Source organism: Caballeronia catudaia, assembly GCF_001544755.2.
Taxonomy (GTDB): Bacteria; Pseudomonadota; Gammaproteobacteria; order Burkholderiales; family Burkholderiaceae; genus Caballeronia; species Caballeronia catudaia.
Genome location: NZ_FCOF02000013.1, coordinates 1 through 114,962, shown reverse-complemented (window position 1 = coordinate 114,962; position 114,962 = coordinate 1). Strand labels below are relative to the sequence as shown.

The following is a 114,962-nucleotide window of genomic DNA, read 5'->3' as shown; positions in this document are numbered from 1 at the left end:
ATCGGCAGCACGTCGCGCACCTTCGCGCGCAAGGAATCAGTATAGGGTGCGCGCGCGAGCTGCGTCGGCTGAAGATCGTAGGCCTGCGTCGCGGCGAGCAATTCGATGCCGAGAATGCGCGCCGAGTTCTCGATGATTTCGAGCGCCTTCAGCGCGGCGGGCGTCGCGTGACACAGGTGATCTTCCTGCAATCCCGAGGTCACGCCGCCGTCCAGGCTCGCGGGCGCGGCGATGCGCCGGTTCTGCGCCACCAGTGAGGCGGCCGTGTACTGCGCGATCATGAAGCCGGAGCGCGTGCCGCCGATTTCCGCGAGAAACGCGGGCAGTCCGCTGACGAGCGGATTCACGAGGCGGTCGAGCCGGCGTTCGGCCAGCGCCGACACCTGCGCCATGGTGACGGCGATGCCGTCCATCGCGAGCGCCATCGATGCGCCGACAGCGTGCGCCTGCGAAAACACGCGCGGCGCTTCGGGCGTGCCCGCGACGATCGGATTGTCGGTGATCGAAGCCAGTTCGCGATCGACGACCTCGGCGGTCATCTTCAGCGCATCGCGCGCCGCGCCGTGCACGTGGGGAATCGTGCGCAGGCTGAGCGGGTCCTGCGTGCGCCGCCCGATCGATTCGTTGAGGATGCCGCTGTCCGAAAGCGCCGCGCGAAGCCGCGCGCCGACCAGCGCCAGCCCTTCGGAGCGCCGGAAGGCGAGCGATTGCGGATCGAGCGCATCGAGCTGGCCGCCGAGATTCTCGAAGCTCATCGCCGACACCACATCGGCCCAGTCGAGAAAGCGCTGCGCCCGCGCCATCGCCAGCGCGGCGAGGCCGGTCACGCACGGCGTGCCGTTGACGAGGCTCAGGCCTTCCTTCGCCTCGAGCGTCATCGGTTCGAGGCCGAGCCGCCGCAGCGCCTCGTCGCCCGTCATGCGTTCGCCGCCCGCGCGCACGTGGCCCGCGCCCACGCACACCAGCGCGATATGCGCCATGTGACTCAGATAGCCGACCGAGCCGAACGCCGGCACTTCCGGCAAATAGTCCGCGTTGAGCAGCGCGAGCAGCGTGCGCACCACTTCGAGCCGCACGCCGGAATGGCCGTGCGCGAAGTTGTTGATGGCGGCGGCGATGATCGCGCGGGTCTCTTCACGTCCGAGCGGCGCGCCGACGCCGACCGCATGGCTCATCAGGATGTTGTGCGACAGATCGCGCTGCTCCGCCTGCGACACGACGACATCGCAGAGCGCGCCTACGCCCGTATTGACGCCGTACGCCCGGATGCCGCGCGTGACGATTTCGTGGACGAGCCTGCGCGCCGCCGCGATGCGCGCCTCGGCTTCGGGAGAAAGTTCGAGGGAAGCGCCGGCGGCGATGGCGGCGATTTCACGCCATTCGAGCGGCTGGGCGGAGCGGATAACGATCATGACGATCCTTCGATGAAACGTCTTGCAAAGTTCAGTGCGTGCTGCGGTCCTGATGACTCGACACGAATTGCCGGAAGCGCTCGGACTTCTGCTCGCCGAATACTTCGGCCGGCGTGCCGTCGAGCTCGACGCGTCCTTCGTGCAGGAACATGACGCGGTTCGACACGTGCCGTGCAAAGCCCATTTCGTGCGTGACGACGAGCATCGTGCGGCCGTCGTCCGCGAGCGAGCGCATGACGCGCAGCACTTCGCCGACGAGTTCGGGATCGAGCGCCGAGGTCGGCTCGTCGAACAACATGACTTTCGGATCCATCGCGAGCGCGCGCGCGATCGCCACGCGCTGCTGCTGTCCGCCCGACAGATGCGCCGGATAGTGCTTCCGCTTTTCGGCGAGGCCGACTTTCGCGAGCAGCGCTTCGGCCTGCTCCACCGCTTCGGCCCGGCTCTTTTTCAACACGCGGATCGGACCTTCGATCACGTTCTCCAGCACCGTCATGTGCGACCACAGATTGAAGCTCTGGAACACCATGCCGAACTGCGAGCGCACGCGGTCCACTTGCTTGCGGTCGGCGGGCTGAAGGCGTCCGTCGTTGCGGCGCTTCATCCTCAGTTCTTCGCCGGCGAGCGACACGGAGCCATCGTCGGGCATTTCCAGCAGGTTCAGGCAGCGCAGAAACGTGCTCTTGCCCGAGCCGCTCGCGCCGAGGATGGAAATGACATCGCCTTCATGGGCATCGAGCGAAATGCCCTTCAGCACCTGATGCTCGCCGAACGACTTCTTGATGCCTTTGACCGACAGCGCGACGGGCGAAACAGTACTCATGCTTTCTTCTCCAAAAACAGCGGCGGGTTCTCAGGATGCGACGCGCGTCCGAACCGGCGCGGACGATGCCACGGCGGGCGTCGGCGGCGGGCGCAGATGGCCGGACAGCCTGCGCTCCACGAATCCGAGCACGCGGACGATCGCGAAATTGAGCAGCAGATAGATGAGCGCGGCGCACATGAAGACTTCCGTCGTGCGATACGTCTGGTGGATGATTTCCTGCGCGACGCCCGTGACTTCCCACACGGTGACGAGGCTTGCGAGCGCGGTGGACTTCACGAGCAGCACTGCTTCCGTCGAATACGCAGGCAGGCAAAGCCGCAGCGCGATCGGCCCGATCACGCGGCGCAGCAGCGCGAAACCGGAGAGGCCGATCGAATAGCCCGCTTCGATCTGGCCGTGCGGAATCGCCAAGAGACCGCCGCGAATGATCTCGGCCGTATAACCCGCCGTGCACAACGCGAGCGACAGCACCGCGCACACATACGGCTCGCGCAGCACGGGCCACAGGAAGCTGTGACGGATCACCCCGAACTGGCCGAGCCCGTAGTAGACGAGAAACATCTGAATGAGCAGCGGCGAGCCGCGAAACACGAAGATGTAGAAGCGCCCGAAGTTTCGCGGCAGCCAGTGCGGCGAAACGCGCATCGCGACGATCACGAGCGACAGCAGGCCGCCCAGCACCAGCGAGGCGAAAAACAGTGCGAGTGTGGTCGGCACCGCGGCCAGCAACTGGCGCATGGTGTCGAGCATGAAGTTGATATCGACGGGCATGAGAAGTCTCCGCTGGCGGCGTCAGTCGTTCGGTTGCTCGGTGGTTCGGTGGCTCAGTTGCGCGCGAAGCTGCGCCGGAACGAGCGCGCGACCGATGCCTCGGCGCGGCCGAAAATGCGTCCTGAAATGCTGGTCATCACGAGATAGAGCAATCCGCCTGCGATGAAGAACGCGAAGTACTGATGCGTCGATCCGGCGGCGATCTGACTCGTGCGCATGAGTTCGGCGAGGCCCGTGACCGAGATCAGCGCCGAGTCCTTGAGACTCATCTGCCAGACGTTGCCGAGACCCGGCAGCGCATACCGGATGACCTGGGGAATCAGGATGCGGCGCGCCATCATGTGCACCGGCATGCCGATCGCGCGTGCCGCTTCGAGTTCGCCGCGCGCCACCGCGAGCACCGCCGCGCGGTAGACCTCCGCCTGATACGACCCGGAGATCATGCCCACCGCGACCGCGCCGATCAGGAAAGGCGGAACGCTGACGAAGCCGTCCGCGCCGAACCACTTGCCGATTGTCGACACGAAACTGGAGCCGCCGAAATAGAACAGATAGATGACGAGCAGTTCCGGCACGCCGCGAAACACGGTCGTATAAAGATCGCCAATTGCGCGCAGGGTGCGGAACTTCGACAGCTTCGCCGCAGCGACGAGACCGCCGAAGATGGCGCCTGTGAAGAGTGCGGCGATCGTCAGGACGACGGTCAGCAAGGCGCCGAGCAGCAGGGCGGAGCCCCATCCGTCGGGGCCGAATCCGAACATCTGGAAAAGCGACATGACTTGCTCCTGGCCGCCTGACGGCGGCTTGCGGTGCCTTTGAGGCGAGTTGCGTGCTCTTGGCGCTTACGGCGCGACGTTCGTCTTGAACCACTTCTCGGACAAGGTCTTCACCGTGCCGTCGGCGAGCGCGGAGGCAAGTGCTGCGTCGAACTTCGCTTTGAGATCGCCGTCTTGCTTGCGGAAGGCGAGGCCTTCGCCCGGACCCCAGATCGGCCCGCCGATCTTCGGACCGGCGATGGAAATCGACTTGTCCGCCGAACCCGACGTGAAGTAGGTCAGATCGTCGAACGACGCGTCGATGCGGCCATTGGCCAGATCGAGATCGCGCTCCTGCGCCGTCTTGTACGCGCGGATCGTGGCGATGTCCTTGAAGTTATCCTGAATGAACTTCGTGTAGACGGTGCCCGACTGGATGCCGATGGTCTTGCCCTTCAACTGCTTGCGAAGCCCGTCGACGACGGCTTTATCGTTCTTCGCATCGCCGGTGAGCCTGACGGCCGGCGCACCGGGCGAGGATTTCGGCAGGATGGCGTCGTCGGACACGGCGAAGGTCGCGGGCGTCGAAGCATACGGACGCGAGAACGCGATGATCTTCTCGCGCTCGGGGGTGATCGAAATCACGTCCATGAGGACATCGAATTTACCGGCCTGAAGGCCCGGAATCATGCCGTCCCAATCCTGCGCGACGAGATTGCACTTGAGTTGCGCGCGCGTGCAAAGCGTGGCCATGAGCTCCGGTTCGAAGCCGCCCAGCTTGCCGCCGGGCAAGGTCTGATTCCACGGGGCGTACGCGCCTTCGGTCGCGATCGTCACCGATTGCCAGTCCTTCGCCTGGGCCGAGGTCGCCGCGATGGCGACCACTCCGGCGAGCATGCCGAGGCGCAACTTTGCAGAAAACTGTTTCGCGTTCATTTCCACGTCCTTTCGTCAAATGAGCTGTCGTCGTCACGATCTTGTATAGACAAGTTTGCATGACGTCAAAAAAAGACGCAAGGAGATGATGGGTGAATCAGGGGAATTACCTAGAAACCTTCTGAATGGCGTGCTCTATGTGGAATCCGCGGTCGGATGACGAGCATGGATGCGTGCGCGGGACGGGCTGGCTTCTGTGGAACGATGCGCTGATGTATAGGCAAGCGGGCAGTTGGTGGCGGACCCGGCCTGGAGGGAAATGGTGACGCTGTCCGGCGCACAAGCATTCGCGCCGCGATGGAAAGCCGGTCTATGTCTTTGCCGACGTTGGAGTTGGTCGCGTTCGACCTCGGCAACCTGGCGTCGAACCACGTCGCATGGATTCGTGACCTGATTTCCTTCGCATAACCAATTTAATTGCACAGTTATAGCTATCCGCCGGTCGCATCTTAGGCTGTCTAACCTTATAGCAAGCTTAAGAAGATGAATAGCTTTAAAAGCCCACCGGGTCCGGTCTCGGTGTTTTTACCAAGGCTACCTTTGGCGGGTGCCGGACAGCGACTTCCTTTTGAGAAAACTGACTTTCGAATCTCCAACCGTTGATTTACAACGCGATGCGCGTGCTTCTCGCTGCAACTGGAATGAAGACGCAAGCCTGTCGCGATTTCGCATCGCGCGGGGACGAGACATGAGGCCTTCGAGAGGCTCCCAAGATTACTGAAACAGGACCGCGCCAGCGTCGCGCATCTTTCAGTCGTCGTACGTTCATCAACGGTTCTATATGGGAACCATCAATTTATTTGTTGTGCATTGTGAAAGATGCTTGCGCATGCTTACGCCGTGAGTTCTGGTCAACCAAAGGGGAGTCGTTTCATGAGAATGCCTGTGCTCGCGTTACTGCTTGTTGCCACTGTCGTCGCCGGATGTGGCGGGAATGACAATTCCGGTCCCGCTTCATCGAGTCCGAATCTGATTACCAATATCGCCATTCCCAATGCGTCGAGCCCGCCGTTCAGTTTCGATATCGGCTACGCGGAAGCGGGCCGCTACTATCTTGCCGATCGCAACAACAAGGCCGTCGATGTCGTCGATACCAAATCGAACGCGCTGCTCGCTCAGATCACCGGCTCGTTCGCCGGCGTCGGCGCAACGACAGATGTTTCCGGTCCCGATGGCATCGTGGGCATCACCGGCACCAATACGCTTTACGTGGGCGATGTCGATTCCGTCAAGGTCGTCGATACCAATGCGCTGAAGACGATCAAGACGATTGCAATCAGCAATTCGGGCTCACGCGTCGATGAAGGCTGCTACGACCCGGACGATCATCTCGTGATGTTCGCAAGCCCCGGCGAGACGCCGCCGTATGTCACGATCCTCTCGACCACGACGCAAGCCGTCGTGTCGAAGCTCGTCTTCAACGGATCGTCGGGACTCGAAGCATGCACCTATGATTCGACCACGAAAAACTTCTATATCAATAACGATGGCACCACCGCGAACCCCGACGGCGAACTCGACGTCATCGCGGCGAGCTCGGTGAGTTCCGGCACGCTCAAGATCAGCAAGGCGTTCCCGCTTGGCAAGTGCTCGCCAACCGGCCTCGCGCTCGGGCCGAACAGCGACATTCTCGTGGGATGCGATCCTTCGGCCGGCAATCCGCTCATTACGCTGATTCTCGATCGCAACACCGGCGCTCAACTGGCATCGGTGCCTTTCGGCGGCGTCGATCAGTTGACTTACGATTCCGCCTCGAACCGATACTTCCTGCCCGCGCGGCACTATGTATCGAGCGGCACCGCGGCGGCGTCGGGATTCAGTCCGCAAATGGCCGTGATCGACGGCACGACGAGGCAGTTGCTCTACAAGGTCGCGATAGGAGCGGGGGCGCACTCCGTGGCCGTGGACGGCGCGCTCGGTCAGGTGTACGTGCCCTTCCAGCCCGGCTCTTCGACTCAGTTTGCGAACGGCGGCATCTCGGTCTTTACGACGAAGTAAGCGCCTCGAAGAAACGGAGCGAAGGTGAATGCGCCGGAGAGCGATCGGACTTCGGCGCATCTTCACTGGAGGACATCTCAGGACTTTCGATGGCTGCGCAGAACATCGGCCTGCCCGAACTGGAGCGCGCGGGCGATTGACGCCGCCGCGCCGGTCATGCCGATTGCACCGCCTCCTCGCTCGATTGAGCTGCGACCTCGCCGGTCAGCTCTCCGGGTCGTACCCGAACTCGCGAAGTTCCTGCGAACAGCGGCAGGCCTTGGCGATCTTCGCGGCCCATTGGACGGCGGCTTCGCGCGACGGCAGTTCCAGAACACAGAAGCCGCCGTCGAACTCCCTGGTCTGCGGGTAGGTCTCGTTCGTGATGGTGCCGTCGGCGGCGACCATCAGCGGCGCGACGTCCGCGTTGATACCCCCGCCGAACACATAGACGCCCGTATTCTTCGCCTCGCGTATGACCGCGCGCGCCGCTTCGCCGACCGCAGCCATGTCGTCGTCGGATATGTCCATCGCCGATGCGGGGAAGGAGATAAGGTACTTCGTCATCGCGTCCCAAAAGAGATTTTCGAGCCGGACCGTGGTGATCACGCCATGAATCGCAACGAGCGCGTGCGCGATTCATAAAGGATCGGATCGGCGTTGATGTACACCCGACACATAACGGTAGCCTCCGGCGAAGCGGCCGCCATGCTCGCGCACGACGGCCAACGAAACAAACTACTCCCCCGCGCATCCACCGGCAATCGCGTCAAACCCTGCGCTGCTTCATCTGACTGGCGATGTGGTCCGCCTGGCGAATGGCGAGCGTGACGATCGTGAGCGTCGGGTTCTCGGCGGCGCACGTGGTGAACTGACTTCCATCGGAGATGAAGAGGTTCGCCACTTCGTGCGTCTGGCCGTGCGGATTGGAGACGCCGTCGCTGGCCTTCGCGCTCATGCGCGCGGTGCCGAGATTGTGCGTCGACGGATACGGCGGCACGATGTACGTCGTCTTCGCGCCCGCCGCCTCGTACACGGCGCTGCCCTGCTTGAACGCGTGCTCGCGCATCGCTTCGTCGTTCGGATGATCGTCGAAATGGACGTTCGGCACCGGCAAGCCGTACTGATCCTTCACGTATCGGCGGTGTTCGGGCGCACCGTCAACGGCGTATCGTCAGGCGCGACGACGTGCTCGACGACATCACGCTCTACTTCCATCGGTGCAATTGCCAGATGCGCGAAAACGAACAAAAGGAGCGCGCAACGAAACTATTTGTCGCAACCAGGACGCAAATCGACGCTCAGTAGTACGATAAATAGCCGTTCCCGATCATCGAATGTTCGAATTCGATCATTGGCATCCGGTCACAAAGCGCACGAGACGCCCGCCGCTCGTCGCCCAAAAAGAACAACGGAGACTCGAACTTGAAAACAGTCATCGGCTTGCGCTGGTGGATCATCGCGCTCGTCTGCGTCGGCACCATCGTCAACTACCTCTCGCGCAACGCGCTCGGCGTCATGGCCTCGGAGCTGAAGACGCTTCTGAACATGAGCACGCAGCAATACTCCTACGTCGTGGCCGCTTTCCAGGTCGGCTACACGGTCATGCAGCCGGTGTGCGGACTGATCATCGACGTGATCGGACTACGGCTCGGCTTTGCGCTGTTCGCCTGCCTCTGGTCGGCCACGGGCATGCTGCACGGTCTCGCGACCGGCTGGATGTCGCTCGCCGCGCTGCGCGGTCTCATGGGCCTGTCCGAAGCCGTCGCCATTCCGGCGGGCATGAAAGTGGTCGCCGAATGGTTCCCGAACCGCGAGAAATCGGTTGCGGTCGGCTACTTCAACGCGGGCACATCGCTCGGTTCGCTGTTCGCGCCGCCGCTCGTCGTATTCCTTTCGCTGCGTTATGGCTGGCAAAGCGCGTTCGCCGTCACCGGCGCGATGGGCTTCGTCTGGGCGGCGTTCTGGTACTGGCTGTATCGCTCGCCAGCGCAGCATCCGCGCATCGGCGACGAGGAACGCCGCGCAATCATCGACGGACAAACGCCCGTTTCCGCACAAGGGCAAGGCAAGCGCCGCATCCGCGAAGTGCTCAGCACGCGCCGCTTCTGGGCGATCGCACAGGCCCGCTTCTTCGCCGAGCCCGCGTGGCAGACCTTCAGTTTCTGGATTCCGCTCTATCTCGTGAGCGAGCGTCACATGGATCTCAAGCAGATCGCGATGTTCGCATGGCTGCCGTTTCTCGCCGCCGACCTGGGCGGTCTCTTCGGCGGCTATCTGTCGCCGTTCCTGATGAAGCGTCTGCGCATGCCGCTGGTGTGGTCGCGCATCGCGGGCGTCGTGCTCGGCGCGTTCATGATGATCGGACCGGCGTGCATCGGGCTCGTCGCGTCGCCTTACGAGGCCATCGCGCTCTTTTGCGTCGGCGGTTTCGCGCATCAGATGATCTCCGCGCTCGTCAACACGCTCGCCGCCGATGTCTTCGAGCCCGGCGAGGTCGGCACCGCCGCGGGCTTCGCCGGAATGGCCGCGTGGATCGGCGGACTGGGCTTTTCGCTGGTCGTCGGCGCGCTGGCGGACTCCATCGGTTATTCGCCGCTCTTCGTCGCGCTCGGCGCGTTCGATCTGATCGGCGCGGCGCTGCTCGTCATTCTGATGCGCGGCATCAGCGTCGACGCGACGCCGCGCGCGCCGTCCGCGCACGCCGCCTGAGACTGAATCATCCGGGACCCCATCATGGCCAACTTGAAGCAACGTCCGCTGTTTCGCGTCTCGCAGACCGAGGCGCACCCCATCACGCTCACTTCGGCCGAGGGATGCCGAATGGAGATCTTCGCTCTCGCCCACGACATCATCCGCGTGCTCGTGCTGCCGCACGGCGAACTGCGCGGACCGCGCACCTGGGCGATCGCGCCCGGCGAGGAAGACGTGCCGACCGAAGGGCGCGAGCGCCGCGACATGAGCGGCTTCGAACCCGGCCCTGCGCGCGTTCTGAGCGATGCGCACAAAGTGATGATCGAAACGCCCATGATCCGGCTGACGGTCACGCTCGACGGCGGCTTCTGCGCGTGGGACATCAGGCGCGGTGAAATCTGGCATCGCGTGATGAACGACCGCAAGACGCAGGCGTACAACTTCGGCTGGTGGGACGAGCGCGTGTATCACTACATCGAGCGCAAGCCGGGAGAACTGTATGTCGGGCTGGGCGAACGCGCGGGCTCGCTGGATCGCGCGAACCAGAGCTACGAAATGCGCAATGTCGATGCAATGGGCTACAGCGCGCGCACGACGGACCCGCTCTACAAGCACATTCCGTTCTACGTGACGTGGCAGCCGGAAACGTCGACGGGCTTCGGTCTCTTCTACGACACGCTCGCCGACTGCCGCTTCGACATGGGCCGCGAGCTCGACAATTACCACGGGCAGTATCGCCACTTCGTCGCGGAGCATGGCGATCTCGATTATTACTTCATCGCGTCGCCCGACACGCCGCTTCATGCCGTGCGCCGCTTCACGTGGCTCACGGGCCGCCCCGCGTGGATGCCCAAATGGGGCCTCGGCTACTCCGGCTCGACGATGAGCTACACCGACGCACCCGACGCCCAAAAGCGCATGGGCGAATTCATCGAGCGATGCCGCGAGCACGACATCCTGTGCGACTCGTTCCATCTGTCGTCGGGCTATACGTCGATCGGCGGCAAGCGCTATGTGTTCAACTGGAATCGCGACAAGTTTCCGGATATCGACGGCTTCGTCGCGGACTATATGCGCGAAGGCGTGCGGCTCGTGCCGAACGTCAAGCCTTGCCTGCTGCACGATCATCCGGCGTTCGCAGCGGTCAGCCAGGCGCGGCTCCTGATCGAAACGCGCGGCGGCGAGCCCGCCTGGGTGCAGTTCTGGGACGAAGTCGGCGCCTATCTCGATTTCACGAATCCCGCGACGATCGACTGGTGGAAGGCGCGCGTGAAAGACAGCCTGCTGCGTCATGGCATCGCCGCGACGTGGAACGACAACAACGAGTTCGAGATCTGGAGCCCGGACGCCATCGCGCGTGGCTTCGGCACGCCGTTCCCGGCGCGCGAGGCCAAGGTATTGCACACGCAACTGATGATGCGCGCCTCGCGCGATGCGCAACGCGAACATGCGCCTCGCGCGCGGCCGTTTCTCGTGTCGCGCTCGGGCGGCGTCGGCATGCAGCGCTACGTGCAGACGTGGTCCGGCGACAACATCACGTCGTGGGAAACGCTGCGCTTCAATCTGAAGATGGGACTCGGTCTCGCGATGTCGGGGGTATCGAACAGCGGCCACGACATCGGCGGCTTCGCGGGGCCCGCGCCCGGCCCCGAATTGCTGGCGCGCTGGGTGGCGTTCGGCATCTTCCTGCCGCGCTTTTCCATCCACTCGTGGAACGACGACGGCACCGTCAACGAACCGTGGATGTATCCGGAGATCACGGGCGTCATCGCCGGACTCATCAAGCTGCGTTACCGGCTGATTCCGTATCTCTACGAGTTGCTGTGGCAATCGCATCGCGACTATGAACCCGTGTCGCGGCCGATGTTCGCCGAGTTCCCCGACGATCCGCGCTGCCTCGCCGACGGCGACGACATGATGCTCGGCGCCGCGCTGCTCGTCGCGCCCGTCGTGGAGCTAGGACAGAGCGGGCGCGAAGTCTATCTGCCGATGGGCGCGCGCTGGGCCGATTACTGGAGCGGCGAAGTCTTCGACGGCGCGCGGACGGTGAGCTTGCCCGCGCCGCCCGAGCGCCCCGTCATGCTCATACGCGAAGGTCACGTGATCGCGCTGAACATCGCGGAGCAGCACTTCGCGCGTCCCGCCGATGAACGCGCGTTCGTCGCGCTGCCTTGCGCGGGCGTGGGTGTCGCGAAAGGCGCATGCGTCGAGGACGACGGCGAGAGCGAGGCGTGGCGCGATGGCGCGCAAGGGCGCTGGCGCGTCGTCATCGAGAGCGATGAAAGGCAGTTGCGCATCGCGGTCGAGCGACACGGGCAGATGCCGCGCGTGCAAGACGACGTGCGGATCAGCGTGCCCGCATCGGATACGCGCGGCGTCGCCGCCGCAACCGGCGAACTGATCGGCGATCACACCGCCGATGGATGGCGTCATCTCACGCTGCGCCTCGCTCGCTGAGACCTGCATCAACGGAACGGAAAGAACAATGAAGTCTTCGAATCGCGCTCTGACGCGCGCGTCCTTGTCTCTCGCGGCCGCGGCGTTCTGCGGCACGGCGGCGGCGCAAAGCAGCGTCACGCTATACGGTGTCGTCGATAACGCGTTCGCCTATGTCAACAATCAGCGCGGGCACAGCAACGTCTACATGAGCCAGGGCAATTTGCAGGCGAGCAAGTTCGGCCTGCTCGGCGCGGAAGATCTTGGCGGTGGCACCAAGGCGATCTTCCGGCTCGAAAGCGGCTTCAACTCGCTGACGGGCGCGCAAAGCAGTCCGGGCCTGATCTTCAATCGGCAAGCTTATATGGGCTTGAGCAACGATCGCTACGGCACGCTGACGCTCGGCCGCCAGTACACGCCCTACTTCAGCATGGTCGGCGCGCTCGGCCCCACGGGCGTGCTGACCGGCGCGACCGGCGCGCATCCCGGCGATGTCGATGCGCTCGACACGACACTGCGCTTCAACAACTCGGTGACGTACGCATCGCCGGTCATCGCCGGTCTGGCGTTCAGCGCGCAATACGGTCTCGGCGGCGTGCCGGGCAGCATCGCGAGCGGCAGCAATTTCAGCGCGGCGCTGCGCTACGACTACAAGCCCGTATCGGTCGCGGCGGGCTACGTGAAGCTGAAGGACATCGCGACAAGTTCCGCGCTGGGCACGTTCGCAATCAACTCGCCAGTCAACAACGGCTATGCGAGCGCGAAGAGCGCGCAGCTCGTCGCCGCGGCCGCACGCTATCAGTACAACGATCTGATGATCGGCCTGAACTACGCCAACGTGCAATATGCGCCGGGTTCTGGTTCGCTCTTCACCGACGAAGCCGTGTTCAACAACTACGGTGCGATCGCGTCATACCGGTTCACGCCTGCGGTGAACGTGGCGGCGGGCTACAGCTACACGCGCGCGAGCAAGTCGAACGGGATTTCCGATCCCGCGCAATATCACCAGATTTCGCTCGAAGAAACCTACGGTCTTTCGGCGCGCACCACGTTCTATGCGCTGCAGGCGTATCAGCGGGCGCGCGGCAAATCGCTCGTCGCGTTGAGCGGCATGAACGCGACGGTGATCGCCAATGCGGTCGCCGTCGTCGGCGATTCGCAGAACGGGACGCCGTCGTCGGGGCAATCGCAGTTCGTGGCGATGGTGGGCATTCGCCACGCGTTTTGATTTCCGATGCTTCCGGCAAAGCGCTTTCACGCTTCGCCGCTTTCTACTTCAACATCCAGCTTCGCGCGAATGCATCGAAACGCGCGAGTTCATCGGCTTGCCACTGCGCGGGCCGCCCCAGTTCCTCCGCCACGATCCGCGCAACGTCCGGCGCGGCATCGCGCGCCGCGGCGGCATCGAGAAACAGTGCGCGATTGCGTCGCGCGAGTACATCTTCCACCGAGCGCGCCAGCTCCGCGCGCACCGCGAAACGCGTCTGCGCCTCGGTCAGCCCGCTCGCCTGCACGAGGATCGTGTCCGCGCCCGGCAACGCTGCGATGAACTCCGCGTCGGCGCCGTAACATCCGCCCTGCTGCGCGGTCGCGCCGTGCAGCGGCAAGGACGCCGTGCGGCATGGCGCGGCGGGCAACAGACCCTGCGTGACCGCAAGATCCATCACCTGCTGCGCCATCAGGCGATACGTCGTCCACTTGCCGCCCGTCACGGTGATCATGCCGGTCCCGTTCGTTTCAATCGTGTGCTCGCGCGAAAGCGCCGCCGTCGATGCGCCCGCATCGCCTTTCACGAGCGGACGCAGGCCCGCCCAGACGCTCAGGACATCGTCCCGCGTGGGCTTCATCGACAGATAATCGCCGGCCGTCGCGAGAATGAAGTCGATGTCCTCGTCGCTCGCGTGCGGATCGAGCGGCAGATCGCGACGCGGCGTGTCCGTCGTGCCGACGATGGTATGGCCATGCCACGGCACGACGAACAATACGCGGCCGTCTTTCGTGCGCGGCACGAGAATCGCCTCGCGGCTTTGCAGGAAGCGGCCGGGCAAGGTCAGGTGCACGCCCTGACTCGGCGCCACGATCGGACGTGCGCCGGGGTCGGCCATGGCGCGGATCGAATCGACCCACACGCCCGTCGCGTTGACGAGGCAGCGCGCGCCGACCGTGAGCACATCGCCCGTTTCGACGTCTTCCACCCTCAGCCGATGATGTCCCGCGCCGCGATCGAACTGCACGCCGCGCACGGCCGCATTGTTCAATGCGATGCCGCCGAGATCGAAAAGCGTGCGCATCAGCGTGATGGCGAGACGCGCGTCGTCGAACTGGCCATCGTAGTAGAGCGTGCCGCCGCGCAGCGCGCGTCCGGACAGGTGTTGCGCCAGCATCGGCGACTTCGCGCGCGTTTCGGCGAGGCCGAGGCTGCGGCTCGCGGCGAGGTTGAGCGACCCCGCGAGCCAGTCGTAAATCTTGAGCCCCGCGCCGTACATGAGCTTGTCGCCCATCCGGTACGCGGGAACGATGAAGCCCAGCGCGTGAACCAGATGCGGCGCGTTGCGCGCGAGCAGGCCGCGCTCGCGCAGCGCTTCGCGGACCAGCGGAACATTGCCCTGCGCGAGATAGCGCACGCCGCCGTGCACGAGCTTCGTCGCCTTGCTGGACGTGCCTTTGGCGAAATCGCGCGCTTCCAGCAACAAGGTCCGATAGCCGCGCGACGCCGCATCGACCGCCGTGCCGAGGCCGCTCGCGCCGCCACCGATCACGACGACGTCGAAGACCGGCGTGCGGTCGAGTTCGCGCAACAGCGAGGCGCGGTCAGGGGGAGTCGTCACTTGCATGTCAGACCGCCGCGCACGTTGTCTGCCCGGCGGGAACGTCCCACGCGCGGGCGCGCTCGATCGCGCGATGCCAGCGCTCGATGTGCGCGCCGCGCTCGTCGCCGGACATCGACGGTTCGAAGCGGCGCGCGGCGCGCGCGTTATCGCCGATTTCGCCGATTTCGCCGACGCCCGACCAGAAGCCCGCGCCGAGGCCGGCCAGCTGAGCGGCGCCGAGCGCGGTCGTTTCGGTGACGGCCGGACGCACCACGGGCCGGTTCAGCAGATCGGCCTGAATCTGCATCAGCAGGTCGCTTTGCGACGCGCCACCGTCCGCGCGCAGTTCGCTCACCGCGATGCCCGCATCGGCTTCCATCGCGTCGAGCACATCGACGGTCTGAAGCGCGATCGCTTCGAGCGCCGCGCGCGCAATATGCGCGCGTCCCGTGCCGCGCGTCATGCCGAGCAGCGTGCCGCGCGCGTACGGGTCCCAGTACGGCGCGCCCAGTCCCGCGAACGCCGGCGCCAGCACGACCCCCTCGCTCGACGCGCATTGCGCGGCCAGCGCCTCGATCTGCGCCGCGCTTTCGATGATGCCGAGCCCATCGCGCAGCCACTGGATGATCGCGCCGCCCATGAACACCGCGCCTTCCAGTGCGTACGTGAGGCGGCCGTCGAGCTGCCAGCCGATGGTGGTCAGCAGACGATGCGTCGACACGACCGGCTGCGCGCCCGTGTTCATCAGCATGAAAAGGCCGGTGCCGTAGGTGTTCTTCGCGAGCCCCGGTTCGATGCAGCCCTGGCCGAACGTCGCGGCCTGCTGATCGCCGGCGACGCCCGTCACCGGAATCGCCGCGCCGAACAGCGCGGGGTCGGTATGCGCGATCAATCCGCTCGAAGGCGCGACTTCGGGCAGCACGGCGCGCGGGATATCGAAGAGCGCGAGCAACTCGTCGTCCCATGCGCACGCGCGGATGTCGAAGAGCGCCGTGCGCGCCGCGTTCGATGCGTCCGTCACGTGGCGGCGGCCGCCGCTCAGGTTCCACACGAGCCAGCTGTCGACGGTGCCGAACGCGAGCTCGCCGTTGCGCGCCCGCGCGCGCAGGCCCGGCTGGCTGTCGAGCAGCCACGCCAGTTTCGTCGCGGAAAAGTACGGATCGATGCAGAGGCCGGTCTTGCGCTGGATGAGCGCCTGCCCGCCGCATTCGATCAGCCTCGCGCAGTGCGCCGCCGTGCGCCGGTCCTGCCAGACGATCGCGGGGCCGATCGGCGCGCCGGTGCGCCGGTCCCATAGCAGTGTGGTTTCGCGCTGGTTCGCGATGCCGATGGCCGCGATATCCGACGCGCCCGCGTTCGCGACGCGCATGACCTCGTGCGCGACGGCCAGTTGCGACCGCCAGATATCGTGCGGGTCATGCTCGACCCAGCCGGGCCGCGGGAAATGCTGCGCGAACTCGCGCTGCGCCCGGGCGACCACGCGGCCCGCGTGGTCGAAGAGAATGGCGCGTGAACTGGTGGTGCCCTGATCGAGGGCGAGAATGAAACGTTGCTGGCGCATGCCGCGGCTCCGTACGGCGGGTTTTTCGATTTTGTTCGCAAACGAATTCGTTGATTCGTTTGCGGTCATCCTAACACCCGGCGAACGGCCGGGATAGGCGCGTGAAAACACTACGACACGGGTCTTTCGACGCAAAATCGCGGCCGGCGGACGTTTCGTCGTACACTCATCGAATTCGAAATTTTCATTTTTTTGCGATTTCGCGCATTGATGACACCCGACCCAGCACTGAACGGCAGGCAGCGAGCGCTGCTCGAACGCGTCGCCCGCGACGGCTTCGCGACAATCGAAGACCTCGCCGCGCAATTCCAGGTCACGCAGCAGACCATCCGTCGCGACGTGAACTGGTTGTCCGTCCGGAATCTGCTGCGTCGCTATCACGGTGGTGCGAGTGCGTTGACGAGTTCCGAGAACACCGCGTACACGGCGCGGCAGCAAATGTATCTCGACGAAAAGCGGCGCATCGCCGAGTGCGTGGCATCCGAGATTCCGAATCACGCGACGCTCTTCATCAACCTGGGAACGACGACCGAGGAAGTCGCCCGCGCGCTGCGTCAGCACACGGGCTTGCGCGTCATCACGAACAATCTGAATGTCGCGAACATTCTCGCGGATGAATCGGATGCCGAAGTGATGGTCGCGGGCGGCAAGGTGCGCGCGCGCGACAAGGGCGTCGTGGGCGAGCAGGCCGTCGACTTCATCAGGATGTTCAAGGTCGACTTCGGGATCATCGGCATTTCGAGCATCGAGGAAGACGGCACGCTGCGCGACTTCGATATCGCCGAGGTGCGCGTCGCGCAGGCGATCATCGAGCAGTCGCGCACCGTGTTCCTCGTTGCGGATCATTCGAAGTTCGGCCGCGCCGCGCTCGCGAAACTCGGGCATCTCAGTCAGGTCGACGCGCTCTTCACCGATGCGCCGCCGCCCGCCTGGATGGCCGAAAGCCTCGCCGCCGCCGATGTCTCCGTGCGCGTGGCGGATTAGGGCCTTGCGATCTGCGTCCTGCGGTGAATGCTTCGACTTTTTCGCCGCAAATGATGCGGCGAAAATCGCCTTCTGGACGGCTTCGAGGGCAAACTGACGAGCAGCAAGTGGGCATCGATCGCGAAATGCTCGTCCGATACCGCGTTGCGTGACCTCAACGAACTCGTCGTGCTGGGCATACTGCAGCGATCATCTTCCGGCGGACGCAGCACGTCTTACGAACTGAGCTTCGGCCACAACCACGAGCCACAACCACGAAAAGGCATCTGACATGGCGCAAGCGCCGCACGTCGACACGAACGCTCGAAACGAACGCTGGCTCGCCGTCGGCGGCCCCATCGTGTTCCTGCTGCTGTGGTCCGCGGGATTTCCCATCGCGAAGACCGGCCTGCACTACGCGTCGCCGCTCACCTTCCTTGCGATACGTTTCGCGTTGAGCGTCGGCGTGCTGCTCGCCGCATGCGCGATCAGACGCCCGCAATGGCCGCGCGACGCGCGCGCGTGGCTGCATCTCGTCGTCGTCGGCTTTCTCGTGCAGGTGATGTACTTCGGGCTCAGCTATCTGTCGATGACGGCGGGCATCGCGACATCCGTGCTCGCGCTGATCGTGTCCTTGCAGCCGATTCTCGTCGGCGTGCTCGCGCCCACGTTCGTCGGCGAGCGGATCGGCGCGCGGCGCTGGATCGGCCTCCTGTTCGGTCTCGCGGGCGCGGCGGGCGTGATCGCCGCGCGCGGGCCGCTGCATGCCGAAGCGCTCGGGCCCGTGCTGCTCGCGGTCGGGGCGCTCATCGGCATCACGGGCGCGATGCTCTACGAAAAACGCCTCGGCACGGCGCAAGACCCGTTGACGTCGAACCTCGTGCAGTACAGCGTCGGCCTGATTTTCTGCGCGCCGATGGCGCTCGGCTTCGAACACACGCCGGTGCAATGGACGCCCACGTTCATCGCCACGCTCGCGTATCTCGTCATTTGCAATTCGCTGATCGCGATCACGCTGCTGCTCGCGATGACGCGTGCGGGCAAGGTGTCGCAAGTGGCGTCGCTGTTCTTCTTCGTGCCGCCCGCGGCGGCGGTGCTTTCCTGGTTCTTCCTCGGCGAAGTGCTCCCCACAGCCGCATGGTGGGCGATGGGCGTCGCGGTGCTCGGCGTCGCGATCGCAACGTGGAGGCCGCGCAAGTAGAGCATCAGTGCGAATGCTTCGGCACATCGGCGCGGCGGCAGCCGACGAGAAGGTCGAAGTCGCAGCCTTCATCGGCTTGCAAGACGTGCAGCGCGAGTTGCACGGCGTTAGTTCGGATCACGAATTAGATATGCCGATGATGGGCTTGCCCGCGAATTCGTGATCCGGAATGCCCTGGGTCTCATCCAGCTCCGGCACATGAAGCCATTCTTGTCCGCGGTGCCGAACCAGGCTGCCGAGCGGAGCCTGAATGTGGGGCGCTCATGGTTGTGCTCACTTTGTGAGAAAGACCTCTGAATAGCATGACTATATCGAGGGCGCGTACCGGGAAAACGCTAATCGAAACGTCAAAACGCACTGCATATAGTTTGTCTATTGAAATTGGCGCGCGGGCTTCGCATATCCCAATTACTAGTTCAAAAACCGCCGCGCTATCGAACAATCCTCTCGCACTGCTCGCATCGTCATCCGCAACGCTTTCTTCTTTCGATCATGAAAGCCGCTTCGCGCTGACGTGCCGTGAAAAACCCTGTATTCGACCAACGAAGAAGAGACCGGAGGAAGACATGGCGCAGAATCGCGACGACGACGCAAACGACGGCAGCAATGGCACCAGCAATCGCACCAGCGGCATCATCAACTCGGGCCGGCGCGGGCTCATGCAGGGCGCGGGCCTTGGCGCTGCGCTCTCGCTTCTGGGCGGCGTGAGCGGCGCGGGCGGTCTGATCTCGACCGCGCAGGCAGCCGAAGCGGCGTTCCCGCAGCACAAGAAATGGAAGATCGTGTTCGTCAATCATGTGACGACGAATCCGTTCTTCGTGCCGACGCAATACGGCATTCAGGACGCGTGCGCGATGTTTGGCATGGACTATCAGTGGACCGGCTCGGCCACGTCCGACGCCGGCGAAATGGTGCGCGCGGTGAATTCCGCAATCGCCGCGAAAGCCGATGCCATCGCCGTGCCGATCGTCGATCCGAACGCCTTCGACAAGCCCATTCAGGCCGCGCTCGACGCAGGCATTCCCGTGTTCGCTTACAACGCCGACGCGCCGCGCGGCAAAAGCAATCCGCGTCTCGCGTATATCGGCCAGGACTTGTATCTGTCCGGCTATCAGATGGGCGAGCGCATCGCGAGTCTCGTCGACAGCGGCATGGTCGCGCTCTTCATCGCGACGCCCGGACAGTTGAACATCCAGCCGCGTCTCGATGGCGCCAGCGACGCGATCAAGAAATCCGGCAAGAAGATCGACATTCAAACCGTGGCGACAGGCGCGACCGTCAACGAAGAGCTGTCGAAGATCAAATCGTTCTATCTCGGCCATCAGGACCTGAAAGGCATGTTCGCCGTCGATGCGGGCAGCACGCAGGGCGTCGCGCAAGTCATGAAGGAATCGGGCCTGCCGTCGAAGGGCGTGCACGGTGGCGGCTTCGATCTCTTGCCGCAGACCATCCAGCTCATTCACGAAGGCTTCCTCGATTTCACCATCGACCAGCAGCCTTACGTGCAGGGCTTTTATACCGTGATGGAAGCGTTCGTGTTCCTCGCGTCGGGCGGGCTCGTCGGGCCGGCGAACATCAACACGGGTCTCAAGTTCGTGACGAAGGACACCGTCGAGCCGTATCTCAACACATCGACGCGCTATGAAGGCAAGACTACCAAGCCGCAAATCGTGCCGATGAAAGGCGCGATCAAGTCGTGAACACGGTGAACGAACCTCGTAAAGCCGAGGCGCCCGCGCGAGTCGAAAGCCCGCGCGGGGCCTGGATGTCTCATTGGGCGCCCGAGTTGCGCATCCTGCTCGTCGCGGTGCTGCTCTGCGCGTACTTTCAGTTTCTCAATCACGACTTCCTGCTCAGCAACGCGAGCCTCGTCAATCTCTCGCAGTACATCGCGCCGGTCGCGATCATCGCGTTCGGCGAGATCATGCTGATGATCGGCGGCGATATCGATCTGTCGGCGGGCATGGTGTTCGCCTTCGCGCCGTTCCTGATGGTGTTCGCCAACGAGGCCGGCGCGCCGATGTGGCTCGCGGTGATCGCCGGGCTGATCGCGGCGGCGATCATCGGCTTCGTGAATGGCGCAGTGACGGTCTATCTGCGCCTGCCCTCGTTCGTGACGACGCTCGGCACGCTCTTTCTGATCAACGGCATCACATTGACGGTCTCGCGCGGCACGCCCGCCGCGACGCCGGGCTCGCCCGAGTTCGCCGCCGCGATGGGCGCGTGGGGCTACAGCGAAATCATCTGGACCGTGGCGATCGCGTTCGTCATGCACGTACTGTTGCGGCATACGCGCTGGGGCCTGCATACCCAGGCGGCGGGCGCGAATCCGATCGGCGCGAGCGAGGCGGGCATTCACGTGAACCGGCTGCGGCTCGGCAATTTCGTGCTTGCCGCGGTGCTCGCGGGCTTCACGGGCGTGCTCGAAAGCTTTCGCATCACGTCGATCGATCCGCAAGCGGGCGGCAATCAGATCATGTTTCTTGCGGTCGCGGCAGCGGTGATCGGCGGCACGCCGCTGACGGGCGGCTCGGGCACGATCGTGGGCGGGCTGCTCGGCGCAGCGGTGCTCGGCATTCTGAGCGACGGCTTCACGCTCATCGGCATCAATGCGTTCACGTTCAACATCATTCTCGGGGCCGCGATTCTCGCCGCGATGATCTTCAACATCCACGTCGGGCGCATTCGCCGCAAGGGAGCACGGTGATGGACGATTTCGCTCTGCGCGGCGACAACATCGTCAAGCGCTTCGGCGCCGTGACCGCGCTCGACGGCGTGTCGCTCACGCTCGGCAAAGGCGAGATTCTCGGCATTCTCGGCGACAACGGCGCGGGCAAATCCACGCTCGTGAAAATCCTCACGGGCTTTCATCAGCAGACGAGCGGCACGTTGCACGTGCACGGCGAAGAGACGCTGCTCAAGTCCGTCGATCATGCGCGCGCGCTCGGCATCGAATGCGTGTATCAGGATCTCGCGCTCGCGAACTCGCTGTCGATCTATCACAACATGTTCCTCAACCGCGAGATCGTGCGGCGCGGGCCGGCGGGCATGTTGCGTCTCGTCGATCACAAGCAGATGCGCGAGCGGGCCGCGCATCTGCTCGACGATATCGGCGTGCACGTGCCCTCCGTCGATCTTCCGGTCGAGCGTTTGTCGGGCGGGCAGCGTCAGGCGATCGCCGTCGCGCGCGCGGTGCATTCGAACGCGAAAATCCTGCTGCTCGACGAGCCGCTCGCCGCGATGGGCGCGCGCGAGGCCGCGCTCATCATCGATCTCGTGATGCGCCTGAAGGAGAAAGGCGGGCTCTCGATCATCATGATCATGCACAACTATGCGCAGACGCTCGATATCGCGGATCGCATCATGCTGATGCAGCGCGGCCGCGTGACGTACGAGCAACGCAGCGCGAATACGTCGGTCGCGGAGCTGATGGATATCGTGAGGCGCGAATATCGGGCGATGCGCGCGACGACCACGAGCTAGAGGCCGGCAGGCCGCATCATGGATTACCGCAATCCAAAGCAACGCAAGAGCATGCACGGGCGCATCGTGCAGGAGCTCGGCATGCGGATCGTGAGCGGCGGCATCGCGCCGGGCGAGCGTCTGCCCGCCGAGCCGTCGCTGTGCGAGGCTTATGGCGTGAGCCGCCCGGTGCTGCGCGAGGCGACGCGCGTGCTCGTCGCGAAGGGGCTCGTCGTGTCGAAGCCGCGCGTGGGCAGCGTCGTGCGCGCGCGCGACGAATGGCACATGCTCGACCCCGATGTGCTCGTCTGGACCATCAGCCATCTTCCCGAAGGCGAGTTCTTCCGCTCGCTGATGACGGTGCGGCAGATCATCGAGCCTGCCGCCGCCGCGCTCGCGGCCATTTCCGCCACCGCTGACGACATCGCGCGCATCGGTGCCGCCTATGAACGCATGGAAAGCGCGCGAACCGCCGCCGAACTGCTCGATCCGGACCTCGAATTTCATCGCGCGGTCATGTCGGCGACGCACAACGACCTGCTCGCGTATATCGGCAACATGCTCTCGCTCGCGCTGACCGAATCGATCAAGCTCACGAGCCGTCATCCGAACACGCACGCGCTGTCGCTGCCGCGCCACAAGGCGATCTTCACCGCCATCGCGAACCGCGATGCGCTCGCGGCGCGCCAGGCGAGCGTCGTGCAGCTCGACAACGCACGCGCCGACGCCAACTCGATACTCGGCGGCGCCGCGCTCGAACCGGACCGGCCGCTTTCCGGGTAAGAATTCCCGAATTCCCGCGGTCGTAACGTTTGCTTGTGCCGGTCGCGTCTCAAGTCCCCTTCATCCCCGCCGTAAACCCTATTGAGACCGGCATCGCCGCGGTCTTCTCCATACCCCTTCTTTCCGCCGGCGTCCTCCTTATGCCGGCTCGCTGGGGTCTATCGACGAACATTCCACACGTCCTTGCGTCCGACGCGGGATGAAGGTCCTTCATCGGTACGTCCGCTTTTGCCCGGACGACCCGGGGAACGTGCGCCTACTTGGTGGACATGGATGGATTTTTGACCATTTAGTAGTGCGCATCGACATGACTAATCTGATTCACGCCGGCGATCCGGCCGTTCGCCTCGTCCGATTCAAAGCTGTTGCGCTTGCAGCCGCCATGAGCGTGCTGCTCGCCGCATGTGGCGGCGGCGGTGGCGGTGGTGGCGGCGGTAGCACCGCGTCGCCCACCGATGCAACGCAGAACGGCGGCGCTTCCACTTCGGCTTCGACTTCGGCGTCTGCTTCCGCGCCCGACGTTCCGGCCGGCGGCACGCAAACATCGAAGACCACGACGAGCCCTTCTTCCGCGAGCGGCGTCGTGAACGTTACGCCCGAGACTCCTGCTTCTTCAGTGTCGAACCCGGTCACGAACGCGCCTGCGACGAATCCCGTCGTCAGCGCGCCCGCTCCGGCTTCCGGCACGAACGCGGGCGGCGGCAACGTTACGGCGCCGCAGCAGCCCGCGCGACTCTTCTACGGCGTGAACGGCCACAACAACGAAGGCGGCGCCTACGATATCTCCAGCGACGCGCTCCAGCACTCGCAGTTGCAGGATCTCGGCGCAAAGCTCTATCGCAACGAGGTGTACAGCCAGGGCACCGCGACCAAGCTCGCGGGTATCGCGCAGATCATGGCGGCTGGAGGCGTGACCGTGTATCCCGTGATGCTGATGGGCATCAGCGCATTCAACGACGAAACCGAAGCGTATGACGCCGGCTTCGCACTCGGCCAGCAGACGGCCACGTCGCGCCGCTATCCGTACTACGAGGTCACGAACGAGATGGAAGCGGAACTGCTCATCGGCAACGTCGATGGCGTCTACCCGCAGCAGTTCGATATCGCGAAGTTCCGCAAGCTGCGCGGCGTCATTCGCGGGATGATCGCGGGCATCAAATCCGTCGATACGACGGGCAAGATCGTCATGGGCGGCGGCACCTGGCTGCACTATGGCTTCGACCAGATGCTCGCCGCCGGCATGGAGCCGGACGGCAGCATCGGGCATCCGGTCGTCGACTGGGACATCACCGCGTGGCACTGGTATTCCGAACAGGGCGACATCACGAACGCCTGCGGCGGCACCGGCTGTCACAACGTGCTCGCCGCGCTCAAGGCGCTCGGCAAGCCGATCTGGATCAACGAGTTCGGCGTGCGCCCGAACTACGGCACGGATCAGCAGATCGCGGCGTACCTCGTCGGCAACACGATGATGGCGCAGTTCGTCGCGCTGGCGTCGACGTACAACATCGAGTCGATTCAGGTCTACGAACTGTATGACGATCCCGTCGGCGGAGAAGGCGCGTTCGGCTTGCTGAGGAACGATGGCCTCACGCCGAAGCCCGGATACAGCGCGTTCAAGAGCTTCATCGCGGCGCACCCGATGTAAGGATGTCCTCCTCGATCGACACGGCGCCATTCTCGATGCGGATCGGAATGCGCCTGAGGCTCGCGCCGAGACATGGCCCATCGACGCACACGCCGTCTTCGAAGCGAAACATCGCGCTGTGGTGCGCGCACATCAGCAATCCGCCTTCGTAGGTCCAGAACGCGTTGGGCTCATAGTTGAGCGGAATCGAGAAGTGCGGGCACACATTGCGATACGCCCAGACTTCGCCGCCACGGCGCAACACGAGCACGGACGGCGCGGCTTCGAGGCCGCCGCCATCGGGCACGTCGTCGAGCGAGCAGATCGCGTTCACGCGCGCTCCTTCGCGATAAGGGTGAAATCGCGCGCCACATCGTATCCGCCCTCCTTCGGCGCGTACTCGATCACGAGCGACGGCTTTACGCCGAACACCGCATCGGACTTCACGTAGGGGTCGTCGGCGGAATAGAGCGCGGTCGTCAGCGGTTCGTGGCCGGGCGCGTCGATGCGAAAGTGGATATGCGCGGGACGCATCGGATGACGGCCCGTCGCGACGAGCATCTGGCCGACGGGACCGTCCGTTGGAATCGGATAGCTCGTCGGCTTGATCGAATGGAATGCGTACGCGCCGTCCGCGTTCGTGCGGAATCGTCCGCGCAGATTGCCTTCGGGCTGATCCGGGTCTTGTCCTTCGTACATGCCGTTCGGCGCGGTCTGCCAGACTTCGATCAACGCATCGGCAACCGGCTCGCCGCTCACATCGCGCACCGTGCCGTGGAAGAACACCGGTTCGCCGTCGCTTTGCGTGATGTTCGCGCCGAACGCCGATTCCTTCACGCCATCGCGATAGAACGGACCGAGCAGGCTGCTTTCGGTCGCGGCTTCTTCATGATGCTGGTTGATGTCGTCGAGCACGATCGAAAGCCCCAGCGTATCCGAGAGCAGAATGAACTCCTGCCGGATGCCGTCGCACTTCTTGCCGGTCGCGGTGAGAAACTCGATGCCGCGCCGCCATTCGTCGTGCGTCAGGTTCACTTCGCGCGCGAACGCATGCAGATGCCGCACGAGCGCGGTGACGATTTCCTTCGTGCGCGCGTCGGCGCATTGGCCGAAGGCGTCAGCGACGGATTGCGTAAGCGATTCGTTCATGGTCGTCGTCCTTCGTAAGCCGCTTCCAGCAGCGCGCGCAACGGCGCGCATTCGACCGGCCGCGGATTCCAGTACGGGCTCTTCATCGCGACATCGACAGCGATATCGATATCGCTTTCCTTCAAGCCTATATCCTTCAGCGCGGTCGGCGCGCCGTTCGCGCGCGCGAGGTCGAATGCGCCTTGCGCGGCATCGTCCGTGCCGAGCGCGCGGGCGATGCGCTTCATCGCGTCGGGCGCCGCGTCGCGGTTATACGCGAGCGCATGCGGCAACACGATGGTATGCGTTTCCGCGTGCGGCAGGTTGAACGTGCCGCCGAGCGTGTGACACAGCTTGTGATGCAGCGACATGCCGACGCTGCCGAGCACCGCGCCGCACAGCCACGCGCCATAGAGACAGTCGCTGCGCGCGTCGACATCGCCGGGCTTCGACACCACTTTGCCAATGCCCTGTGCCAGCGCGCGGATGCCCTCTTCCGCCATCAGGCTTATCACCGGATTCGCGTCCTGCGCGTAGAGCCCTTCCGCCGCGTGCGCGATCGCGTTGATGCCGCTCGTCACTGATAGCGACGCCGGCAGCGATACCGTGAGCTGCGGATCGTAGATCACTGTCTTCGGCAGCACGCGCAGGTCGCGGCCGGTCTTCTTCAGGCCCGCTTCGGTGAGACCGTAGATCGGCGTCATCTCCGAGCCCGCGTAGGTGGTCGGCACGGCGAGTATCGGCAGCGACGATGTCAGCGCGATCGCCTTGCCGAGACCTGTCGTCGAGCCGCCGCCGATGGCGATCGCGCAATCCGCGCCGATGCGTTGCGCAAACTCGCGAGCCTCGCGCGCGGTCTCGACGGGCACGTGCATCACCGCTTTTGCGAACACGCCCGCTGCGCGCGGCCCGATGCGTTCGGCGAGCGCTTCGGCCTGATCGCGCTGCGGCGGCGTCGAGAGAATGAGCGCGCGCTTTGCGCCGAGAAGTTCGATCTCGCGTTCGACATGTTCGATGCTTCCCGCACCGAACACGACGCGCGACGGCATGCCCTGATAGATGAACGATTGCATGATTCCCGATGCGCTTCAGCGCGGATAGTAAGGCGGAATATTGGCGTCGACATTCACCCACACCGACTTGGCCTGAGTGTATTCGCGCATCACTTCGAAGCCCATTTCGCGTCCGTATCCGCTCGCGCCGACGCCGCCGAAGGGCGATCCCGGACTCACGCGCTTGTAGCAGTTGATCCACACCATGCCGCTGTGCAATTGCCGCGCGACGAGATGCGCGCGTTGCAGATCGCGCGTCCAGAGTCCCGCGCCGAGGCCGTATTCGGTGCCGTTGGCGATCGCGAGCGCTTCTTCGTCGCTCTTGAACGTGCTGACGGCGACGAACGGGCCGAACACTTCTTCCTGCGCGACGCGGTCGGTGGGTTTCGCCTGCACGATCGTCGGCTCGACATAGCAGCCTTTGGCGAGCGCGGCGGCGTCCGGCGCCTTGCCGCCCGCGAGCACGCGGCCGCCCTGCTCGCGCGCGACATCGACATAAGACAGCACGCGGTCCCGATGCATCTGCGACGTGAGCGGCCCCATTTCCGTCGACGGATCGAGCGGATCGCCGATGCGGATCGAGCGCGCGAGCGACGTGAAGCGCTCCAGCAATTCATCGGCGATGGATTCATGCACGATCAACCGCGACGCCGCGATGCACGCCTGCCCCTGGTTATGGAAGATGCCGAACGCGGAGCCTTGCACGACGGCATCGAGATTGGCGTCGCCGTAGACGATGTTCGCGCCCTTGCCGCCGAGTTCGAGTTGCACCTTCTTCAGGTTGCCGCTCGATGCCTGCACGATCTTGCGCCCGACCGCCGTCGATCCGGTGAACGCGACCTTGCCGATGTCCGGATGCTCCGCGATGTATTGCCCGGCGATAGCCCCGAGCCCCGGCAGCACGTTCACTACACCAGCCGGAAAGCCGACTTCCGCCATCAGTTCGGCGATCGCGAGGCTCGACAAAGGCGTGAGCTCGGCGGGCTTCATCACGACGCAATTGCCCGCCGCGAGCGCGGGCGCCATCTTCCAGCTCGTGAACATCAGCGGAAAATTCCACGGCACCACTTGCCCGACGATGCCGACCGGCTCGCGCGTCAGATAGTTCAGGAAGCCGGCTTCGACGGGAATCACCGAGCCTTCGAACTTGTCGGCCATGCCGCCGAAATAGCGAAAGGTCGCGGCGGTGCGCGGCACGTCGAGATTGCGCGTATCGCGGATCGGGTGGCCCGTGTCCATCGATTCGAGGCGCGCGAGTTCATCGGCGTTGGCTTCGATCGCATCGGCGAGTTTCAAAAGCAGGCGACCGCGATCGGCGGCGGCCATCGCGCTCCACTTCGGGAACGCCTTTTTCGCGGCATCGACCGCGCGGTCGATATCTTCGCGGCCAGCCATCGACACTTGCGCGATCACGCTGTTGTCGTGCGGATTCAGGGTCGCGAGCGTTTCGCCGGACAGGGCGGGCACGAAGCGGCCATCGATGAAGAGTTGCGTTTGCATGTCTTGCTCGTGTCGAGGATTGAAGACGAAGCGTTCCCCGCGACGCCTTTGTTCAAGGCGCCGTCGAGATTCGAAGGACAGGGATTTAAAGCGCGACCGGATACGGCGGCAGCTCGCCGCTTTCGTAGCGCTTGGGCAGATCGGGCGTCGCGTTTTCCCAGACGAGCAGCATCGAGCGCTTCTGCGAATAACCCTTATGGCGAATGTCGGCGGGCATCGCGGCGATATCGCCGGCGTTCATCGTGATGCGCGCGCGCGGCTCGCCCGTGTCTTTATCGGCGACATCCCAGATGATCTGATCCGACAGTTGCAGGAACCACTCGACGCGATCGTTGCCATGAAAGACCGGCAGCACGAACTCTTCGGTCGTCGGGCAAAAGAGGCTTTGCTTGCAGACGGACGTGACCGACGGATTCCACGTCACGTCCGAGCGCGACAGATACTTGAAGAGACTGAACGCGTGCAACTGGCCTTCGAAACCGGGTTCCGCGTGAATCTCCGGCTCGTCCTGCGATACATCGGCGAACTGGCGATTCACCGGAAAGTCGTCGCGCAACGGCGAGTCGCCTTCGAGACCAGGCATGCGCTTCGTCGCGATACGCGTGCGGTCGATGGCCGCGATGTTGTCGCCGTGTTTCGCGCCGAACGCCGAGCCGGTTTCCTCGGGCGCCGCGAACGGATCGAAGCCTTCGTTGACCCAGTCCTTCAGGATCGCCTTGAAGGTCGCCATGATGATCGGCGTTTCGAACTGCTGCGTGCAATCGACGCCCGCATCGCGGAAGCTCGCGTTATACGCGCCGGCGTACATGTCGACCTTGCCGTAGTGATTGCGCGTGCCGATCACTTCGTCGAAATTGACCCAACCGTAGAAGAAGCCCCACGCGACATCGCGCATCATCGCGCGCAGGAAGTCGTCGGCGTGCATCTGATGCGAGCGCGTCTGACCTTGCGCGGGCCACTTCACGGTGACGAAATACGCATCGCGGCTGAATTCGAAATCGCCCAGTTTGAAGGTGCGGTAGCCGGTGGCCGCGTCGGGATCGGTGGCGACGACGCTTTGCAGGAAAACGGTTTGATCCATGATTGTTTGCTCCGAAGATGAAGGTTCGCGGCGACGTTACTGGATGCAGATATCGGCCCACTTCTCGACGGATGCCGCGCCGAGAATCGTCTGCACGAGCAGCACGCCGGTCTTTCTCGCTTCGAAGCGATACGCCGCGCCCGCGGGCAACAGCGCCTGATGACCACGGCGCAGGCGCACGAACCCCATCTTCTGGCCCGAAGGTTCGCCTTCGAGCTTCACCGTGCCTTCGATCGCTTCGTTCACCAGCGCGCCATCGGAAGGCTTGATGAAATGCACGTCGATTTCGCCGTCGAGCGCGACCGCGAATTCATCGTGCGATGCGGTGAACCACGGCGACACGCCTTCGGCGCGCAGCGTTTCGATCACGTACTTGAGGTTCTTGCCGACGACGACTTTTTCATACGGCGCGGAATGGCTTGCAACTTCGAATACGTTGGACATCACGTAATGCGAGGCCTGGCCCTTGATGATTTCGATCGAGCCCTTGCGATAGCTTTCGAGGCTGCCAAGTTGAGTCTGTTGCATGTCTGTCTCCGTGTCTGCGTTCAGATTCTCGGTGTCGCGTTGGAATCAAGATTAGGGCTGCGGGCGCCATGAGGCAATGAATCGAGGTTCGCGTTTGCCGAACGATGCGTCTTCGATCGCGGCCCTAGGGAAAGTACTTACTTTTCCGTTTGTTTGTCCGCCAGCCACGGATAGCGCCGCGTGTCCGCGCTTTCATAGTCCGGGTCGAGATAGATGAAGCAGCGCTGGATCTTGAAGTCGCGGATTTCGAAGACATCGACCCAGCGGCCCGCGTGCGTCACGCCCGCGCGCCAATCGACGCCGCTTTGGGTCGTGCCGTAACTCGTGCCTTCGACGACCACCGTGTCGCCTTGCTGGATCACATTCAGATACGCGAGATCGTGCTTGAACTTCGCGACGATCGTGCCGAGATCCGCGAATAGCTTTTCGAACGCCGCGCGGCCCGTCGCGATGCCCCACTTCGGGAAATAGACTTCGGCGTTGTCATCGAATAAATCGAAGAACGATTCGCTGCGATCGAGCCTGCGCAGATATTCCAGCGCGATGGTCTTGCGTTGTTCGTCGGTCATGGTGATGGGGTTCATGCTTTCGTCTCCTGTTGTTTGATTCAATGCAGCGTGCGCAGATAAGCGATGATCTTTTGCCGCCGCGCTTCGTCGCCTTCGAAATAGGTCATCGCGTTGCCGGGCGCGACGGATTGCGTATCGGTGAGCCACGCATCGAGCAGCTTTTCGTCCCAGACCTTGCCCGCAGCGGCGGCCTTCATGCCCGCCGAATATTTGAAGCCGGGCTCCGCCGCCAGCGGCCTGCCGATGATCCCGAAGAGGTTCGGCCCTTGTCCGTTCGGCTCGCCTTTGTTGAAGGTGTGGCACACGGCGCAGTTGTTCGTCGCGAGCTTCTTGCCGAGCGCGGCGGTGTCGTCCTGCGCGTGAGCCGCCGCGCTGACTAGCGCGAGCATTGCAATAACATTAGTCATCCGAATCATGGTTGGCCTCCATTGGCGGATTGCGCCGCGCGATAGGCAAACGCGATGATCGGCCCGAGCGTGCCGCCGCCCGCCCAGTACGCCCGCGCCGATGCCGACGCCACGCAATTGCCCACGCCGTACAAGCCCTTGATCGGCGCGCCGCGCGTGTCGAGCACTTGACCGTGCGAATTGGTTTTCGGGCCACCTTTCGTATCGAGATTGCCGGCGACGATCAGCGCCGCGTAGTACGGCCCTTTCGCGGCGAGCGGATACATCGTCTCGTTCTTCTGATCGGCTTTCTTGCTGACAGGCCCATTGAACAGCTTCTCGACGATGCGCTCGCCGCGATGAAAGTCCTGATCGACGCCTGTCTTCGCGAAGCCGTTGAAGCGCTTGATGGTCGCGTCGAGATTGCGTGTGAAGTCATCGCTCAACGTGGCGCCGCCGAGCGCGCTCTGATACTTCGCCATGCGTTCCCTGATCGCGCTGGCAAGTTCCGCGAGCGTGTTGCCGCGCACAACATGCCGGTCATTCGATCCCTTCGGCACGATGAGACTGCCGTAGTCGTCGCTGCCGCAATGGTCCTGCGCCTGCTGATCCCAGATCGAAATGAGCGTGAGATTCGGATACTCGCCCTTCGCGCCGTCCCATTCGGAAAAGGTCGCGCAGACTTCGTTGTATGCGAGCTTCTCGTTCACCACGCGCTTGCCGTACTTGTTCACGTAGAGCATGGAATCGCCCGTCGGCGTGAAGATGCCGGACAGCGAACCGTCTTTCGCGATGGCTTTGTCGAGCGAAATGGGCGCCATCCACGAGTAGTTCATGTTGCGCAACTGCACGTCGAGCGCGCTGGAAATGCGCACGAAGTCGCCTTCGTTGGTCGGCGCGGCGCAGCCGCCGTACACCGCGCCGTGCAGGAAGTTCTTGCGCAATTCGGGATCGTGCGTGAAGCCGCCGGTCGCGAAAATCACCGCTTTTTTTGCGCGCACGCGATAGAGCGTGCCCTCTTCCGTCAGCGATTCGACGCCGATCACCGCGCCCGACTCATCCACGAGCACCTTCTGCACGCGACAGCCCGTCCTGATGTCGATGCCATCGCGCCGTGCCGCCGCGCTCATCGTGCGGATCGCGACGCGCCCGCCATCGGACATGCTCGGCAAGCCATCCTTCGGAAACAGCACGCGGCCGCGCGGCGCCTTATCTTCCGGCAATTCGGCCCAGTAGTCCGGCACCGCCGCTTCATGCCGATACGGCAGCGCGCCCTTGCTCGAAAGCAGTTCCGCCGCCGGCGATGCGCTGTCGTAGATCGCCTCGCACATCTCGTACTCCCAGTCGGAGAGGCCGAGCTTCGGTTGCGTCGCGTCGTATTGCTCGGGCCGCGAAAGACGCGCGACGTAGCGCATGTAATCGGCCTTTGGATCGGCGATGCCGGCGCGGCGCATTGGCTCGTTGTTCGGCACCCAGTACCAGAACGCGGCCTTCGCCGCCGTGCCGCCGACGCTGCCCGCCTTCTCCAGAATCACGACGCGGTTTCCCAGCCAGCGTGAAAAAAGCGCTGCCGGCAAGCCGCCGCCACCGCCGCCGCACACGACGACGTCGTATTCGGCATCGAACTTGATGTCGCTCGCGGCGCGCGCCGTCAACGACACCGCGCCGAAAGCGGCCGCTGCCGTGCCCGCGCCTGCGGCCTTGATGAAGTTGCGCCGCGATGCGGCGGGTTGAATCGTCTCGCTCATATTTGCCTCCATTGTTTCGATATGCTTACCAGTAGTGCCACGCCTGCACGAGAATTCCGTTGGTCAGCGTCGTATTGCGCCCCGCAACCGAGTGCTGGTACTGAATGGAAAGCTGGTCATACATCTTCTGATGCAGAAACGGCAGGCTGTTCGGCTTGAACTGGAACAGCACGCCGACGCCCACGGTCGTCTCGCGGCTCGCGCTATTCGCAACGGGCATCGCCGCGGTCTGATTGAACGTGCCGCCGCTCGTCTGGAAGTCGAGCCCGACGAAGGGAATCGCGAACGGGTTGTCCGGCGGCGAAATGCTGTAGCCGACGCGCAGGTTCAGATGAAACGAGTTGCCCGGGCTCAGATCGTCGTGGCCGGAACGCAGCGTGCGTCCCCGAAGAATGCCGCCGAGAAGCAGGTCGACGTTCACGTGCCCGTACCAGTCGTCGTAGAAGACGGATGGCCAGAACGACCACGTATTCGTCGATACGTCGTTCTGTCCGATCGGCACCTGCACATAGGCTTGCAGGCCGAGCGTCGTCGCGGGCGCGGGGTTGTACCAGACGAGCCCGCCGATCAACGGATCGCCGATGCCGCTCGCGGAAAACTGCGAGCCCTGCGTGCGAATCTCAGGCACGGTGATACTCGCGTTGAAGCCGACATGCGGCAGCGACGGGAGCTTCCAGTAATGAATGAACGTCGATAACCCGACGAACGTGTTCGTGCCCGGACCCGCAACCTGATTCCCGTGCGAATCGAACGCGCGGTTGTCGTGATTCCATTCCAGGTTCTGTCCGAAGGAATCGTAAGTGCCTTCGAAATCCGAGCTGAACTGCCAGGTTTGCGGGCGATCCGTCGCGAAGGGAATGCCGGCGGCGTGGGCCGTCATCGAGCTGGTCGCGCCGAGCATCGCGAGCGCGCATGCCAGGCGTATTCGTGTCGTTGGTTTCCTGTACCGCGTGTGCATCGTCGTCTCCGGTCGTTCGTGTAATGTGAGCGAACGTTACGAAGACGCGGCGCGCCGGTCTTTCAGGTTTTGCGGGATTACAGATTCCGGCGAACACGCGACGGCCGGATGCGGGTTTACACCGTGCACAAACGGCGCACGCGGCGTTCGCGAATCGCGACCCATCGGGCGTGCGGGCGCATCTATACTCGCGTGAACAGCGGCGCCCATCGGCCAAGCCGCGAAGACATCGGAGACAGGACCATGAGCGTCCATAGCGCCCAGTCGGCGGCGGGCCGCATCGATCGTTTCAAGGCGGTCGCAGGCGCGCCCGGACTCGAATACTGCATTTCGGGCCCGCGCCCCTATTCGCTGGAATTGAGCAATTCGTCGGACATGATCTGCCTTCTGCTCGGCACGATCGTCTCCGACACGAGTTACGACGACGGCCCCGCCGCGCCGTTCACCTTTCGCGCCGAGACCGCCGCGTTTCATCCGCGCGGCGAAAGCATGCGCATCGACGCGCACGAGGTGCGGCATGGTTTCATCGCGTTTCGTTATGCCGATGCGTTCGTGAACCGCATCGCCGATCGCAGCGCGGAGCCGTTGCGCCGCGCGGGCAGCCGCAGCAATCTCGGCGCCGATTCGATCCGGCATCTCGTGCGCTATGCGCGTCAGAAAGCGCAGGCCGAAACGCGCCCAGCCGATCCGTGGGAAATGCAGTGCGTCGCGACGCTCGCGTGGATCGAAACGACGCGGCATCTCGAACGCGCCGCGCGCGAGCGCAAGTCCGCGCTGACCGACGCCGGCTTCGCGATGCTCGAAGCGTATGTCGCCGATAACATCGACCAGAATCTCGCTTGCGCCGATATCGCCGCCGAGCTCGATCTGCCCGTGCGCGTCGTCTTCGATGGCGTGAAGGCGCGCACCGGCCATTCGCTCTATCGCTACGTGCTGGAAAAGCGCATCGACGCCGCCGCGCGCATGCTGCGCGCGAGCAGCGCGCCGCTCGTCGATGTCGCCGTTGCGTGCGGATTCTCGTCGCAGCAGCACATGACCGCGCTGTTCTCGGAGCGGCTCGGCACGACGCCGCTGCGCTACAGGAAAAGCGCGTAACAGGAGAACGCATGGACCTCTTCATGTCGATGGAGGCCTTCGTCCGCGCAGCCGAAGCGCAGAGCTTCGCGAGCGCGGCGCGGCAACTCGGCGTGGCGAAATCGGTGGTCACGTCGCGGGTGAAGCAGTTGGAGGAGCATTTCGGCGTCGCGCTGTTTCATCGCTCGACGCGCGCGGTGCGCCTGTCGGAAGTCGGCGAATCGTACTATCGCGATTGTCTGCTGCTCGTGTCCAAGGTGCACGAACTCTCGGGGCGCGTGAGCGCGGAGACGCAATCGCTCTGCGGCACGCTCAACGTGCATGTGCTGCCGGGCTTCGCGCTCGGGCATTTCTCGCAGGCGCTGATCGCGTTTCGCGAGGCGCATCCGCGCATCGAGTTCGTCGTGACGGTGAACGATCGCGTCATCGATCCCGTGCAGGAAGGCTTCGATCTCGCGCTGCAGATTTATCCGCCCGCGTCGAACCTGCTCGTCGAACGCAAGCTCTTTCCGGTGCGCGGCGTGCTGTGCGCGACGCCCGCGTATCTGAAGGACGAGCCGGCCATCGAGACGCCGCTCGATCTGCTGCGTCACGATTTCGCGCGCTACGCGCACTATCCGTGGGGCGACAACTGGCCGCTCATGAAGGGCAACGAAACTTACGAGATCGCGCTCAACGCCGTGTTGAAGACGAACAGCGTGCATCTGCTGCTCGAATTCGCCCGCGCGGGCGCGGGCGTCGTCTATCTGCCGACGATGGTCGCCGCGAGCGATCTGCTCGAACGCCGCCTCGTGCGCGTGCTGCCCGATTATGCTGCGCCGCCGCTGTGGCTGAGCGCCGTCTATCCGACATCGCATCGTTCGACGACCAAGGTGAAGGCCTTCGTCGACTTTCTGCGCGAGCGCTATCTGAGCGAGCCGCAATGGGACAAGGCGCTCGGCATCTCGCCGCCCGACGACGAAGAGCGCAATGTCGACGAGGAACTCGGCGATGTGTGAGCAGCGCTACAGCAGGTAAAGCCAGGCGAGCAAGGTGACGATGGACAGGAGCGTCGTCATCGAGATGACCGCGCCGACCACGTTTTTTTCGACGTCGTATTCGACCGCGAGCACGTAAGCGCTTTTCGCCGTGGGCACCGCCGCGCAAACGACAGCGGCGACGGTCGCGGGGTGGCCCAGTGCGGCCGCGACGCACAGCGCATACACGACGAGCGGCACGACCGCGAGCTTGAGCGCGGTCAAAAGCGCGTAGAGCGGCATGCGTCCGCGCAACTCGCTCAGTGTGAGATCGAGGCCGATCGCGAAAAGCGCGCAGGGCGTGAGCGCTTCTCCGAGTATCGTGAGGAAGGACGCGACCGGCGGCGGCAGCGTCAAGCCGCCGACGGACCATAGCAGGCCGCAAATCGTCGCAAGAATCACGGGGTTCGTCACGATCTGGCGAAGCAGCGCCGCCACGCTGATCTTGCGCGATGCATCGTAGCGGCTGACTTCGAGCAGCACGACGAGCACCGGAAACATGAGCGCGCCGACGAACACCGTCGCGACCGCCGCCGCGAGCACGCCTGGCTTGCCGTACAGCGCCTTCAGAATCGGCAGCGCGACGAAACCGGTGTTGGTCATCGAGACGGCGGCGGCGAGCATCGCGCTCGCGCCAAGCGCTGCGCCGCGCACGAAGCGCACGCCGAACAGCATGAGCGCGAAGCAGATCATCGAGCCGCCGCCGAACGCGGCGAGAAAGCGCCACTCGAGCAGCGAGCGGAGCGATTCATCGGCGATGGTCAGGAAAACCAGGGCGGGCATCGCGACGTAATACGCGAACCGCATCAGCGAGGGCGCGAGCGCATGCGGCATGTAGCCCGACACGCGCGCCAGCCATCCGGTCAGGATGATGGCGAAGATCGGAAGGATCATGCCGGCGAGATGCATGCTGGGCTCCGATATGCATGAAACGCCCTGCCTGGGGCGCATGTCATTATCGGAGAAAAGGCTCGCGCGACGCGCCGTTCTGCGCAGCCGCGCGATTGTCCGCCGTTCAGCGCGCGCTCAGCATGGCGCGCGCTTCATCGCTCGACAGCACGCCACGGTCTTTGCGATTCGCGGCGCTCGCGGCATAAACGGCCTTGCGCGCATGCGTGATGCCGAGCGGCGCGAAACCGTTCGCCGGATTGAACGCGAGCTGGTTGATGCGCGCTTCGTCATCGACCGATGGCGGCGCATCGATTTCGAGTTCGCCGACGGGCACCATCTCGGACTTCCACGCGACGGAGGCATCGTTGACGGGCGTCGTGGTTTCATCGACGAAAAATTGCACGCCGAGTTGCCACTTCACCGGGCCTTGCTGCAAGCGGCTGAGTACGTCGTCGCGCAGATAGTCGTCGCCGTGGCTGGGAGCTTTCGTCCCGGCGGGCGTCGATGGAAGCGGATGCAGCGAGTATTTGATCGCCGCCTGCCCGACCTGCACGACCGATCCCCAGTAGTGCTCGGTCGTCACACTCTCGACGCGGTGCACCGTCGTTTCCTTGAAAAGGACCGCCAGAATGCGCGCGGCCTCGACGGGGCCGAGCTTCGCCATCATCATTTCGCGCAGGCTCTGCGCGATGCCGCTGACCGGCCCTTCGGAAAGCAGCGCGACGATGATATCCGCGACCGCCATGAACTGAACCGAATTGCGCGCGTGCGAGCGGCCGCCTTCGTTGGTCATGAGCAGATCGGTTTCGGCGCCGTCGTCCGTGAACAACTTGATCGCGATGCCGCGCACGTCGGGTGACGTATCGGCCCGCGGGCACGGCTGTCCGTTCGAAATGCGGCATGCGACGCGATACGCAGCCGGCGCCCTCGCGAACATACCGAAGCGCGCGGCATCGGGAATATCATCTGCAATCCGAATTGTTCCGAATGCGCCGAGCACCTGTTTCTGATGCTGCGCGCGATCCACCTTGCCGTTCAGGTTCGTGTGGCTGCTCCTCGCGAGCTTTTGCTGCTGCTCGCCGATGGCCGTGACGAGCATTGCGAGCGTGGTGGCGTCGTCGAGCTTGTCGGACCAGCCGGTTCCATCGCTGCGTAACTGAGTTGAACTCATCGAAAACCTCCGTGTGCGGTTGAAGTCTGTTCAGATCGTCATTGGCGGCCTGGCATCGCGCCGGGGGCGATGCTTCCATCGGCGCGCCCGGCGAAGTAGCGGTAAATCGCGTCGATGCGGCTCTCGATCAGCGGAACGCCGCGGTATGCGGGCATGCCCATCGGCGGATTGCCGTCGAGCACCGCGGCGATGAAGCGCTCGCGGCTCTGCGTGCGCGCAAAGCCGACGATCGACGGCGCGGCCAGGCCTTCGTGATCCTTGCCGTGGCAACGCGCGCAGTCCGCGGCGCGCACGGCGCGCCAGGCGTCGGCCTCAGGCGCTTGTGCTGGCGTTTGCGCTGGCGTTTGTGCTGGCGTTTGCGCGGTGAGCGAGATCCCGAGCACGCACGCGGCCGTCCTAAGAAGCGTGTTCAACGCTTGCGATCGGAAAGACGGCCGACGAACTTCCATCCCTGATCGCGCATCCACACGTAGGTGTAGCCCGTGGGGCCGTCGATGAAAACGGTCATCGGCCGCTCGCTGCCCGACGCCTCTTTTTGCGGCTCCGTCGAGGCGGGCGTGATGCGCGCTTCCGTCGATTTGAGGCGTGTGTCGCGGTCGTCGAGACGCCAGCCGTCGTCATCGGCGTAAGTCAGGCGCGACGTTCCGCCCGAGGGTGTTTGCACAGCGAGCGTGATCGGACCGCTGTCGACATCGACGGCGATCGGGCGTGCGTCGGCGTTGTCCCCGCTGTTCGCGGCGACGCTCGTCTCGCAGAGCGCGCCGAGCGTCAGAGCGGCGATCGCAGCGCAGACCGCGCGTCTGGTTTGATGGGTTCTCATTTCGGATACCTCCTTGCTGGCCGCGTGGACGCGGCTATCCAGATGGGCTCATACATTAGAAGACGCACGTCGCCCCGACGAATGTGAGGCAAGAGTTCCGCGAGGGCCGGCGACATTGCGCCGCCACCGAATCAGGTGCGTCGCGCGAAATTTGCGTTCGGGCCTGTTCGCCGCGGATGAGGATTTGTCGTGTGGAGATACCGCCACGCGTGGCCCGCAAGAGGCCGTGTTGTGATGAGCCTTACTATCGGCCGAACGGTCGCCGGAAAAAACCACGCATCCGGAGGGAGATCACCCCGCCATTGGGGGACTGCGCGAAGAAGGATGGAGCTGGAAGGCGAGTGAGATCGGCGCTCGAAGGCGTCCCCGCCGCCTTCGGACCGACGCTTGCCGCAAGTTGCTTCACTGACCGCTATATATATTGCAGCTCAGTCCCGGCGTGCAGAGCTGAGACGTGCTGGTCCAGGCGTCACGCGCGGCGCCGCTGGCCTTGGTGGTCGACATCGTTCCGCCATAGCTGGAATCGGTCGTGGTGGAGACTGCGCCTTGCTGCGCGGTGCCGCTCGGTGCCGGGGCATCCTGCGCTAGCGCGCTCATCGCGAATAAAGCCGCGGCGGTTGTTGCCAATACAAGAGTCATTCTCATCGCCATCGCCTCCTATCGAAGAACCGGGGAAAATCTGGACGTTCGTGCACGGCCTGATCGACGGCGCGAAGAACGCGCCTTGCAGGATTCTCGTTTGACTGATTGGTGCGCGGCGTGAGCGAACCGTCGCGAAAGGGGGCCTGTAGGCTCCGCAAGCGCGTAGCTTGTAGTACGCACTCCCACCGTATACCGTGGATCGGAAAAGTAAATTCCCGATCGGCGCGAGCCAATGCCTGTGCGCGTGCCGGCGTTTTTGCGAACGATCTTGCTTAAGCAGGCTGCGATATCAACGGAGTCCGAAGCTTGTGTTAGGGCACGCTTCCGAAACGAACGGGCGGTTTTGCTATATTGGATTTCCCGCCCTGTGAGTTTCTGGCAATGCGTGTTGGCCGACCTGTCAAACCTCTACCCCATCCGAACTGCGACTACTGCGGCGCGCCCGCGACTCTGGCGCGCGCCGGCGATGAAGCCTATCCGTATCGCGACGACCACGGCCCACTCTGGATTTGCGCGGAATGTCAGGCGTGGATCGGCATTTTTCCGCGCAGCACGCGCAACGTTCCGCTCGGCCGGCTCGCCGATGCCCGTTTGCACGACCTGAAAGTGAAGCTTCACGCGGCGCTGGAGCCGCTCGTGCAAGCGAAGGTGCGGCGCGACGGCTGCAACGTCTTTGAGGCGCGGTCCAAGGGGATGAAGTGGCTGGCGCAGAAAATCGGCGTCGAACCGGACAAGTGCAGCATTCATACGCTCGACGCCGACCAGTGCGAACGCGCGATCGCGGTCGTCGAACATTTCGAACAGGAACGCGGTCAGCACCCTTCAGATTCGGCGATCGATGAACGTTAACCTGAAAAGGTCAACCATAGATTCTCGCATGTCACGCACTCTTCCTTTTCGGCGCTCGCCCCAGGCGACGCGCGCGCGGCTCACCAAGGCGCAATTGCTTCCCATCCCGCGCGCGGTGGCGGACGAGCTCGCGCTCGCCGCACATATGTCACTGACGGCGTTGCGCTCCGGCTCGCCGGACATCGCGCCCGCACAGCACATCACCGAAGCGATGTATCTCGCCAAGTTTCTCGCCGAAGCGGGCCACGGCGACTTCTCGCACGACGAACTGCTGCGCGCGGATCAGACGATGGCCGCCGTGTTCGACGCCGGCCGCGCTTCCGGTTCGTGGACGCTGGGCGCTGATGATTTCGATCGCCTCGCGGCGATCGTCTCGCTCTACGATCACCAGTTGCGACGCGCGTCGCTCGGCGCGCTGTCAGTCGCGAGCGAGCGGCTCGAGCGGTTCAAGGCGGGCGAGCCTTATCAGCCACTTCACGCGCGGAAGTCGGCGCCGCTTTGACGAGTTGGCGTTCGGTTAGGAAGCGGGTGCGCAAAGTCGGCTCGGAGCGGGCGCGTCGGCGCGATATGCGAATGCGCTTATCCCCGACACGAAAAATGTATTGAACGATACGTGTGCCCAGCCCTACGGTTGAGTTGACGGTTGCTTGCGGGAACGATCCGCTACCCGATGTGGTTATGCCGCGCTTCAAGACGTATTTCCGTGAAACAAGTTTATTTATCGATATAAATCGTTGATTTTTAACGATTTTATTTCGTCATTGGTCGATTCAAGTTGTTTCACGGAGATTTCTGGGTCCGGATGGGCGTGAATTCCACTTCGTCCTCCGCGCGAGTGTCGGGCTTCGATGAATCTTGGTTTGACAGCCGATTACTCCGCCATCTTGAAGCCGGCGCGACATGTGAATGTGGTTCAAGTCATCCGTAATAGCTTAGATTGACTGCGTACATTTAATGCGGTTGCGACGGGGATTTAAGAACTTCGCGACCTATTGGTTCTTTTGGCGACCGCGCGGGTTGCCGGTGATAGGCGTTTGACCCCGCGAACGAATTTCGTTTTGTCTGTCCCGGGCTGGCTCGCGCACGACGCGTGATCGCGGCTCTTTCTGTCATCGGTGTCTCGCTGCAGCGTCCTTGCGCTTACGACTCTACGCGTATCGGCTTTGCAAACTGGATGAGGGCGAGTGGTCGGACGCAGACGCCTCGACGCTCGGCAAGCTGATGGCGAGATGAAGTCAGCGATCGGAACGCGTGGGGCATCCGACGCGTTTTTCCGTCGTTCGGACTGGGCAGGCGGCACTCGGTAATGGTAAATGCGGGTGCGTGATGTGTCCGAATTCGGACAGTACGGCTCGCGTCTCTGTTACGCCAGCACTGGTTCCAGAGGGCAGGGTCCGCTTTTTGTACGAACGCACGTGACGTTTCAATTGACGAGACGCACAACATAGAAAGCAGAGCGAACTCGGCTCACTGATTCTTCCTGATCGTCCGCCCCTCTTCGCCAGCCGTTCTCGCTAATTGATCGGACAGCCCGCTGGCACCAATTTAATCCGTAGATTGAGTGGACCGCCCCATGTGAATTTGACGCTTCGGGCCGATCAAAGCGTTGCCCTCGCTGCAGTGATGCAGAGGGGAGAATGTGATCGCGTGAGGCGCGAGGCGTCGCTCATTGATTCGCGGACGGTGTCCGAATTCGGACACTTCTTGGGTAAGCAAGTTAGTACTGAGTTCTCGAACTGTCCGAATTCGGACACCCCTCGTGCATCGCGCTCGGCGCGCGATCGAGGAACGACGCACAACTGTTTCAAAATCACGCTCATATAGGGTCGGTGGTGTTGTCCCCCGCTGGTTATGCACGCCGCTATATGATCCTGCGCAGAGAAGCTTGGCGTCCAACTACCGATAGTGTCCGAATTCGGACAGATCACTACCCAGCCTTCGTTTAGTCCTCACTGTGCGCATTCGGACGCTCGTTTTTCTGACCGCGCGTGGACGCCAACTCACGAAGAACAAGAGCAACAGGCATAAAAAAACCCGCCGTAGCGGGTCGTGGCGATCACTCGGACTGGATAGAGAACATCTTTCCTATATGTTCTCTAAGTTGATTTTCCTGCTCTTCCGTCATCACGCCAGCTTTAAACTTGAACGTTAAACCCTTGACGTCCTTGGTGATACTTCCCGCCTGCACTTTGCCCGCGAAAATCTTGAGTATGCTGCGCCCCCCTGCGTCTGTGGCGGACTCTCCGCGACTGGCCTGCGCGCTAAGACTGGCCGCAACCTTCGTTTGCACCAGGTCGCCTGAGAGCACCTGTGGCCACAACTCCTGCAGCGCCTTGAGTCCCTGCTCGCCGGTCTTCTTGAGCGCGTTTGCAATATCCTGCGCTGAGGACGCGCCTAGCACTGACGGATTCAGATCGAGATCCCGCTTTACGAAATCCGGCAGCGCGTCGTACGCAAGAAAACGATAAAGATCGCTGCGGGTAATTCCCATCGCTTCGGCAAGCCGAGTTCTGTTGGGGAATTCTGCTTCCGCGCGGCGAATAGCAATCGCAATCTCGTAGTCAGAAAGATCATCCCTGGTGACGTTCTCCATCAACGCCAACGCTGCCATATCCTGATCCGTGCACTCGATCACCACGCCCCGGACCGTCGGCTTATTGATCAGCTTGTGAGCACGCCATCGCCGCTCACCCGCGACGAGCTGATATGACTCTCCAACACGACGCACCGTCACCGCCTGAAGCAAACCTACCTCGCCGATCGAGCGAGCCAGTTCCGCCAGCTTGGCCTCGCTGAACTGACGACGCGGCTGCCACGGGTTCGGCACGATAGCGTCCACGGCAATATCTGTATCGACTCCCCGTGCTTCGAGTTCCTGAATCCGAAGCTGCGCCGCGGCCAATGCGCTCGTGATGCCCGGCATCGTCTGCGGACCGCGGTTCGATTTGTCCTTTTTGTTCTCCCCTTTGAAATCCGCTGGCTTTGGAAGGTTGGCCGTTTTGGCCATGAGCTGTTCTCTGATGTTATTACTCATGCCGACTCCTTCCAGGATTTGACGAACATATCATCCAGCCATTTGGCATATTGCATCATGGGCTGCCGCACCCGCTGCAATGACTTCGCCGTCGAATGCGTGCTGACGACGTCCAGCGCGGTAGAAAAGGAAAGCGCTCCGCCGCTCATCACCGAGCTTGCTGGGATCTCGAACGGATCGAGCCATCGACCATACGCGCTTTGCGCCCACTGACGAACGACCGGCGCCGACGACGTCTTGCCGTAATCCACCTTGGACAGCAAAATCGAGATGAAGTCGTAGACCTTGTCCTCTTCATACGGGAGGAAGTCTTCCGCCACATCGGAGAACAGCCGCCAGAACGCCAATGAACTGATGAAGTCGAGATTCTCGGGAATCATCGGCATGACCAGCGCGTCGGCGGCAAGAAGCGCATTCAGGTTCATATAGGACAGCGACGGCGACGTATCGATCAATATGTAGTCGTACTGCGATCGCAGCGGCTCGAGTCCTTCGCGCAGCACGGCCCAGAAGCGGTAACCCTGAATCGTCTTTTGACGGGCGGGCAAGAGAAACTCCGCACCATATAAAAATGTGTGGCCTGGAATAATGTCGAGGCCATCCCAATACGTCGACTGCACATTCGCGCTCAAGCCGCCTTCCACATTCTGGTCGTAGATATAGGGGAGCACAGTGTCGTCGCCCGAGATCTCCTTCTCGGCATAGAGTCCACATAATTCCGACGCCGAAGCCTGCGGATCGAGATCGATCAACAACACCTTGCGGCCGAGAAGGGTAAGCGCTTGCGCGAGACAAACGGTCGTCGTGGTCTTGGCCGATCCGCCCTTGAGCTGCGCCGTAGTCAGCACCTTGCCGCGAAAAGTACTGTCGCCGTCGTCGAGACGCGTTTGGAAGATGTCGGACGCCAACTTCACCCACATCCGAACCTCGGGCAAAGTAAACGTCCGGCTGCGGCCGCTGCCGTTGAGCGTACCTGTCGGCAAACCACCCTCACCCTTCGTGACGAGATATTGAATCTGCTGCCGCGTCAGATTGCACATCTCGGCCAATTCGCCGATCGTATAGAAGGGCGCCAGCTTTCGCGGGCGAGGCGCAAGAATCTGCTCCCGAAGATTGTCGGAAAACGGTTCGAGGTTATCCGCGAATTCCGCGACTTCGCGAAGCGTGACCTTTCGATCTTCCATAGGTAGGGTGCCTACGTTTGCCATTCTGCGCTTTCTCCATGTATTGACGCCGAAGCGCAGAATACACGAATACGCGTAAACAAGGGGGCATTGCGCGGAGATTTAACCGTTCGGACGGGTATCAACCCCCATTCCATTGATTTTGAAGGGATTTTATGCCCGCTGGAAACGCAGTTCCGCATTTCCAGACGTGCCGATCGCATGCTTCGCACATCCCGATTCGATTCCTCTGATGTCCGCACAAAAACCGTCCCTGAGACGGTTTTTGTGTAACCTCGACCTCCTTCAGTTTCCCAAGCGTTATCAACGACTTAAGCCCTGAACGCATCAATCGCGACGGTAAACTCCATTTTGTTCGTTAAGTTATTTTGTAAACCTCAACCCGCAAACCCACATACAGGCGCAAACTTTTTCCTTTGAAATCAACGATAACGCCTGTGGATAGAGACGGTTTCTGTGATGACTGAGACGCTTTTTGTGCGTGCCGGGACGCAAATTGGGCCGAACGAGACGAAAATTGTGGTGACCGGGGCGGAAATTGTGATGGCGACGCAGGACCGGGACGGTTTTTGTGCGAATCCGAGCGTGAAAAGAGCGGGGTGGTTTTTGTGTTGACACCCCTTGTTCGCCTGTTAGAGTGCCGGGGATCGAAGCCGAATCGGAAGCATGGAAAACCAAGATTTCACTGTCACCCCGCAGCAGCTGGCGCTGGACATCTACGAAGACATGTCCGCGCAGGGCTCGGCTATCTGCGAGTCGACGAGGGATATAGGTTTCCTGCGCAACAACATTTTCACGCGTGTGGGCGGTCTGGGCATCGCCGCACGGCGCGTGCTCGACGCGGCGTACTTCATCGTTGCGACCAAGTCACCGGAAGAACTGATCGACGACAAGGTCTACACGTTCACGGCCGACATCAACTACTTCAAGTGGCTGATGCGCTACGACAGCCGCAATCACAGCCACCTCATCGCGCAAATGAGAGCCGCGGCCCGGGCGCGCGTCGAAATCATGACGGCGCCGTCGATCGAAGAACTCACCGAAAAGGACTCGTGGGGAACCATCAGTCTCCTCGGCGACTGCTATATCGAGCGCAACGTCGTCTGCATTCTGCTCGCCGGGCGCGTCATCAAATATCTGATCAGCCCGTACAAGGCGCACTGGCTCAGCCTGCGGGCATCGACGGCTTTCTCGCTTTCCCTCGCCCGTGCGATCTACGACCGTCTCATTCCGTGCGAAGGCCACGGCGTGACCGAGTGGTTCGCGTACGACGACGTGCTGGAGTGGCCGGGCAAGGTCGGCGAGTCGCGCAAGGAAGTGAAGGAGTTCAAGAAGCATTTTCTCGGACCCGCCATCGACCAGCTCAACGAAGTGTCGGATTTCGATGTGAGCTGGGAGCCGAACGCCGAACGCGTCGCACCCGAGAAGCTGAAACTTCGCTTTCGCTTCACGAAGAAGCAGGGCGCCGATGCCGCGCGCGCCGGCATCCAGGATTCGATGTATCTCCTGCTACACAACGAGTTCGCCTTCGATACGCCCGACTTCGAGCGTCTCGCCAAGCGCCGCGATGTGTGGACCGACGAGCGGCTCGAGCAGGCGATCGAATATACGCGCTACAAGCTCAACGAAGGCAAGGTGACGGTGAGCCCGCGCGGCTATCTGTTCAAGGCGCTCGAGGGAAATTACCGGATTGGCGAAGCGGACCGGAAGATGGCGTCCATCAAGGCGAAGCAACTCGAGGACGACAAGAAAGTGCGCCGCTCACGAGACACGGCGCAGGCGCATCTCGAAGCCAGCATCCAGGTTCAGAACGACACCGCCAAGGCCAAGATGAGCGAAGAGATCCGCGCAGGCCGCGAGTTCTTCGAGTCCGTCGATGCGGCCGCGCGCAAGGAGTTGTGTCACTCGTTCGTTAGCCAGTTGATCCCGCAACGGCTCATCGAAAAGCAAGGTTTGTCGCGCGAGAGTTTGAGCGCGGACAACATTCTCACGGTCAATCGCGTGGTCGCCGACGCGTTCTGTTCCCACGTCTTCGTGAAGATGAAGAAGGCGCGCGCGGGTGGCCCCGTCTGAGCTTCGTTCGGCATCCTTCCTACCGTTATTCAGCTCCTACCTTCAACGGTTTCTGCCAGCCCGCGAGCACCGCGCCCACCGCCAGCACGAGCGCGGAATAGACGAGGCCACGCGTCAGCCCGGCGCTGTCCGACACCTTCCCGATCACCACCGGCCCGACGATCTGCCCGAACGCGAACACGATGGTGAATGCGTTGATGCCCCGCGGCCACTCGTTGGGCGGCAGGTTGTGCCGCACGAATGCCGTCGTCGATGCCACCGCGGACAGGAACGTCGCGCCGAACAGCGTGCCCGAAACGAACGCCGCCAGCGGATGCGCGAGCATCGCGGGAATGAGCGTCGCGGCGGCGAGCAGGGCGTTGAGGATCGCCAGCGCCTGACCGCCGCGCATGCGATCGAGAAGCCCTGACCACATCCGCGCCGATACGACGGTCGCCACGCCCAGCAGGATATAGAAGCCGGTCACCACGGCCGCGCTCATGCCGGCGTTGCGAAGCAGGGCGACGATGAACGTCATGTAGCCGATATAGCCGATGCCGAAGCATCCGTAGCCGGCGAGCGCGAGCGCGAAACGCCGCCGCTGCACCGGGCCGCTGCGCACGGTCCCCGCGCCCGAACGCGTCGCCGCCAGCGGATGCACCGATTCGATCCGGCGCGCGGCCCACACCGCGATGCCCGAACACGCGGCGCACGCGGCGGCCAGTGCAAACCAGGCGAAGCGCCAGCCGTGCGCGACGGGCAGCACTGCAAACGGCACGAGTATCGACGAGATCACGATGCCCCAGCCCGTGCCGCCGTAATACAGGCCGATCACGAGGCCCGCTTCGCGCGGCGACAGCGACGCGAGCCGCGCCGCCAGCACGCCGCCGCTCACGAAGATGAGCGCGCTGCCGATGCCCGTGGCGACGCGCAGCACGAGCAGCGCGTCGGTATCGGTGGTTGCGCCGCTTGCCGCCATCAACACCGCCGTCGACGCGCAGCCCGCGACGAACAGCGTCCGCGACGCGACGCGCGTCGACAATCGCGAGAAGGCGAGCGCGCCGAGCAGATACCCGAACGCATTCGCCGTGTTCATCGCACCGGCCTGCGCGAAGTTCCACGCGAGGTCGAGCCGCATCGGAGGGAGCAGGAGCGCGTAGGAAAAGCGCGCGAGCCCGAGCGCGATCGCACTGCCGAGCGAAAGCGCTATCGCGAGCAGAAGTGCTTGCCTTCGACCGGTCTCGTGGACGCTCGCGCCGACCGCGGCTGAACCATCGGAAAGCTGTGCACTTGCATCGTCACGCGGATTCACGCTCTTGTCGTCCTGTGGATGAACAGGCCAATGGTATCGCGGACCGGTCACATTGCTTACACAGGCGATGGCTAAGCTTCGCAGCGCTGCGTCGAACGCACGACCGAAGCCGGAGAACCCGATGTCGACTGTTACAAGCCGCTACACCATCGTGGCGCGAATCGCCGTGTGCGCCTGCGCAATCGTTTGCGGCTGCGGCCAGTCCGAATCGCCGTCATCGGACGCTGCGGCGCGCAGCGAGCCGTCCGCATTACCGGCAACCTCCGCGACGAGCGAACTCCAGGACTGGGCGAAAGAAGCCACGGTTAGCGCTTCCGCCGCCTCCGGCACGCCCGCGCAACCCGCGATGGCGCGCGTCGCCCCGGAGCCGCTCGCGACACCGGTCATTCACACGGTCGAGTGACCTTCCTTTTCACTTCCCCGCTAAACGAATGAAAAACAAGAACCGACGTGACTTTCTGCGCGCGGCCGTCGAGGCCGCAGGCGCGACCGCCGCGCTGAACGTGATGCCGCTCGGCATTTCCCAGGCGCTGGCGATTCCCGCGAATAACCGCCATGGATCGATCGAGGACATCGAGCACATCGTCGTGCTGATGCAGGAGAACCGCTCGTTCGATCATTACTTCGGCACCTTGCGCGGCGTGCGTGGCTTCGGCGACAAGAGCGCCGTCACGCTGCCCAGCGGCAAGCCGGTCTTCAATCAGCCGGTCGCGGCGGGCGCGGGCGACGTGCTGCCGTTTCATCCGGACGCGTCGAACCTCGGCCTGCAGTTCCTGCAAGACCTGCCGCATGGCTGGACGGACGGGCAGGGCGCGTTCCACGGCGGCCTGTACGACCAGTGGGTGCCGTTCAAGGGCACGACGACGATGGCGTATCTCGAGCGCAACGACATCCCGTTCCACTATCAGCTCGCCGACGCCTTCACGATCTGCGACGCCTACCATTGCTCGACCAACACGTCGACCGATCCGAACCGCTACTACATGTGGACGGGCTATGTCGGCAACGACGGCGCCGGCGGCGGTCCGGTCGTCGACAACGCGGAAGCCGGCTACGGCTGGTCCACGTTTCCCGAAGTGCTGGAACGCGCGGGCATCTCGTGGAAGATCTATCAGGACATCGGCAACGGGCTCGATGCGAAGAATGGCTGGGGCTGGACGGATGACGCGTACATCGGCAACTACGGCGACAACTCGCTGCTCTACTTCACGCAGTATCAGAACGCGCAGCCCGGCAGCCCGCTCTACGAAAAGGCGCGGCGCGGCACGAACGCCGCCGCCGGCGACGACTACTTCGCGATCCTGAAGCGCGATGTCGCGAGCGGCGCACTGCCGCAAGTCTCTTGGATCGTCGCGCCCGAGGCGTTCTCCGAGCATCCGAACTGGCCCGCGAACTACGGCGCGTGGTACATCGATCAGGTGTTGCAGGTGCTGACGTCGAACCCGGAGGTGTGGAGCAAGACGGCGCTCCTCATCAATTACGACGAGAACGACGGTTTCTTCGATCATCTCGTGCCGCCGTTCCCGCCGGCGTCGAGCGCCAACGGCCTCTCGACCGTCGATACCCGCGCGGAAATCTTTCCGGGCAGCGCGAAGTACGCGAGCGGTCCCTATGGCCTGGGTGCGCGCGTGCCGATGCTGATCGTGTCGCCGTGGTCGAAAGGCGGCTGGGTGTGCTCCGAAACCTTCGACCATACGTCGGTGATCCGCTTCATCCAGAAGCGCTTCGGCCGCAAGCACGGACTGGCCGAGCCGAACATCTCCCCGTGGCGACGCGCGATCTGCGGCGATCTGACGTCCGCGTTCGACTTCCGCACTCCGAGCAGCGCGATGCCCGCGCTGCCGGCCACGAGCGCTTACGTTCCGACCGACAAGAAGCGGCATCCGGATTACGTGCCCGTGCCGCCCGTCGCGCAGACGACGCCAAAGCAGGAGCCGGGCGTGCGCGCCGCGCGCGCGTTGCCGTACGAGCTTTTCGTGCGCACGCGCGCGGACGCGTCGAAAAATGCCGTCGCCTTCGATTTCGTCAACACCGGCAGCGCGGGCGCGGTCTTTCTGCTCTATCGCAACGCGAGCGCCGAGCCGCCGCGCACCTACACGGTCGAAGCGCACAAGCGACTCGCCGACCGCGTCGCCGCGAATCAGGACGGCAGCTTCGATTTTGTCGTCCACGGCCCGAATGGGTTTCTTCGCCGGATCGCGGGCAAGGCCGGCGCGCAAAGTTGGTGGTCGCGCGAGCAGGCCGCGCCGGAAGTCGCGGAAGGCTACGACGTCGCGAACGGCAATCTGCAACTGCGGCTGGACAATCGCGGCACGGCTGCGTGCACCTTCAGCGTGACCAACGCATACGATCCGTCGAAGACCATCACGCGGCGCGTGCGTGGCGGCGACACCGCGCAGGTCTATGTCGATTTGCGCGAAGCGCACGGCTGGTACGACATCGAAGTCAAGGTCGATACGGATCGCGCATTCCTGCGGCGCCTCGCAGGTCACGTCGAAAACGGCCGCGACAGCATGAGCGATCCCGCGCTCGGCGCATGACGCACCCCCGCTGATCAGGCATTGCCGGCCGCGCGTCATGGCGCGCGGCCGCGCATCACACGGCAGGATCGCCCCCATCCGCGCACGCAGCGGAATCCGCCCGACCCGCTCAGGCCCACGCAACATCGGTAAGAGACGCGCGGACGTGTGGCGCCACGCGCTTACGTGGGACATGCACGCATTGCGCAGTCCGCCGAAGACTGTAAAGATCGAGGGGCACACCAGTTCAACCTCACGATGCAGACGTCTGCGAGATCAACACATGGCACGCGGTAGCCGCAGCGTCGAATTGCATCGCCAATCCAATAACGAATTGGGGTGCAACACCGGAGACGGGGATGAGAGAACGGGCAACAGTGCTGCTGGTGCGTCGCCAGTCAGTGCTTCTGGTCCGGGAGCGCGGCGGTCCGTGGCTGCTCCCGGGCACAACGGTTGAATATGACGAATTGACGATTGTTGCGGCGATCCGAGCGCTGCACGAGGACACCGGTGTCGCGGCGAGTGCCGTCGCTTTTCTGTTCGCGCAGGTTTCGGCCCATCACTTGCACCATGTTTTTCGCATCGCGATTCCGGACGACGTGCATCCACGGCCATCGGCCGGCGGCAGACTGCACGAACTGCTATGGGTCGATGCCTCGCAACTCGCGCAAGTCAGCGCGACGCCGGGCACGCGGGCCATCCTTCATCGGGCGATGGGCGGCATGCGCGAGGCCTCGCGGCCGGCGTGGAAACACGACGCCGCCGGGCCGGACGCCGCTGCGGGCATCGGCAGGCGCTGGCGCTGAGTCGTCCGATTAGCCGCGGTTTTTCGTCTGTCGAAAGAAGGCAGGTACTTTTTTCGCTGAAAATGAATACTTTTTCGGCGAGGATGAGCCTATGCTTCCGTTGGATGTGCGCTGACGCTCGTTCAGTTCGACGAGTCGACAGCGACGCGTACGGACATATTCGCCCTTTGAATGGCGGAGGAAACCATGAAACTCGTCATGTTCGCCGGGACCGTCGGATTCTTTGCCGTGGTCAGTCTCTCGCTGTTGGCCGTGGCGGACATTCTATTGGCGCCATCTGACAAACCGGCCGAGAGAGAATGGCTCGCGTGAAAGAATTCGGAGTTTCTTTTGGCCGATCACAGATTAAATCGTCGGTCAAATGGTCCGGCTGGGACTGCGCTGAATCGTTCAAACCGGATGGGCAAATTCAAATTGCGCAATTCGACCTTTCGGAATTCGGATTTGCGTATTAAAACTTCTCTATCGGCATCCTGATTCAATCGCGCGGGCGTCGTCGCTTGCCGGGCCGGTCGTGCCGGCGCTGCCGCATCGCGTCGGCAACCCGTGCTACCGCTGCGCCGTTGCCGCTGGTCAGATGAACAGAGGCGATTTCCCTCATTTGTTCCACGATTTGCACAGACGCGACTTGTCTGAAAATGAGGCTCATGGCGATTGCGCGGAAAATGGGCGGATTGACCATGTGTTAGAATTGAAGATTAACGAACGTTTGTTTCGGTAAAAACTTTCGGCGGCATGTTTTATAAAATGCTTGATACGGCGTGGTGAGCGCGGAGGAAGCATGACTGTGGTCGGTGTTATAGGCGCAATTGTTTTTTTCGCAATAATTGGCCTGGCTTTGCTGGCAGTAATCGAAATTATTTTTTCGCCTTCCTCGCGGAATAAGGCAGAAGAAACGAGCGAATCGGGTCATAAGCGGCCTGCCTGGTATCGCAAGCGCGAAGCCGTCGTGCATCGCGATGAAGGGCCTTGACGCGCCCGGTGCGTCGACCCGGCTTATTCACTGAAGTCCAAAGCGAAGTTCTCCATACCGCAAACCGGTTGCTCAGCCGCTCCAGGCTTGCCGGTCATCGCGCGGTTCAGCATTGCGGAACAGCCGTTCCAGTTTCCTTCATCCCAGTTTCCTCATCCCATTTACGCTCGCTGGATTGTGTGCGATAGCGCACCGCATGCAAGTTCCCCAGACTTTAGTCTTTTTTCGCATCGGTCAGTCACTCGAAATGGGTTGACCGTCCACTGTGAGAGCGCTGATCAAAGCGCATATAGGCAGTTAAGCGTTTATGTACAGGCGGCCGCGACGGGCCGCCATTAAATCGAATCAAAACAAACGCGGCCCCATCGAGTGAAGCGGAACTCGAATATCTGCTGCTGAGAGAGAGAAGACACATGGCGCAATCCTCGTTTCCTTCCGTGCTTCAGTGGTGGACGAACATCGAAAAGCGTCTCTATGGCGACTCCTTCGACGCGGCTCGTACCGACGCTCCCGCGCACGCCTCGCTCATCGTGCTGTATGACGGGCACGAGAACGTCGAAGCGCTGTGGAAGGCGTTGCTCCAATGCCGGACGCCGCATATCCAGGTCGTCTGGAAGTCGCCCGAGACAGGCGAGATGCGTCTGCTCGCGGAATCGCACGTCGCGATACCGGAGAAGCTCTTCTTTCTGAAGTCGCTGCAGACGAGTCATCACCGCATCGACGTGCTCGTCGAGCGTGCGCGCAAGCGTCTGGATGCCGCCGGGTCGCCGCAAGCGTTCCCGCTCGTCGAGAGCGAGGCGAGGCCCGCTTTTCTGTCGGGGCTCACGTCGGCCTGGTTCGCCCTCCGGCATCTGGGCAGGAAGGTGCTGAACCAGCCGCTCAAGGTGCTCGTACAGCGCGGCCACTGGGTACTCGCCTATCGGCACGCCGACACGGCAGCCGATTCGCACGCCGACAGCGCCACCGATATGAACGAAAGCCGCGGCTGGATCACGCTTCCCGGCCTGCCGACGGAGTTTCACGCCGATCCTTTCCTGTGGCGCGGCAAGAACGGCGAATATCACCTGTTCTTCGAAAGCCTTCCCTACGACACCAACCGCGGCACGATCAGCCATATCGCGTTCGATCCGGCCACGCAGTCGTGGCAGGAGACGCCGCGCATCGTGCTCGAGCGCAACTATCACCTGTCGTATCCGTTTCTGTTCGAGCATGAGGGCGAGATCTTCATGATTCCGGAAACGTGCGGCAACCGGACGATCGAGATGTACCGCGCGGCGTCGTTCCCGTCCGAATGGGTGCTGCACAAGGTGATCATGCGCGACATCGTCGCGGCGGACACCACGCTGCATTTCGATGGCAAGACCTGGTGGATGTTCACGAGCATCGCGGAAGACGGCGGACCGAACTGGGACGAGCTGTCGATTTTCCATTCCGACAGCCCGTTCGGCGAATGGACCGCGCATCCGATGAACCCGGTCGTCTCCGATGTCCGTCTCGCGCGCATGGCCGGCAACCTGTTCACGGACGCGCAGAACCGCCTGATCCGTCCCGCGCAGAACTGCGAGCGCGAATACGGCGCGGCGCTCGCGTTCCGCGAAATCACCGAGCTCACGACCACGACTTATGCCGAGCGCACGGTGTCGGTGCGCAATCCGCCGCGCGGCCAGCAGGGCGTTCATACGTGGAATTCGGCGGGCGCGTTCACGATCATCGATATCAAGACGCAGCTTCGCAAATGGAATCCGTGGCGCAGCCTCACGAAGCGCGCGCCGCGCCAGGCCGGCCCGGCGCCGGACGCGCGCCCGCAAGCCAATCAGCGTGTGGGCCGACGAACAGAAGAGGCCACGCGCGCCGGCATACATTGATGATTCACCGGAGCGACGAGAACGCGCCGCGGGCGGCCATCCGCGCGCGCGGGTTGCACGTTCTCCGGCGAGGCAGCCCATCGTCATAAAACACACCCGTCAGCGGAGCTTTTCCGCCAGCCGCGCACGCGTCGGCTGCCTCGACGGGCCCATCGCAGAAAAACGGCAGCCGGGACCATGAAGCTTCTCCATGTCATCGTTGCGCTCAATGCGGACGGCGCTGAACGCATGCTTCAGCGCCTCATCGAGTCGCACATCGACGATCCGCGCTTTCGTCACGTCGTCTGTTCGCTGACGACGACCGGCAAGATCGGCGAAGAACTCGCCGCGCGCGGCATCGACGTGCGCAGCCTCGGCATGAAATCCCCGCTCGGCTTTCCGCGCGCGCTGTGGGATCTGGTGAAGCTGATCCGCGAGGTGCGACCCGACATCATCCAGACCTGGATGTATCACGCCGATTTTCTCGGCGGCCTCGCGGGACGGCTCGCGGCGCACAAGCGCATCGTCTGGGGCGTGCGGACCACCGACGTGAAATCGGGCGGCTCGCGCGTCACCGTGCTGCTGCGCAAAATCTGCGCATGGCTCTCGTACTACGTGCCGCAGACGATCGTATGCGCCGCCGAAGCATCGCGCCGCGCGCACGTGTCCGTGGGTTACGACGCGAGCCGCATGATGGTGGTGCCGAACGGCTTCGATGTCGCGCGCCTGTCCGCCACGCCCGAGCAGCGCCGCGCGATCCGCGAGCAATGCGGCTTCGACGACAGGACCATCGTCGTCGGCGTTCTGGGGCGCTTTCATCCGGTGAAGGATCATCAGAGCTTCGTGCGCGCCGCGGGCGCGCTCGCCGCGCGCCACCCGGACGTGCGCTTCATGATGGTCGGCCGCGATCTCGACGCGAACAATCGCGAGCTCGCGGGCTGGATCGCGAATACGGGCTTCGCATCGCGCTTCGTGCTGCTCGGCGAGCGGCGCGACGTGCCGGCGTGCCTGTCGGCGATGGATGTGTTCTGTCTGTCGTCGCGTACTGAAGGATTCCCAAACGTCGTCGGCGAAGCGATGGCGATGGCCGTGCCATGCGTCGTCACCGATGTCGGCGACGCGGCGATGCTCGTCGCGAACACGGGCGTCGTCGTCGCGAAGGAAAACGCCGACGCGCTCGCAGCGGGACTATCCCGCGTCATCGAGATGAAACCCGACGAGCGTGTGCGTCTCGGCCAGATGGCCAAGGCGCGCATCCACGCCGAGTTCACGATGATGCGCGCGCGCGAGCGTTTCGAAGATATCTACCTGCGGCTCGTCCAGGAAAAGTGAGCATCGCATCACCACGGCCTCTGGCCGGATTCGAAGGAGAACGAACATGTGCGGTATCGTCGGCTTTCTGGGTGGGCGCGGCATCGGGCCGGGCGACTCGAAGACAACGGTCCGGAAGATGGCGCTGGCCATCGACTATCGCGGGCCCGACGACGCGGGCGACTGGACCGATGACCTGCGCGGCATCGCGCTCGGGCATCGGCGGCTGGCCATTCTGGATCTCTCGGCGGCCGGGCATCAGCCGATGTCCTCGGTCAGCGGGCGTTACGTGATCGTCTTCAATGGCGAAATCTATAACCACCTCGATATGCGCGAGGCGCTCGAAGACGCGCAGCGCGCGCCCGCCTGGCGCGGCAGTTCCGACACCGAAACGCTGATGGCGGGTTTCGACGCGTGGGGCATTCAGGCGACCGTCGAGCGCGCGGTCGGCATGTTCGCGTTCGCCGTGTGGGACAAGCAGGAACGCCAGCTCACGCTCGGCCGCGACCGGCTCGGCGAAAAGCCGCTCTACTACGGCTGGCAGGGGCACGGCGACGAAGCCGCGTTCCTCTTCGGCTCCGAGCTCAAGGCGCTGCGTGAACATCCCGCGTTCGAGAACAACGTCGATCGCGGCGCGTTGACGCTGCAGATTCGTCACGGCTGCGTACCCGCGCCGTATTCGATCTTCGACGGCATCTTCAAGCTCGAACCGGGCAAGCTGCTTTGCGTGTCGATGGAGCGGCGCGAGCCGCGCATCTGGGCCTACTGGTCCGGCGTCGAGGCGGCCGTCAACGGCGCCGCGCGCGGCTTTGCGGGCAGCGCCGAAGACGCGGTCGACGAACTGGAGCATCTGCTCAGCGATGCGATTCGCCAGCAGATGATCTCGGACGTGCCGCTCGGCGCGTTCCTGTCGGGCGGCGTGGATTCGTCGACGATCGTCGCGTTGATGCAAAAGCAGTCGTCGCGTCCGGTCAAGACGTTCACGATCGGCTTCAACGAAAGCGACTTCGACGAAGCGAAGCTGGCGAAGGCCGTCTCCGCGCATCTCGGCACCGAACATACGGAGATGTATGTCACGGCGCGCCAGGCACTCGACGTGATCCCGCGCCTGCCCGAACTCTACGACGAGCCCTTCGCGGATTCGTCGCAGATTCCGACGTTCCTCGTGTCGCAGCTCGCGCGGCAGCACGTCACGGTCTCGCTGTCCGGCGATGCCGGCGACGAGCTCTTCTGCGGCTATCAGCGCTATCGGACCGCGCCCGGCATGTGGGACAAGGTCACGATGCTGCCGGCGCCGTTGCGCAAGCTGGCGGCGTCGGGCATCGCCGGGATTTCGCCCAAGCGCTGGAACAGCATGGCGGGGCTCATGGGGCCGATGCTGCCGTCGTCGCTACGCGGCGTGAAAGTCGGCGACAAGCTGCACAAGGGCGCGCAGCTGTTGTCGTGCCGGACGCAGGACGAGGTGTATCTGCATCTCATGTCGCAATGGAACGATCCGGACGCGCTCGTGATCGGCGGACGCCAGCCGCCCACGCTGATGACCGGCAATGCACCGGCCTTCACCGGCCTCGACGACGTGCAGCGCATGATGGCGCTCGACATGATCACCTACCTGCCCGACGACATCCTCACGAAAGTCGATCGCGCCGCGATGGGCGTGTCGCTCGAAACGCGCGTGCCGTTCCTCGATCACCGCGTCGTGGAGTTCGCGTGGCGGCTGCCGCAATCGATGAAGGTGCGCGACGGGCAGACCAAGTGGGCGCTGCGTCAGGTGCTCTACCGTCACGTGCCGCGCGCGATGATCGAGCGGCCCAAGCAGGGTTTCGGCGTGCCGATCACGCACTGGCTGCGCGGCGAGCTGCGCGACTGGGCGGAGGCGCTGCTCGACGCATCGCGGCTGCGTCGCGAGGGCTTCTTCGATCCGGCCATCGTGCGCGCGAAATGGCAGCAGCATCTGTCGGGCGATCAGAACTGGCATCGTCAGCTGTGGAACGTGCTGATGTTCCAGTTGTGGCTCGAGCATCAGCAGGCATCGTCGATTCCGCTCTTTACGTCGCCCGCGGCGGATCTGGCTGGCGTGGCGAGCTGATACACGGCGGCGCGTGCGCCGCCCTTTCGTAGTTGGAAAGGCCTTGGTCTTTACGGACCAGGGCCTTTTGCTTTGGCGCCGGTTCAGCGCGTTTGCCGCCCGGGTATCGGTAATCTGCCGCACTGCTCGCGTGCACCGGCTCGCGTGATCTCGCACCGCTTTGTCATGGGCGACAGGCGCGCAACGTTCACGCATGGCGTGAAGCAACGCTCATCCCCTGGCGCGGGATTCGACGGACAACTCCAATCGTCCATCCAAAAGCAAGAAGGCCCTGGTCTTTGGAACCAGGGCCTTTCAGTCATCCACTACTTCCGGCGCTTAACGAACCTTCGGATCACTTGTGATGCGTCTGCTCGGGCACGGCGGCGGTCACGATGCCCTGGCTGCTGACGAGCCAGCGCGGCGTCCTGAACCGGACTATCGCGACATAGAGCCACACATACGCGACGACGAACACCACGGCCGTCACCGCGAGCACCACCGGGTTATGCCAGAACAGCGAGGCGGGCACGATGCCGATCATGCTCAGCACCCACAGATACGGCGACGTGCGCGCGTTTCTGCGCTGACGCTGACGCGGGTCCGTGCCTTTGCGCACCACGCGCTTGAAGATCAGCGTATGCAGGTGGATGCCGTCGGGCGCGCCCACCGGACGGCCGCGCACGATCCTGCGGCGGTAGATCGAGAACAGCGTTTCGAACAGCGGATAGATCGCGACGACCATCGCGTACCACGCCGAGATGTTCGGATGCCGCGCGACGAGCAGCACGAGCAGCTCCGCGATCATGAAGCCGATGAAGTACGCACCGCCGTCGCCGAGGAAAATCGACGCAGCCGGATAGTTCCAGATCGCGAATCCGCCGATTGCACCGATCATCGTGAGCGCGGCGCTCATCACGAGCAGATCGCCCACCTCGTGCGCGACATAACCGATCGAACCCAGAATCAGAATGGACACGACGGCGGCGAGCCCGTTGAAACCGTCGATGATATTGACCGCGTTGGTGAGTCCAGCCACGGCGAGCACCGTCAGTCCGATGGCGATGGGTGCGAAAGAGAGAATCGGGTCGACGAGCGGCAGGTCCACGCGGCCGATCACGCCGTGCAGCAGAAATGCGCCCAGGAGCGCGGCGAGCATCGCGCTCAGCAGCCGCGCGCGGACGCTCACGTGCTTGGTCACGTCCTCGATCACGCCGCTCAGGAACGCCGGCGCGGCGCACAGCAGCAGCAGCATGGACTCCTCGCGCGGATTGCCGCCGACGAAGGCGCACACGGAGAAGGTCACGATGGCCGCGGCCATCAATGAAACCCCGCCGATCCGCGGAACGGGATGAGTATGATTCTTCTGAACGCCTTTCAAATCATGATCCAGGGAGAGCGCCCCGTAGCGCCCCGCGAATCGAACTATAAGTAGCGTGATGCAGAAAGAGCATATGAAGCCAAGCGCAAGGTTTAACATTTTTCTCACTCACGAAGAGGGCGCATCTCTTTTCGAATATCTAAACCCGAAAACGTATGTTAGGTACTACCCCTGTCATTGTCCACGGATTTATGGCGCTTTAATGTGTGAAACCGGACCAACCGCGATTACATTGGGATTTCCCCCGATTATTCATACAAACGGGGTTTTAATGGCGCGGAATTACGGTGGTTTTATTTTAATGTTTTTGTGATTCGAATTTGATAAACCGCGCGCTGTCAGTGCGCAAGCACACCTTCGCGCGCATTTTCCGTAAGGACCCTCCGCTATCCTGGCAGGCGCCAGGGCCGAATCGGCGTCTGCCCCGCCAGTGCAGGCGCGGCGGCCCGTGCTGCGAGGCGAAGAAATGTCCGTAACCGGGCCCGCGGCTGAACCGCATTTCCTCATAGAATTAGCAGCCCGATTAACAGCGATTATATGTGCGCTGCCGCGCATACACCAAGGGGCGCTGTGATATTTTCGATTTGCTCAAATGGGCCGCATAGTCATTAAGCCGTTAAAAGTGAGCAACCGAACACTTGTCTGCTCTGAAAGGTTCGTTAAACAACAAAAATCGTCCGCGGGAATTTCTCTTTTTTTGAGTCGTGTGTTTCAATACGACTGCAATGACGGGGCGGGATTTTAACGGCCCCGAATGCAGTCCGAAATTCATCAAAAGGCAATTGTATTTCGCGCTCCGTCCAGGGCGCGCCGCAGGTGTTTCGATCCGCAATCGGTGCGCAGCGCGCGCCGGTCCCATAAGAGCCTGTAACGAGACGTTCCATGAAAGTTAAAAATCAGGCGTCAGCCGTAACGGCCGAGACAGACAACGAGATCGAGCTCAGGTCGATTCTCGAAACGCTGGGCCGTCACTGGAAGATGATCGCGGCGACCGTGACGGTCGTCTTCAGCATCGGGGTGGTGTATGCGTTCTTTTCCGCGCCGATCTATCAGGCCGGCATGCTCGTCAAGGTCGACGAGTCGACGGGTGCAGCGCCCGGCGACACGCGCGACATGGTGAGAGCCGCCGCGACGATGTTCGATCAGAGAGCAACGGCCGAAGGCGAGATTCAGATCCTCGGCTCGAAGTTCGTGCTCGGCCCGGTCGTCGATGCACTCAAGCTCTATATTCAGGCGGCGCCGCACCGCTTCCCCATCGTCGGCGGCATAATCGCGCGCATGAGCGACGGCACCTCGACGCCGGGTCTCTTCGGCCGTGGCGGCTACGCGTGGGGTTCCGAATCGATCGACGTTTCGGCGTTCGACGTGCCGAGGCCGTTCGAAGGCGAGGATTACACGCTTCGCTATCTCGGCAACGGCCAGTATCAGGTGCGCGGCCCGGGCATCGAGACGGGCGTCGGTGGCCAGATCGGCACTGTGCAGCGCTTCGACACCGAAGCCGGCCCGATCTCGCTGCTCGTGAGCTTCATCCACGGCGAAAAGGGCGTCGAGTTCGACCTGGTGCGCAGATCGCGCGTGTCCGCGATGCAACGTCTGCAGAATTCGCTGACGATCGCCGAGCAGGGCAACAAGTCGGGCGTGATCAGCACGTCGCTCGAAGGCAAGGACCCGGTGCTCGTGGCGGCGACGGTCAACGAACTGGCGCGCATGTACGTCAAGCAGAACGCCGATCGCCGCGGGATCAACGCCGAGAAGTCGCTCGAGTATCTCGAGCAGCAACTGCCCGACGCCAAGCGCCAGATGGAGCAGGCCGAGGACAACTACAACGCGTACCGCAACAGCCGCACGCTCTTCAACGCCGACGAGGAAGGCCGCATCGTCATGCAGCAGGCCTCCCAGGCGGACGCCCAGTTGCTCGACCTGAAGCGCCGCCGTTCGGACCTGGCGAGCCATTTCTCGGCGCAGCATCCGAGCGTCGTGGTGATCGACCAGCAGATCGCGGCGACCGAGAAGTACATCGGCGGACTTTCGGCGCGCGTCAAGGCGATGCCGCAGGCCGAGCAGGGCGCGCTTCGTCTGCAGCGTGATGTGCGCATGAGCACGGATGTCTATTCGGCCCTGCGCAACAATATCGAAACGATGCGTCTGATCAAGGCCGGCCGCACGCCGACCGTGGAACTGCTCGACCGCGCTGAAGTGCCCGAGCATCCCGCCAAACCGGTGAAGGCGCTCGTGCTGGTGATCGCAGCAGGTATCGGGCTGTTCCTCGGCATCGTGATGGCGTTCGCTCGCGACTTCCTGTTCAAGGGCGTGCTCGATCCGAAGGAACTGGAATCGAAGACGGGTCTCTCCGTGTTCGCGACGATTCCGGACAGCGAAAGGCAGAAGGAGCTTGCGAAGCGCATCGCCGACAAGCGGCCCGAGCAGCTCGCGCTGGCCTCGCGTTACCCGACGGACCCGGCTGTGGAAGGCCTGCGCATGATGCGTGCGTCGCTGCAGCACGCGCTGATAGACGCGCCGAACAACGTCGTGATGCTGGCAGGTCCGCTGCCGGGTATCGGCAAGTCGTTCGTGTCGGCCAATCTGGCGACGCTGCTGGCGGCTGGCGGCAAGCGCGTGCTGCTGGTCGACTGCGACCTGCGCCGCGGCCACCTGAACCAGTATTTCGGGCTGCCGCGCGGCAAGGGTCTCGTGGATATCGTGAGCGGCACGAGCTCGCTGGATGAAACCGTGCATCGCTCGGTGCTGAACAACCTCGACTTCGTGCAGTGCGGCTTTTATCCGCCGGACCCGGCCGAGCTGCTGCTGTCGAATGTGTTCGCGGATGCGGTGAGCCGTGCGTCGGAGGAGTACGACATCGTGCTGCTCGATGCCCCGGCGATCCTGGCAGTGTCGGACACGTCGATCATGGCGCCTGTTGCAGGTTCCATCTTCCTCGTGGCGCGTTACGGGGATACGCGCTCCGGCGAAATCTCGGAGTCGGTCAAGCGGCTCGAACAGTCGGGTGCAAGCGTCACCGGCGTGCTGCTCAACGGCTTCAAGGTGCACTACGGCAATTACGCCCAGGCGCGCCAGTACGGCGGCTACGCCTACGCCGCGTACAGGAGCGACAAGGAATAGGGACTCACTCATCCGGAACCCGCTCCTGTTGGACCCCGAATCAAAAAGTTGTACTAATTAAATGTCCTGAGTGTGTAAAACGAGGAGAAGTAAATATGTTCTCGCCGCATGAGTTGAAAATCGGTGTCGTGGGGCTCGGCTACGTCGGTCTGCCGCTCGCCGTCGAGTTCGGCAAGCGTACGCCTGTCGTGGGATTCGATATCAACCGCGCGCGCATCGGCGCGCTGCGCGAAGGCCGCGACGTCACGCTCGAAGTCAGTGACGAAGAACTGGCGCAGGCCAGCTTCATGCAGTACAGCGCCGAAGTCGAAGACCTGAGAAGCTGCACGGTGTTCATCGCGACCGTGCCGACACCGATCGACCACTACAAGCGTCCGGACCTGTCGCCGCTGATCGGCGCGTCGACGACCATCGGCAGCGTGCTGAAGAAGGGCGATGTCGTCATCTATGAATCGACCGTTTATCCTGGCGCGACGGAAGAAGAATGCGTGCCGGTGCTCGAAAAGATGTCCGGCCTGAAGTTCAACGAGGACTTCTTCGTCGGCTACAGCCCCGAGCGGATCAATCCGGGCGACAAGTCGCACCGTCTGCCCGACATCAAGAAGGTCACGTCCGGTTCAACGCCCGAAGTCGCCGATTTCGTCGACGAGCTGTATCGCGGCATCATCACGGCGGGCACGCACAAGGCGAGCAGCATCCGCGTGGCTGAAGCGGCCAAGGTGATCGAGAACACGCAGCGCGACGTCAACATCGCGCTGATCAACGAGCTGTCGATCATCTTCAACAAGATGAACATCGACACCGAATCCGTGCTGCTCGCGGCGGGCACGAAGTGGAACTTCATCCCGTTCCGTCCGGGCCTGGTCGGCGGCCACTGCATCGGCGTCGATCCGTACTATCTGACGCACAAGGCGCAGGCGATCGGCTATCACCCGGAGATCATTCTCGCGGGGCGGCGCCTGAACGACAGCATGGGCAACTATGTCGTGTCGCAGCTCGTGAAGACCATGACCAAGCGCGATATCGCCATTTCGGGTGCGCGCGTGCTCATCATGGGCCTGACCTTCAAGGAGAACTGCCCGGACCTGCGCAACACGCGCGTGGTCGACATCATCGCGGATCTGAAGGAATACGGCGTTCAGGTCGACGTGTACGACCCGTGGGTGTCGAAGGAAGAGGCGCATCACGAGTACGGCATCGATCCGGTCGACCAGCCGGCCAAGGGCGTCTACGACGCGGTCGTGCTCGCCGTGGCGCACAAGCAGTTCGCCGATGAAGGCGCTGAGGGCATCCACGCCTACGGCAAGTCGAAGCACGTGCTGTGCGACCTCAAATACGTTCTCCCGCCCGAAGCGAGCGACATGCGTCTATGAGGCTTCGATTCATCGGACGATACGCGCCGTCTGCAGCCATGCAGCGCAACGCGTATTGGACGATGGAAGCCGCTGTACGCCATCGCCGCGGTTCGGCCCTCGATTTCGACGGCTGCCCGCGGCGATGCCAACCGGACGTTCGGAGTTCGCAATGAAGATGCCCAAGGTGGTTCTATACGCCAATACCGATTGGTATCTCTACAACTTTCGTCTTTCGTTCGCTCGCAAACTGCGCGATGCGGGTTTCGAGGTCATCCTGTTGTCTCCCGACGGCGAGTACGGCCCGAAGCTGAAAGACCTGGGTTTTCGCTGGCATGCGGTGCCGATGAACCGGCGCAGCCTGAATCCGTTGCGCGAACTCGCGCTCGTGCTGTGGCTCGCGCGCTTCTTCCGCCGTGAAAAGCCGCAGCTCGTGCACGGCTTCACCATCAAGAGCGCCGTGTACGGCTCCTTCGCGAGCAAGCTGGCGGGCGTCCCGGCGCGCGTGAACGCCGTCGCGGGCATGGGTTATGTGTTCACGAGCCGCGACCTGAAAGCGCGGCTTTTGAAGCCGGTGGTGCGGCAGGTGATGCGCTCGGCCCTGAACGGCCGCGGCAGCATTCTCGTGCTGCAGAACCCGGACGACATCAAGCTGTTCGAAGCCGCGCGCATCGTCGAGAAAAGCGGAATCCGGCTCGTGAAGGGCTCGGGCGTCGATCTGACGCGCTTCCAGGTGCGCGAGCAATCGCCGGAAGACGCGACGAAGCCGCTGCGTGTGTTGCTCGCGGCGCGGCTCGTGTGGGACAAGGGCATCGAGGAATACGTGGAGGCGGCGCGCATGCTCCGGCGCGAGAATCGCACCGTGCGCTTCCTGCTCGCGGGCTCGCCCGACGATGGCAATCCGGCCTCGGTGAGCAAGGCGATGGTGCAGGGCTGGGTGAAGGAAGGACTGATCGAATGGCTCGGCCATGTGAGCGACATGCCGAAGCTGTTCAAGGAAGTGGATGTGATGGCGCTGCCGAGCTATCGCGAAGGCTTGCCGAAAGCGCTGATCGAAGCCGCGGGCTGCGCGCTGCCGCTCATCACGACGGATGCGCCCGGCTGCCGCGAAGTCGTCAGCGAGAATGGCGTCGATGGCTTGCAGATTCCGGTGCGCGACGCACGCGCGCTCGCCGACGCGATCCGCCGCCTCGACGACGACCGCGCGTTCGCGAGAGCGCTCGGTCTCGCCGCGCGCGAAAAAGCGCTGAAGAATTTCGACGAACGCATCGTCATCGAGAAGACGCTCGCCGTGTACCGCGAGCTGGTGCCCTCGATCGCGATCGAAGGCGAGCGCCGCGAGCATGCCGCGCCCGTCGGTCAATTTGGAGACTTTCATGTCTGATCGTTACGAATCGGTCCGCCAACAACTGCTGCGCGATCCGCAGAAGTGGCTGATCACCGGCGTCGCCGGCTTCATCGGCTCGAATCTGCTCGAAGCGCTGCTCAAGCTGGACCAGGAAGTCGTCGGGCTCGACAACTTCGCCACGGGCCATCAACGCAATCTCGACGAAGTGCGCTCGCTCGTGACGCCCGCGCAATGGAGCCGCTTCAGCTTCATCGAGGGCGATATCCGCAATCTCGACGACTGCCGCGCCGCGGTGAAGGGCGCCGCGCACGTGCTGCACGAAGCGGCGCTCGGCTCGGTGCCGCGCTCGGTGAACGATCCGATCACGACGCACGAAGTGAACATCAGCGGCTTTCTGAACATGCTCGTCGCCGCGCGCGACGCGAAAGTGGAAAGCTTCACGTATGCGGCGTCGAGCTCGACCTACGGCGACCATCCCGGCCTGCCGAAAGTCGAGGATCGCATCGGCCAGCCGCTGTCGCCGTATGCGGTGACCAAGTACGCGAACGAGCTGTACGCGTCGGTATTTGCACGCACCTACGGCCTGAACGCGATCGGCCTGCGCTATTTCAACGTGTTCGGCAAGCGCCAGGACCCGGACGGCGCGTATGCGGCGGTGATCCCGAAGTGGACGGCCGCGCTCATCGACGACGAACAGGTCACGATCAACGGCGACGGCGAAACGAGCCGCGATTTCTGCTTCATCGACAACGTCGTGCAGATGAACATTCTCGCCGCGACCTCGGATGCCGAAGCGCGCAATCAGGTCTACAACGTCGCGGTCGGCGATCGCACGACGCTCAATCAGCTCTACGACGGCCTGAAGCGCGTGCTCGCCGACAACGGCGTGATGAACGACGGCAGCGCGGTGTACGCGCCGTTTCGCGCCGGCGACGTGCGCCACTCGCAGGCGAACGTCGACAAGGCCGCGCGACTGCTCGGCTACGCGAGCGCCATTCCGCTCGCCGACGGCCTCGCGATCGCGATGCCGTGGTACATCCGCTTCCTGTCGGGACGGCGCGCGCCGGCTGAACAGGTCGAAGCCGACATGGCGGCGAGGCCCGCATGAAGATCGTCGTTTTCATCTATTCGATGCACGGCGGCGGCGCGGAGCGCGTCACCGCGAATCTCGCGAACGAATGGGCGGCGCTCGGCTGGGACGTGACCGTGGTCACGCTGACGGCCGGTGAAACCGACGTCTATCCCTTCCATGCGCGCGTGAAGCGCATCGAGCTCGGGCTCGCGGGCGGCGTCGAAGGCGGCGGTTTCGTGCGTACGCTGATGTCGAACGTGAAGCGCGTCCTCGCTTTCCGCAAGGTGCTGCGCGAGACGAAACCGACGGTCGCGCTCGGCGTCATGGCGACCGCGAACGTGCTCACCGTGCTCGCGGGCATCGGCCTGCCGTACAAGATCATCGCGAGCGAGCACACGCATCCGCCGCGCGCGCCGCTCACGCCGTTCTGGGAGCGCCTGCGCCGCCTCACGTACCGCTTCGCGGACAAGGTCGTCGCGCTCACCGACGAAACCAAAGACTGGATCGAGACGCACTGCGGCTGCCGCGACGTCAGAGTGATTCCGCCGCCGTTCGCGCTGCCGATCGCGCGCACGAATCCGATCGTCGAGCCGCAAAGCGTGGTCGGCAACGAGCGCCGCGTGCTGCTCGCGGTCGGCCGTCTGTCGCCCGAGAAGGGGTTCGACAGCCTCATCGACGCGTTCAGGAAGATTGCCGGCGCGCTGCCGCAATGGGACCTCGTGATCGTCGGCGAAGGCCAGGCGCGCGCGAGCCTCGAGCGCCGCGTGGAAGAGACCAAGCTGCACGGCCGCGTCTTTCTGCCGGGCCGCGCGGGCAACGTCGCGGACTGGTACCAACGCGCGGATCTGTACGTGCTGAGTTCGCACTTCGAAGGCTTTTCGATGACGCTCGTCGAAGCGATGGCGCACGGCTGCGCCGCCGTCAGCTACGACTGCGATTCCGGCCCGCGCGTAATCCTCACGCATGGGACGGACGGGCTGCTCGTGAAGCCGGTCGGCGACGCCGGTGCGCTCGCGAAGGCGCTCGAATCGCTGATGAAGGACGACGCCGAGCGTCATCGCATGGCGCTCCGCGCGAGCGCCGTCAACGAGCGGTTCGCGTTCCCGAAGACCATCGCGCTCTGGCAGGACGTGTTCGAAGCGTCCGGCGTGAAGGTGCCGCGGCGCGCGAATCTGCGCGTTCCCGTTGCCGAGCGTTGAGGAGCCGCCGACCATGAAGATCATGCTCGTCGTCAGTTCGATGGGAAGCGGCGGCGCGGAACGCGTGGCCGCGTCGCTCGTCAACGCGTGGGCGGCGCGGGGCGACACCGTCACGCTCGTCATCACGTACAGCGGCCGCGGCGCCTGCTTCTATCCGCTCGCGGAAAACGTCCGCTGCGTGTTCCTCGCCGATCGCGTGAAGGCCGGCGCGCGCATGCTGCAGTATCCCGCGCGTTTTCGCGCGTTGCGTGCGCTGATTCGCGAAAGCGCGCCCGATGTCGTCGTGTCGTTCCTGTCGAACGTGAACCTCACGACGATCCTCGCGACGCGCGGCCTCGGCATTCCGGTGATCGCGAGCGAGCATATCGATCCGTCGGCGGACGGCCGCTCGTCGCTCATGATGCAGATGTGCCGCTTTGTCTATCCGAGCGCCGATCTGCTGACGCTGCTCACGGACAACATGGAGGCGTCGTTCCGGAAGATGGTGCCGCGCGTGAAGGGCATCGAAGTGGTGCCCAATCCGCTGCCGGACGAACTGCTTCTGCTCGATCCGGCGAGCGTCGAAAAGGGCGCGCGCAAGCGGCTCATCGCGGTCGGGCGGCTGAACACGCAAAAAGCGTTCGACTGGCTGATCGACGTCTTCGCGACGCTCGCGCCCGAGTTTCCGGACTGGGATTTGTGGATCTGGGGCGAAGGCCCGGAGCGCGCGGCGCTCGAAGCGCAGGTCGCGCAACGGAAGCTGGGCGAGCGCGTGCTGATGCCCGGCAAGACGACGACGCCCTGGGAAGAGATGGCGCGCTCGGATACGTTCGTGCTGTCGTCGCGCTACGAAGGCCTGCCGATGGCGATGCTCGAAGGCATGGCGCTGGGCCTGCCGACCGTCGCGTTCGATTGCAAGAGCGGCCCGCGCGAGCTGACGCGCGACGGCCAGGACGGCGTGCTCGTGCCGGCCGGCGACAAGGCCGCGCTGACCGATGCGCTGCGGCGCGTGATGTCGGACGAAGCCTTGCGCGCGGAGCTCGGGCGCAAGGCGGCGGCTTCGGTGCGGCAACGCTACTCGTCGCAGGCGATTCTGCGTCAGTGGGACAGCATCTTTTCCCGGCTCGGCGCACGCGGACGCAGCGACGAAGGCAAGAGCACGGGATATCCGCGCGCGGTCACCGGAGAGAAAGCGTAATGGTCGACAGGCGGCGCGTCATTCACTCACTGTTGATGGGCGCCGTGGCCGGCGGCGCGAGCGCCGTGGGGCTGGACGCGCGCGCGTCGGCGGAGCGTGAGGTCGTCACCGACAAGTCGTTCGGCGTGAAGGGCGACGGCAAGACGAACGACCGCATCGCGCTGCAGAACGCCATCGACCGGTCCGTCGATCAGACGCTTCTGATCACCGGCAAGTGCCGTATCGACGCCAAGGGGCTCGATCTGCGCCGCGACAGTCATGTGCGCTTCGCGCCGGGCGCGTCGATCAAGCTGCTGCCGCACGACACGTCGTTCTATTCGATGTTCCGCATCTGGGACGTGGACAACGTGTTGGTTGAAAACGCGGTGCTCGACGGCAGCAAGGAGCTGAACGCCGCCAAACCGGCGCTGCGTGAAAACGGCCACGGCATGGGCTTTTCGATCGCCGGCAGCACGCGAGTGACGCTGATTTCGCCGAAGACGGTCGGCTGCTGGGGCGATGGCATCTATATCGCCAACAGCTACGAGATTCCGTACAGGTACAGCAGTCATATCCGCGTGGTGAAGCATCATGCGGACCGCTGCCGCCGACAGGGCGTCTCGATCATCAGCGGGCGCAACATCGTGTTCGAGCGTCCGCTGTGGGAGAACATCGGCGGCACGCAGCCGGAAGCGGGCCTGGACGCCGAGCCGAACAGCAACGCCGACATTCTGGAGAACATCCGCATCGTCGATCCGGTGACGCGTAATTGCCGCTATGGGATCATCGTCTGGCTGGAGGAGATCGCGGGGCCGGTGCCGAAGCACGTCGATATCGGCATCACGAATCATCGCGACGAAAGCTCGAGCGATGCGGCATTCGCCGTGTCGTCGCTCAAGCTGAACGGGCGCAGGGTGTCCGGGCAGATCGTCAGTCATTCGCCAACGTGGGTGCGCGCACGGATGTCGACGGTCGAGAGCATCGACTATGACAAGGCGGGACCGAAGATCGTCGTCACCAACCTGCGGCTCGTGCCATAAAAGCCGCGCGACACACTATAACTAAAGCGAAAACAAGGCCAAGTGATGCAAGCAACGACAATGGACAACACAGCGCAGCAACCCGCGCCCGCCAGACGCGTGACGGGCTTCGCCTATTTCATGACGCCTTCCGGATGGGCGTTTCTGGTGCTCGCGGCGGCCACGCTCGCGGTCCTCGCGTTTCGCGACCGCAGCGTCGGGATGATCTTCGACCAGGAAGCGTACATCCGGTATTTCCGCTCGACGGACTGGCACTGGCTCATGCAGTTCTACCAGAGCCGCCAATCGGACTTCGGCTTTCTCGTCAGCCTGATCACGGAAGAGCTCGGCTGGCGCTCGTGGGTCATCTTTCTGAACGCGCTCGGCGTGACGCCCGAAGGCGGCATCCGCACGACGGTGATCCTGCTCAATCTCGTCGTGATGTATTCGCTGTTGCAGACGCGGCGGCCGCTCGTGGGCCTTCTCCTGTGGCTCGTCATTCCGTACGCGCTCGCAACCGTCGGGCTGTTCCAGATCCGCCAGGGCTTCGGCCTGGCCATCGCGATGCTGTTCGCGTTGCGCTTCAACCGCCCGACGTTCGGCATGGGCCTTGCGAGCTTCGTGCACACGACGTTCGCCGTGCCCACGGCCTTTCTCCTGACCGCAGTGATATGCGGCGAGAAAAAGGGACGCGCGCTCGTCGCGGTGAGCGTGGCGGCGATCGTGCTGGCGTCGGCGGCGAAGTTCCTGTTCGCGAACTACGGCGGACGGCGTATCGACGAATACACCGGCTATCAGGAAAACTTCACGATCAAGCTGCTCGCGCTGCTGTTCTTCTACACGATGGCGTCCGTCATGGTGCTGTACTCGACGTGGCGCTCGCCGGATACGCGCCGCCAGATGTCCCTTACGCGCATGTCGATCATGCACGTGGGCCTCTTCGTGTATCTCGTCGTCGCGTTCTTCGTGTTCCCGTTCGCGAAGGGCCGCGTCTGGTATTGCGTGCCGCTGCTCCTGCCCTTCCTCGCACCGGAGATCAGGCTCAAGAACGCTGGCGTGCTCGCCATCACGCTCGGCGTGTTCATCGCTGTCTCCGCCGATGCCACGAAGAGCTATTTCGAAGGCGTCTATCACTATTTCCTGATGCCCTGACGACGATGTCCTACTTCCTGATTTCGCTCGATTTCGAATTGATGTGGGGCGTGCGCGACCATCGCTCGATCGCCACATACGGAAAGAACATCCTCGGCGTGCGCGAGGCGATTCCGGCCATGCTCACGATGTTCACGAAGTATCGAGTGAAGGCGACCTGGGCGACGGTCGGCATGCTGCTCTTCGATAACAAGAAGGACCTGCTCGCGAATCTGCCCGACGTGCGCCCGAGTTATACCGATGCGAAGCTGAGCCCGTACGCGGGCGGCTATCTCGATTCGATCGGCGCGGACGAGAAAAGCGATCCGTATCACTACGGTCTGTCGCTCGCGCGGCAGATCGTCGACACCGAAGGCAGCGAGCTCGCGAGCCATACGTTCTGTCATTACTACGCGCTCGAAGCGGGGCAGGACAAGGCGCAGTTCGCCGCCGACATGGCGGCGTCCGTCGCGTCGATCAAACGTCTCGCCGATCCGCCCGCGAGCATCGTCTTTCCGCGCAATCAGGTGAACAACGCGTATCTGCCGGTTTGCGCGGCGCACGGATTGATCGCGTACCGCGGCACCGAGCGCAACTGGATGTACCGCGAAACCGCGCGCGCCGATGAAGCCGCGCTGCGCCGCGCGGCCCGTCTCGCCGATGCGTACATCGACCTCTCCGGCGATCACGCCTTCGATCCGCAGCCGTCGCGCGGTCTCGTCGACGTGCGTTCGAGCCGCTTTCTGCGTCCCTACGCGCGCAACAAACGTGCGCTGGAATGGCTGCGGATTCATCGCATCAAGCAGTCGATGACATCGGCGGCGCGGACGGGACGGTCGTTTCATTTATGGTGGCATCCGCATAACTTCGGCGCGAATCTCGCCGAGAACCTCGCCGTGCTCGAAGCGGTGCTCGCACATCATGCGCATCTGAGAGAGACCTACGGCGTGCAGCCCGCGACGATGGCGGAAGTCGCGCGCGCGACGCGGTCGGAAGAAAACCGGCTGGCGGAAATGGAGTTCGGGCTGTTCGTTTGAGTCGTCGAGCGAGCAGCGCGACCGCTTGTTCGGCGGTGGTTTCCATTGTGCGGCCTCCCTCGGGAGGCCGTTTTGCTTCGAGCGCGAAGTGAGGACGTGCCCGACGGGTTCATCGCAAAACGGCCTCCATTCGGAGGCCGTCGTTCACTCGGGCGTATCCGTTCCGGCTTTCGCTTCCGGGGCCACGAAAGGCGGCGCGAAACGCGTCCAGAAGATGTAGCACGCGAGCACGACGAACGCGCCGATGCCGGTGGCGAGCAGCACGCCTTGCGCACCGAAGAAGCGGATGAGGATGATATTGCCGGCGATCTTGGTCCCGAAGCCGATCAGCGAAAACACGGTGATTGCCCGATAGCGCGTCTCGCTCGCGAACAACTGCACGAGCACGCACATGCCGAAATAGAAGGGCACTTGCAGCAGCCCATAACGGAAGAGCGTCGTGACGGCGATGGTGTCGTCGGCCGTGAAGGCGCCCTTCTGAAAGAGCAGCTTGACGACGAACGGCGCGAGCACATACGCGATGACGCCGCCGGTCAGGCCCACCGCCGTCATGATGCCCGACCACTTCAGCGCCGTGCTGCGCGCGCGCTCGTGATCGCCGCGATGGAGAATCTCCGCGAGAATCGGCAAGGTCGCGCGCGTGATGGCGAGCGCGCCCATGCTGAGCACGAGCGAAAGCAGCCGGTTCGCATAGCCGAGCGTCGCGATGGCGCCATCGCCCTGTTGCGCCATGAAATACTGATCGACCGGCAGCCAGAGACCGGCGACGACCGAGCCGATCGTGAGCGTGCCCATCGAGCGGATCGTGGCCGGCCACTGTTTCGCGCGCGTCGAGACGCGCGGCAGCGCGGGCATCGAATCGGCGCGGCGCGCGAGCACGCGCAGCCATGCGGACTGCACCACGAAGCCGAGCGACGTGCCCACGACGAGCGGCCAGATCGACTCGTTGTCCGGCGCGGCGAGCACGAACACGAGCAGGCCGATGGCCGGCACGCATTCGAGCAACGTGTTGATGTGCTTGCCGGAAGCCTGCAGCCGCGCCGATGAAATGCAGATCGTGAAGGTCAGCACGCCGACCGGCAACATGCCGATGATCATGTGCCGGCATATTTCGCGCGTCGACTCGGCGAGATTGCTCCCGACCGCCTCCGCCATATAGGGCCAGCCGAGCCAGAGCAGCAGGCACGAAGCGAGGCCGATGACGAGCCCCACGCCTTCGAGCTCGCCGATAAAGCCGTTCTGCTCGGATTTGTCGTCCTTGAGCGAGACGAGCGCGGGAATCAGCAGCACGCTCAGCACGTTCGTGAGCATCGTCGGCAGCCAGGTGACGAGCGTGAGCGCGAGCTGATAAGCGTCGACGGTGCCGCTGATCCCATAGCGCCAGGCGATCGCCATTTCCTTCGACGCGCCGATGCATTTGCCGAGGATCACGAATGCCAGGAGCACGACCGCGCTTCTCGCGATGCGTTTGTGATCCTGATGCACTCCGCCGAGACGGCGTCTTACTGATTGCACCGCTGCGCTCAGCACTGAACTTCTCCTGCGTGGGAGCCTTTCGTCGCGTGGCTCGACGTCAGGACGATACGGGTCATGCGATGGGAGGTCGCGAAGGCTGACTGCTTTCGCGCGTGAGAGGGGGAGCGTGCATGAAAACGGACGGCACGACCGTTCGCTAAGGCACCTGGCCGCGCGGACGCCGGCGAGCGTCCGAATCGAGTCTCGGAAGGTGAGAAAAACATGTCTTTCATCGTGCGTTGCCGGTCCGGCGAGGCGGGACCAGGATTGAGATTAGTGCTTGCGCGGCTTTCGTTCGGTGCGAAATGGAACATATGACCGACAAAGCGCATGCGAAAGATCAGATTATTTATATTCGTCTGCAGATTATCCTATTATTATTTGATCAGATTATTGGAGGTAGCCGGGTAATCTCTGCCGATGCGAGCCTTCAGCACACTTCTTCGCATGCGTAAAAACCCGATAAGGGTTACTCCCTGTAGGGTCTTTCCTCTGGCAATTAAAAATTTTTTTGGCGACGGCGCTTACAAAATTCGAATCGCCGGGCGACCCAGATGGTTAATCCGCTAATCATTCCAGCCCGGTGCATGCACGAACGTGCGGAAGCGCACCAAAACCGCACGCAGCATTGAGAATCACACGCAATCACACGCGGTTAATCGAAACAATCAGTCGGTTTCAGATCATTTCGTTATACAAAAGCCAGGTGCGTCAAGCCCTTACGAGGCGTAGCAGAGCCGTTTGCCGCACGCTTGGAGCGTGAACGTTCGTATTGTCATTAGATTTTGTTCAGACGAATATTAATCGTAGTATTAAACCCGTATTAACAAAAGCTTTCAGGATACGATATTAAGAATGATTGATGAGATGGATTAATTGTCTCCACAGCCGTTCAAACGGAAAATACGCCGTAAAAAAGTCCTGGAAATGGAAAATAAAAAGTTACAAGCGTACATTCTGTAACAACTAGCGGGTAGAAACGCCCAGTAACAATCTGTAGTATTAATAAAAGACGGTAATTGCTTCCCGTCAGACTTCAACGCTTCGTGGGTCCGGTTTCGGCCTGTCGGGCACGGATGAATGAGTTGTTCCAGATATCTGGTCTCTTGAATCCCGAAGTCGTTCGTATTTCGCCGAGATGCCTTTCGGAGTCGCCCTGCGCGACTGTCGAGCGCTGAGCGGCGCAAACGTTTGCGCCTGCTATTTTTGCGTGGGTTATCTCATTTGCCCTTAAGAAACGTCGCGTGCGGCCGATGTCGCAGAGATGGGTACGCCCGTCGCTCACGCACGACCAAAAACTGGAAAGACTAATGCTTCCGAACAACACTCAGGCAGACATTCAGGCAGACGCTTCCGTCGTCAACGCTCCCATCGCAACCCGCCGCAAGCTGCTCACGTCGCTGATCGCCGGCGGCGGTGCAATGGTGCTCGCCGCATGCGGCGGCGGCGGCGATGGAACGCCCGACTCGGTCGCCGATCGTTGGAGAAAGCGCAACAACGGCGGCGCCAGCTCGTCGACCCCCGCAAGCTCGGCCACGCCGGCTTCGTCGGCCAGCGCCGCAGCGCCCGCGAGCGCGGCAACGACCACGCCCGCCAGCTCGACGTCGGCAGCCGCGGACAACACCGCCGGCACCATCGCCGCTTCGTCGTTCGGCGTGAAGGCCGACGGAAAGACCAACGACCGCGCCGCACTCCAGGCCGCCATCGACGGTTCCGTCGGTCAGATCCTGTTGATCTCGGGCCAGGTCCGTATCGACACGACCGGTCTCACGCTGCGCTCGAACAGCCACATCCGTTTCGCGTCGGGCGCGTCGATCAAGCTGCTGGCGCACAACGCGGACATCTATCAGATGATCCGTATCGTCGACGTGAGCAATGTCGTCGTCGAAAACGCGTATCTCGACGGCAGCAAGGAACTGAACTCGGCGTCGGGCGGCGAGCACGGCATGGGCTTCACGATCATGGGCGCGACGAACGTGACGCTCACGGCGCCGACCACGATCAACACGTGGGGCGACGGCATCTACATCAACGACAGCCAGACCAAGAAGGGCGTGCCGACGTACAACCTGCGCGTCGACAACCACAAGGCCGACGGCTGCCGCCGTCAGGGCGTGTCGATCATCTCGGGCGACACGATCACGTTCAACAGCCCGACCTGGCAAAACATCAACGGCACGGCGCCGGCGTGCGGTCTCGACTTCGAGCCGAACGACAACTCGGCCGTGTTCAAGAACATCACGATCAACAGCCCGACGACGGCCAACTGCAAGGGCGGCGGCATCAACGTGTGGTTCGGCTCGCTGCCGGGTCCGATCAGCAAGACGGTCACGATCGCCATCACGAACCACGTCGACACGACCAGCCCCGGCGGTTCGTTCGCGGTTCAGGGTCTGTCGCTCGACGGCTACATCGTCAACGGCCAGATCAGCAGCTCGAATCCGAAGTGGAAGTACCCGCTGATCGTCGAGCAGTGGGACAACGCGGGTCCGACCATCAACGTGACGAACCCGACGATCGCCACGTCGTAATCGGCGAAGCGCTCAAAGACAAACGCCATGCGGAAGAACTTCCGCATGGCGTTTTTTTTGCTTCGTGCCGCGTCAGGGCGCGATCGTTATTGCTGCGTGTCGGATGCTGCTTCTGCCGGTGCCACAGGCGCAACGGACGACACCGCTTCGCCAGGCGCGGGCAGAATCGGCGGCATCGTCGTGAAAACGGGCGATTCGGAAGGGGTGTCGGTCACCTCGGCTTCCGGCTCGGACGGCGCGCGCTTCGCGCGTACCGGTTTTTGCACCGACGTCTGCTTGGCCGTGCTCGGCTTCGGTTCATTCGTGAAGGTCTGCGCGATCCACGTGCGCAGGCGCGTGAGCCTCGCCTCCCAGAAGCCCGGCGTTTCCTGCGTGTCGAAGCGTGCGCGGGCGTCGATCACATGCGAGCGCAATGAGCGCTGCATGAAGTCGCCGACGATCGGCAGCGCGCTGTGTGCGCCCTGTCCCCAGTAATCGCTGCGCAGCGTCACGCGGCTGTCGTTGAAGCCGACCCACGCGCCCGCGACGAGCTGCGGATGCATCAGGATGAACCAGCCGTCCGCGCTGTCCTGCGTCGTGCCGGTTTTACCGGCGACGTCAGCGCGCACGCCGAAACGCGTGCGGATCGCCGTGCCCGTGCCGCGATTGATCACGTCGCGCATCACGTCGACGAGCTTGCGCGTGGCATCGACCGACAGCGCCCGCTCGGGCGCGCTCTCGAACTGCGCGAGCACGTCGCCGTCCTTGTTCTCGATACGCGTGACGAGCAGCGGCTCTATATAAGAACCATCATTCGCGATGGTGCCGTACGCCGACACCATCTCCTTCAGCGTCACCGGGCTCGTGCCGAGCGCGAGAGACGGCACCACGTCGAGATGGCTTTCGCGCACGCCCATGTCGCGCGCGAGCCGTGCGACGCGCGCCGGCCCGACCGATTCCATCAGTTGCGCGGTGATGCGGTTTTTCGAATACGCGATGCCGTCGCGCAGGCTCACGGGGCGGCCCGACGGCGGCGAATCGTCGGTCGGACGCCAGGTTTCGGCGCCGCGCACCGGAATTTCGACGGCCTGATCGACGAACGTGTCCGTCGGCTTCGCGCCGCGATCGAACGCCGCGCCGTAGACGAAGGGCTTGAAGGTCGAACCCGGCTGGCGGCGCGCCTGCGCGACGTGATCGAACGGGTCCTGCGTGAAATCGCGGCTGCCGACCCACGCCCGGATCTGGCCGTTGCGCGGATCGAGCGCGACGAACGCGGCCTGCACGCGCGTCTTGTTTTCGCACAGCGTCTGCATGAACGCGCGGTCCACGCCCAGATGCTTGAGCGCGTCGGCATCGTTCGTGCCGCCCGTGCGCAGCGCGCGGTATTGATCGGTCTCGCGGATGAACGCGTGCGCGAGATCCGCGTTCGCATTCGCGCAGCCGCCCCGGCCGCCCCACGCCGCGTTCGCGATCGACTGCAACTGATTGCCCTGCCACGCGAGCGCGTTCGTCGCCATCGTCTGCAGACGCGAGTCGATCGTCGTGCGCACGACGAGGCCATCGGAATAAATGTTGTAGTCGTTGTCGTCGGCCCACGTGATGAGCCATTTGCGCAACTGCTGCGCGAAGTGGGGCGCGCGTCCCGGCTCTTCCGTCTGCCGCTCGAAGTCGATGCGCAACGGGCGCTTCGTGAGCGCGTCGAGCTTCGCGGGCTGCAGGTGGCCGAACTTCACCATCTGCCCGAGCACGATGTTGCGCCGGTCGAGCGCGCGCTCCGGATTGAGCACCGGGTTGTAATAGCTGTTGCCCTTCAGCATGCCGATCAGCGTCGCGCTCTCGAGCACGTCGAGCTGGCCCGCGGATTTGTCGAAGTAAGTGCGCGCGGCCATCTCGATGCCATACGCGTTGTAGAGGAACGGCACCGTGTTCAGATAGGTTTCGAGAATCTCGTCCTTCGAATAGAGCGCCTCGATCTTGAACGCGGTGATCGCTTCCTTCAGCTTGCGCGTGAGCGTCTGCGAGCGGCCGATTTCCTCCGGATACAGATTGCGCGCGAGCTGCTGCGTGAGCGTGGAGCCGCCTTGCCGGTTGCCCGAGAACGTGCGCAGCGCGGCGCCCGCCGTGCGCCGGAAGTCGATGCCGTGATGTTGATAGAAGCGCCGGTCTTCCGTCGCGATGAGCGCGTCGATCACTTGCGGCGAGATTTCCTTCAGGCTCACCCATTCGCGATGCGTCGGCCTGAATTCGGCGAGCAGCTTGCCATCGGCGGAATAGATCTGCGCGGGCTGGTCGACCTTCGCGCGGCGGATATCGCGGATGCCGGGCGTGAACGGAATCAGCACCAGCACATATATAAGGAAGAGCGCGGGCAGGAGAAGCAGCGAGCGGGGCCGCAGATGCGGACGCAGCCACACGGCGGCGCGGGTCAGCGCCGCTTTGGCCAAAGCTTTGAATTCAGACGCGATCACGACGAAACGGGATGTCCAGACATGGAAAACCCTGAATCGTAGCGTAATTTTTCAGCAGGTCTTTCGCAAAAGTGTCTCAGACGTTACGACGCGCGCGCGCCGGCCGCCTCGCCGACGGGGAACGCGGTCGTCGAAAGAATCTCGCGCAGCACGATGAAAGTGCGGATCTGCCGCACGCCTGGCAGGTAGAGCAGCTTTTCGGCGTGGAGACGGTTGAAGCTTTCGCTGTCGCGCGTGCGGATCAGCATGAAGAAATCGAACTCGCCGGTCACGACGTGACATTCCATGCAGCCCGGCACCTTCTGCGCGGCTTTTTCGAAGTCGGCGAAGGAGTCGGGCGTCGAGCGGTCGAGAATCACGCCGATCAGGACGAGCATGCCCGCGTCGAGCGCCTTGGGGTCGAGCAGCGCGACGGTCGCGCGGATGAAGCCGGCCTCGCGCAGCCGTTCGACGCGCCGCAGGCACGCGGGCGCGCTCAGGTTGACCTTCTCGGCGAGCGCGACGTTCGAGATCGACGCGTCGCGCTGAAGCTGCCGCAGGATCGCGCGATCGACGCGGTCGGTCTGGACGCCCGCCGGATGCGGGTTTGATGTGAGCGCGGCTTTTTTCATTGCGTCAGTGCGTTTTTATGCGAAATAAAAGTAGGCGAGTGGACCCTTTTATCCAGAAACGTTAGGCGTAGCGGATTTTTTTCGCAACCCGGCCGAACCCGGCACTCTCTACGATGGGCGTTCCCCCTCACGAGGATGCCGATCATGAACCTGCAACGTTTTCCGCGTTATCCGCTGACCTTCGGACCGACGCCCATCCAGCCGCTCAAGCGTCTCTCCGCGCATCTCGGCGGCAAGGTCGAGCTGTACGCGAAGCGCGAGGACTGCAACAGCGGCCTCGCGTTCGGCGGCAACAAGACGCGCAAGCTCGAATATCTGATTCCCGAAGCGATTGCGGAAGGCTGCGACACGCTCGTGTCGATCGGCGGCGTGCAGTCGAACCAGACGCGGCAGGTCGCGGCGGTCGCGGCGCACCTCGGCATGAAGTGCGTGCTCGTGCAGGAAAACTGGGTCAATTACTCCGATGCCGTCTACGATCGAGTCGGCAATATCCAGATGTCGCGGATGATGGGCGCGGACGTGCGCCTCGTCGCCGATGGCTTCGATATCGGCATCCGCAAAAGCTGGCAGGACGCGATGGAAAGCGTGCGCGCGGCGGGCGGCAAACCGTTCCCGGTGCCCGCCGGGTGCTCCGAGCATCCGTTGGGCGGCCTCGGCTTCGTCGGTTTCGCGGAAGAAGTGCGCGCGCAGGAAGCGGAACTCGGCTTCAAGTTCGATTACATCGTCGTGTGCTCGGTGACGGGCAGCACGCAGGCGGGCATGGTCGTCGGCTTCGCGGCGGACGGCCGCGCGCGGCGCGTCATCGGCATCGATGCATCGGCGAAAGCGGAGCAGACACACGAGCAGATTCTGCGCATCGCGAAGCACACGGCGGAGCTCGTCGAGCTCGGCCAGGACATCACGCGTGAGGACGTGATTCTGGATACGCGCTTCGGCGGCCCCGAATACGGCCTGCCGAACGAGGGCACGCTGGAGGCGATCCGTCTTTGCGCGCGGCTCGAAGGCGTGCTGACCGATCCCGTCTATGAGGGCAAATCGATGGACGGCATGATCCAGATGGTGCGCAACGGCGAGTTTCCCGAAGGCTCGAAGGTGCTGTACGCGCATCTCGGCGGCGTGCCAGCGCTCAACGCGTATAGCTATTTGTTCCGCAACGGTTGAGTGTCTAAAAGGCTTCGCGGAATGCGTCGAACAACGCGGCGACGCGTTCCGACGTGTGGTCGTCGAAGACCGGCGTGCGCGAGCCGAGCATGTGCGTGAGGATCGGCGGCGCGGGATCGTCCGGGCGCAAGATGGCGAGAATTTGCGCGCGGACGTCTTCATCGACGAGCGCCGCCGTGTCGCGGCCCAGAAGTGCGGCGCCGGCGATTTCCGGATCGAAACCGTGGCGCTCGACGAGATCGAAGGCATCGGCATAGAGACGGTCCCGATTGCCGGCTTGCTCGTAATGCGCCATCAGAAAGAGCAGGTCGATCGCGTCCTTGCGGTCGGCCGCGTGCCGGTCCTGCCACGCGATGATCTTGAGCATCGCCTGAGCGGGCAGCGACGCGACCGGCACGACGAGATCTGCCGCGATGCGAACGGGAATCGCGGCATCGAGCGCCTGCCGGAAGCCCGCGACGTTCATGCGCACGGCGCCGTCGGGCGGCCACGCAATTTCGCCTTGTGCGTCCTGCACGCCGCCGAATGGCACGATATCGAGCCACGTGCGCTCACGGGTCGCCGGGGCGCTGTAGTTCAGCCGATGCGCCGAGCCTTTCGGCGCGGCGAAGTTGCCCGATGCGAGGAGCGCGCGCCGCAGCGCGTCGTGGCCGGTCCAGCTTCGTATCGAAACGCCGATGTCGATATCGGCGGTTGCGCGCGTCGCTTCGATATCGTGGACGTGCGTGAGCAGGATGTCGCGCGCGCTCGCACCGCCGACGAACCACGCGATCTGCGTCGCACCGGAAGCGGCGACGACTTCGCGCAGCATCGTGACGGTCGATGCGGCCATCGGCCGGTGCGGCAGCAGTTCAAGCGGCAAGGTAGCGTTCACGCAGCATCCTGGCGGTTTCGAGATTGCGCGGGTCGCCGCTCGCGACGAGATCGGCGTACACGATGAGCGGTGCGACGACGTTCGGCGGCAGTCCGTCGACGGGCGCGAGCGCGACGGGCGCGCGCAGGAATTCGACGTTCCCGGCCGGTTCGGGCCGCAGCCGTGCCTGCATGATCCACTCGCGTGGGACGGCATCTGCGCAATAGGCGGTGACCGTCGCCGGTTTCAAATATTCCGTGAGTATGGCCGCGGCGGGCTCGCCGCCGAACTGGCATTGACCCGGCAAAGCCGGCACGTCGCGCCACCAGTCGTTTGTTTCGGCTCGATAGCGCCCGATCAGCAGCGATTCGCGCAATTGCCGCGGATACAGCGTGACCCATTCGTCGATCAGCCGTTCCCGGTCGGCGAATTGCAGGCCGCGTCCATCGGGCCGCTCGAACACGTCGCGATGATCGATGAGCGCGCGCACCGCGTTCTGCACCGTGCCGTGGCTGACGCCCGCGTGTTGCGCGATATCTCGATAACCGCGCGCGAGCAGCGCGGGCGTGATGAGCAGCGCGAGCGTGACGCGCAGCGTGGATCTGGTCCAGGTTCCGGAGCGGCGTGCTTTGCTCTGCGCCACGCGCGGACGGCCCGAGACGATCACGACGCTATCGTCCTCGACGAGACTCGCGTTGCCGGCGAGGTCGAGCGCATCGACGCCCAGTTCGCGGCACGCGCGGATCATGTCGGGCGAAAGATGCGTAGTGACGAGCAGCGGCCTTGTCGGCGAGCACCAACTCGCGCATAAAGCGGTGAAGGCTGACAGCGCTCCGACTCTGTCGATGTTTTCCTTCACGGTCACCGGACGCTTGAAGCGCGCCCCGCCGATGCGAAATTCGATCGCGGCGTCGTAGTTGCCGCGCTTCGGCGTTGCGACGCGGCGGGCGGCGAGGCCGGTCGCATCGCTGAAAGCGGCGGCGGCGGCTTCGGCCATTTGTTCGAGATGGTGATCGTCGGCTAGCGGCGGCATCGGAAAGTCCGGATGTCCAGTTTTGGCGATTGTACACGAAACGTGGACATCGCTAAAAATTGGACAGCTTGCGATTCGCCCGCTTCTTGCCCGACCGGCCGGTCCGTCACCTCGAACTGATTCTCGACCGCAGGAAAGCGCTTCGAAGGTCGATCAGAGATAGCTGCAGACGTAATCGAGCGTTTCGGTCACGTCGATATCGAAGCGGCTCTTGCCCGGCACCGAAAACGACTCACCCGCGCCATACGTCTTCCATTCGTCGCTGCCGGTCAGACGGATGCGGCATTGGCCCGCCTGGACTTCCATGAGCTCGGGCGCGTCGGTGCCGAAGTTGAGCGTGCCGGGCAGGATCACGCCGAGCGTTTTTCTGGTGCCGTCGGCGAAGAGAACGGTGTGCGACACGCACTTGCCGTCGAAGTAGACGTTGGCGCGCTTGATAACGGAAACCTGGTCGAATTGCGTTGCGGCGGTCATGGCGATGGTCCCTGGTGTCGTCGTAGGTGGATGGTCCGCCATCATACAAAAAAGTCGATGCGGCTCGCGCTGCGTCACTCGAACATATCCGGCTGCGTAGCGACGAGATCGTTCCAGATCGTCTGAAAATGCAGCCAGCCGATGTAATCGCTGCCCACATGCTCGCGGCTATAGCGCGCGCGCTCTTCGGGCACGAGCCTCGGCGCGATGCCCGTCGCTTCGATCATCAACTGTTGCTGGCAGCAGCGCTCCAGCGCGATGAACCAGAACGCCGCCGAATCGATGCTGTGACGGCTCGCCGTCAGCAAGCCATGATTCTGGTGGATCGCGGCCTTCACGCCCTGGAACGCATTGGCGACCTTGTTGCCGCCCTTCACTTCGACCGCCACCTTGCCTGCTTCATCGCCGATCACGACATGGTCCTCGAAGAACGCGCATGCGTCCTGCGAAACTGGAGCGAGCGGCTTGCCGAGCGCCGCGAACGCGGTGCCGTGGACGGTATGCGCGTGGCACATCGCGACGATGTCCCGATGCTGCTCATGCACGGCCGCATGCAGCACGAAGCCCGCGCGGTTGACCGCGTGGCGGCCTTCGACCACTTTTCCCTGATGATCGGCGCAGATCAGGTTCGACACTTTCACTTGTGCGAAGTGAACGGCCATCGGATTCGTCCAGTAAAGCGACGGATGCTCCGGGTCGCGCACGGTGAGGTGGCCCGCGAAACCGTAATCGAAGCCTTGCTGCGCAAACGCGCGGCATGCGGCGACGAGCCGCTCCTTCAGATACCGGCGATGTTCCGCATGGCTGGAAAACGTCGGCAGCTCGGGGAAGATCAGGCCTTCCTGCTCGGGCTGATAGATCGATACCCGGCCCTTCAGGTCGATGGCCGTATCGGTTTTCACGCCGGTCTCGATGGCTTCGTTCATGTCCTCGCTCCATTGCGGATCAAAGAAGGTATGTCACGCATGGTGCCTCCGGCGCTCGCTGAACACAAACGACGCATGTTCGACGTTGCATGAATCACGTTCGCGGAGTAAAGATTTCGGCGCCGACGCCGAAGGACGGCGTGCGTCCGTATAAGCAATGCAACATTTTTCCGCGCGCCGGGAATCCGCCCCCGATCACGAGTGGCGCGTTGCCTGTCCTTGAGCGAATCCCGCGCAGGCCCGTCGTACAAGGTTTCCAGGGTGCGCTACGCCACGCCTATAGCCGCCGCGCCCGCGGACGCTAACCACGTATGCAACGTTTTTGGCGCCCGGGCTGTTTCCACGGTGGCAAGGGTTTCACACACGCGAAGGATGGAGTTTGCGCGTCGGGATGAATCGCCCGCGCCCATGCTGGCGGGGCAATCCGCAGAGGAAAACGTTTGGCGCATATCGGGCGCGAGGCGCGATCCGTATGAGGACCGCTTTTCATGAATGAATCACTTTTGCTCGCAGTTCGTCGGACGATAACGAGCGTTGGCCCACGAATCGCGCAAACCCTCACAGGTATAAGGATTGGCGCGCGTTGGCACGGCTCTCGCTAATGTACGACCACGCACGAAGATCACCGCATCCCCAACGACAACAAGCGGCGGGTTCGTGCTACGGGGCTGGTCGCAACAGGATTCGATGTACGCCGTCAGATGCATGCACGGATCCTGTTGCGAGCCGGAAGAAAACGAAAGCGCCAAGCGCACACGTACGAGAAAAAAGAAAATGTTGACACTTCAATCAGACCTGCACGGCAACCATCTGTTGGGCGCGCTTCCGCCGCAAGAATGGGCCGCTATCGCGCCTCACCTCGAACTCGTCCAGTTGCGCACGGAGCAGTTGCTGTGCGATTCGGGACAACGCATTCATCACGTCTACTTCCCGACCACGGCGATCATTTCGCTGCTGCATACGATGGAAGACGGCGGCTCCGTCGAGGTCGCGGCAGTGGGCCGCGAAGGGATGTCGGGCGTTCCGGTGCTCACGGGCGGCGATACGATGCCCACGCGCGTTCAGGTGCAATGCGCGGGCGTTGCGTATCGCATGAGCGCGGGCGCGTTGCGCGAGGCTTTCGGGCGCTCGGACTTCCTGCGCCGCGTGATGCTGCTGTATATGCAAGCCCTGCTGACGCAAGTCGCGCAGACGGCTGCGTGCAACCGTCATCACTCGTTGTCGAAGCAACTGTGCCGCTGGCTGTTGATTCAGACGGATCGCACGCCGAACGATCAGCTGCGCGTGACACAGCAGATGATCGCCGACATGCTTGGCGTGCGCCGTGAAGGCGTGACCGAAGCTGCTGGCAAGCTGCACGATGCGGGGCTGATTCATCACAGCCGCGGCTGCATCAAGATTCTGGATCGTGCGGGATTGGAAGAGCGTGCTTGTGAGTGTTACGGCATCGTGAAGCGCGAGTTCGATCGGATGTTGCCGCGGCGGGCCGAAGCTGTGGTTTAAGGGTCTTTGGTTTCGATTTGGATTTCGTTTTTCGATGGATCCCGTTTTCGTGTCGGTCTATTGGCGTCGCCCCTGTGCGGGGCGGCAGTCACTTTCTTTGCTGCTGCAAAGAAAGTAACCAAAGAAACAGCTATCCCCAGCCTAAGCACTTCAGGCCGGCCGCGGCACAGAACTGCTCTCTTGGTCCAGCAGTAGCGAGTGCCCTCACAAAACTCGCGCGGCTTGGATCGCGCACGGTCTGACTCATCGCGCCGCTTAGTTCGCTGGTTCAGCCCTTGCAAGCTCCAGCCCGCTTCGCGGCCGACCGGTCAATCGGGTTTGCTTGTGCGTGCACGTCTGCGTATGCATCCGCGTGGTTTCCCTTGCATACCCGACGGCAGCGCGTAGCGCTTTGCCGATGCTATTTCGTGCTGAACCAGCGCGCTCAACGTTATGGCTTGTCAGACCGTGCGCGGTCCACGCCCGATTGGACCTTCGAGAGCACTGGCTACTCTGGGGGCCATTCAGCCAATCGCCTGTGCCGCGGCCGGTGTGAAGTGCTTAGGCTGGGGATAGCTGTTTCTTTGGTTACTTTCTTTGCAGCAGCAAAGAAAGTGACTGCCGCCCCGCATAGGGGCAACGCTAATAAACCGACACGAAAACGGGACCAGCGAAAAGCCACAGCAAAAGCAATCAAACGAGCCCACGGCTAGCCTCAGCCGCCCGCCCCCGCAACCAATTAATACTCGCAAACAGCAAAACAGCAAACACGATAAGCATGGTCGCGACAGCAAGTATCGACGGATCGATCGAATCGCGAATCCCGCTCCACATCTGCCGCGGCACGGTGCGCTGATCCGGCCCGCCGATAAAAAGAATCACGATAACTTCATCGAACGAAGTCGCAAAAGCAAACACGCTGCCCGTAGCGACCGCGGGCGTAATCAACGGCAACGTCACGCGCCGAAACGCGACCCACGGCTTCGCGCCCAACCCCGACGCCGCCCGCAAGAGACTCTGATCGAACGAAAGCAACGAAGCCGTCACGGTGATCACCACAAATGGCGTGCCAAGCGCCGCATGCGCGAGTATCACCCCGGGATACGAATTCACCAGCCCGAGCGGCGCGAAGATCAGATAGAAGCCCGCCGCGACGACGACGATCGGCACGATCATCGGCGAGATGATGATCGGCATGATGATCGAGCGCATTGGAAACTGCGTGCGCGACAAGCCCAGCGCCGCGAGCGTGCCGAGACACGTGGCGATCAACGTCGATGCCGCGCCGATGCCGATGCTGTTCAGAAGCGAGCGCTGCCAGTCCGGGCTCGTCAGCGCCTGCTCGTACCAGCGCAGCGAAAAGCCCTGCAACGGATACGAGAAATACGATCCCGAATTGAACGACAGCGGAATGATCGCGAGAATCGGTGCGACGAGGAAGAACAGCACGAGCGCGGTATGCAGGCGCACCCATCGCGACGCAATGCGCTCGGTCAACACCCTGTTGCGTTGTTCTGGCATGAAAGCAGGCTCCTTAACCGAAACGCAAGCGATCGATGCCGACGATCCGGTTGAACAGGAAATAGAAGATCGCCGTGAAGATCACGAGATACGCGGACAGCGCGCCCGCGAGCCCCCAGTTGAGTTGCGTGTTCGTCTGCAATGCGATCAGTTGACTGATCATTTCATCGCCTGCGCCGCCGAGCAGCGCGGGCGTGATGTAGTAGCCGAGTGCCAGCACGAACACCAGAAAGCAGCCCGCGCCCACGCCCGGCAGCGTCTGCGGAATATAGACGCGCACGAACGCGGTGAACGGATGCGCGCCCAGCGATTGCGCCGCGCGCACATACACCGGCGACACGCCTTTCATCACCGAATAGATTGCGAGAATCATGTACGGCAGCAGCACGTGCGTCATGCCGATCAACACGCCCGTGCGATTGAAGATGAGCGGCAACGGATGCGTCGCGAGGCCGAGTCCCGTCAGCAGGCCGTTGATGACGCCGCCCGGTTGCAGCAGCACGTACCACGCCGTCGTGCGCACGAGCAGCGACGTCCAGAACGGCACGATCACGAAGAGCATCAGACGGTTGCTGCTTCGCGCGGGCAGATTGGCGAGCAGCCATGCGACCGGATAACCCAGTACGAGGCACAGCAGCGTGACCGACGCGCTGATGGAAATCGTGCGCAAAAACGCCTGTCGATACACCGAGGAGTTATCCGGCACGAATGCGACATTGCCTTGCGGCGTCACTTGCGCATCGACGGCGGCGAGCAGATAGTCCGGCGTCGGCGATGCCGCTGCACGCTTCAACAGACGCCAGATCTCCGGCGAATTCCAGCGTTCATCGAGCGCGATCAATGCGGGCTTCCATGCGGCGGGCGATTCATCGCGAATGCTGCGCGCGCTGCGCATCAGGAGGCTGCGAAACTCCGGTTGCGCGAAGTTGAGCCGGCGCGCGACGGTGCCGAGCTGGCCGCTCTGCTGCGCATCTTTCAACCCGGCGGCGAGCAACGCAAACGTGCGTTCATCGGGGACGCCGCGCCCGTCCCACGTATCGAGCGCGCGGGACAGCGCCGGCATGCTGTCCGGGACTTCCCGGTTCTCGACGCTGCGCGCGAGCAAGAGCGCGATCGGCGCGATGAACGTCGACAGCAGAAACACGATCAGCGGCAAGGCAAGCAACAACGCCTGCACCGATGCACGGCGCTGCGTTCTTCGATACGAAGCGCGGCCATCGGCTTTCGTCAGCGAACCGGCGGCGTTGGCGTGGATCGATGCAGGCATGTCGATTCTCTCAGCGTTATTGCGTCAGCCACACCTGAAACCGCTTGTTGATCTGATCGGCGTTATCGGCCCAGAAGTTCGCGTTGATCTGCACGGCGCGCTTGAAGTTATCCGGCGCGGTCGGAAGATCGGCGAGACGCTGCTTGTCGATGAGCGCGATCGCATCCTTGCGCGGCGGCGCATACGCGATGTACTTCGACAAATCCGCATACGCCTTCGGCTGCGAAGCCGATACGATGAACTTCGCGGCCGAATCCGCGTGCTTCGCGCCCGTGGGAATGCCCCACCATTCGAAGTCGTAGACCTGCGCGTCCCACACGGCCTTGAAGGGCTTGTTCTCCTTCTTCGCGGCATCGTCGATGCGGCCGTTGTAGACCTGCGTCATCACGACCGCGCCGTCCGCGAGCAGTTGCGGCGCCTGGGCGCCCGACTCCCACCACACGATGTTCTTCTTGATCGTGTCGAGCTTCTTGAACGCGCGATCGACGCCCGCGGGCGTGGCGAGCACCTTGTACACGTCTTTCGGATCGACGCCATCGGCGATCAGCGCCCATTCCATCGACACCTTCGGCGACTTGCGCAGCCCGCGCTTGCCGGGGAATTTCTGCAGATCGAAGAAGTCGTTGACGGTCGCGGGCGGCGTCTTCATCTTGCTCGCGTCGTAGGCGTAGACCGTCGACCAGACCATGCTCGCGACCGCGCAATCGCTGATCGAGCCGGGGATGAAATCGCTCGTGTTGCCGAGCAATTTCTTGTCGAACTTCATGAGCAGACCTTCATCGCATGCGGTGATCGCGTCGTTGGTTTCGAGGTCGATCAAGTCCCACGTCGTGTTCTTCGCCTGCTCCATCGCGGAGAGTTTCGCGAGGCCGCCGTCATACGATTCAGTCGAGAAGTTGATGCCGGTCGCCTGCGTGAACGGATCGAAATAAGCCTTCTTCGCGGCTGCTTCATACGCGCCGCCGAAGGTCACGACGGAGAGCGTCTCCGCCGCATAAGTCGATGCCGTTGCGAACGCGATGACGGCGAGTGCGGCGCATTGTGCTTTGATGTGAGTGCGCATGTCAGTTGGCTCCTGCGGGTGCGGTCGAGATGAGGGAAGGTGACGGCGGGGTGGTGGGTTCGATCGCGGGGGCGCTCTTTGGCGCCATCATCGCGAGGATCTTGCAATCGTCGTGACGCCAGGCGATGTCGATCGTGCTGCCCGCCTGGGGCAACGCATGACGCTGCGTGTTGGGCACCTTCACCACGAGCGCATCGCGCGGGCCGAGCTTCAGATGCACGCGATGATGATCGCCGCAATACACGAGCTCTTCGACACGCGCGCGCACGACGTTGCTGTGTTCATCGGCGTGCATGCCTTGCGCGCCAGCAATGTGCGCGCGCTCGGGGCGCAGCGCGAGCATCGCTTCGTCGCCCGCGCGCAGGCCGTGCTCGCAACGTCCGCGAATGACGCTGCCATCGGAGAGCGCGAGCGTCGCCCATTCGTCGTTCGCACCGACGACGCGCCCGATCAAACCATTGTTCTCGCCGACGAAGTTCGCGACGAATGCGTTCTGCGCGTTCTCGTACAGCTCGCTCGGCGTGGCGGCCTGCTGGATGCGGCCATCGGAAAAGACGGCGACGCGGTCGGACATCGTCAGCGCTTCGGCCTGATCGTGCGTCACGTAGACGATCGTCAGCGCAAGCTCGCGATGCAGGCGCATGATTTCGTATTGCATCGTTTCACGCAGACGTTTGTCGAGCGCGCCGAGCGGCTCGTCCATCAGCACGACGCTCGGCTCGAACACGAGTGCGCGCGCGAGCGCCACGCGCTGCTGCTGGCCGCCGGAAAGCTGCGCGGGACGCCGGTTCGCGAGATGCGGCAGTTCGATCATGTCCAGCGCGCGCTTCACGCGCGTCTTCTGCTCGGCGCGGCTCACGCGCCGCACGGAAAGCGGAAACGCGACGTTTTCCGCGATCGTCAGATGCGGAAAGAGCGCGTAGTTCTGAAACACCATGCCGATGTCGCGCTGATGCGGCGGCTTGTCGTCCAGACGCCTGCCGTCGAGACGGATCTCGCCTTGCGTCGGCGATTCGAAGCCCGCGAGCATCATGAGCGTGGTCGTCTTGCCCGAACCGGACGGCCCGAGCAGCGACAGGAATTCCCCTTTGCGCACGTCGAGGTTCAAGTCCTCCACGACGTAATGCGTGCCGTCATACGATTTGCTCACGCCCGCGAAGGAGATGAAGGAAGGGTCTGACATCGTGATCGCGTCCTGTCTTCAATGCCGTGCGAGCTTCGCCGCGATATAGCGCGCGAAGTCGTAATTCGGCCGTTCGAGATGGCTCAGATTGCCGGGCTTGGCGAGCGGCGCATGCACGCCGCGAAACACGGCTTCCACGCCGCGCCTGTCTTCCGCGTTCACTTCGTCGAGCAGCTTTTTGAGTGTGGTCATGTGCGCGTTGGCTTCTGCGTCGGCGATGAATTCCGGCGCAAGCCCGCCGCCGAAGCGGATATGCACGCGTCCGACGCCGCGCGGTTGCAGCACGAGATACCAGAAATAGCCCGGCGTCAGCGTGACGAGATGCGTCGGATAGATCGCGAGCAATGCGGTCGTCTTGCGCCAGTGACCGGCGAGACGCGTGTTATCCGGATGCGCGTTGCCAATAGGCAGGCTCGCTTCCTTCGTGATCCAGTGATAGTTGAACGCGGGATAACCCGGCGGGCATTCCATTTCTTCGAGCTTCGAGTGCGGCCCGACCGTTGCGCGATGCAGCATCGGCAAGTGATAGCTTTCCATGAAGTTTTCCGCAAGGATCTTCCAGTTCGTATCCCAAACGTGCTCTTCATAGAAAGTTTCGATGTAGTCCGTCATGCCATACGCGCCAATGAGCTCGCTCAATTCGGCGAGCTGCTTATGCACCGGCGGCGCGTTTTGATCGAGCGTGACGTAAATCCAGCCTTGCCATTCTTCGCAGCGCAAGGCGGGCAATCGATAGCTTTCCTTGCAGAAGCCTTCTTGCCGGTCCATCAGCGGCGCGCCCCTCAGCTCGCCGTCGAGTCCATAACTCCACGCGTGATACGGGCATACGATGCGGCGCTTGTTGCCGCGCCCTTCGAGCAGCACCGACATGCGATGCAGGCATACATTCGACATCGCCTTGAGCTGCATCTGTTCGTCGCGCAACACGACGACGGGCTGCGCGCCGATCTGCGCCGTCAGATAGTCGCCGGGCTCTTTCAAGGAACTCGCGCGGCCGACGCATTGCCATTCGCGCTCGAAGATTTCGCGCTCTTCGAGGCTTAGAAACTCGGGCGATGTATAGACACCGGGCGGCATGGCGCGCGCATCGCTGAATGATCGTTCGCAATTCGACTGCAACTCGCCGATGAGCGTTTGCACCGCGATCGTGCTTGCCATGAAGCCCTCCGTGTCTCATTGCCGGGAAGCGCGCCAACGCAAGGTTTCAAGGCGTTTGCGCTTGACATGGACATCAATCTATCAAGCCAATTTGCCAGCCAAAATATTGTTTTCGGATACAAAGCAAAGCTTTTCCCTATGCAGCGCGGATAACTTTCGCCGTTACGTATCGATATGCAGGCGCCGGATATACGTCTCGCAAAACGAAGAGAAGCGATGCACGACTTGCCGCGGACGCATCGTGCGCGACTGCGCGATGCCTAGCGTCGTCGCATTGACGTTGTCCTTGAAGCGCTTAATCACGAAGTCTTCACCGTCCACCGTGCGATTCGATTTGAGCGGAAAATTGAGGATGCTATAGCCGAGTCCGTTCGCCACCATGCCGCGCACGACTTCCGGTTGAGACGAACGGAACGCGGGCACCGGACGGCTGCCGACCGCATCGAAGAGCGCGGCGAAATACTCGCGGCTATGCGGCAAGTCCAGCATCACGTAAGGCTCGGGCAGTAAGTCGGCGAGCGAGACTTTACGCGCGCGCGCAAGCCGATGTGTCTTCGGCAGGATCGCATACGGCGGCAAGGAAAGCAGCGGCGTGAATGCGATATCTTCGGTGAGGTCGAGGCTATATGTCAGCGCGATATCGAGCGAGCCGTCGTGCAGGCCGCGCAGCAAACCGTCCTGATGCGCTTCCACCGTGCGAAACGAAATGCCCGCGTGTCCGGCGGTGAAGCGGCTGATGAGCCCCGGCATCAACGGCGGTGCAAGCGACACGAGACAACCCAATGCGATGGAGCCGGTCATGCCGCCATCCATTTCCTTGGCGGCCATTTGCAGTTCTTCCGCGATCTTCAGCAGATTGCGGGCTTGCCCGAGCAGATCGCGGCCCGCCTGCGTCAGCGACAGGCCGCTCGCGTGGTGGCGAATGAATAGCTGCACGCCGAACGATGCTTCGAGATCCGCGAGCGCGGTCGAGATAGACGGCTGCGAGATATGCAGTCTTCTCGCCGCGGCGGTGAATGACAAGGCTTCCGCAGTCACGACGAAATAGCGCAACTGACGCAGCGAATAGCGCAAAGGATGGCTTTCCATACGATCGATTCAGCCTGAAGGTCCGATCCGCCGCATTGTGAAGTGCTCAAAAATCATTGCATAGTCAAATCCGATGCTTTGCATTTTTTAAATATATTTTTCGGATTCTGTCGGGGCGCGTAGATTTTCACGAAGGCATCACGGAGACATAGCCATGACAGTGGAAACAACGACTATCGACACGCTCGTGGTCGGCGCGGGACAAGCCGGCGTCGCGATGAGCGAACATCTGAGCAAGCTCGGCGTGCCGCATCTCGTGCTGGAACGCGATCGCATCGCCGAACGCTGGCGCACCGGCCGATGGGATTCGCTCGTCGCGAATGGCCCCGCCTGGCACGATCGTTTCCCGAATCTCGAATTCGCGGACTTCGACCCGGACGGTTTTGCATCGAAAGAACAGGTCGCGGATTACTTCGTCGACTATGCAAGAAAGTTCGATGCGCCCATCCGCACCGGCGTCGAAGTCAGGAAGGTCGTGCGCAATGCGGGGCGGCCGGGCTTCACCGTCGATACGTCTGACGGAACGATCGAAGCCAATCGCGTGGTCGTCGCGACCGGGCCGTTTCAGCGTCCCGTCATACCGCCGATCGCGCCGGACACAGAACGCCTCACGCAGATTCATTCCGCCGATTACCGCAATCCGCAGCAGTTGCCCGAAGGTGGCGTGCTCGTCGTTGGCGCGGGATCGTCGGGCGTGCAGATCGCCGATGAATTGCAGCGCGCGGGCCGGCGCGTGTATTTATCGGTGGGCGCGCACGATCGTCCGCCGCGCGGCTATCGCGGACGCGACTTCTGCTGGTGGCTCGGCGTGCTCGGCGAATGGGACGCGGAAGTCATGAAGCCCGGCCGCGAGCACGTGACGATCGCGGTGAGCGGTGCGCGCGGCGGTCATACCGTGGACTTCAGGCGACTCGCGCATCAGGGCATCACGCTCGTCGGACTGACAAAATCGTTCGACGGCGCCGCCGTCACGTTCGAAGCCGATCTCGCGGACAACATTCGTCGCGGCGACGAGAACTATCTGTCGCTGCTCGATGCCGCCGATGCTTATGCGCGCCGCAATGGCCTCGATCTGCCGGAAGAGCCCGACGCGCGGAACATTCCCGCCGATCCGGAATGCATGACGCATCCCATTCTCTCGCTCGATCTCGCGAAGGAAGGCGTCACGTCGATCATCTGGGCGACGGGTTATGCCGTCGATTTCAACTGGCTGCAAGTCGATGCCTTCGACGAAAAGGGCAAGCCGAAACATCAACGCGGTGTAGCCAAAGAGCCGGGCATTTACTTCCTCGGCTTGCCGTGGCTCTCGCGCCGTGGCTCCGCGTTCATCTGGGGCGTGTGGCACGACGCGAAGCATATCGCCGACCACATCGTCACGCAGCGCAAATACCTCGCGTATTACGACGCGCCGCAACAGCGCGCGAATGCCGGGGGCGTCGAGCGCGTCGAAAGCGCGGTGAGTTGAAACGCAATCCATCCATAAGCAAGGTGCATCGATGAGCCAACCTACGCATACGCGTATCCGCATGTTCAACACGAAGGATACGTACCCGAATCAAACGCTCGACAACGACCTCTGTCAGGCCGTGCGCGCGGGCAATACCGTGTACGTGCGCGGTCAGATCGGCACGGATTTCGCGGGCAATCTCGTCGGGCTGGGCGATCCGCGCGCGCAGGCCGAGCAGGCGATGAAGAACGTGAAGCAATTGCTCGAAGAAGCGGGCAGCGACCTCTCGCACATCGTCAAGACGACCACGTATCTCACCGACGTGCGCTTTCGCGAGCCGGTGTATCGCGAAGTCGGCAAGTGGCTGAAGGGCGTGTTTCCGATTTCGACGGGGCTGACCGTCGTCGCGCTCGGCCAGCCGGAATGGCTGATGGAAATCGACGTGATCGCCGTCATCCCCGATGGCTGGACGCCGCGCGAGGCATGACGACATGACTTTTTCTATCGTCGGACGATGTGAACGGACGGGGCAGCTCGGCATCGCGATCAGTTCATCGAGCATCGCGGTGGGCGCGCGCTGTCCGTGGGTGCGCGCGGGCATCGGCGCGGTCGCGACGCAGAACGTCACGCTGCCCGCGCTCGGGCCGCAGATTCTCGATCATCTGGAGCACGCGAAACTCGATCCTTCAGCGGCGCTGGATCGCGCATTGGGCGCGAGCGAATGGAGCGAATGGCGCGAATATAGGCAAGTGACGGTGATCGATGCGCAAGGCCGCACCGCGTTTTTCAGCGGCAGGCAGGCGCTCGGCACGTATCACGCGGTCGCGGGAAAGCAGTGCGTCGCGGCGGGCAACATGCTCGCGGGCATCCACGTGATCGACGCGATGATTCCCGCATTCGAGAACGCGTCCGGCCATCTCGCGGACCGTCTGCTCGCGGCCATGCAGGCGGCGATGGCGGCGGGCGGCGAAGCGGGGCCGGTGCATTCTGCGGCGCTGAAGATCGCGGACGAGATGAGCTGGCCGCTCGTCGATCTGCGTGTCGACTGGGCCGACGATGATCCCATCGGCAAGCTGGAAACGCTTTGGCAAGCGTATAAGCCGCAGATGCAAGACTACGTGACCCGTGCGTTGAATCCGACTGCCGCGCCGAGCTACGGAGTGCCCGGCGATGAGTGAGATGACGAGCCGCGCTCTGCTCGAACGTTTGATCGGCTTCGCGACGGTCAGTCGCGATTCGAATCTCGAACTGATCGAGTTCATTCGCGATTACCTCGCGAAATGCGGCGTCGAATGCGAGCTGTTTCATAACCCGGAGCGCACGAAGGCGAATCTCTTCGCGACCATCGGACCGCGCGATCGTGGCGGCATCGTGTTGTCGGGCCATACGGATGTCGTGCCGGTCGATGGCCAGCCGTGGACCGTCGACGCATTCCGTCTCACCGAAAGGGACGGACGCTTGTATGGCCGCGGCGCTGCGGATATGAAAGCCTTTCTCGCTTCGGTATTGGCGGCGGTGCCGGTGTTTCTGCAACGCGATCTGAAGCTGCCCGTGCATCTGGCTTTTTCATACGATGAGGAAGTCGGATGCCTCGGCGTGAGACCGATGCTCGCCGAGCTGGAAAAGCGCGCGCACAAACCGGTGCTGTGTCTCATCGGCGAGCCGACTGCGCTGAAGCCAGTGCTCGGTCACAAGGGCAAGCTCGCGATGCGCTGTCACGTGAAGGGCGCGCCGTGCCATTCGGCTTATGCGCCGTATGGCGTCAACGCGATTCAGTACGCGGCGCGTCTCATCAACCGTCTGGAAGAGATCGGCGAGCGCCTGGCGGAACCGGGGCATCGCGACGAGCGTTTCGATCCGCCGTATTCGACCGTGCAGACGGGCATGATCAAGGGCGGGCGCGCGCTCAATATCGTGCCGGCCGAATGCGAGTTCGATTTCGAAGTGCGCGCGCTGCCGGGCTTCGATGCGAACAAGGTCGCCGACGATCTCCAAACCTACGCGCACGCCGAGCTGCTGCCGAAGATGCGCGCGGTGAAGTCCGACACCGACATTCGCGTCGAGACGCTTTCGGCGTATCCGGGGCTGGCGACATCGCCCGACAGCGAAGCGGCGCGGCTCATCGCGCTATTGAGCGGATCGGCGGAATTCGGCACGGTGGCGTTCGGCACCGAAGGCGGTCTCTTCGACCAGGCCGGCATTCCGACGATCGTATGCGGCCCCGGAAGCATGGATCAGGGCCATAAGCCCGACGAGTACGTGACCGTCGAACAACTTCGCGATTGCGACGCGATGCTGCTAAGACTCGCGGACCATCTCTCAACGAAAGCCTGATTTCTTCAAGCGCCTGAGCAATCCCGACGACGCCTCGCGCGTCAGGGATTCGCTTTGCCGCGCGCAAACAGGAGACGACTTTGACTACTGCGCAACGCAACGCTTCTCCATTGATCGAGAAGCACACGATCGGCTATGTGCCGCCCGAAGACCGTCACGGGAAAGTGCGCGATCTGTTCACGCTATGGTTCGGCGGCAACATCGCGCCCTTGCCGATCGTGACGGGCGCGCTCGGCGTGCAGATCTTCCATCTGAATCTGTTGTGGGGCATCGTCGCGATCATCGTCGGGCAGGCGGTCGGCGGCGTGCTGATGGCGCTGCATTCCGCGCAGGGCCCGCAGATGGGCATTCCGCAGATGATCCAGAGCCGCGCGCAATTCGGCTCGTGGGGCGCGCTGCTCGTCACTGTCATAGCGGGCGTGATGTATGTCGGCTTCTTCGCGTCGAATATCGTGCTGGCAGGCAAGTCGCTGCATGGGATCGAGAACTCGGTATCGGTGCCGGTGGGCATCGTGATCGGCGCGGTCGGATCGGGACTGATCGGCATCATCGGATATCGCTTCATTCATATCCTGAACCGCATCGGGACGTGGGTGCTCGGCATCGGCATTTTCGTCGGCTTCGGGTATATCTTCACGCATATCTCGACGAGCGATTTTCTGACGCGCGGCGGCTTCGACTTCGCTGGCTGGCTCGCGACGGTCTCGCTTTCCGCGCTGTGGCAGATCGCATTCGCGCCGTACGTCTCCGACTATTCGCGCTATTTGCCGGCCAACGTGCGCGTCGCATCGACGTTCTGGGCGACGTATCTCGGCTGCGCGATCGGCTCGACGCTCGCGTTCGTCTTCGGCGCGGTCGCGGTGCTGGCGGTGCCGCCCGGCGTCGACGCGATGGACGCCGTGAAGCTCGCCACCGGTCCGCTCGGCTTGCCGATGCTCGTGTTGTTCCTGTTGAGCGTGATCAGCCATAACGCGCTGAACCTCTATGGCGCGGTGCTCGCGGTGATCACGTCGCTGCAGACCTTCGCATATCGCTGGATTCCCACGGCGAAGTCGCGCGCGGTGCTATCGGTCGTCATTCTCATTGCGTGCTGCTATGGCGCGATCGGCGCATCGACCAACTTCGTCGCGAATCTCGTCGATCTCGTGCTCGCGCTGCTCGTCGTGCTGGTGCCGTGGACCGCGATCAACCTCATCGACTTCTATGTGATTCACAAAGGGAAATACGATATCCAGTCGATCTTTCAGGTGGATGGCGGCATCTATGGCCGTTTCAATCCGCAGGCGTTGATTGCGTATGCGATCGGCATCGCGGTGCAGATTCCGTTCATGAACACGCCGATGTACGCCGGCCCCGTGCCGAAGTATCTCGACGGTGCGGATCTGTCGTGGGTCGTCGGATTGCTGCTGACGTCGCCGGTGTATTACTGGCTCGCATCGCGGGACACGGTCTATCGGCGCAGGCAAATGCGCGTGGCGACGGATGCCGCGCATTGATCCCGCACTCTTTCCCGCTCGACAAAAGTCTTGTACTCGCGCCTGTCTTTACCGGGTTTGTGCACATGCACATAATGCCGTCACCTGCTGCGATAAGCCATCGCGGCGCACCGAGGCGGTGACGGTCTGACTACGAGCAAAACAACATAAAACCATCGCGGCACACATCGCTCCTCCCCGTTCATGAATACAGGAGTCATGTATGTCCAACGATGCTTCCATCAGCACGCCCTCGCGCCGCCATTTCATCGGCGTCGCGGCGGCGACACTTGCCGCCGGCGCGTTCGCGCGTCTCGCATTCGCCGACGAGCCGGCTCACAGCGCGGCCGGCATCGTGCAAGTCAAAGCCGGCGACAAAACCGCCATTCGCCCGCTTCGCGTCCATGCTTCGGATGCGCAGCTCGCCGATCTGAAGCGCCGCGTCAAAGCGACGAAATGGCCGGAACGCGAAACCGTCGCCGATGCCTCGCAAGGCGTTCAACTCGCGACGATGCAACAGCTCGCGCGTTACTGGGGAACGAGCTACGACTGGCGCAAGGTCGAAGCGCGATTGAACGCGGTGCCGAACTTCGTCACCGAAATCGATGGCCTCGACATTCACTTCATCCACGTTCGCTCGAAACATCCGAACGCAATGCCGATGATCGTCACGCACGGATGGCCGGGTTCGATCATCGAGCAACTGAAGATCATCGATCCGCTGGTCAATCCGACGGCGCACGGCGGCAGCGCATCCGACGCATTCGATGTGGTGATTCCCTCGCTGCCCGGCTACGGCTTCTCAGGAAAGCCGACTGCGACCGGCTGGGACCCGCAGCGCATCGCGCGTGCGTGGATCGCGTTGATGAAGCGTCTCGGCTATACGCGATACGTCGCGCAGGGCGGCGACTGGGGCAATGCGGTGACCGAGCAGATGGCGCTCGTCGCGCCGCCGGAACTCCTCGGCATGCATACCAACATGCCGGCGACCGTGCCGGACGATATCGCGAACGCGCTCAAGCTCGGAGAACCCGCGCCGGCGAGCCTTTCGGCGGACGAGAAGCACGCATTCGATCAACTCGACTTCTTCTACAAGCACGGTCTCGGCTATGCGCAGGAAATGGCGAACCGGCCGCAGACGCTGTACGGCATCGAGGATTCGCCAATCGGCCTCGCCGCGTGGATGATCGATCACGACGCAGCGAGCCAGGCGCTCATCGCGCGCGTGTTCGATGGCAAGAGCGAAGGACTGTCACGCGACGACATCCTCGATAACATCACGCTCTACTGGCTCACGAACACGGGCGTTTCATCGGGGCGGCTGTATTGGGAGAACAAGCTCAATTTCTTCGCGCCGAAGCATGTCGCGATTCCGGTCGCGGTCAGCGTGTTTCCGGATGAGATCTATGCCGCGCCGCAAAGCTGGACCGAAAAGGCGTATCCGAAGCTGATCCACTACAACCGTCTGCCGAAGGGCGGGCACTTCGCGGCATGGGAGCAGCCGCAAGCCTTTACGATCGAGGTTCGCGAGAGCTTCCGTTCATTGCGCCGTGCGTGAAGTGCAGCGTGACTGCTGCCCGGCGCATCGCACGAAGTCCTGTCACAATCGCCATTTCCGACGTTTCTCGACGATGCGGTCGGGAGTGCGATTGATCTGGCCGTGTCATCCGTGTGCGGCGTGCCGGGCACACCGCGCGATATCTCCCATCAACAGGAGCAAGCGATGCCAACGATGCAGGCAGTGCAGGTAGCGAAAGCGAATGGTCCGCTGGAAGTCGTCGAGCGCGAGGTGCCGGAGCCGCGAGACGGACATGTGTTGATCAAGGTGCAGGCGTGCGGCATCTGCCACAGCGATTCGCTCACGGTCGAAGGCCAATGGCCGGGCCTGCAGTTTCCGCGCGTGCCGGGTCACGAAATCGCGGGCGTGATCGAGAAGATGGGCGCGGGCGTGGAGGGCTGGGAGAAGGGTCAGCGTATCGGCGTGGGCTGGCACGGCGGGCATTGCGGCCATTGCGATCATTGCCGTCATGGCGACTTCGTGCTTTGCCAGCGCGCGCAGATTCCGGGCATCAGCTACGACGGCGGCTACGCGGATTACATGGTCGCGCCGCAGGAAGCGCTCGCCCGCATGCCCGACGATCTCTCCGATGTCGACGCCGCGCCGCTCCTTTGCGCGGGCATCACCACGTTCAATGCGCTGCGCAACAGCGGCGCGCGCGCAGGCGAGGTGGTCGCGATTCTCGGCATCGGCGGGCTCGGCCATCTGGGCGTGCAGTTCGCGCGGAAGATGGGCTTCGTCACGGCGGCCATCGCGCGCGGGCAAGACAAGGCGCCGCTCGCGAAGCAGCTCGGCGCGCATCACTACATCGACAGCGAAGCGCAGAACGTGGCCGAAGCGCTGCAGGCGCTCGGCGGCGCGCGCGTGATTCTCGCGACGGCGACGAGCGGCAAGGCGATGAGCGCGACCATCGGCGGACTCGGGCTGAACGGCAAGCTGATCATGGTCGGCATATCGCAGGAGCCGGTCGAGGTGCCGATCGGGCAGTTCATCATGGGCCGCAATTCGGTGCAGGGCTGGCCGTCGGGCACGGCGGCGGATTCGCAGGAGACGCTGGCGTTCAGCGCGCTCGCGGGCGTGAAGCCGATGATCGAGGAGTATCCGCTGTCGCGCGCGCCGGAAGCGTATGAGCGGATGATGAGCGGCAAGGCGCGGTTCAGAGTCGTGCTCACGCCGGGAAAGTAAAGCAAACCAACGACCGTATCGAATCGCAACGTTAAGAATCTTTCCTGTCGCGGCTTCCGAAGCCGGAATAGAACCCGCAAAGCCCCGCCCGACGGGGCTTTCGCGCATATGGCCCGACCTTTGCATTGATCGCGCTCCAGACAACCCCGGAGCCGCACATGATCGAGAAAGGCCGAGCCGCCACGCTCACCCACACCGTCACATCCGCCGATCTCGCGTCGACGCACGCGCAAGCGGCGGGCGAGCGCTATCCCGACGTGCTGTCCACGCCCGCGCTGCTCGCCTTGATCGAACGCGCGTGCGCCGACGTGCTGCGCGATGCCGTCGGCGACGGGCAACTGTCCGTCGGCGTGACGACGCACCTCAACCATCTCGCGCCGACGCCGCCGGGCGTCGACATCTCCGCGACCGCGACGTTTCGCGATATCGAAGGCTCGCTGTACTGGTTCGATGTCGTCGCCTCCGATGCTCACGGGCCGGTCGGCACGGCGAGCCATGCGCGCGCGATCGTCGAGCGGTCCGCTATCGAGGCGCGCGCCGCGAAGCGCCGTCACGGCTGAACACGATCAAAAGGAAAGCACATGGCCGAACGATCCCCGACGCACCGCGCCCACTTCGACGAAGCGTTCGAAACGCTTCCGCCCGCCGATGTCCGTCGTCATCAGGACGCGCTGTGGGCCGCGCACTGGCCTTATCTGCGCGCGATGTCCGCGTTCTACCGGACCAAGCTCGCGCACTGGACCGGCCGCGACGACATCACGCTCGATACGCTGCAGGACATGCCCTTCACCGAAAAGGACGAACTGCGCGTGAGCCAGGAAAGCGCGTCGCCCTACGGCGATTACGTCGCGTGCGCGGAAAGCGGCATCGCGCGGCTGCATCGCACGTCGGGCACGACCGGACGGCCGCTGATTCTCGCGAACAGCGCGCGCGATGCCGAGGATATCGCCCGCGTCGGCGCCCGCTCGATGTGGGCCGCGGGCCTGCGCCCGGACGATCGCGTCGTCCATTGCCTCAACTACTGCATGTGGACGGGCGGCTTCACCGATCACACGATCCTCGAAGCGGCCGGCGCGACGGTCGTGCCGTTCGGCGTCGGCAACACGCGCTTGCTGATCGATTCGATCCTGAATCTCGGCATCAACGCGATCTCGTGCACGCCGTCTTATCCGGCGCTGATCGAGCAGGTGTTGCGCGAAACCGGCGGCCCCGCGCCGCGCGATCTCGGGCTGAAGCTGGGGCTGTTCGGCGGCGAGGCCGGTCTCGACAACCCCGAACTGCGCGCCGCGATGGAAGAGAAGTGGGGCTTCAAGGTGCGCAACGCGAACTTCGGCCTGTCGGAAGTGCTGAGCATTCTCGGCGGGCAAACGGATTGGACCAGCGACCTGCTCTATCACGCGGCGGACGTGGTGTTCGCCGAAATCGTCGATCCCGAAACGCTCGCGCGTCTGCCGATCGACGAAGGCACGACCGGCGAACTCGTCTGCACGCATCTGCGCAAGCAATGCCAGCCGCTCGTGCGTTATCGCACCCGCGACGTCGTCACGGTGACGTCGACCGATCCCGGCCCCGATGGCCGCAGCGCGTGGCGCTTTCGCGTGACGGGCCGCACCGACGACATGTTCAACGTGCGCGGCGTCAACGTGTTTCCGGGCGCGGTGCGGCTCGCGGTCGAAGCGCTGCCGCAATGGGCGTCCGGCATGTTCCGCATCGTGCTGAAAGGGCCGGGTCCGTACGACCGCGTCGCGATGACGGTCGAAGCGGCGAACGGCCTGCCCATCGAACGCTGGCCGGATGCGGCGATGCGCATCGAAGCGGCGGTGCGCGAACGCATCGGCGCAAGCGCGGCGGTGACCATCGTTCCGTTCGAGCACTTTCCGCGCACCGAAGGCAAGACCCGCTGGATCGACAAGGAGCCCGCATGAGCTACGTCAGGACACGCATGGAAGGACCGGTTTGCCTCGTGACGCTCGATCGCCCCGAGCGCATGAACGCCATCAGCGGCACGCTGCTCGACGATCTGCACGACGCGCTGCAACACGCGATCGACGATGCCGCGTGCCGCGTGATCGTGTTGACGGGCGAGGGCCGCGCGTTCTGCGCCGGCGACGATCTCAAGGAATTCGGCGAGCAAAGCGCAAACGATGCAAGCATTCGATTGCACATCGAACGGATTCAACGCATCACGCGCGCTCTGATGTTCGGCGCGAAGCCGGTCGTCGGCGCGGTGCATGGCTTCGCCGTCGGCGGCGGCTTCGAGTGGATGCTCAATTGCGACATCGTGGTGGCGTCCAACGATCTCGTCGCGTTCTTTCCGGAGATGGCGTGGGGCCAGTTCGTGACGGGCGGCGTCACGCATCTGCTGCCGCAGGCGATCGGCCATCAGCGCGCGATGGAGCTGTGGCTGCTCGGCGAGCGCCAGAGCGCGCAATCGTTGATGTCGATGGGACTCGTCAACCGCGTCGTGCCGCGCGATGCGATGCTCGACACGGCAATGACGCTCGCGGCGCGCATCGCGGAGCAATCGGAGAAATCGATCGCGCGCCTGAAGCGGCTCGTGACAGCGGACCTCACCGGCACGCTGTCACGCAGTCTCGAACTCGAATTCGCCGCGACCATCGGCGCCTTCGCCGACCCCGACGCCGCCGAGCGCGTCAAGAAGTTCGCCACGAGAAAGGAGCACGCGCGATGAACCCGAAAGCCTTGACCTTCGACTACTTCGGCACGCTCGTCGATGTGGATCGCGGCGGCACGCTCGGCATGGCGGAAGTGCTGCGGCGATTGTCCATCGAAACCGATGACGCGATGTTCGATATCTATCTCGACTGGGACATCCGCAACGTGCGGCTGTATCGCGGGCGGGCGTACGGGCGTTATCGCGATGTCGCGCAGCAGGCGCTCGCCGCCGTGCTCGATGCGCGCTGGCCCGGCGCGCGCAAGGGCCACACGCTCGATGCGCTCACCGATGTGTTCCTCACGCATCTCGTCGAAGCATCGCCCGCGCACGCCGACGCCGAGCCGTTTCTCGACTGGGCGGCGTCGCGCTATCCGCTGATGCCCGTCACGAACATGGACAGCGACCTGTGGCGCCGCACGCAGCTCACGCGCTATTTCGAGCACGTGACGACGGCGGAGATGGCGCAGGCATACAAGCCGTCGCAGGCGATCTTCGCGCTCGCGCTCGACCGCCTCGCGCTGCCCGCGCGCGACGTGCTGCATTGCTCGCTCGCGAGCTGGGCCGATATCGACGGCGCGAAGCCGCTCGGCATGGCGGTGGCGTGGATCAATCGCGGCGCGGACTCGCTCGGCACGTGGCAGCCGCGCCCGGATTTCGAGTTCGACACGCTGTCGCCGGTACGGGACGTTCTGGAAAATCTGTCAATCACTGCGACGGGAGAAACACGATGAAACCGATGAAGACGGCGATGACGTTCATCGCATGCGTGGCGATGCTGTGTGGCGTGGCGAAGGCGCAGGAAGTGGTGAAGATCGGCGTGGCGGGTCCGCTCACGGGCAGCGCGGCGCAAAGCGGCAAGGACGACGAGCGCGGCGTGCGTCTCGCCATCGACGAACTGAACGCGAAGGGCTTCACGATCGCCGGCAAGCCGGTGAAGTTCGAGCTCATTTCGATGGATGATCAGGGCGATCCGAAAGTCGGCGTGAACGTCGCGCAGAAGCTCGTCGACGATGGCGTGTCCGCCGTCATCGGCCATTACAACTCGGGCGTGAGCATTCCGGCGGCGCGCATCTACAACGACGCGAAAGTCGTGATGATGACGGGCGCGTCGTCGAATCCGGATCTCACGCATCTCGGCTATCCGTACGTGTTTCGCCTCGCCACGAACGACAACGTCATGGGCGGACGCATGGCCGTCTATGCGAAGAAAGTGCTGGGCGCGCAGCGCGCCGCCGTGATCGACGACCGCACCGCATACGGCACGGGCGTCGCGGACGTGTTCATCAAGACGGCGCAGAAGGAGGGCTTGCAGATCGTCGCGCGCGAATACAGCACGGACAAGGCGACCGACTTCAAGGCGATTCTCACGCAGATCAAGTCGCGCAATCCGCAGGTCGTGTTCTATGGCGGCTACTACGCGCAGGCCGCGACGCTCGCGCGACAGATGGGCGAGCTCGGCCTGAACGCGACGCTCGTCGGCGGCGACGGCATCTGTTCGCCCGAGTTCGACAAGCTCTCGGCGGGCGTCGCGGACAAGCGCATGTTCTGCGCGCAGGGCGGCGCGCCGCTCGACACGCTGCCCGACGGCAAGACCTTCCGCGCGAAGTTCAAGAGCGCGTTCAGCGCCGATGTCGATACCTACGCGCCCGCGTTCTACGCCGCGACGCTGGTCGTCGCCGATGCGATGCAGAAAGCCGGCTCCGCGAAGCCCGAAGTGTTCGTGAAGGTGCTGCGCGATCAGTCGTTCAACAGCATTCTCGGTCCCGTCAAGTTCGACGGGAACGGCGACTGGGTCGATGCGCCGGTCACGGTGTATCGGCTGAATGGCGGTGCGCTGACGGCGATTGCGCAGAAGGATTGAGCGACGCCACGCGACGTCGGGCGATGCGCTTTTGTCCTGCTATATTCGAAGCCATTGCCCGACCGTTCGCAGGTAGACATGGCCACCGTCGCGCTCGATCCCGACATCGCCACGCTGGAGAGCGCGCTCGCGTCGTCCCGCTGGCGCGATGCGCGCCGTCTCGCGGCGCGCGAAGCGAACGCGTGCATCTTCACGCTGGATCGCAGCGGCCACGTGCTGGAAGGCGCCGATGCCGCCGATGAAGCTTTCTTCGCGCAGTGTCCTTCCGATCGCCTGGCCGCGCTTGCCGAAGCGGCGACGTCATCCGACAGACGATGCGTGACCATTCCCCTGCAAGGCGCTCAGGCGTTCGCGTTGCGCGTCGACGCGCACGGGCGGCGCGTCTTTCTCATCGCGTTGCGCGCGCCTTCATCCGGCGACCCGACGCCCGCGCCGTGGATCGCGTTGCTCGGCGCGACGCTCGACGTCCTGCTGCAAAGCGCCTTCGATCTCGCCGCTTACGACACGCTCGTCGAAGAGCAGCGCGCGATCATCGATCATATCGGCGACGGGCTGATGGTCATCGGGCAAGGTCATGTGCTGCGGCACGTCAATTCGGTCGCGGGACGCATTCTCGGCATCGATCCAAAGACGAGCATCGGCAAGACGCTCAACGAGGTGATCGACTTCGAGCCGATCATCGGATCGATTTATCGAACGGGCGTGGGTTATGTGGATCGCGAGCTGATCATCGACTCGCCCGCGCGGCATCTGCATCTGCTCGACACGGCCATTCCCATCAAGAACCGATGCGGCGAAGTGGTGTCGGTGGTCAACACGTTTCGCGAGATGCGGCGCGTGCGCAAGATGGCCGGGCGCTACGCGGGCAATCATGCGCGCTTTACGTTCGACAGCGTGATCGGCACGAGCGCGGGTCTGAAACGCGCGGTCGATGCCGCGAAGAAGGCGGCGCGCGGTGCATCGAACGTGCTGCTTTCGGGCGAGAGCGGCGTCGGCAAGGAAGTCTTCGCGCAGGCCATTCACAACGCGAGCGCGCGCGCGGCGCAGTCATTCATCGCGATCAATTGCGCGGCGTTGCCGCATGCGCTGATCGAAAGCGAGCTTTTCGGCCATGCGCCCGGCAGCTTCACGGGCGCGGCGAGGGAAGGCCGGCCCGGCAAATTCGAATCCGCCGACGGCGGCACGGTGTTTCTCGATGAAATATCGGAGCTGCCCATCGACGTGCAGGCGAAACTGCTGCGCGTGCTGCAGGAGCGCGAAGTGACGCGCATCGGTGAGACGCGTGGCATTCCCGTCGATGTGCGCATCATCTGCGCGAGCAATCGCGATCTCGCTTCGATGGTGATCGCAAAGACGTTTCGCGAGGATTTGTACTATCGCTGCAACGTGATCGAAATCTTGATTCAGCCGCTGCGCGAGCGCCGCGAGGATATCCGCGCAATGGTGGCTTTTTTTCTGGAGCGATACTGCACGCGCATGCACAAGCCGATGCCTGAGATCGCTGAAGCTGCGTTGCTGCAACTGGAAGCGCATGACTGGCCGGGCAATGTGCGGGAGATCGAGAATCTCGTCGAGAAGATCGTCAACTTCAACGAAGGCGAGCGGATCGCGGATGTGGCTTCGCTTTTAGGAGGCGCTTCGGTGGCAAAGGCGGGTGCGGGCGCGTCCGCGCAGCGTGGCGAGCCGGTGTCGTTGAAGGAAGCGGAGCGCGTGGCGATCGAGAGTGCTCTGCAAGCGTGTCACTTCAACGTGACGAATTGCGCGAAGCTGCTGCAAGTATCGAAGCCCGCGCTGTACGCGAAGATGAAGCGGCATGGGATAAGGGTTGAGAGGGGGATTCGTCAATCTGTGTGAGGCGCTAATCCCCCTCCCGCGTCAACAAACACCATATCGCTAAAAACGGCACCTCACCCGACCGCATCGCATGCGGATTATTCCGCACGTTGTGAATCCCGCCGCCCACACCCGGATCGATCCATTCCCCGCCGTTCTGCCGAAACTCCCCACGCGTGAACAGCACATACGCCTCCTCGGGCGGATGACTGTGATCGGGATACCGCGTGTGCGGCAACATCAGCGAAAAACCGAGCTGCACGTCATAGCGGCTTTCCGCGCCGCGGGGCCCGCAGATCATGCCGTGCACGTGCGCGTCGATATAACCATCGCTGCCATTCACGCCCGATGATCGCCGCGACCATCCGAGATCGGCTTCGAGCGCCTTGATCGCCCGCGCGGCGGCGCCGAAATCCGTGTCATCGTCGATGAAAGGAGCCAACGCCGCATCGAGCCATTCGCACGCGGGATAGCGCGTGTGACGCCGCGCGCCGTCGTCCGATGGCGTGCGCAGCCGCTCGAACACCCGCGCCGCGACATCGCGACCGCCGTCCGGCAGCTTCTCCGACTGAAACAACCTTTGCGCGATGGCGATGTAAGCCGACACGTTATCGGGACGTCTCAAAGCAGCACCTCACAGTTCCAGCACGAGATCCGAAGTCGGACGGCTGCAGCACAGCAGGCGGAAGCCCTTCTGCACTTCGCGATCGCGAATGCCGCCGTTATGTTTCATGTCGACGGAGCCTTCGAGCAGCTTCGTCTTGCACGTGCCGCACACGCCCTGGCTGCACGACGACGCCACCGCGACGCCCGCCTTCTTCGCCGCCGACAACAGGGTATCGGTCGCGCTCATCGTGAACGACTTCGCCGATCGCGAGAGCTTGACGGTGAACGTGCCACAAGCGCTATCGGCTTCCTTGGCAGCGGGCGCAGGTTCACGCGCCACGCCCGCGCTGATATCGAAGCTTTCCTGGTGATAGCGCGCCGGGTCGTGACCGCCTTCGAGAAGCAGGCCGCGCACCGCGCTCATATATCCGGCCGGGCCGCACGTGAAGACTTCGCGCTCGAGATAATCCGGCGCCCATTGCGACAGCAGTTGATGACTCAGACGGCCCACCGGACCATCCCAATCCGCCTCATCGCCGACGCCCTCGCACACGAAGAACACGCGCAAACGCGGCGAGAGCCTCGCGAGCCGTGACAGCTCTTCGCGGAACACGATATCGGCGGGCGTCCGGGCGCTGTGGATGAAGATGACGTCGCGGTTCAGACCGAGATCGGTGCTCGCACGCGTCATCGACATGAGCGGCGTGACGCCGGAGCCTGCCGACAGATACAGCGATTTCGTCGCGGGCGCGGCGGTCGGCGTGAAGGTGCCGGACGGCCCATACGCGCGCAGCTCGCAGCCAGGCTTCATGTTGTCGTGAAGCCAGTTCGACATCGTTCCGCCCGGCACGCGCTTGACGGTGATCGACACGAGAAACGGTCGCGTCGGCGGCGACGAGATCGTGTAGCAGCGCTCGACCGACTGTCCGTTCACGCTCGCCGACACGGTCATGAACTGGCCCGGCTCGAAACGCACGGGCAGGCCATCGGCGGTGCGGAACTCGAAGCTCTTGATGTCGTGCGTTTCATCGACGACGCGGCAGCACGTCAGCGTCTGCTGCTCGCTGCTCGGCCAAAGCCGGCCGCCCTGTTCCCAGGTCAGCGCATCGGCGAGACGGTTGTCGAGGTCGAGCGCAGGGGCGAAAAATTTCTCTACCGAGTTCATGGCGTTCACGTGTGCGTTGGCGAGTACGTTTGCGAATGAACGCAGTATCGAAGCGCGCCAAAACAGCGTCAACGCGCTTTATTTTCCGGCTTGGATTACTTCAGGTAATGCGTGGCGCAGACGCCCGGCCGTGGCGCGTGGCGGTCCGGCGGCACGCGCCACGTCTCCGTGATCTCCCTTGCTTCAGCCGTCCACCGGCTGCGTGGGCGTGTCGAGATTGAGCTGGTAGAAAGCGGCGTCGAGCCAGCGGCCGAACTTGAATCCGGCTTCCCTGATCGTGCCCGAGTGCGTGAATCCGAGCCGCGTATGCAGGACGATGCTGCCCGCGTTCGTCGCATCGACGCAGCCGACGATCACATGCACCTGCGCTTCCCGCGCGCGCCGGATCAGTTCGCGCAACAGGCGTTCGCCGAGCCCGCGGCCGCGGCAATCGCGATGCACGTAGACGCTGTGCTCCACCGTGTACTTGTAGGCGGGAAACGCGCGGAACGTGCCCCAGCTCGCGAAGCCCAGCAGCGTGCCCGTGGCATCGACGGCGCCGACGACCGGAAAGCCGCCCGCGCGCTTCGCCGCGAACCATGCCGACATCGCCGCCGCGGGGCGCGGCACGTAGTCGTACAGCGCGGTCGAATTGACGATCGCGTCGTTGAGGATGTCGAGGATCGCTGGCGCGTGCTCGTCTTCGTTGCAGTCGATCAGGCGCACGTCGTCGTGCGGGGCGTTCGTGGTCATTCGTTATCCGTTAGCTGGAAGGCGCGTCGCAGATGGCGAGCACATAGCGCGCCGCCTTCGATGTGGGATTGCTGAAGATCAATGGCCGATCCAGCCGCATCGCCAGGCAGTCGCCTTGCTGGAGCGCATGAAGCGTGTCGCCGATCACGATGTCGACGCGTCCGCTCATCACCCAGACTTGCTGATGCATCGCCGATTCGCGGTTGCCCGTCTCGTACGCGACGCGCGCGCCAGCCGGAAACGCCACTTCGACGAGTTGAAACGGCGATGGCCAGCCGGGAGGCGAGAGGTTTCGGCGGGTGTAGCCGGACGCCGGATCGCGCCATTTCAATTGCTGGGCGCGCCGCACGAGGGGTTCGGACGGCGCGCCTTCCTGCTCCCCGCCGAACAGACTCGCGAGCGATACGCCGAGCCCGGCGGCGAGTTTGTCCAGCACGACGGCGGTCGGACTGGCGGCGCCGCGCTCGATCATCGAGATCATCGAGCGGCTCACGCCGCAGCGCGCCGCCAGCGCGTCGAGCGTGTAGCCGCGCGCGGCGCGCAACTCGCGCACGCGCTCGGCAATGCGCTCGTTGATGCCGGTTTCGGTAGGTGTTTCGGCGGTATCTAGCATAATGGACGCAGTTTCCATTACGCTAGACGTCGGTGTCAAGTGCAAAACGAAAACGTCGGGCTCGCCGCGTTATGCAGCAGGCCCGACGTCAGTCATTCGAAACTACGCTGAAAGTCAGCCGTAGACGGGGAAACGCTTCGTCAGTTCAGCGACCTGTTGACGGACGCGTTCGAGATTGCCTGCGTCTTCCGGCGCTTCGAGCACATCGGCGAGCAGATTGCCGACGATCTCCGCTTCCTTCACGCCGAAGCCGCGCGTCGTCATCGCGGGCGAGCCGAGGCGAATGCCGCTCGTGACGAAGGGCTTTTCCGGATCGTTCGGAATCGCGTTCTTGTTGACCGTGATATGCGCGGCGCCGAGCGCGGCTTCCGCGGCCTTGCCCGTGATCTTCTTCGCGCGCAGATCGACGAGCATCACATGGCTTTCGGTGCGTCCCGAGACGATGCGCAGGCCGCGCTTCACGAGCGTTTCGGCGAGCACACGCGCGTTGTCGACGACTTGCTGCTGATACGTCTTGAACTCCGGCGACAGCGCTTCCTTGAACGCGACGGCCTTCGCCGCGATCACGTGCATCAGCGGGCCGCCCTGGATGCCGGGGAAGATCGCGGAGTTGATCTGCTTCGCGAATTCTTCCTTCATCAGGATCACGCCGCCGCGCGGGCCGCGCAGGCTCTTGTGCGTCGTCGTGGTGACGAAGTCCGCATGGGGAACCGGGTTCGGATAGACGCCCGCGGCGATCAGGCCGGCATAGTGCGCCATGTCGACCATCAGATACGCGCCGACGCTCTTCGCGATCTTCGCGAGGCGCTCGAAATCGATCTTCAACGCAAACGCCGACGCGCCCGCGACGATCAGCTTCGGCTTGTGCTCGTTGGCGAGCTGCTCGGCGGCTTCGTAATCGATGTCCTCGGCTTCGTTCAGGCCGTAGCTCACGACCTTGAACCACTTGCCCGACATGTTGACGGGCGAGCCGTGCGTCAGGTGGCCGCCGTGCGCGAGGCTCAGGCCCATGATGGTGTCGCCGGGCTGGAGCATCGCGAAGAACACGCCCTGATTCGCCTGCGAGCCGGAATTCGGCTGCACGTTCGCGGCTTCCGCGCCGAAAATCTGCTTCACGCGATCGATCGCGAGCTGCTCGACCACATCGACATATTCACAACCGCCGTAGTAGCGCTTGCCCGGATAGCCTTCCGCGTACTTGTTCGTGAGCTGCGAACCTTGCGCGGCCATCACGGCAGGCGAGGTGTAGTTCTCCGACGCGATCAGCTCGATGTGATCTTCCTGTCGTTTGTTTTCGTCCGTGATGGCCGCCCAGAGTTCCGGATCGACGTTTTCAACGGTGCTGGCTGCGCGATTGAACATGGTGATTACCCGTGTGAAGGTGATGTGCTTCGAAAAACGCGTGACTGTTGTGTATTCCATCGAAAGCCGGCGCGCGCGGATAGAAGAATTGCGACATGCCGATGGAATGCAGCGCGCAGCCGCGACGAAAAAAATCGAAGGTTCGCATCGCTGCGAAAGCCTTCGATGAAAGTCACGCCCTCGGAATGTTTTTTGTAAGTCTTTAAACGGCGGAAAAACAGTTATCGACGAAAAGGTGCGTGCCGTTCACGAAGCTCGATTCGTCGGACGCCAGAAAGAGCGCCGCCGCTGCGACTTCCGACGGCTCACACAGGCGGCCTTGCTGCTGCATGATCGCGGCCTCGGTGGCGTCGACGCCCATCGCCTGCAAGTCTTCAAGCTCGCGCATGCCGTGCGGCGTGCGGATGAAGCCCGGCGCGAGCGCGTTGCAGCGTATGCCGCGATCGCGGAATTCGACGGCAATTGCACGGGCGAACATATGGCACGCGCCCTTGGTGGCGTCATAGAGCACTTCACCCGGCGTCGCGCAGACGGCCGATATCGACGACGTGCACACGATGCTGCCGCCTCCCGCTTCGAGCATCTGCGGCAGCACGGCCTTCGTCATCAGGAACATGCTTTTGACGTTCACGCCCATGAGCCAGTCCCATTCCGATTCCTCGATGTCGAGGAACGGTTTGACGATGAGCGTGCCCGCGTGATTGAAGAGGATATTGGCGTTGCCGAAGCGGTCGCGCACGGCGCCGACGGCGCGTTCCACATCGGCCTGGCTGGAGACGTCGGCGCCGAGGCCGATCGCCTGCAGGCCACGGTCGCGCAGGATCGACGCGAGCGTTTCGGCGGCGTCGCCGTTACGGTCGATGATGGCGACCTTCGCGCCCTGCGCTGCGAACAACTCCGACGCGGCCGCGCCGCAGCCGCCCGCGCCTCCGCTCACGATTGCGACTTTGCCCGCGAGACGGCCGTCGATTTTTATGCTCATGTCCTTGTTCTCCGAAACCTGAAGCTCGACGTTATGGGTTCGAAAGGCGCGTCGCTATCGGATTTCGGCAACTAAGGGTTTGCACGGACATTTGGCCGGAATGCTTCTTGGCAAGTTATCCTTTTCGGCGGTTATCCCGATTCAAAGCGGCTATTCCCGACTTCCGATGAGCGCGGCTCCTTCTTACTCGACCGCTTCCGACGCACGGCTTTTCGCGCGCGCGGTCGCCTTCTGCTCGTTCACGGACGTGGACGAACAGGCGCGCGCATTCGATGGCTGGAGCCTCAACTACACGCAGATTTCGGGCGGGCTGTTTCGCGGGTCGTCGTCGATCGTGTCGCTCGGCGGCATCCGCCTGCTGGTCGAACATCTGGACAAGGTGATTCTTCAGCAAGGCTCGGTGCCGTCGGACAGACTCGCCGTGGCGGTTCCGCTGGAACTGGAAGGACACGCGCGAATGTGCGGCGAGAAAAGCAGCCGCGACAGCCTGCACATCTTTTCGAGCGGCCCGGAGTTCGAGTTCTTTTCGCCGGACCGCCATGTGCTCGTGAATGTGGAGATCGAGCCGGACGGGTTGTCGTCGGAGCCGATGCGCGTGCTCGCCGCATCGCTGCTCGGCCGCCCGATGTCGCCGCTCATTCCGATGGCCGCCGACGCCGCCGACAATCTTCGCCAGCTGCTCAAGCAGACGCTCGCAGCGGCGGCGCAGGCCGCGCCCGGCGAGCAGGCCGATACCGACGACCGCATCGAATTGCCCGAACGCACGATTCTCTATGCGATATCGGAGGTGATATCGGCATCGTCGCCGGAAGCCGCGAACTCGCACGCGCGGCCGACGAAGTATTGGCCGCTCGTCAATTCCGTGCAGGAGCGGCTTCAGGACGCGTCGACGTGTCCGCTGTCCATCGCCGAATTGTGCGTGCAGCTCGGCATCAGCAGAAGGACGTTGCAGTACGCGTTTCAGGACGCATTGAACCTGAATCCGATCGCGTATCTTCGCGCGGTGCGCCTCAATCACGTGCGCCGTGAATTGCGGCTGGGCGACTCGGTGACGTCCGCTGCGACCACGTGGGGCTTCTGGCATCTCAGCAGCTTCGCGCACGACTATCGCGTGATGTTCGGCGAGCTGCCGTCCGTCGCGGCGAAGCGTTATGCGCGTCAGGCTGCGTGACTGACCTGCGTGAGCGCGAACGCGTGGCGCAGTTCGAAGCCGAGCCGTTCATATAGTCCGATCGCACTCTCGTTGTGGCTGAAGACGTGCAGGAACGGCGTCTCGCCGCGCCGCCCGATTTCCCCGCGCAGAATATTCATGAGCCGGCCGGCGAGCCCGCGTCCGCGGCAGCGCTCGTCCACGCATACCGCGCTGATTTCCACATAGCCGTCGATGGACATGCGCTCGCCCGCCATCGCGATGAGTTCGCCCTTTTCGCGAATGCCGATGTACGCGCCCATCTCGCGCGTGCGCTTTCCGAACGGGCCTGGCTTCGTTCGCTGCACCAGCGCGAGCATGTCGTCCGTGTCGGCTGCGTTCAGGCGGATCACGTCGCTATCGTCCGCGTCTTGCGTGAAGCGTCGCGGCGCGATCATCTGATGGATCGTGCCGACGCGCTTCGACTGCAACGCATCGATGCCCTTCGCATCATTGGCCGACAGAATCGCGACCTGCTCATGCGGCTCCATGAGCGCCTGAAGCGCGCGCCACGCGTCCGGCGTGTCCGATGCGATCGCGGCGAAGGGCGCGACGTCGGGATGAAAACGTCGCGCGAGGGCATCGCCGAAGCCGAGATGCGCTTGCCTCGTCGTCAGCGCGGTCCAGATCGGGCGGTCGAGGCCTGTCGGTGTCGATGTCGATGTCACTGCGGCTCCTTTGAGTGGGACGGATCGAAGCCACTGTAGATAAAACGGCGCACGTCAGCTATGGGCGGAAATGACAGTTTCGGAGGCATTTACGCCACGATCCGTAGAACGTCAGAACTTCTCCACCCACGGCCGCAGCTCGATTTCCCACGTCCACGCGCTGCGATGCTGACGCAGCACGTCGATATACGTCTGCGCGATCGCATCGGGGTCGAGCATGCTGTCGGGCACGTCTGGCGGATCGGTGCGCTGAGCGGAGCGCACACCGCCATCGATCACGAAGTGCGCGACATGAATGCCCTTCGGCATCAGCTCGCGCGCGGCACTCTGCGCCAGTCCGCGCAACGCGAACTTGCCCATCGCGAACGGCGCGGACAGCGCGAAGCCTTTGACGCCCGCAGTCGCGCCCGTCAGCAGGATCGCGCCGTGAGCCTTCGGAACCATGCGTCGCGCGGCCTGCTGCACCGCATGGAACGCGCCGAGCGCCGTCACCGCGACGGCCTGTTCGACCTCGGCCGCATCGAGTTCGGCGATGGGCCCGCGCACGCGTCCGCCCGCGTTGTAGATGACGACTTCCGGCGTGCCGATGCGCGCTTCGGTTTCGGCGAAGAGCGCTTCCATTGCGCGGGCATCGGAGGCATCGACGGGCAACGCGATGGCGCCTGTTTCGTCGACGAGCGCCGACAGCTTGTCGACGTTGCGCGCCGCGATGATGACCGGAATGTTCTCCGCGCGCAGACGCCGGGTGAGTGAGCCGCTGATGCCGGGACCGGCGCCGATGATGAGGGCGTTGCGATAAGGAAGAGTGCTCATGGCTTCACGCTCGGACGGGAGGGAAACCGATGATAACCGTGGCCGCGAAACCGCGCGCGACGCGCCTGCCCGGAGCATGCGTGGCCTTCGCCCGAAATTTCTGCAAATGCCGTTCGATGTATATGCAAAGATATAGCGCGACGATGCGTCGGTGAGGGTGCGACGGCGTCGGCCAGCGAACGTCAATCCACTAACGAAACGGAGTCGACCGATGGGATTTTCTCGTGACGCAAGGCATCTGGCGGCGCTGCTGTTCTCGCTCGCGCTGCTTCCGATCGCAACGGTTTCCTGCGGTGGCGGCGACGATACGTCGTCGTAGACGGTGCTGTCGGTGTCGGGCGACGTGTCCGCATCGACCAACTTCACGCTGGCGCAGATCCAGGCGCTGCCGGCGAATACGCAGACGGTTTCCTTCGGCAGTGGCACGGGACAACAGACTCACGTCTACACCGGCGCGAGCGTGTGGACGTTGCTGAATCAGGTCGGCATCGCGACGAACCCGGCCGTGAAGAACGACGTGCTCGGCAAGTACGTCGTGGCGACCGGCAGCGACAATTACCGCGCGGTCTTTCCGATGGGCGAACTGAGCCCGGACTTTGGCAATCGGGGCAATCAGGTGGTCTACGCCGAGACGCTGAACGGCACGAGCGCCGCGCTGACCTCCACCGATGGCCCGTTGCGCGTGACCGCGCCCGGCGACATCAAGGGCGGACGCTACGTGTCCAATCTGGCGAAACTCGAAGTGCACACGGCGACATCGACGGCGACGGCTACCGGCGGCGGCGTCACGACGCAGTTTCAGCTATCCGGCGCGATCGCGCATCCGGCGACCTATGACCTGGCGGCGCTGCAGGCGCTGCCTGCCGTGACGCGCACGATCGGCGCGAACACTTACACGGGTGTGAGCCTGTGGGATCTGATCAACGCTTCGGGCATTCAGACCAGCGCGACGGTGAAGAACGATCTGCTGGGCTTTTATCTCGTGGCCACCGGCAGCGATGGTTATCGCACGGTGATCTCGCTGGGGGAACTGTCGCCCGATTTCGGCAATCAGCCCGATATCGTTGCGTATTCGATGAACGGTGCGCCGTTGCCGGGAACCGGCTTCGCGCGGCTCGTGATTCCGAACGATGGCAAGGCGGGGGGGTACGTTTCGAATCTGGTGGCGCTTGAGGTGGTGTCGGCGCCGAGGTGAATGGAGAGTACGGCTATTCATTGCCGCTCTTGATATGTGTTCGATCTCGAATCGAATGTGTATGAAGAGCGGCTTTTCGTCGAACGCGCTCGTCATCCATATCGTTAAAGAGGCGAGCTTGACCCCGGCGCGTTCGGCTGGTGGCTGCACTACCGGCACGGCAAGGGCATCGACCTTGGTGACGTGTCGTGTGCTCAAGCCCTGATGTCGTTCAACCTGCAAGTCGTGCACGTATTGCCATGAGTGATTGATTGAACAGACGCATATCATTGCCCGGCGGTTTCAAACCGAAGTGCAACGAGGGGGTTAATGTTTAGCGTTTTGAGGTTGTCCCGCTGAGGCAAGTGTCGCAGCGAAAACCTCGAATGGCGAATGGAACGCGTGGGTTGCGCGCGGCCGGCTGTTCAG

General features: G+C 63.4%; 101 protein-coding genes and 3 pseudogenes (1 of these 104 running past the window's edge). 53 read left to right on the top strand and 51 right to left on the bottom strand.

Going from position 1 to position 114,962, the window contains the following annotated elements; all coding sequences use genetic code 11:
• The 5 genes from AWB75_RS16445 to AWB75_RS16425 all read right to left on the bottom strand — a co-directional run.
• Positions 1–1,412: the 5' portion of an HAL/PAL/TAL family ammonia-lyase gene (locus tag AWB75_RS16445; RefSeq protein ID WP_061125152.1), read on the bottom strand. It extends 217 nt beyond the left edge of the window; the window shows 1,412 of its 1,629 coding nt (coding positions 1–1,412); it begins with the start codon at positions 1,410–1,412; its stop codon lies beyond the left edge, outside the window.
• A 31-nt stretch (positions 1,413–1,443) separates the two neighbouring features.
• Positions 1,444–2,235: an ABC transporter ATP-binding protein gene (locus AWB75_RS16440; protein WP_061125151.1), complete on the bottom strand. Its 792-nt coding sequence runs from the start codon at positions 2,233–2,235 to the stop codon at positions 1,444–1,446.
• A 30-nt stretch (positions 2,236–2,265) separates the two neighbouring features.
• On the bottom strand, positions 2,266–3,009 hold the full coding sequence (locus tag AWB75_RS16435) for an ABC transporter permease (protein WP_061125150.1): 744 nt from the start codon (positions 3,007–3,009) through the stop codon (positions 2,266–2,268).
• Positions 3,010–3,062: 53 nt separating this feature from the next.
• The gene (locus AWB75_RS16430) at positions 3,063–3,785 is read right to left on the bottom strand and encodes an ABC transporter permease (RefSeq protein ID WP_061125149.1); all 723 of its coding nucleotides are present in this window, start codon (positions 3,783–3,785) and stop codon (positions 3,063–3,065) included.
• Positions 3,786–3,851: 66 nt separating this feature from the next.
• On the bottom strand, positions 3,852–4,700 hold the full coding sequence (locus AWB75_RS16425; RefSeq protein ID WP_061125148.1) for a transporter substrate-binding domain-containing protein: 849 nt from the start codon (positions 4,698–4,700) through the stop codon (positions 3,852–3,854).
• Positions 4,701–5,573: 873 nt separating this feature from the next.
• Between AWB75_RS16425 and AWB75_RS16420 the strand changes: the two genes are divergently transcribed.
• The gene (locus AWB75_RS16420; protein ID WP_061125147.1) at positions 5,574–6,698 is read left to right on the top strand and encodes a YncE family protein; all 1,125 of its coding nucleotides are present in this window, start codon (positions 5,574–5,576) and stop codon (positions 6,696–6,698) included.
• A 204-nt stretch (positions 6,699–6,902) separates the two neighbouring features.
• Here the strand turns inward: AWB75_RS16420 and AWB75_RS16415 are convergent, their stop codons facing one another.
• The 3 genes and pseudogenes from AWB75_RS16415 to AWB75_RS16410 all read right to left on the bottom strand — a co-directional run.
• Positions 6,903–7,244, bottom strand: coding sequence for a YciI family protein (locus tag AWB75_RS16415; RefSeq protein WP_061125210.1), 342 nt, complete (start codon positions 7,242–7,244; stop codon positions 6,903–6,905).
• Positions 7,242–7,357 (bottom strand): annotated as a pseudogene (locus AWB75_RS37070) (ribbon-helix-helix domain-containing protein); the annotation flags it as partial. The gene AWB75_RS16415 and the pseudogene AWB75_RS37070, both read right to left, overlap by 3 nt.
• A gap of 89 nt (positions 7,358–7,446) precedes the next feature.
• Positions 7,447–7,812 (bottom strand): annotated as a pseudogene (locus tag AWB75_RS16410) (GMC oxidoreductase); the annotation flags it as partial.
• Positions 7,813–8,102: 290 nt separating this feature from the next.
• Here AWB75_RS16410 and AWB75_RS16405 point away from each other — a divergent pair.
• Genes AWB75_RS16405 through AWB75_RS16395 form a run of 3 tightly spaced genes read left to right on the top strand, consistent with a single transcriptional unit; the run spans position 8,103 to position 13,035 of the window.
• On the top strand, positions 8,103–9,389 hold the full coding sequence (locus AWB75_RS16405; protein WP_061125145.1) for an MFS transporter: 1,287 nt from the start codon (positions 8,103–8,105) through the stop codon (positions 9,387–9,389).
• Positions 9,390–9,413: 24 nt separating this feature from the next.
• A complete protein-coding gene (locus tag AWB75_RS16400; RefSeq protein ID WP_061125144.1) occupies positions 9,414–11,828 on the top strand; it encodes a glycoside hydrolase family 31 protein in 2,415 nt (804 codons plus the stop codon).
• Between the two features lie 28 nt (positions 11,829–11,856).
• Entirely contained in the window at positions 11,857–13,035 is a 1,179-nt protein-coding gene (locus tag AWB75_RS16395) for a porin (RefSeq protein ID WP_061125143.1), read from the top strand.
• Positions 13,036–13,078: 43 nt separating this feature from the next.
• Here AWB75_RS16395 and AWB75_RS16390 read toward each other — a convergent pair whose 3' ends face one another.
• On the bottom strand, positions 13,079–14,641 hold the full coding sequence (locus AWB75_RS16390) for a glycerol-3-phosphate dehydrogenase/oxidase (RefSeq protein ID WP_061125142.1): 1,563 nt from the start codon (positions 14,639–14,641) through the stop codon (positions 13,079–13,081).
• A gap of 1 nt (position 14,642) precedes the next feature.
• Entirely contained in the window at positions 14,643–16,178 is a 1,536-nt protein-coding gene (gene glpK, locus AWB75_RS16385) for a glycerol kinase GlpK (RefSeq protein WP_061125209.1), read from the bottom strand.
• A gap of 210 nt (positions 16,179–16,388) precedes the next feature.
• Between glpK and AWB75_RS16380 the strand changes: the two genes are divergently transcribed.
• The 9 genes and pseudogenes from AWB75_RS16380 (at position 16,389) to AWB75_RS16345 (ending at position 24,235) form a co-directional block, all read left to right on the top strand.
• Positions 16,389–17,162: a DeoR/GlpR family DNA-binding transcription regulator gene (locus AWB75_RS16380; RefSeq protein WP_061125141.1), complete on the top strand. Its 774-nt coding sequence runs from the start codon at positions 16,389–16,391 to the stop codon at positions 17,160–17,162.
• A gap of 63 nt (positions 17,163–17,225) precedes the next feature.
• Positions 17,226–17,432 (top strand): annotated as a pseudogene (locus AWB75_RS38510) (hypothetical protein); the annotation flags it as partial.
• A 1-nt stretch (position 17,433) separates the two neighbouring features.
• Complete coding sequence (locus tag AWB75_RS16370) at positions 17,434–18,342, top strand: DMT family transporter (protein ID WP_061125140.1); 909 nt, start codon at positions 17,434–17,436, stop codon at positions 18,340–18,342.
• A gap of 13 nt (positions 18,343–18,355) precedes the next feature.
• Complete coding sequence (locus AWB75_RS37730; RefSeq protein WP_159462786.1) at positions 18,356–18,505, top strand: hypothetical protein; 150 nt, start codon at positions 18,356–18,358, stop codon at positions 18,503–18,505.
• 403 nt (positions 18,506–18,908) lie between these two features.
• On the top strand, positions 18,909–20,042 hold the full coding sequence (locus AWB75_RS16365; protein WP_061125139.1) for a sugar ABC transporter substrate-binding protein: 1,134 nt from the start codon (positions 18,909–18,911) through the stop codon (positions 20,040–20,042).
• Positions 20,039–21,049, top strand: a complete 1,011-nt coding sequence (locus AWB75_RS16360; protein WP_061125138.1) for an ABC transporter permease — start codon at positions 20,039–20,041, stop codon at positions 21,047–21,049. The genes AWB75_RS16365 and AWB75_RS16360 overlap by 4 nt, the downstream gene beginning before the upstream one ends.
• The gene (locus AWB75_RS16355) at positions 21,049–21,825 is read left to right on the top strand and encodes an ATP-binding cassette domain-containing protein (protein ID WP_061125137.1); all 777 of its coding nucleotides are present in this window, start codon (positions 21,049–21,051) and stop codon (positions 21,823–21,825) included. The genes AWB75_RS16360 and AWB75_RS16355 overlap by 1 nt, the downstream gene beginning before the upstream one ends.
• Positions 21,826–21,843: 18 nt before the next feature.
• Positions 21,844–22,587: a FadR/GntR family transcriptional regulator gene (locus AWB75_RS16350; protein WP_061125136.1), complete on the top strand. Its 744-nt coding sequence runs from the start codon at positions 21,844–21,846 to the stop codon at positions 22,585–22,587.
• A gap of 307 nt (positions 22,588–22,894) precedes the next feature.
• The gene (locus AWB75_RS16345) at positions 22,895–24,235 is read left to right on the top strand and encodes a glycoside hydrolase family protein (protein WP_235012128.1); all 1,341 of its coding nucleotides are present in this window, start codon (positions 22,895–22,897) and stop codon (positions 24,233–24,235) included.
• Here the strand turns inward: AWB75_RS16345 and AWB75_RS16340 are convergent.
• From AWB75_RS16340 to AWB75_RS16295, 10 genes are all read right to left on the bottom strand, one after another.
• Positions 24,213–24,548, bottom strand: coding sequence for a Rieske (2Fe-2S) protein (locus AWB75_RS16340; RefSeq protein WP_061125135.1), 336 nt, complete (start codon positions 24,546–24,548; stop codon positions 24,213–24,215). The genes AWB75_RS16345 and AWB75_RS16340 overlap by 23 nt on opposite strands.
• Entirely contained in the window at positions 24,545–25,363 is an 819-nt protein-coding gene (locus AWB75_RS16335) for an intradiol ring-cleavage dioxygenase (RefSeq protein WP_061125134.1), read from the bottom strand. The genes AWB75_RS16340 and AWB75_RS16335 overlap by 4 nt, the downstream gene beginning before the upstream one ends.
• Entirely contained in the window at positions 25,360–26,415 is a 1,056-nt protein-coding gene (locus AWB75_RS16330; protein WP_061125133.1) for a maleylacetate reductase, read from the bottom strand. The genes AWB75_RS16335 and AWB75_RS16330 overlap by 4 nt, the downstream gene beginning before the upstream one ends.
• Positions 26,416–26,430: 15 nt before the next feature.
• Positions 26,431–27,894 (bottom strand): aldehyde dehydrogenase family protein, encoded by a 1,464-nt coding sequence (locus tag AWB75_RS16325; RefSeq protein WP_061125132.1) that lies wholly within the window; start codon positions 27,892–27,894, stop codon positions 26,431–26,433.
• Positions 27,895–27,979: 85 nt separating this feature from the next.
• Positions 27,980–28,975: a hypothetical protein gene (locus tag AWB75_RS16320; RefSeq protein ID WP_061125131.1), complete on the bottom strand. Its 996-nt coding sequence runs from the start codon at positions 28,973–28,975 to the stop codon at positions 27,980–27,982.
• Positions 28,976–29,011: 36 nt separating this feature from the next.
• Entirely contained in the window at positions 29,012–29,503 is a 492-nt protein-coding gene (locus AWB75_RS16315; protein ID WP_061125130.1) for a cupin domain-containing protein, read from the bottom strand.
• Between the two features lie 137 nt (positions 29,504–29,640).
• A complete protein-coding gene (locus AWB75_RS16310) occupies positions 29,641–30,087 on the bottom strand; it encodes a nuclear transport factor 2 family protein (protein ID WP_061125129.1) in 447 nt (148 codons plus the stop codon).
• Between the two features lie 23 nt (positions 30,088–30,110).
• Entirely contained in the window at positions 30,111–30,488 is a 378-nt protein-coding gene (locus tag AWB75_RS16305) for a c-type cytochrome (protein WP_061125128.1), read from the bottom strand.
• Entirely contained in the window at positions 30,485–32,206 is a 1,722-nt protein-coding gene (locus AWB75_RS16300; protein ID WP_061125127.1) for an FAD-dependent oxidoreductase, read from the bottom strand. Before AWB75_RS16300 ends, AWB75_RS16305 begins: the two co-directional genes overlap by 4 nt.
• Positions 32,207–32,231: 25 nt before the next feature.
• Complete coding sequence (locus tag AWB75_RS16295; RefSeq protein ID WP_235012127.1) at positions 32,232–33,164, bottom strand: transporter; 933 nt, start codon at positions 33,162–33,164, stop codon at positions 32,232–32,234.
• A gap of 243 nt (positions 33,165–33,407) precedes the next feature.
• On the opposite strand from AWB75_RS16295, the gene AWB75_RS16290 reads away from it, so the two are divergent.
• On the top strand, positions 33,408–34,259 hold the full coding sequence (locus AWB75_RS16290) for a helix-turn-helix domain-containing protein (protein WP_061125125.1): 852 nt from the start codon (positions 33,408–33,410) through the stop codon (positions 34,257–34,259).
• Between the two features lie 11 nt (positions 34,260–34,270).
• Positions 34,271–35,236, top strand: a complete 966-nt coding sequence (locus tag AWB75_RS16285) for a LysR family transcriptional regulator (protein ID WP_061125124.1) — start codon at positions 34,271–34,273, stop codon at positions 35,234–35,236.
• A 6-nt stretch (positions 35,237–35,242) separates the two neighbouring features.
• On the opposite strand, the gene AWB75_RS16280 is transcribed toward AWB75_RS16285, so the two are convergent.
• The 5 genes from AWB75_RS16280 to AWB75_RS16260 form a co-directional block, all read right to left on the bottom strand.
• Positions 35,243–36,163 (bottom strand): AEC family transporter, encoded by a 921-nt coding sequence (locus AWB75_RS16280; RefSeq protein ID WP_061125123.1) that lies wholly within the window; start codon positions 36,161–36,163, stop codon positions 35,243–35,245.
• A 106-nt stretch (positions 36,164–36,269) separates the two neighbouring features.
• On the bottom strand, positions 36,270–37,316 hold the full coding sequence (locus AWB75_RS16275) for a catalase (protein WP_061125122.1): 1,047 nt from the start codon (positions 37,314–37,316) through the stop codon (positions 36,270–36,272).
• A gap of 38 nt (positions 37,317–37,354) precedes the next feature.
• Positions 37,355–37,729: a c-type cytochrome gene (locus AWB75_RS16270; protein ID WP_235012126.1), complete on the bottom strand. Its 375-nt coding sequence runs from the start codon at positions 37,727–37,729 to the stop codon at positions 37,355–37,357.
• Positions 37,726–38,136: a hypothetical protein gene (locus AWB75_RS16265; protein WP_061125120.1), complete on the bottom strand. Its 411-nt coding sequence runs from the start codon at positions 38,134–38,136 to the stop codon at positions 37,726–37,728. The genes AWB75_RS16270 and AWB75_RS16265 overlap by 4 nt, the downstream gene beginning before the upstream one ends.
• Positions 38,137–38,538: 402 nt before the next feature.
• On the bottom strand, positions 38,539–38,781 hold the full coding sequence (locus tag AWB75_RS16260; RefSeq protein WP_235012125.1) for a hypothetical protein: 243 nt from the start codon (positions 38,779–38,781) through the stop codon (positions 38,539–38,541).
• 378 nt (positions 38,782–39,159) lie between these two features.
• Here AWB75_RS16260 and AWB75_RS16255 point away from each other — a divergent pair, with 378 nt between their 5' ends.
• Entirely contained in the window at positions 39,160–39,627 is a 468-nt protein-coding gene (locus tag AWB75_RS16255; protein WP_061125118.1) for a zinc-finger-containing protein, read from the top strand.
• 28 nt (positions 39,628–39,655) lie between these two features.
• On the top strand, positions 39,656–40,129 hold the full coding sequence (locus AWB75_RS16250; protein ID WP_061125117.1) for a hypothetical protein: 474 nt from the start codon (positions 39,656–39,658) through the stop codon (positions 40,127–40,129).
• Between the two features lie 1,554 nt (positions 40,130–41,683).
• Here AWB75_RS16250 and AWB75_RS16245 read toward each other — a convergent pair.
• Together AWB75_RS16245 and AWB75_RS16240 are read right to left on the bottom strand one after the other, a co-directional pair.
• Positions 41,684–42,661, bottom strand: coding sequence for a ParB/RepB/Spo0J family partition protein (locus AWB75_RS16245; protein ID WP_061125116.1), 978 nt, complete (start codon positions 42,659–42,661; stop codon positions 41,684–41,686).
• On the bottom strand, positions 42,658–43,869 hold the full coding sequence (locus AWB75_RS16240; protein ID WP_061125115.1) for an AAA family ATPase: 1,212 nt from the start codon (positions 43,867–43,869) through the stop codon (positions 42,658–42,660). Before AWB75_RS16240 ends, AWB75_RS16245 begins: the two co-directional genes overlap by 4 nt.
• A 642-nt stretch (positions 43,870–44,511) precedes the next feature.
• Between AWB75_RS16240 and AWB75_RS16235 the strand changes: the two genes are divergently transcribed.
• Positions 44,512–45,918, top strand: a complete 1,407-nt coding sequence (locus AWB75_RS16235; RefSeq protein ID WP_061125114.1) for a replication initiation protein — start codon at positions 44,512–44,514, stop codon at positions 45,916–45,918.
• A 25-nt stretch (positions 45,919–45,943) separates the two neighbouring features.
• Here the strand turns inward: AWB75_RS16235 and AWB75_RS16230 are convergent, their stop codons facing one another.
• A complete protein-coding gene (locus tag AWB75_RS16230; protein ID WP_061125113.1) occupies positions 45,944–47,209 on the bottom strand; it encodes a YbfB/YjiJ family MFS transporter in 1,266 nt (421 codons plus the stop codon).
• A 121-nt stretch (positions 47,210–47,330) separates the two neighbouring features.
• Here AWB75_RS16230 and AWB75_RS37065 point away from each other — a divergent pair, with 121 nt between their 5' ends.
• The 4 genes from AWB75_RS37065 (at position 47,331) to AWB75_RS39170 (ending at position 50,846) form a co-directional block, all read left to right on the top strand.
• Positions 47,331–47,612: a hypothetical protein gene (locus AWB75_RS37065; protein WP_143746447.1), complete on the top strand. Its 282-nt coding sequence runs from the start codon at positions 47,331–47,333 to the stop codon at positions 47,610–47,612.
• A gap of 28 nt (positions 47,613–47,640) precedes the next feature.
• Positions 47,641–49,749, top strand: a complete 2,109-nt coding sequence (locus tag AWB75_RS16220; protein WP_061125111.1) for a phosphocholine-specific phospholipase C — start codon at positions 47,641–47,643, stop codon at positions 49,747–49,749.
• Between the two features lie 356 nt (positions 49,750–50,105).
• Positions 50,106–50,534, top strand: a complete 429-nt coding sequence (locus AWB75_RS16215) for an NUDIX domain-containing protein (protein WP_235012124.1) — start codon at positions 50,106–50,108, stop codon at positions 50,532–50,534.
• Between the two features lie 186 nt (positions 50,535–50,720).
• Positions 50,721–50,846: a hypothetical protein gene (locus AWB75_RS39170; protein WP_268807836.1), complete on the top strand. Its 126-nt coding sequence runs from the start codon at positions 50,721–50,723 to the stop codon at positions 50,844–50,846.
• Between the two features lie 166 nt (positions 50,847–51,012).
• Here AWB75_RS39170 and AWB75_RS16210 read toward each other — a convergent pair whose 3' ends face one another.
• Entirely contained in the window at positions 51,013–51,216 is a 204-nt protein-coding gene (locus AWB75_RS16210; protein ID WP_061125109.1) for a hypothetical protein, read from the bottom strand.
• A gap of 99 nt (positions 51,217–51,315) precedes the next feature.
• On the opposite strand from AWB75_RS16210, the gene AWB75_RS37060 reads away from it, so the two are divergent.
• The 4 genes from AWB75_RS37060 to asnB all read left to right on the top strand — a co-directional run bounded on the left by AWB75_RS37060 (position 51,316) and on the right by asnB (position 56,751).
• Positions 51,316–51,507, top strand: coding sequence for a hypothetical protein (locus AWB75_RS37060; protein WP_143746446.1), 192 nt, complete (start codon positions 51,316–51,318; stop codon positions 51,505–51,507).
• 413 nt (positions 51,508–51,920) lie between these two features.
• Positions 51,921–53,372 carry a glucosamine inositolphosphorylceramide transferase family protein gene (locus AWB75_RS16205; RefSeq protein ID WP_200822990.1) on the top strand — a complete coding sequence of 484 codons (1,452 nt, stop codon included), beginning with the start codon at positions 51,921–51,923 and terminating at the stop codon, positions 53,370–53,372.
• Between the two features lie 177 nt (positions 53,373–53,549).
• Positions 53,550–54,683: a glycosyltransferase family 4 protein gene (locus AWB75_RS16200; RefSeq protein ID WP_061125108.1), complete on the top strand. Its 1,134-nt coding sequence runs from the start codon at positions 53,550–53,552 to the stop codon at positions 54,681–54,683.
• Positions 54,684–54,729: 46 nt separating this feature from the next.
• Positions 54,730–56,751, top strand: a complete 2,022-nt coding sequence (asnB, locus tag AWB75_RS16195) for an asparagine synthase (glutamine-hydrolyzing) (protein WP_061125107.1) — start codon at positions 54,730–54,732, stop codon at positions 56,749–56,751.
• A gap of 334 nt (positions 56,752–57,085) precedes the next feature.
• Here asnB and AWB75_RS16190 read toward each other — a convergent pair whose 3' ends face one another.
• Positions 57,086–58,210 carry an MraY family glycosyltransferase gene (locus AWB75_RS16190; RefSeq protein WP_061125106.1) on the bottom strand — a complete coding sequence of 375 codons (1,125 nt, stop codon included), beginning with the start codon at positions 58,208–58,210 and terminating at the stop codon, positions 57,086–57,088.
• Between the two features lie 783 nt (positions 58,211–58,993).
• Between AWB75_RS16190 and AWB75_RS16185 the strand changes: the two genes are divergently transcribed.
• From AWB75_RS16185 to AWB75_RS16145, 9 genes are all read left to right on the top strand, one after another.
• The gene (locus AWB75_RS16185) at positions 58,994–61,231 is read left to right on the top strand and encodes a polysaccharide biosynthesis tyrosine autokinase (RefSeq protein ID WP_061125105.1); all 2,238 of its coding nucleotides are present in this window, start codon (positions 58,994–58,996) and stop codon (positions 61,229–61,231) included.
• A 95-nt stretch (positions 61,232–61,326) separates the two neighbouring features.
• Complete coding sequence (gene tviB / locus AWB75_RS16180) at positions 61,327–62,604, top strand: Vi polysaccharide biosynthesis UDP-N-acetylglucosamine C-6 dehydrogenase TviB (RefSeq protein ID WP_061125104.1); 1,278 nt, start codon at positions 61,327–61,329, stop codon at positions 62,602–62,604.
• Between the two features lie 151 nt (positions 62,605–62,755).
• The gene (locus AWB75_RS16175) at positions 62,756–63,967 is read left to right on the top strand and encodes a glycosyltransferase family 4 protein (protein WP_061125207.1); all 1,212 of its coding nucleotides are present in this window, start codon (positions 62,756–62,758) and stop codon (positions 63,965–63,967) included.
• Entirely contained in the window at positions 63,960–65,039 is a 1,080-nt protein-coding gene (locus AWB75_RS16170) for an SDR family oxidoreductase (protein WP_061125103.1), read from the top strand. The genes AWB75_RS16175 and AWB75_RS16170 overlap by 8 nt, the downstream gene beginning before the upstream one ends.
• Positions 65,036–66,202 (top strand): glycosyltransferase family 4 protein, encoded by a 1,167-nt coding sequence (locus tag AWB75_RS16165; protein WP_061125102.1) that lies wholly within the window; start codon positions 65,036–65,038, stop codon positions 66,200–66,202. Before AWB75_RS16170 ends, AWB75_RS16165 begins: the two co-directional genes overlap by 4 nt.
• 13 nt (positions 66,203–66,215) lie before the next feature.
• Positions 66,216–67,379 carry a glycosyltransferase family 4 protein gene (locus AWB75_RS16160; RefSeq protein WP_061125101.1) on the top strand — a complete coding sequence of 388 codons (1,164 nt, stop codon included), beginning with the start codon at positions 66,216–66,218 and terminating at the stop codon, positions 67,377–67,379.
• A complete protein-coding gene (locus tag AWB75_RS16155; protein ID WP_061125100.1) occupies positions 67,379–68,398 on the top strand; it encodes a hypothetical protein in 1,020 nt (339 codons plus the stop codon). Before AWB75_RS16160 ends, AWB75_RS16155 begins: the two co-directional genes overlap by 1 nt.
• A 60-nt stretch (positions 68,399–68,458) precedes the next feature.
• Complete coding sequence (locus AWB75_RS16150; protein WP_061125099.1) at positions 68,459–69,529, top strand: hypothetical protein; 1,071 nt, start codon at positions 68,459–68,461, stop codon at positions 69,527–69,529.
• A 5-nt stretch (positions 69,530–69,534) separates the two neighbouring features.
• Positions 69,535–70,545, top strand: a complete 1,011-nt coding sequence (locus tag AWB75_RS16145) for a polysaccharide deacetylase family protein (protein WP_061125098.1) — start codon at positions 69,535–69,537, stop codon at positions 70,543–70,545.
• A 144-nt stretch (positions 70,546–70,689) separates the two neighbouring features.
• Here AWB75_RS16145 and murJ read toward each other — a convergent pair whose 3' ends face one another.
• Entirely contained in the window at positions 70,690–72,075 is a 1,386-nt protein-coding gene (gene murJ / locus AWB75_RS16140; RefSeq protein WP_061125097.1) for a murein biosynthesis integral membrane protein MurJ, read from the bottom strand.
• A gap of 1,295 nt (positions 72,076–73,370) precedes the next feature.
• Between murJ and AWB75_RS16135 the strand changes: the two genes are divergently transcribed.
• Entirely contained in the window at positions 73,371–74,591 is a 1,221-nt protein-coding gene (locus tag AWB75_RS16135) for a glycoside hydrolase family protein (protein WP_061125096.1), read from the top strand.
• Positions 74,592–74,677: 86 nt separating this feature from the next.
• On the opposite strand, the gene AWB75_RS16130 is transcribed toward AWB75_RS16135, so the two are convergent.
• Together AWB75_RS16130 and AWB75_RS16125 are read right to left on the bottom strand one after the other, a co-directional pair.
• The gene (locus AWB75_RS16130; RefSeq protein WP_061125095.1) at positions 74,678–77,038 is read right to left on the bottom strand and encodes a penicillin-binding protein 1A; all 2,361 of its coding nucleotides are present in this window, start codon (positions 77,036–77,038) and stop codon (positions 74,678–74,680) included.
• A gap of 83 nt (positions 77,039–77,121) precedes the next feature.
• Positions 77,122–77,649 carry an Lrp/AsnC family transcriptional regulator gene (locus AWB75_RS16125; protein ID WP_061125094.1) on the bottom strand — a complete coding sequence of 176 codons (528 nt, stop codon included), beginning with the start codon at positions 77,647–77,649 and terminating at the stop codon, positions 77,122–77,124.
• Positions 77,650–77,793: 144 nt separating this feature from the next.
• On the opposite strand from AWB75_RS16125, the gene AWB75_RS16120 reads away from it, so the two are divergent.
• The gene (locus tag AWB75_RS16120) at positions 77,794–78,810 is read left to right on the top strand and encodes a 1-aminocyclopropane-1-carboxylate deaminase (RefSeq protein WP_061125206.1); all 1,017 of its coding nucleotides are present in this window, start codon (positions 77,794–77,796) and stop codon (positions 78,808–78,810) included.
• A gap of 4 nt (positions 78,811–78,814) precedes the next feature.
• Here AWB75_RS16120 and AWB75_RS16115 read toward each other — a convergent pair whose 3' ends face one another.
• The 4 genes from AWB75_RS16115 to AWB75_RS16100 all read right to left on the bottom strand — a co-directional run bounded on the left by AWB75_RS16115 (position 78,815) and on the right by AWB75_RS16100 (position 82,096).
• A complete protein-coding gene (locus AWB75_RS16115; protein WP_061125093.1) occupies positions 78,815–79,684 on the bottom strand; it encodes a nucleotidyl transferase AbiEii/AbiGii toxin family protein in 870 nt (289 codons plus the stop codon).
• Positions 79,662–80,696: a type IV toxin-antitoxin system AbiEi family antitoxin gene (locus tag AWB75_RS16110; RefSeq protein ID WP_061125092.1), complete on the bottom strand. Its 1,035-nt coding sequence runs from the start codon at positions 80,694–80,696 to the stop codon at positions 79,662–79,664. Before AWB75_RS16110 ends, AWB75_RS16115 begins: the two co-directional genes overlap by 23 nt.
• A 153-nt stretch (positions 80,697–80,849) precedes the next feature.
• Positions 80,850–81,170, bottom strand: coding sequence for a pyrimidine/purine nucleoside phosphorylase (ppnP, locus tag AWB75_RS16105; protein ID WP_061125091.1), 321 nt, complete (start codon positions 81,168–81,170; stop codon positions 80,850–80,852).
• A gap of 74 nt (positions 81,171–81,244) precedes the next feature.
• Positions 81,245–82,096, bottom strand: coding sequence for a class II aldolase/adducin family protein (locus tag AWB75_RS16100; RefSeq protein WP_061125090.1), 852 nt, complete (start codon positions 82,094–82,096; stop codon positions 81,245–81,247).
• A 774-nt stretch (positions 82,097–82,870) separates the two neighbouring features.
• On the opposite strand from AWB75_RS16100, the gene AWB75_RS16095 reads away from it, so the two are divergent.
• Positions 82,871–83,599 (top strand): Crp/Fnr family transcriptional regulator, encoded by a 729-nt coding sequence (locus AWB75_RS16095; RefSeq protein ID WP_061125205.1) that lies wholly within the window; start codon positions 82,871–82,873, stop codon positions 83,597–83,599.
• Positions 83,600–84,271: 672 nt separating this feature from the next.
• Here AWB75_RS16095 and AWB75_RS16090 read toward each other — a convergent pair.
• From AWB75_RS16090 to AWB75_RS16065, 6 genes are all read right to left on the bottom strand, one after another.
• The gene (locus AWB75_RS16090; RefSeq protein WP_061125089.1) at positions 84,272–85,099 is read right to left on the bottom strand and encodes an ABC transporter permease; all 828 of its coding nucleotides are present in this window, start codon (positions 85,097–85,099) and stop codon (positions 84,272–84,274) included.
• Between the two features lie 13 nt (positions 85,100–85,112).
• Positions 85,113–86,366: an ABC transporter permease gene (locus tag AWB75_RS16085; RefSeq protein ID WP_061125088.1), complete on the bottom strand. Its 1,254-nt coding sequence runs from the start codon at positions 86,364–86,366 to the stop codon at positions 85,113–85,115.
• 16 nt (positions 86,367–86,382) lie between these two features.
• Entirely contained in the window at positions 86,383–87,429 is a 1,047-nt protein-coding gene (locus AWB75_RS16080; protein ID WP_061125087.1) for an ABC transporter substrate-binding protein, read from the bottom strand.
• Between the two features lies 1 nt (position 87,430).
• Positions 87,431–88,612, bottom strand: coding sequence for an ABC transporter ATP-binding protein (locus AWB75_RS16075; protein ID WP_061125086.1), 1,182 nt, complete (start codon positions 88,610–88,612; stop codon positions 87,431–87,433).
• Between the two features lie 18 nt (positions 88,613–88,630).
• Entirely contained in the window at positions 88,631–89,770 is a 1,140-nt protein-coding gene (locus AWB75_RS16070) for an aromatic ring-hydroxylating oxygenase subunit alpha (protein WP_061125085.1), read from the bottom strand.
• 162 nt (positions 89,771–89,932) lie between these two features.
• On the bottom strand, positions 89,933–90,859 hold the full coding sequence (locus tag AWB75_RS16065) for a LysR family transcriptional regulator (RefSeq protein WP_061125084.1): 927 nt from the start codon (positions 90,857–90,859) through the stop codon (positions 89,933–89,935).
• Between the two features lie 154 nt (positions 90,860–91,013).
• Between AWB75_RS16065 and AWB75_RS16060 the strand changes: the two genes are divergently transcribed.
• The 13 genes from AWB75_RS16060 (at position 91,014) to AWB75_RS16000 (ending at position 105,250) form a co-directional block, all read left to right on the top strand.
• On the top strand, positions 91,014–92,324 hold the full coding sequence (locus AWB75_RS16060; protein WP_061125083.1) for a flavin-containing monooxygenase: 1,311 nt from the start codon (positions 91,014–91,016) through the stop codon (positions 92,322–92,324).
• 31 nt (positions 92,325–92,355) lie between these two features.
• Positions 92,356–92,793, top strand: a complete 438-nt coding sequence (locus AWB75_RS16055; protein WP_061125082.1) for a RidA family protein — start codon at positions 92,356–92,358, stop codon at positions 92,791–92,793.
• Between the two features lie 4 nt (positions 92,794–92,797).
• Positions 92,798–93,484, top strand: a complete 687-nt coding sequence (locus AWB75_RS16050; RefSeq protein ID WP_061125204.1) for a DUF1028 domain-containing protein — start codon at positions 92,798–92,800, stop codon at positions 93,482–93,484.
• Positions 93,477–94,640: an acetylornithine deacetylase gene (gene argE, locus AWB75_RS16045; protein ID WP_061125081.1), complete on the top strand. Its 1,164-nt coding sequence runs from the start codon at positions 93,477–93,479 to the stop codon at positions 94,638–94,640. The genes AWB75_RS16050 and argE overlap by 8 nt, the downstream gene beginning before the upstream one ends.
• Positions 94,641–94,720: 80 nt before the next feature.
• Positions 94,721–96,136 (top strand): purine-cytosine permease family protein, encoded by a 1,416-nt coding sequence (locus AWB75_RS16040; RefSeq protein WP_096031696.1) that lies wholly within the window; start codon positions 94,721–94,723, stop codon positions 96,134–96,136.
• 202 nt (positions 96,137–96,338) lie between these two features.
• Positions 96,339–97,673 (top strand): epoxide hydrolase family protein, encoded by a 1,335-nt coding sequence (locus AWB75_RS16035; RefSeq protein WP_061125079.1) that lies wholly within the window; start codon positions 96,339–96,341, stop codon positions 97,671–97,673.
• 165 nt (positions 97,674–97,838) lie between these two features.
• Positions 97,839–98,858 carry an alcohol dehydrogenase gene (locus AWB75_RS16030; RefSeq protein WP_061125078.1) on the top strand — a complete coding sequence of 340 codons (1,020 nt, stop codon included), beginning with the start codon at positions 97,839–97,841 and terminating at the stop codon, positions 98,856–98,858.
• Positions 98,859–99,016: 158 nt separating this feature from the next.
• Entirely contained in the window at positions 99,017–99,418 is a 402-nt protein-coding gene (locus AWB75_RS16025) for a thioesterase family protein (RefSeq protein WP_061125077.1), read from the top strand.
• Between the two features lie 21 nt (positions 99,419–99,439).
• Entirely contained in the window at positions 99,440–100,783 is a 1,344-nt protein-coding gene (locus AWB75_RS16020) for a phenylacetate--CoA ligase family protein (RefSeq protein WP_061125076.1), read from the top strand.
• Positions 100,780–101,550, top strand: coding sequence for an enoyl-CoA hydratase/isomerase family protein (locus tag AWB75_RS16015; protein ID WP_061125075.1), 771 nt, complete (start codon positions 100,780–100,782; stop codon positions 101,548–101,550). Before AWB75_RS16020 ends, AWB75_RS16015 begins: the two co-directional genes overlap by 4 nt.
• Entirely contained in the window at positions 101,547–102,266 is a 720-nt protein-coding gene (locus AWB75_RS16010; RefSeq protein ID WP_061125074.1) for an HAD family hydrolase, read from the top strand. The genes AWB75_RS16015 and AWB75_RS16010 overlap by 4 nt, the downstream gene beginning before the upstream one ends.
• On the top strand, positions 102,263–103,396 hold the full coding sequence (locus AWB75_RS16005) for a branched-chain amino acid ABC transporter substrate-binding protein (protein WP_061125073.1): 1,134 nt from the start codon (positions 102,263–102,265) through the stop codon (positions 103,394–103,396). The genes AWB75_RS16010 and AWB75_RS16005 overlap by 4 nt, the downstream gene beginning before the upstream one ends.
• Before the next feature lie 78 nt (positions 103,397–103,474).
• Complete coding sequence (locus AWB75_RS16000; protein ID WP_061125072.1) at positions 103,475–105,250, top strand: sigma-54 interaction domain-containing protein; 1,776 nt, start codon at positions 103,475–103,477, stop codon at positions 105,248–105,250.
• A gap of 4 nt (positions 105,251–105,254) precedes the next feature.
• Here the strand turns inward: AWB75_RS16000 and AWB75_RS15995 are convergent, their stop codons facing one another.
• From AWB75_RS15995 to AWB75_RS15970, 6 genes are all read right to left on the bottom strand, one after another.
• Positions 105,255–105,854 (bottom strand): dimethylsulfoniopropionate lyase, encoded by a 600-nt coding sequence (locus tag AWB75_RS15995; RefSeq protein ID WP_061125071.1) that lies wholly within the window; start codon positions 105,852–105,854, stop codon positions 105,255–105,257.
• Between the two features lie 9 nt (positions 105,855–105,863).
• Positions 105,864–107,000: a hybrid-cluster NAD(P)-dependent oxidoreductase gene (locus AWB75_RS15990; RefSeq protein ID WP_061125203.1), complete on the bottom strand. Its 1,137-nt coding sequence runs from the start codon at positions 106,998–107,000 to the stop codon at positions 105,864–105,866.
• A 183-nt stretch (positions 107,001–107,183) separates the two neighbouring features.
• Complete coding sequence (locus AWB75_RS15985; RefSeq protein ID WP_061125070.1) at positions 107,184–107,732, bottom strand: GNAT family N-acetyltransferase; 549 nt, start codon at positions 107,730–107,732, stop codon at positions 107,184–107,186.
• A 10-nt stretch (positions 107,733–107,742) separates the two neighbouring features.
• Positions 107,743–108,345 carry a helix-turn-helix domain-containing protein gene (locus AWB75_RS15980; RefSeq protein WP_061125202.1) on the bottom strand — a complete coding sequence of 201 codons (603 nt, stop codon included), beginning with the start codon at positions 108,343–108,345 and terminating at the stop codon, positions 107,743–107,745.
• Positions 108,346–108,459: 114 nt separating this feature from the next.
• Positions 108,460–109,707, bottom strand: coding sequence for a serine hydroxymethyltransferase (gene glyA / locus AWB75_RS15975; RefSeq protein ID WP_061125069.1), 1,248 nt, complete (start codon positions 109,705–109,707; stop codon positions 108,460–108,462).
• A gap of 202 nt (positions 109,708–109,909) precedes the next feature.
• Positions 109,910–110,689 (bottom strand): SDR family NAD(P)-dependent oxidoreductase, encoded by a 780-nt coding sequence (locus tag AWB75_RS15970; RefSeq protein ID WP_061125068.1) that lies wholly within the window; start codon positions 110,687–110,689, stop codon positions 109,910–109,912.
• Positions 110,690–110,855: 166 nt separating this feature from the next.
• Between AWB75_RS15970 and AWB75_RS15965 the strand changes: the two genes are divergently transcribed.
• Complete coding sequence (locus tag AWB75_RS15965; protein WP_061125067.1) at positions 110,856–111,860, top strand: helix-turn-helix domain-containing protein; 1,005 nt, start codon at positions 110,856–110,858, stop codon at positions 111,858–111,860.
• Here AWB75_RS15965 and AWB75_RS15960 read toward each other — a convergent pair.
• Complete coding sequence (locus AWB75_RS15960) at positions 111,848–112,546, bottom strand: GNAT family N-acetyltransferase (RefSeq protein WP_061125066.1); 699 nt, start codon at positions 112,544–112,546, stop codon at positions 111,848–111,850. The genes AWB75_RS15965 and AWB75_RS15960 overlap by 13 nt on opposite strands.
• 111 nt (positions 112,547–112,657) lie before the next feature.
• Positions 112,658–113,359, bottom strand: coding sequence for an SDR family NAD(P)-dependent oxidoreductase (locus AWB75_RS15955; RefSeq protein WP_061125065.1), 702 nt, complete (start codon positions 113,357–113,359; stop codon positions 112,658–112,660).
• 331 nt (positions 113,360–113,690) lie between these two features.
• Between AWB75_RS15955 and AWB75_RS15950 the strand changes: the two genes are divergently transcribed.
• Positions 113,691–114,554: a molybdopterin-binding protein gene (locus AWB75_RS15950; protein WP_235012123.1), complete on the top strand. Its 864-nt coding sequence runs from the start codon at positions 113,691–113,693 to the stop codon at positions 114,552–114,554.
• Positions 114,555–114,962: the final 408 nt, after the last annotated feature.

What these genes read in the sequence shown, in the direction of transcription:
- AWB75_RS16345 (WP_235012128.1), top strand. Translation starts at nt 22,895, where the DNA reads ATGACTAATCTGATTCACGCCGGCGATCCGGCCGTTCGCCTCGTCCGA.
- AWB75_RS16390 (WP_061125142.1), bottom strand. Translation starts at nt 14,641, where the DNA reads ATGCAAGTGACGACTCCCCCTGACCGCGCCTCGCTGTTGCGCGAACTC.
- AWB75_RS16245 (WP_061125116.1), bottom strand. Translation starts at nt 42,661, where the DNA reads ATGAGTAATAACATCAGAGAACAGCTCATGGCCAAAACGGCCAACCTT.
- AWB75_RS37065 (WP_143746447.1), top strand. Translation starts at nt 47,331, where the DNA reads ATGTCGACTGTTACAAGCCGCTACACCATCGTGGCGCGAATCGCCGTG.
- argE (WP_061125081.1), top strand. Translation starts at nt 93,477, where the DNA reads ATGAGTGAGATGACGAGCCGCGCTCTGCTCGAACGTTTGATCGGCTTC.
- AWB75_RS16025 (WP_061125077.1), top strand. Translation starts at nt 99,017, where the DNA reads ATGATCGAGAAAGGCCGAGCCGCCACGCTCACCCACACCGTCACATCC.
- AWB75_RS16315 (WP_061125130.1), bottom strand. Translation starts at nt 29,503, where the DNA reads ATGCAACAGACTCAACTTGGCAGCCTCGAAAGCTATCGCAAGGGCTCG.
- AWB75_RS16200 (WP_061125108.1), top strand. Translation starts at nt 53,550, where the DNA reads ATGAAGCTTCTCCATGTCATCGTTGCGCTCAATGCGGACGGCGCTGAA.
- AWB75_RS16335 (WP_061125134.1), bottom strand. Translation starts at nt 25,363, where the DNA reads ATGAACGAATCGCTTACGCAATCCGTCGCTGACGCCTTCGGCCAATGC.
- AWB75_RS16155 (WP_061125100.1), top strand. Translation starts at nt 67,379, where the DNA reads ATGGTCGACAGGCGGCGCGTCATTCACTCACTGTTGATGGGCGCCGTG.
- AWB75_RS16120 (WP_061125206.1), top strand. Translation starts at nt 77,794, where the DNA reads ATGAACCTGCAACGTTTTCCGCGTTATCCGCTGACCTTCGGACCGACG.
- AWB75_RS16090 (WP_061125089.1), bottom strand. Translation starts at nt 85,099, where the DNA reads ATGCCAGAACAACGCAACAGGGTGTTGACCGAGCGCATTGCGTCGCGA.
- AWB75_RS16160 (WP_061125101.1), top strand. Translation starts at nt 66,216, where the DNA reads ATGAAGATCATGCTCGTCGTCAGTTCGATGGGAAGCGGCGGCGCGGAA.
- AWB75_RS16260 (WP_235012125.1), bottom strand. Translation starts at nt 38,781, where the DNA reads ATGAGAATGACTCTTGTATTGGCAACAACCGCCGCGGCTTTATTCGCG.
- AWB75_RS15980 (WP_061125202.1), bottom strand. Translation starts at nt 108,345, where the DNA reads ATGCTAGATACCGCCGAAACACCTACCGAAACCGGCATCAACGAGCGC.
- AWB75_RS16080 (WP_061125087.1), bottom strand. Translation starts at nt 87,429, where the DNA reads ATGCGCACTCACATCAAAGCACAATGCGCCGCACTCGCCGTCATCGCG.
- AWB75_RS16370 (WP_061125140.1), top strand. Translation starts at nt 17,434, where the DNA reads ATGGCGCAAGCGCCGCACGTCGACACGAACGCTCGAAACGAACGCTGG.
- AWB75_RS16365 (WP_061125139.1), top strand. Translation starts at nt 18,909, where the DNA reads ATGGCGCAGAATCGCGACGACGACGCAAACGACGGCAGCAATGGCACC.
- AWB75_RS16435 (WP_061125150.1), bottom strand. Translation starts at nt 3,009, where the DNA reads ATGCCCGTCGATATCAACTTCATGCTCGACACCATGCGCCAGTTGCTG.
- AWB75_RS16020 (WP_061125076.1), top strand. Translation starts at nt 99,440, where the DNA reads ATGGCCGAACGATCCCCGACGCACCGCGCCCACTTCGACGAAGCGTTC.
- AWB75_RS16170 (WP_061125103.1), top strand. Translation starts at nt 63,960, where the DNA reads ATGTCTGATCGTTACGAATCGGTCCGCCAACAACTGCTGCGCGATCCG.
- asnB (WP_061125107.1), top strand. Translation starts at nt 54,730, where the DNA reads ATGTGCGGTATCGTCGGCTTTCTGGGTGGGCGCGGCATCGGGCCGGGC.
- AWB75_RS16035 (WP_061125079.1), top strand. Translation starts at nt 96,339, where the DNA reads ATGTCCAACGATGCTTCCATCAGCACGCCCTCGCGCCGCCATTTCATC.
- AWB75_RS16325 (WP_061125132.1), bottom strand. Translation starts at nt 27,894, where the DNA reads ATGCAAACGCAACTCTTCATCGATGGCCGCTTCGTGCCCGCCCTGTCC.
- AWB75_RS16005 (WP_061125073.1), top strand. Translation starts at nt 102,263, where the DNA reads ATGAAACCGATGAAGACGGCGATGACGTTCATCGCATGCGTGGCGATG.
- AWB75_RS16070 (WP_061125085.1), bottom strand. Translation starts at nt 89,770, where the DNA reads ATGGCAAGCACGATCGCGGTGCAAACGCTCATCGGCGAGTTGCAGTCG.
- AWB75_RS16250 (WP_061125117.1), top strand. Translation starts at nt 39,656, where the DNA reads ATGTCACGCACTCTTCCTTTTCGGCGCTCGCCCCAGGCGACGCGCGCG.
- AWB75_RS16350 (WP_061125136.1), top strand. Translation starts at nt 21,844, where the DNA reads ATGGATTACCGCAATCCAAAGCAACGCAAGAGCATGCACGGGCGCATC.
- AWB75_RS16295 (WP_235012127.1), bottom strand. Translation starts at nt 33,164, where the DNA reads ATGCACACGCGGTACAGGAAACCAACGACACGAATACGCCTGGCATGC.
- AWB75_RS16210 (WP_061125109.1), bottom strand. Translation starts at nt 51,216, where the DNA reads ATGGTCAATCCGCCCATTTTCCGCGCAATCGCCATGAGCCTCATTTTC.
- AWB75_RS16310 (WP_061125129.1), bottom strand. Translation starts at nt 30,087, where the DNA reads ATGAACCCCATCACCATGACCGACGAACAACGCAAGACCATCGCGCTG.
- AWB75_RS37060 (WP_143746446.1), top strand. Translation starts at nt 51,316, where the DNA reads ATGACTGTGGTCGGTGTTATAGGCGCAATTGTTTTTTTCGCAATAATT.
- AWB75_RS16330 (WP_061125133.1), bottom strand. Translation starts at nt 26,415, where the DNA reads ATGCAATCGTTCATCTATCAGGGCATGCCGTCGCGCGTCGTGTTCGGT.
- AWB75_RS16395 (WP_061125143.1), top strand. Translation starts at nt 11,857, where the DNA reads ATGAAGTCTTCGAATCGCGCTCTGACGCGCGCGTCCTTGTCTCTCGCG.
- AWB75_RS16150 (WP_061125099.1), top strand. Translation starts at nt 68,459, where the DNA reads ATGGACAACACAGCGCAGCAACCCGCGCCCGCCAGACGCGTGACGGGC.
- AWB75_RS16290 (WP_061125125.1), top strand. Translation starts at nt 33,408, where the DNA reads ATGAGCGTCCATAGCGCCCAGTCGGCGGCGGGCCGCATCGATCGTTTC.
- AWB75_RS16165 (WP_061125102.1), top strand. Translation starts at nt 65,036, where the DNA reads ATGAAGATCGTCGTTTTCATCTATTCGATGCACGGCGGCGGCGCGGAG.
- AWB75_RS16075 (WP_061125086.1), bottom strand. Translation starts at nt 88,612, where the DNA reads ATGTCAGACCCTTCCTTCATCTCCTTCGCGGGCGTGAGCAAATCGTAT.
- AWB75_RS16255 (WP_061125118.1), top strand. Translation starts at nt 39,160, where the DNA reads ATGCGTGTTGGCCGACCTGTCAAACCTCTACCCCATCCGAACTGCGAC.
- AWB75_RS16285 (WP_061125124.1), top strand. Translation starts at nt 34,271, where the DNA reads ATGGACCTCTTCATGTCGATGGAGGCCTTCGTCCGCGCAGCCGAAGCG.
- AWB75_RS15955 (WP_061125065.1), bottom strand. Translation starts at nt 113,359, where the DNA reads ATGAGCACTCTTCCTTATCGCAACGCCCTCATCATCGGCGCCGGTCCC.
- AWB75_RS16000 (WP_061125072.1), top strand. Translation starts at nt 103,475, where the DNA reads ATGGCCACCGTCGCGCTCGATCCCGACATCGCCACGCTGGAGAGCGCG.
- glyA (WP_061125069.1), bottom strand. Translation starts at nt 109,707, where the DNA reads ATGTTCAATCGCGCAGCCAGCACCGTTGAAAACGTCGATCCGGAACTC.
- AWB75_RS39170 (WP_268807836.1), top strand. Translation starts at nt 50,721, where the DNA reads ATGAAACTCGTCATGTTCGCCGGGACCGTCGGATTCTTTGCCGTGGTC.
- AWB75_RS15985 (WP_061125070.1), bottom strand. Translation starts at nt 107,732, where the DNA reads ATGACCACGAACGCCCCGCACGACGACGTGCGCCTGATCGACTGCAAC.
- AWB75_RS16110 (WP_061125092.1), bottom strand. Translation starts at nt 80,696, where the DNA reads ATGCCGCCGCTAGCCGACGATCACCATCTCGAACAAATGGCCGAAGCC.
- AWB75_RS16320 (WP_061125131.1), bottom strand. Translation starts at nt 28,975, where the DNA reads ATGGATCAAACCGTTTTCCTGCAAAGCGTCGTCGCCACCGATCCCGAC.
- AWB75_RS37730 (WP_159462786.1), top strand. Translation starts at nt 18,356, where the DNA reads ATGCTTCGGCACATCGGCGCGGCGGCAGCCGACGAGAAGGTCGAAGTC.
- AWB75_RS16235 (WP_061125114.1), top strand. Translation starts at nt 44,512, where the DNA reads ATGGAAAACCAAGATTTCACTGTCACCCCGCAGCAGCTGGCGCTGGAC.
- AWB75_RS16415 (WP_061125210.1), bottom strand. Translation starts at nt 7,244, where the DNA reads ATGACGAAGTACCTTATCTCCTTCCCCGCATCGGCGATGGACATATCC.
- AWB75_RS16400 (WP_061125144.1), top strand. Translation starts at nt 9,414, where the DNA reads ATGGCCAACTTGAAGCAACGTCCGCTGTTTCGCGTCTCGCAGACCGAG.
- AWB75_RS15990 (WP_061125203.1), bottom strand. Translation starts at nt 107,000, where the DNA reads ATGAACTCGGTAGAGAAATTTTTCGCCCCTGCGCTCGACCTCGACAAC.
- AWB75_RS15970 (WP_061125068.1), bottom strand. Translation starts at nt 110,689, where the DNA reads ATGAGCATAAAAATCGACGGCCGTCTCGCGGGCAAAGTCGCAATCGTG.
- AWB75_RS16355 (WP_061125137.1), top strand. Translation starts at nt 21,049, where the DNA reads ATGGACGATTTCGCTCTGCGCGGCGACAACATCGTCAAGCGCTTCGGC.
- AWB75_RS16125 (WP_061125094.1), bottom strand. Translation starts at nt 77,649, where the DNA reads ATGAAAAAAGCCGCGCTCACATCAAACCCGCATCCGGCGGGCGTCCAG.
- AWB75_RS16095 (WP_061125205.1), top strand. Translation starts at nt 82,871, where the DNA reads ATGTTGACACTTCAATCAGACCTGCACGGCAACCATCTGTTGGGCGCG.
- AWB75_RS16280 (WP_061125123.1), bottom strand. Translation starts at nt 36,163, where the DNA reads ATGCATCTCGCCGGCATGATCCTTCCGATCTTCGCCATCATCCTGACC.
- AWB75_RS16030 (WP_061125078.1), top strand. Translation starts at nt 97,839, where the DNA reads ATGCCAACGATGCAGGCAGTGCAGGTAGCGAAAGCGAATGGTCCGCTG.
- AWB75_RS16300 (WP_061125127.1), bottom strand. Translation starts at nt 32,206, where the DNA reads ATGAGCGAGACGATTCAACCCGCCGCATCGCGGCGCAACTTCATCAAG.
- tviB (WP_061125104.1), top strand. Translation starts at nt 61,327, where the DNA reads ATGTTCTCGCCGCATGAGTTGAAAATCGGTGTCGTGGGGCTCGGCTAC.
- AWB75_RS16175 (WP_061125207.1), top strand. Translation starts at nt 62,756, where the DNA reads ATGAAGATGCCCAAGGTGGTTCTATACGCCAATACCGATTGGTATCTC.
- AWB75_RS16440 (WP_061125151.1), bottom strand. Translation starts at nt 2,235, where the DNA reads ATGAGTACTGTTTCGCCCGTCGCGCTGTCGGTCAAAGGCATCAAGAAG.
- AWB75_RS16100 (WP_061125090.1), bottom strand. Translation starts at nt 82,096, where the DNA reads ATGAACGAAGCCATCGAGACCGGCGTGAAAACCGATACGGCCATCGAC.
- AWB75_RS15965 (WP_061125067.1), top strand. Translation starts at nt 110,856, where the DNA reads ATGAGCGCGGCTCCTTCTTACTCGACCGCTTCCGACGCACGGCTTTTC.
- AWB75_RS16060 (WP_061125083.1), top strand. Translation starts at nt 91,014, where the DNA reads ATGACAGTGGAAACAACGACTATCGACACGCTCGTGGTCGGCGCGGGA.
- AWB75_RS16420 (WP_061125147.1), top strand. Translation starts at nt 5,574, where the DNA reads ATGAGAATGCCTGTGCTCGCGTTACTGCTTGTTGCCACTGTCGTCGCC.
- AWB75_RS16065 (WP_061125084.1), bottom strand. Translation starts at nt 90,859, where the DNA reads ATGGAAAGCCATCCTTTGCGCTATTCGCTGCGTCAGTTGCGCTATTTC.
- glpK (WP_061125209.1), bottom strand. Translation starts at nt 16,178, where the DNA reads ATGCGCCAGCAACGTTTCATTCTCGCCCTCGATCAGGGCACCACCAGT.
- AWB75_RS16220 (WP_061125111.1), top strand. Translation starts at nt 47,641, where the DNA reads ATGAAAAACAAGAACCGACGTGACTTTCTGCGCGCGGCCGTCGAGGCC.
- AWB75_RS16185 (WP_061125105.1), top strand. Translation starts at nt 58,994, where the DNA reads ATGAAAGTTAAAAATCAGGCGTCAGCCGTAACGGCCGAGACAGACAAC.
- AWB75_RS16085 (WP_061125088.1), bottom strand. Translation starts at nt 86,366, where the DNA reads ATGCCTGCATCGATCCACGCCAACGCCGCCGGTTCGCTGACGAAAGCC.
- AWB75_RS16055 (WP_061125082.1), top strand. Translation starts at nt 92,356, where the DNA reads ATGAGCCAACCTACGCATACGCGTATCCGCATGTTCAACACGAAGGAT.
- AWB75_RS16010 (WP_061125074.1), top strand. Translation starts at nt 101,547, where the DNA reads ATGAACCCGAAAGCCTTGACCTTCGACTACTTCGGCACGCTCGTCGAT.
- AWB75_RS16205 (WP_200822990.1), top strand. Translation starts at nt 51,921, where the DNA reads ATGGCGCAATCCTCGTTTCCTTCCGTGCTTCAGTGGTGGACGAACATC.
- AWB75_RS16190 (WP_061125106.1), bottom strand. Translation starts at nt 58,210, where the DNA reads ATGTTAAACCTTGCGCTTGGCTTCATATGCTCTTTCTGCATCACGCTA.
- AWB75_RS16275 (WP_061125122.1), bottom strand. Translation starts at nt 37,316, where the DNA reads ATGAGTTCAACTCAGTTACGCAGCGATGGAACCGGCTGGTCCGACAAG.
- AWB75_RS16265 (WP_061125120.1), bottom strand. Translation starts at nt 38,136, where the DNA reads ATGAGAACCCATCAAACCAGACGCGCGGTCTGCGCTGCGATCGCCGCT.
- AWB75_RS16425 (WP_061125148.1), bottom strand. Translation starts at nt 4,700, where the DNA reads ATGAACGCGAAACAGTTTTCTGCAAAGTTGCGCCTCGGCATGCTCGCC.
- ppnP (WP_061125091.1), bottom strand. Translation starts at nt 81,170, where the DNA reads ATGACCGCCGCAACGCAATTCGACCAGGTTTCCGTTATCAAGCGCGCC.
- AWB75_RS16240 (WP_061125115.1), bottom strand. Translation starts at nt 43,869, where the DNA reads ATGGCAAACGTAGGCACCCTACCTATGGAAGATCGAAAGGTCACGCTT.
- AWB75_RS16015 (WP_061125075.1), top strand. Translation starts at nt 100,780, where the DNA reads ATGAGCTACGTCAGGACACGCATGGAAGGACCGGTTTGCCTCGTGACG.
- AWB75_RS16430 (WP_061125149.1), bottom strand. Translation starts at nt 3,785, where the DNA reads ATGTCGCTTTTCCAGATGTTCGGATTCGGCCCCGACGGATGGGGCTCC.
- AWB75_RS16305 (WP_061125128.1), bottom strand. Translation starts at nt 30,488, where the DNA reads ATGATTCGGATGACTAATGTTATTGCAATGCTCGCGCTAGTCAGCGCG.
- AWB75_RS16135 (WP_061125096.1), top strand. Translation starts at nt 73,371, where the DNA reads ATGCTTCCGAACAACACTCAGGCAGACATTCAGGCAGACGCTTCCGTC.
- AWB75_RS16050 (WP_061125204.1), top strand. Translation starts at nt 92,798, where the DNA reads ATGACTTTTTCTATCGTCGGACGATGTGAACGGACGGGGCAGCTCGGC.
- AWB75_RS16145 (WP_061125098.1), top strand. Translation starts at nt 69,535, where the DNA reads ATGTCCTACTTCCTGATTTCGCTCGATTTCGAATTGATGTGGGGCGTG.
- AWB75_RS16380 (WP_061125141.1), top strand. Translation starts at nt 16,389, where the DNA reads ATGACACCCGACCCAGCACTGAACGGCAGGCAGCGAGCGCTGCTCGAA.